Origin of the sequence: Flagellimonas hymeniacidonis, from assembly GCF_008040165.1 — a bacterium.
GTDB lineage: Bacteria > Bacteroidota > Bacteroidia > Flavobacteriales > Flavobacteriaceae > Flagellimonas > Flagellimonas hymeniacidonis.
Window position 1 is genome coordinate 1 of the sequence record NZ_VRUR01000003.1, and the last position, 102,720, is coordinate 102,720.

Annotated in this window: 103 protein-coding genes and 2 tRNA genes; 64 read left to right on the forward strand and 41 right to left on the reverse strand. The window is 37.8% G+C overall.

Features of this window, described 5'->3' with window-relative positions; all coding sequences use genetic code 11:
* From FVB32_RS17815 to FVB32_RS17135, 7 genes are all read left to right on the forward strand, one after another.
* The coding region (locus FVB32_RS17815) for a hypothetical protein (protein ID WP_187269619.1) at positions 1 to 1,252 on the forward strand (1,252 nt) is incomplete at its 5' end.
* A gap of 78 nt (positions 1,253 to 1,330) precedes the next feature.
* Complete coding sequence (locus FVB32_RS17110; protein ID WP_147745093.1) at positions 1,331 to 3,292, forward strand: Ig-like domain-containing protein; 1,962 nt, start codon at positions 1,331 to 1,333, stop codon at positions 3,290 to 3,292.
* Between the two features lie 28 nt (positions 3,293 to 3,320).
* Positions 3,321 to 4,253: a PorP/SprF family type IX secretion system membrane protein gene (locus tag FVB32_RS17115; protein WP_449401690.1), complete on the forward strand. Its 933-nt coding sequence runs from the start codon at positions 3,321 to 3,323 to the stop codon at positions 4,251 to 4,253.
* 72 nt (positions 4,254 to 4,325) lie between these two features.
* Positions 4,326 to 4,859: an isopentenyl-diphosphate Delta-isomerase gene (idi, locus tag FVB32_RS17120; protein WP_147745094.1), complete on the forward strand. Its 534-nt coding sequence runs from the start codon at positions 4,326 to 4,328 to the stop codon at positions 4,857 to 4,859.
* Entirely contained in the window at positions 4,856 to 5,263 is a 408-nt protein-coding gene (locus tag FVB32_RS17125; protein WP_147745095.1) for a 6-pyruvoyl trahydropterin synthase family protein, read from the forward strand. Before idi ends, FVB32_RS17125 begins: the two co-directional genes overlap by 4 nt.
* Before the next feature lie 7 nt (positions 5,264 to 5,270).
* Positions 5,271 to 6,233 carry a type I phosphomannose isomerase catalytic subunit gene (locus tag FVB32_RS17130; RefSeq protein ID WP_147745189.1) on the forward strand — a complete coding sequence of 321 codons (963 nt, stop codon included), beginning with the start codon at positions 5,271 to 5,273 and terminating at the stop codon, positions 6,231 to 6,233.
* A gap of 24 nt (positions 6,234 to 6,257) precedes the next feature.
* Complete coding sequence (locus FVB32_RS17135) at positions 6,258 to 6,530, forward strand: hypothetical protein (protein ID WP_147745096.1); 273 nt, start codon at positions 6,258 to 6,260, stop codon at positions 6,528 to 6,530.
* Positions 6,531 to 6,533: 3 nt separating this feature from the next.
* Here the strand turns inward: FVB32_RS17135 and FVB32_RS17140 are convergent, their stop codons facing one another.
* From FVB32_RS17140 to FVB32_RS17165, 6 genes are all read right to left on the reverse strand, one after another.
* The gene (locus FVB32_RS17140) at positions 6,534 to 7,232 is read right to left on the reverse strand and encodes a DUF4369 domain-containing protein (protein ID WP_147745097.1); all 699 of its coding nucleotides are present in this window, start codon (positions 7,230 to 7,232) and stop codon (positions 6,534 to 6,536) included.
* Positions 7,233 to 7,273: 41 nt separating this feature from the next.
* Positions 7,274 to 8,536, reverse strand: a complete 1,263-nt coding sequence (locus FVB32_RS17145) for a DUF819 family protein (RefSeq protein ID WP_147745098.1) — start codon at positions 8,534 to 8,536, stop codon at positions 7,274 to 7,276.
* Positions 8,537 to 8,572: 36 nt separating this feature from the next.
* Entirely contained in the window at positions 8,573 to 9,370 is a 798-nt protein-coding gene (locus FVB32_RS17150) for a Cof-type HAD-IIB family hydrolase (protein WP_147745099.1), read from the reverse strand.
* Position 9,371: 1 nt separating this feature from the next.
* Entirely contained in the window at positions 9,372 to 11,570 is a 2,199-nt protein-coding gene (locus tag FVB32_RS17155) for a DUF5916 domain-containing protein (RefSeq protein WP_147745100.1), read from the reverse strand.
* A 61-nt stretch (positions 11,571 to 11,631) separates the two neighbouring features.
* The gene (locus FVB32_RS17160; protein ID WP_147745101.1) at positions 11,632 to 11,805 is read right to left on the reverse strand and encodes an Arc family DNA-binding protein; all 174 of its coding nucleotides are present in this window, start codon (positions 11,803 to 11,805) and stop codon (positions 11,632 to 11,634) included.
* A 63-nt stretch (positions 11,806 to 11,868) separates the two neighbouring features.
* A complete protein-coding gene (locus FVB32_RS17165; protein WP_147745102.1) occupies positions 11,869 to 12,729 on the reverse strand; it encodes an SPFH domain-containing protein in 861 nt (286 codons plus the stop codon).
* 149 nt (positions 12,730 to 12,878) lie between these two features.
* Here FVB32_RS17165 and FVB32_RS17170 point away from each other — a divergent pair, with 149 nt between their 5' ends.
* Positions 12,879 to 13,646, forward strand: a complete 768-nt coding sequence (locus FVB32_RS17170; RefSeq protein ID WP_147745103.1) for a S1/P1 nuclease — start codon at positions 12,879 to 12,881, stop codon at positions 13,644 to 13,646.
* Here the strand turns inward: FVB32_RS17170 and FVB32_RS17175 are convergent, their stop codons facing one another.
* Together FVB32_RS17175 and FVB32_RS17180 are read right to left on the reverse strand one after the other, a co-directional pair.
* Positions 13,647 to 14,243: an alpha-ketoglutarate-dependent dioxygenase AlkB family protein gene (locus tag FVB32_RS17175; RefSeq protein WP_147745104.1), complete on the reverse strand. Its 597-nt coding sequence runs from the start codon at positions 14,241 to 14,243 to the stop codon at positions 13,647 to 13,649.
* A 1-nt stretch (position 14,244) separates the two neighbouring features.
* Positions 14,245 to 15,117: an AraC family transcriptional regulator gene (locus FVB32_RS17180; RefSeq protein WP_147745105.1), complete on the reverse strand. Its 873-nt coding sequence runs from the start codon at positions 15,115 to 15,117 to the stop codon at positions 14,245 to 14,247.
* A 206-nt stretch (positions 15,118 to 15,323) separates the two neighbouring features.
* Between FVB32_RS17180 and FVB32_RS17185 the strand changes: the two genes are divergently transcribed.
* Positions 15,324 to 15,704 carry a hypothetical protein gene (locus FVB32_RS17185; protein ID WP_147745106.1) on the forward strand — a complete coding sequence of 127 codons (381 nt, stop codon included), beginning with the start codon at positions 15,324 to 15,326 and terminating at the stop codon, positions 15,702 to 15,704.
* A 49-nt stretch (positions 15,705 to 15,753) separates the two neighbouring features.
* Here FVB32_RS17185 and FVB32_RS17190 read toward each other — a convergent pair whose 3' ends face one another.
* Together FVB32_RS17190 and FVB32_RS17195 are read right to left on the reverse strand one after the other, a co-directional pair.
* A complete protein-coding gene (locus FVB32_RS17190; RefSeq protein ID WP_147745107.1) occupies positions 15,754 to 16,386 on the reverse strand; it encodes an MOSC domain-containing protein in 633 nt (210 codons plus the stop codon).
* Positions 16,387 to 16,449: 63 nt separating this feature from the next.
* Positions 16,450 to 16,803, reverse strand: coding sequence for a DUF6249 domain-containing protein (locus tag FVB32_RS17195; protein ID WP_147745108.1), 354 nt, complete (start codon positions 16,801 to 16,803; stop codon positions 16,450 to 16,452).
* A gap of 134 nt (positions 16,804 to 16,937) precedes the next feature.
* Between FVB32_RS17195 and FVB32_RS17200 the strand changes: the two genes are divergently transcribed.
* Together FVB32_RS17200 and FVB32_RS17205 are read left to right on the forward strand one after the other, a co-directional pair.
* Positions 16,938 to 17,516 (forward strand): RNA polymerase sigma factor, encoded by a 579-nt coding sequence (locus FVB32_RS17200; protein WP_147745109.1) that lies wholly within the window; start codon positions 16,938 to 16,940, stop codon positions 17,514 to 17,516.
* On the forward strand, positions 17,509 to 17,922 hold the full coding sequence (locus FVB32_RS17205) for a hypothetical protein (protein ID WP_147745110.1): 414 nt from the start codon (positions 17,509 to 17,511) through the stop codon (positions 17,920 to 17,922). The genes FVB32_RS17200 and FVB32_RS17205 overlap by 8 nt, the downstream gene beginning before the upstream one ends.
* On the opposite strand, the gene FVB32_RS17210 is transcribed toward FVB32_RS17205, so the two are convergent.
* Entirely contained in the window at positions 17,914 to 18,273 is a 360-nt protein-coding gene (locus FVB32_RS17210) for a DoxX family protein (RefSeq protein WP_147745111.1), read from the reverse strand. The two genes, FVB32_RS17205 and FVB32_RS17210, sit on opposite strands and share 9 nt — an antisense overlap.
* Positions 18,274 to 18,337: 64 nt before the next feature.
* Positions 18,338 to 20,227: a molecular chaperone HtpG gene (gene htpG, locus FVB32_RS17215; protein ID WP_147745112.1), complete on the reverse strand. Its 1,890-nt coding sequence runs from the start codon at positions 20,225 to 20,227 to the stop codon at positions 18,338 to 18,340.
* Between the two features lie 342 nt (positions 20,228 to 20,569).
* Here htpG and FVB32_RS17220 point away from each other — a divergent pair, with 342 nt between their 5' ends.
* The 4 genes from FVB32_RS17220 (at position 20,570) to FVB32_RS17235 (ending at position 24,196) form a co-directional block, all read left to right on the forward strand.
* Positions 20,570 to 21,226, forward strand: coding sequence for a TetR family transcriptional regulator C-terminal domain-containing protein (locus FVB32_RS17220; protein ID WP_147745113.1), 657 nt, complete (start codon positions 20,570 to 20,572; stop codon positions 21,224 to 21,226).
* A gap of 6 nt (positions 21,227 to 21,232) precedes the next feature.
* The gene (locus tag FVB32_RS17225) at positions 21,233 to 22,543 is read left to right on the forward strand and encodes an ABC1 kinase family protein (RefSeq protein WP_147745114.1); all 1,311 of its coding nucleotides are present in this window, start codon (positions 21,233 to 21,235) and stop codon (positions 22,541 to 22,543) included.
* A gap of 96 nt (positions 22,544 to 22,639) precedes the next feature.
* Positions 22,640 to 23,647, forward strand: coding sequence for a 3-oxoacyl-ACP synthase III family protein (locus FVB32_RS17230; protein WP_147745115.1), 1,008 nt, complete (start codon positions 22,640 to 22,642; stop codon positions 23,645 to 23,647).
* Positions 23,648 to 23,653: 6 nt separating this feature from the next.
* Positions 23,654 to 24,196, forward strand: coding sequence for a pyridoxamine 5'-phosphate oxidase family protein (locus FVB32_RS17235; protein WP_147745116.1), 543 nt, complete (start codon positions 23,654 to 23,656; stop codon positions 24,194 to 24,196).
* A 100-nt stretch (positions 24,197 to 24,296) separates the two neighbouring features.
* On the opposite strand, the gene FVB32_RS17240 is transcribed toward FVB32_RS17235, so the two are convergent.
* Entirely contained in the window at positions 24,297 to 26,750 is a 2,454-nt protein-coding gene (locus FVB32_RS17240) for an outer membrane beta-barrel family protein (protein WP_147745117.1), read from the reverse strand.
* Between the two features lie 349 nt (positions 26,751 to 27,099).
* Here FVB32_RS17240 and FVB32_RS17245 point away from each other — a divergent pair, with 349 nt between their 5' ends.
* Positions 27,100 to 27,459, forward strand: coding sequence for a CoA-binding protein (locus FVB32_RS17245; RefSeq protein WP_147745118.1), 360 nt, complete (start codon positions 27,100 to 27,102; stop codon positions 27,457 to 27,459).
* Here the strand turns inward: FVB32_RS17245 and FVB32_RS17250 are convergent.
* The gene (locus FVB32_RS17250; RefSeq protein WP_147745119.1) at positions 27,443 to 28,927 is read right to left on the reverse strand and encodes a sodium:solute symporter; all 1,485 of its coding nucleotides are present in this window, start codon (positions 28,925 to 28,927) and stop codon (positions 27,443 to 27,445) included. The genes FVB32_RS17245 and FVB32_RS17250 overlap by 17 nt on opposite strands.
* Positions 28,928 to 29,003: 76 nt before the next feature.
* On the opposite strand from FVB32_RS17250, the gene recR reads away from it, so the two are divergent.
* The 15 genes from recR (at position 29,004) to rimO (ending at position 41,501) form a co-directional block, all read left to right on the forward strand.
* Complete coding sequence (gene recR, locus FVB32_RS17255) at positions 29,004 to 29,624, forward strand: recombination mediator RecR (RefSeq protein ID WP_147745120.1); 621 nt, start codon at positions 29,004 to 29,006, stop codon at positions 29,622 to 29,624.
* 94 nt (positions 29,625 to 29,718) lie between these two features.
* Positions 29,719 to 31,080 (forward strand): dihydrolipoamide acetyltransferase family protein, encoded by a 1,362-nt coding sequence (locus FVB32_RS17260; protein ID WP_147745121.1) that lies wholly within the window; start codon positions 29,719 to 29,721, stop codon positions 31,078 to 31,080.
* A 65-nt stretch (positions 31,081 to 31,145) separates the two neighbouring features.
* Complete coding sequence (locus tag FVB32_RS17265) at positions 31,146 to 31,928, forward strand: carboxylesterase family protein (protein ID WP_147745122.1); 783 nt, start codon at positions 31,146 to 31,148, stop codon at positions 31,926 to 31,928.
* A 9-nt stretch (positions 31,929 to 31,937) separates the two neighbouring features.
* Entirely contained in the window at positions 31,938 to 32,714 is a 777-nt protein-coding gene (locus tag FVB32_RS17270) for a 3'-5' exonuclease (protein ID WP_147745123.1), read from the forward strand.
* Positions 32,715 to 32,738: 24 nt separating this feature from the next.
* A complete protein-coding gene (locus tag FVB32_RS17275) occupies positions 32,739 to 33,350 on the forward strand; it encodes a fumarylacetoacetate hydrolase family protein (protein ID WP_147745124.1) in 612 nt (203 codons plus the stop codon).
* Positions 33,350 to 33,688, forward strand: a complete 339-nt coding sequence (locus FVB32_RS17280) for an Hpt domain-containing protein (RefSeq protein WP_147745125.1) — start codon at positions 33,350 to 33,352, stop codon at positions 33,686 to 33,688. The genes FVB32_RS17275 and FVB32_RS17280 overlap by 1 nt, the downstream gene beginning before the upstream one ends.
* The gene (locus FVB32_RS17285) at positions 33,689 to 34,936 is read left to right on the forward strand and encodes a competence/damage-inducible protein A (RefSeq protein WP_147745126.1); all 1,248 of its coding nucleotides are present in this window, start codon (positions 33,689 to 33,691) and stop codon (positions 34,934 to 34,936) included.
* 73 nt (positions 34,937 to 35,009) lie between these two features.
* The gene (rpmB, locus tag FVB32_RS17290; protein WP_147745127.1) at positions 35,010 to 35,237 is read left to right on the forward strand and encodes a 50S ribosomal protein L28; all 228 of its coding nucleotides are present in this window, start codon (positions 35,010 to 35,012) and stop codon (positions 35,235 to 35,237) included.
* Between the two features lie 27 nt (positions 35,238 to 35,264).
* Positions 35,265 to 35,447 carry a 50S ribosomal protein L33 gene (gene rpmG / locus FVB32_RS17295; RefSeq protein WP_031444791.1) on the forward strand — a complete coding sequence of 61 codons (183 nt, stop codon included), beginning with the start codon at positions 35,265 to 35,267 and terminating at the stop codon, positions 35,445 to 35,447.
* Positions 35,448 to 35,455: 8 nt separating this feature from the next.
* Complete coding sequence (locus tag FVB32_RS17300) at positions 35,456 to 35,608, forward strand: DUF4295 domain-containing protein (protein ID WP_097047502.1); 153 nt, start codon at positions 35,456 to 35,458, stop codon at positions 35,606 to 35,608.
* 143 nt (positions 35,609 to 35,751) lie between these two features.
* Positions 35,752 to 36,708, forward strand: coding sequence for a signal recognition particle-docking protein FtsY (gene ftsY, locus FVB32_RS17305; protein ID WP_147745128.1), 957 nt, complete (start codon positions 35,752 to 35,754; stop codon positions 36,706 to 36,708).
* 60 nt (positions 36,709 to 36,768) lie between these two features.
* Positions 36,769 to 37,542 carry a response regulator gene (locus FVB32_RS17310; RefSeq protein ID WP_147745129.1) on the forward strand — a complete coding sequence of 258 codons (774 nt, stop codon included), beginning with the start codon at positions 36,769 to 36,771 and terminating at the stop codon, positions 37,540 to 37,542.
* Position 37,543: 1 nt separating this feature from the next.
* The gene (locus tag FVB32_RS17315; RefSeq protein WP_147745130.1) at positions 37,544 to 38,401 is read left to right on the forward strand and encodes a DUF2911 domain-containing protein; all 858 of its coding nucleotides are present in this window, start codon (positions 37,544 to 37,546) and stop codon (positions 38,399 to 38,401) included.
* A gap of 5 nt (positions 38,402 to 38,406) precedes the next feature.
* Positions 38,407 to 40,134 carry an amidase family protein gene (locus FVB32_RS17320; RefSeq protein ID WP_147745131.1) on the forward strand — a complete coding sequence of 576 codons (1,728 nt, stop codon included), beginning with the start codon at positions 38,407 to 38,409 and terminating at the stop codon, positions 40,132 to 40,134.
* A 56-nt stretch (positions 40,135 to 40,190) separates the two neighbouring features.
* A complete protein-coding gene (gene rimO, locus FVB32_RS17325; protein ID WP_147745132.1) occupies positions 40,191 to 41,501 on the forward strand; it encodes a 30S ribosomal protein S12 methylthiotransferase RimO in 1,311 nt (436 codons plus the stop codon).
* Positions 41,502 to 41,507: 6 nt separating this feature from the next.
* Here rimO and FVB32_RS17330 read toward each other — a convergent pair whose 3' ends face one another.
* The 5 genes from FVB32_RS17330 to FVB32_RS17350 are packed head-to-tail and all read right to left on the reverse strand — an operon-like array spanning position 41,508 to position 44,834.
* Positions 41,508 to 42,395, reverse strand: coding sequence for an SMP-30/gluconolactonase/LRE family protein (locus tag FVB32_RS17330; RefSeq protein WP_147745133.1), 888 nt, complete (start codon positions 42,393 to 42,395; stop codon positions 41,508 to 41,510).
* Positions 42,396 to 42,438: 43 nt separating this feature from the next.
* A complete protein-coding gene (locus FVB32_RS17335; RefSeq protein WP_147745134.1) occupies positions 42,439 to 42,951 on the reverse strand; it encodes an SRPBCC family protein in 513 nt (170 codons plus the stop codon).
* The gene (locus FVB32_RS17340) at positions 42,948 to 44,087 is read right to left on the reverse strand and encodes a serine hydrolase (RefSeq protein ID WP_147745135.1); all 1,140 of its coding nucleotides are present in this window, start codon (positions 44,085 to 44,087) and stop codon (positions 42,948 to 42,950) included. Before FVB32_RS17340 ends, FVB32_RS17335 begins: the two co-directional genes overlap by 4 nt.
* Before the next feature lie 31 nt (positions 44,088 to 44,118).
* Complete coding sequence (locus tag FVB32_RS17345) at positions 44,119 to 44,376, reverse strand: hypothetical protein (protein ID WP_147745136.1); 258 nt, start codon at positions 44,374 to 44,376, stop codon at positions 44,119 to 44,121.
* 2 nt (positions 44,377 to 44,378) lie between these two features.
* Complete coding sequence (locus FVB32_RS17350) at positions 44,379 to 44,834, reverse strand: SRPBCC family protein (protein WP_147745137.1); 456 nt, start codon at positions 44,832 to 44,834, stop codon at positions 44,379 to 44,381.
* A gap of 64 nt (positions 44,835 to 44,898) precedes the next feature.
* On the opposite strand from FVB32_RS17350, the gene FVB32_RS17355 reads away from it, so the two are divergent.
* The 6 genes from FVB32_RS17355 to FVB32_RS17380 all read left to right on the forward strand — a co-directional run bounded on the left by FVB32_RS17355 (position 44,899) and on the right by FVB32_RS17380 (position 51,751).
* The gene (locus FVB32_RS17355; protein ID WP_147745138.1) at positions 44,899 to 45,831 is read left to right on the forward strand and encodes a peptidyl-prolyl cis-trans isomerase; all 933 of its coding nucleotides are present in this window, start codon (positions 44,899 to 44,901) and stop codon (positions 45,829 to 45,831) included.
* Complete coding sequence (locus tag FVB32_RS17360; RefSeq protein WP_394348890.1) at positions 45,815 to 47,221, forward strand: peptidylprolyl isomerase; 1,407 nt, start codon at positions 45,815 to 45,817, stop codon at positions 47,219 to 47,221. The genes FVB32_RS17355 and FVB32_RS17360 overlap by 17 nt, the downstream gene beginning before the upstream one ends.
* Before the next feature lie 4 nt (positions 47,222 to 47,225).
* A complete protein-coding gene (locus FVB32_RS17365; RefSeq protein ID WP_147745139.1) occupies positions 47,226 to 48,179 on the forward strand; it encodes an AAA family ATPase in 954 nt (317 codons plus the stop codon).
* A gap of 101 nt (positions 48,180 to 48,280) precedes the next feature.
* Positions 48,281 to 50,551, forward strand: a complete 2,271-nt coding sequence (locus tag FVB32_RS17370) for an aconitate hydratase (protein WP_147745140.1) — start codon at positions 48,281 to 48,283, stop codon at positions 50,549 to 50,551.
* Positions 50,552 to 50,623: 72 nt separating this feature from the next.
* On the forward strand, positions 50,624 to 51,184 hold the full coding sequence (locus FVB32_RS17375) for a TlpA family protein disulfide reductase (protein ID WP_147745141.1): 561 nt from the start codon (positions 50,624 to 50,626) through the stop codon (positions 51,182 to 51,184).
* A 6-nt stretch (positions 51,185 to 51,190) separates the two neighbouring features.
* Entirely contained in the window at positions 51,191 to 51,751 is a 561-nt protein-coding gene (locus FVB32_RS17380) for a TlpA family protein disulfide reductase (protein ID WP_147745142.1), read from the forward strand.
* 13 nt (positions 51,752 to 51,764) lie between these two features.
* Here FVB32_RS17380 and FVB32_RS17385 read toward each other — a convergent pair whose 3' ends face one another.
* The 7 genes from FVB32_RS17385 to FVB32_RS17415 all read right to left on the reverse strand — a co-directional run bounded on the left by FVB32_RS17385 (position 51,765) and on the right by FVB32_RS17415 (position 58,200).
* Positions 51,765 to 52,214 carry a sterol desaturase family protein gene (locus tag FVB32_RS17385; RefSeq protein ID WP_147745143.1) on the reverse strand — a complete coding sequence of 150 codons (450 nt, stop codon included), beginning with the start codon at positions 52,212 to 52,214 and terminating at the stop codon, positions 51,765 to 51,767.
* Positions 52,214 to 53,053 carry a phytoene/squalene synthase family protein gene (locus FVB32_RS17390; RefSeq protein WP_147745144.1) on the reverse strand — a complete coding sequence of 280 codons (840 nt, stop codon included), beginning with the start codon at positions 53,051 to 53,053 and terminating at the stop codon, positions 52,214 to 52,216. Before FVB32_RS17390 ends, FVB32_RS17385 begins: the two co-directional genes overlap by 1 nt.
* A 4-nt stretch (positions 53,054 to 53,057) precedes the next feature.
* A complete protein-coding gene (locus FVB32_RS17395) occupies positions 53,058 to 54,512 on the reverse strand; it encodes a phytoene desaturase family protein (protein WP_147745145.1) in 1,455 nt (484 codons plus the stop codon).
* 20 nt (positions 54,513 to 54,532) lie between these two features.
* Positions 54,533 to 55,432, reverse strand: coding sequence for a MerR family transcriptional regulator (locus FVB32_RS17400; protein ID WP_147745146.1), 900 nt, complete (start codon positions 55,430 to 55,432; stop codon positions 54,533 to 54,535).
* A gap of 175 nt (positions 55,433 to 55,607) precedes the next feature.
* A tRNA-Leu gene (locus FVB32_RS17405) sits at positions 55,608 to 55,691 on the reverse strand.
* 70 nt (positions 55,692 to 55,761) lie between these two features.
* Positions 55,762 to 56,478: a gluconate 2-dehydrogenase subunit 3 family protein gene (locus FVB32_RS17410; protein WP_147745147.1), complete on the reverse strand. Its 717-nt coding sequence runs from the start codon at positions 56,476 to 56,478 to the stop codon at positions 55,762 to 55,764.
* Positions 56,479 to 56,481: 3 nt separating this feature from the next.
* Complete coding sequence (locus tag FVB32_RS17415) at positions 56,482 to 58,200, reverse strand: GMC family oxidoreductase (RefSeq protein WP_147745148.1); 1,719 nt, start codon at positions 58,198 to 58,200, stop codon at positions 56,482 to 56,484.
* Positions 58,201 to 58,605: 405 nt separating this feature from the next.
* On the opposite strand from FVB32_RS17415, the gene FVB32_RS17420 reads away from it, so the two are divergent.
* Both FVB32_RS17420 and FVB32_RS17425 read left to right on the forward strand, forming a co-directional pair.
* A complete protein-coding gene (locus tag FVB32_RS17420; RefSeq protein WP_147745149.1) occupies positions 58,606 to 60,444 on the forward strand; it encodes a PAS domain-containing sensor histidine kinase in 1,839 nt (612 codons plus the stop codon).
* A gap of 9 nt (positions 60,445 to 60,453) precedes the next feature.
* Positions 60,454 to 60,855, forward strand: a complete 402-nt coding sequence (locus FVB32_RS17425) for a response regulator (protein WP_147745150.1) — start codon at positions 60,454 to 60,456, stop codon at positions 60,853 to 60,855.
* 555 nt (positions 60,856 to 61,410) lie between these two features.
* Here the strand turns inward: FVB32_RS17425 and FVB32_RS17430 are convergent.
* Together FVB32_RS17430 and FVB32_RS17435 are read right to left on the reverse strand one after the other, a co-directional pair.
* Entirely contained in the window at positions 61,411 to 61,944 is a 534-nt protein-coding gene (locus FVB32_RS17430; RefSeq protein WP_147745151.1) for a flavodoxin domain-containing protein, read from the reverse strand.
* 103 nt (positions 61,945 to 62,047) lie between these two features.
* The gene (locus FVB32_RS17435; RefSeq protein WP_147745152.1) at positions 62,048 to 62,791 is read right to left on the reverse strand and encodes a CPBP family intramembrane glutamic endopeptidase; all 744 of its coding nucleotides are present in this window, start codon (positions 62,789 to 62,791) and stop codon (positions 62,048 to 62,050) included.
* A gap of 979 nt (positions 62,792 to 63,770) precedes the next feature.
* On the opposite strand from FVB32_RS17435, the gene FVB32_RS17440 reads away from it, so the two are divergent.
* From FVB32_RS17440 to FVB32_RS17515, 16 genes are all read left to right on the forward strand, one after another.
* Positions 63,771 to 64,637: an AraC family transcriptional regulator gene (locus FVB32_RS17440; RefSeq protein ID WP_147745153.1), complete on the forward strand. Its 867-nt coding sequence runs from the start codon at positions 63,771 to 63,773 to the stop codon at positions 64,635 to 64,637.
* Between the two features lie 89 nt (positions 64,638 to 64,726).
* Positions 64,727 to 66,052: an L-fuconate dehydratase gene (locus FVB32_RS17445; RefSeq protein WP_147745154.1), complete on the forward strand. Its 1,326-nt coding sequence runs from the start codon at positions 64,727 to 64,729 to the stop codon at positions 66,050 to 66,052.
* Positions 66,049 to 67,392, forward strand: a complete 1,344-nt coding sequence (locus tag FVB32_RS17450) for an alpha-L-fucosidase (protein ID WP_147745155.1) — start codon at positions 66,049 to 66,051, stop codon at positions 67,390 to 67,392. The genes FVB32_RS17445 and FVB32_RS17450 overlap by 4 nt, the downstream gene beginning before the upstream one ends.
* Entirely contained in the window at positions 67,392 to 68,171 is a 780-nt protein-coding gene (locus tag FVB32_RS17455; protein ID WP_147745156.1) for an SDR family NAD(P)-dependent oxidoreductase, read from the forward strand. The genes FVB32_RS17450 and FVB32_RS17455 overlap by 1 nt, the downstream gene beginning before the upstream one ends.
* An 18-nt stretch (positions 68,172 to 68,189) precedes the next feature.
* Positions 68,190 to 69,044: a fumarylacetoacetate hydrolase family protein gene (locus tag FVB32_RS17460; protein WP_147745157.1), complete on the forward strand. Its 855-nt coding sequence runs from the start codon at positions 68,190 to 68,192 to the stop codon at positions 69,042 to 69,044.
* Position 69,045: 1 nt separating this feature from the next.
* Positions 69,046 to 69,873: an amidohydrolase family protein gene (locus FVB32_RS17465; RefSeq protein WP_147745158.1), complete on the forward strand. Its 828-nt coding sequence runs from the start codon at positions 69,046 to 69,048 to the stop codon at positions 69,871 to 69,873.
* A 1-nt stretch (position 69,874) separates the two neighbouring features.
* Positions 69,875 to 72,280, forward strand: a complete 2,406-nt coding sequence (locus FVB32_RS17470) for a glycoside hydrolase family 95 protein (protein ID WP_147745159.1) — start codon at positions 69,875 to 69,877, stop codon at positions 72,278 to 72,280.
* 2 nt (positions 72,281 to 72,282) lie between these two features.
* Positions 72,283 to 73,644, forward strand: a complete 1,362-nt coding sequence (locus FVB32_RS17475; protein ID WP_147745160.1) for an alpha-L-fucosidase — start codon at positions 72,283 to 72,285, stop codon at positions 73,642 to 73,644.
* A gap of 10 nt (positions 73,645 to 73,654) precedes the next feature.
* Positions 73,655 to 74,569 carry an alkaline phosphatase gene (locus FVB32_RS17480; RefSeq protein WP_147745161.1) on the forward strand — a complete coding sequence of 305 codons (915 nt, stop codon included), beginning with the start codon at positions 73,655 to 73,657 and terminating at the stop codon, positions 74,567 to 74,569.
* The gene (locus FVB32_RS17485) at positions 74,556 to 76,106 is read left to right on the forward strand and encodes a sulfatase (RefSeq protein ID WP_147745162.1); all 1,551 of its coding nucleotides are present in this window, start codon (positions 74,556 to 74,558) and stop codon (positions 76,104 to 76,106) included. The genes FVB32_RS17480 and FVB32_RS17485 overlap by 14 nt, the downstream gene beginning before the upstream one ends.
* A gap of 2 nt (positions 76,107 to 76,108) precedes the next feature.
* Positions 76,109 to 78,202, forward strand: a complete 2,094-nt coding sequence (locus FVB32_RS17490) for an alpha-L-fucosidase (protein WP_147745163.1) — start codon at positions 76,109 to 76,111, stop codon at positions 78,200 to 78,202.
* Between the two features lie 5 nt (positions 78,203 to 78,207).
* Positions 78,208 to 79,002, forward strand: coding sequence for an L-fucose dehydrogenase (locus FVB32_RS17495; protein WP_147745164.1), 795 nt, complete (start codon positions 78,208 to 78,210; stop codon positions 79,000 to 79,002).
* Between the two features lie 4 nt (positions 79,003 to 79,006).
* On the forward strand, positions 79,007 to 80,302 hold the full coding sequence (gene fucP / locus FVB32_RS17500; RefSeq protein WP_147745165.1) for an L-fucose:H+ symporter permease: 1,296 nt from the start codon (positions 79,007 to 79,009) through the stop codon (positions 80,300 to 80,302).
* A 3-nt stretch (positions 80,303 to 80,305) separates the two neighbouring features.
* Positions 80,306 to 80,656 (forward strand): L-rhamnose mutarotase, encoded by a 351-nt coding sequence (locus FVB32_RS17505; RefSeq protein WP_147745166.1) that lies wholly within the window; start codon positions 80,306 to 80,308, stop codon positions 80,654 to 80,656.
* Positions 80,657 to 80,708: 52 nt separating this feature from the next.
* Positions 80,709 to 81,710: a metallophosphoesterase family protein gene (locus FVB32_RS17510; RefSeq protein WP_147745167.1), complete on the forward strand. Its 1,002-nt coding sequence runs from the start codon at positions 80,709 to 80,711 to the stop codon at positions 81,708 to 81,710.
* A 45-nt stretch (positions 81,711 to 81,755) separates the two neighbouring features.
* Positions 81,756 to 82,901 (forward strand): alpha-hydroxy acid oxidase, encoded by a 1,146-nt coding sequence (locus FVB32_RS17515; protein WP_147745168.1) that lies wholly within the window; start codon positions 81,756 to 81,758, stop codon positions 82,899 to 82,901.
* Positions 82,902 to 83,763: 862 nt separating this feature from the next.
* Here FVB32_RS17515 and FVB32_RS17520 read toward each other — a convergent pair.
* Positions 83,764 to 83,836: transfer RNA gene (locus FVB32_RS17520), tRNA-Lys, on the reverse strand.
* Positions 83,837 to 83,956: 120 nt separating this feature from the next.
* On the opposite strand from FVB32_RS17520, the gene FVB32_RS17525 reads away from it, so the two are divergent.
* Complete coding sequence (locus FVB32_RS17525) at positions 83,957 to 84,472, forward strand: shikimate kinase (RefSeq protein WP_147745169.1); 516 nt, start codon at positions 83,957 to 83,959, stop codon at positions 84,470 to 84,472.
* Here the strand turns inward: FVB32_RS17525 and FVB32_RS17530 are convergent.
* The gene (locus FVB32_RS17530) at positions 84,464 to 84,961 is read right to left on the reverse strand and encodes a phosphoribosyltransferase family protein (RefSeq protein ID WP_147745170.1); all 498 of its coding nucleotides are present in this window, start codon (positions 84,959 to 84,961) and stop codon (positions 84,464 to 84,466) included. The two genes, FVB32_RS17525 and FVB32_RS17530, sit on opposite strands and share 9 nt — an antisense overlap.
* Positions 84,962 to 84,996: 35 nt before the next feature.
* The gene (locus tag FVB32_RS17535) at positions 84,997 to 85,371 is read right to left on the reverse strand and encodes an RNA-binding S4 domain-containing protein (protein ID WP_147745171.1); all 375 of its coding nucleotides are present in this window, start codon (positions 85,369 to 85,371) and stop codon (positions 84,997 to 84,999) included.
* A gap of 78 nt (positions 85,372 to 85,449) precedes the next feature.
* Between FVB32_RS17535 and FVB32_RS17540 the strand changes: the two genes are divergently transcribed.
* A complete protein-coding gene (locus tag FVB32_RS17540) occupies positions 85,450 to 86,418 on the forward strand; it encodes an FKBP-type peptidyl-prolyl cis-trans isomerase (RefSeq protein WP_147745172.1) in 969 nt (322 codons plus the stop codon).
* Between the two features lie 52 nt (positions 86,419 to 86,470).
* Here FVB32_RS17540 and FVB32_RS17545 read toward each other — a convergent pair whose 3' ends face one another.
* From FVB32_RS17545 to FVB32_RS17555, 3 genes are read right to left on the reverse strand one after another with little or no spacing between them, the layout of a single operon-like run.
* Positions 86,471 to 87,082, reverse strand: a complete 612-nt coding sequence (locus FVB32_RS17545; RefSeq protein ID WP_147745173.1) for an outer membrane beta-barrel protein — start codon at positions 87,080 to 87,082, stop codon at positions 86,471 to 86,473.
* A gap of 49 nt (positions 87,083 to 87,131) precedes the next feature.
* Positions 87,132 to 88,085, reverse strand: a complete 954-nt coding sequence (locus FVB32_RS17550) for a transketolase family protein (protein WP_147745174.1) — start codon at positions 88,083 to 88,085, stop codon at positions 87,132 to 87,134.
* Between the two features lie 17 nt (positions 88,086 to 88,102).
* Positions 88,103 to 88,948 carry a transketolase gene (locus FVB32_RS17555; RefSeq protein ID WP_147745175.1) on the reverse strand — a complete coding sequence of 282 codons (846 nt, stop codon included), beginning with the start codon at positions 88,946 to 88,948 and terminating at the stop codon, positions 88,103 to 88,105.
* 156 nt (positions 88,949 to 89,104) lie between these two features.
* Between FVB32_RS17555 and tgt the strand changes: the two genes are divergently transcribed.
* The 6 genes from tgt to FVB32_RS17585 all read left to right on the forward strand — a co-directional run bounded on the left by tgt (position 89,105) and on the right by FVB32_RS17585 (position 96,496).
* A complete protein-coding gene (tgt, locus tag FVB32_RS17560; RefSeq protein WP_147745176.1) occupies positions 89,105 to 90,235 on the forward strand; it encodes a tRNA guanosine(34) transglycosylase Tgt in 1,131 nt (376 codons plus the stop codon).
* Positions 90,235 to 91,317, forward strand: coding sequence for an LptF/LptG family permease (locus FVB32_RS17565; protein ID WP_147745177.1), 1,083 nt, complete (start codon positions 90,235 to 90,237; stop codon positions 91,315 to 91,317). The genes tgt and FVB32_RS17565 overlap by 1 nt, the downstream gene beginning before the upstream one ends.
* Before the next feature lie 94 nt (positions 91,318 to 91,411).
* Positions 91,412 to 92,365, forward strand: a complete 954-nt coding sequence (locus FVB32_RS17570) for an acetyl-CoA carboxylase carboxyltransferase subunit alpha (protein WP_147745178.1) — start codon at positions 91,412 to 91,414, stop codon at positions 92,363 to 92,365.
* A 167-nt stretch (positions 92,366 to 92,532) separates the two neighbouring features.
* Positions 92,533 to 94,077, forward strand: a complete 1,545-nt coding sequence (dnaB, locus tag FVB32_RS17575; RefSeq protein WP_147745179.1) for a replicative DNA helicase — start codon at positions 92,533 to 92,535, stop codon at positions 94,075 to 94,077.
* 31 nt (positions 94,078 to 94,108) lie between these two features.
* The gene (locus tag FVB32_RS17580; protein ID WP_147745180.1) at positions 94,109 to 95,368 is read left to right on the forward strand and encodes an asparagine synthetase B; all 1,260 of its coding nucleotides are present in this window, start codon (positions 94,109 to 94,111) and stop codon (positions 95,366 to 95,368) included.
* Between the two features lie 198 nt (positions 95,369 to 95,566).
* A complete protein-coding gene (locus FVB32_RS17585) occupies positions 95,567 to 96,496 on the forward strand; it encodes a M43 family zinc metalloprotease (protein ID WP_147745181.1) in 930 nt (309 codons plus the stop codon).
* A gap of 36 nt (positions 96,497 to 96,532) precedes the next feature.
* On the opposite strand, the gene FVB32_RS17590 is transcribed toward FVB32_RS17585, so the two are convergent.
* Both FVB32_RS17590 and FVB32_RS17595 read right to left on the reverse strand, forming a co-directional pair.
* Positions 96,533 to 97,039, reverse strand: coding sequence for a cupin domain-containing protein (locus tag FVB32_RS17590; RefSeq protein ID WP_147745182.1), 507 nt, complete (start codon positions 97,037 to 97,039; stop codon positions 96,533 to 96,535).
* A complete protein-coding gene (locus FVB32_RS17595) occupies positions 97,036 to 97,827 on the reverse strand; it encodes an HAD family hydrolase (protein ID WP_147745183.1) in 792 nt (263 codons plus the stop codon). Before FVB32_RS17595 ends, FVB32_RS17590 begins: the two co-directional genes overlap by 4 nt.
* A gap of 72 nt (positions 97,828 to 97,899) precedes the next feature.
* Between FVB32_RS17595 and FVB32_RS17600 the strand changes: the two genes are divergently transcribed.
* The gene (locus FVB32_RS17600) at positions 97,900 to 98,322 is read left to right on the forward strand and encodes a secondary thiamine-phosphate synthase enzyme YjbQ (RefSeq protein ID WP_147745184.1); all 423 of its coding nucleotides are present in this window, start codon (positions 97,900 to 97,902) and stop codon (positions 98,320 to 98,322) included.
* A 23-nt stretch (positions 98,323 to 98,345) separates the two neighbouring features.
* On the opposite strand, the gene FVB32_RS17605 is transcribed toward FVB32_RS17600, so the two are convergent.
* The 5 genes from FVB32_RS17605 to thrS all read right to left on the reverse strand — a co-directional run bounded on the left by FVB32_RS17605 (position 98,346) and on the right by thrS (position 102,330).
* The gene (locus tag FVB32_RS17605) at positions 98,346 to 99,011 is read right to left on the reverse strand and encodes an SGNH/GDSL hydrolase family protein (RefSeq protein WP_147745185.1); all 666 of its coding nucleotides are present in this window, start codon (positions 99,009 to 99,011) and stop codon (positions 98,346 to 98,348) included.
* A gap of 85 nt (positions 99,012 to 99,096) precedes the next feature.
* Positions 99,097 to 99,441, reverse strand: a complete 345-nt coding sequence (gene rplT / locus FVB32_RS17610) for a 50S ribosomal protein L20 (protein ID WP_109665711.1) — start codon at positions 99,439 to 99,441, stop codon at positions 99,097 to 99,099.
* 92 nt (positions 99,442 to 99,533) lie between these two features.
* Positions 99,534 to 99,731: a 50S ribosomal protein L35 gene (gene rpmI / locus FVB32_RS17615; protein ID WP_073181711.1), complete on the reverse strand. Its 198-nt coding sequence runs from the start codon at positions 99,729 to 99,731 to the stop codon at positions 99,534 to 99,536.
* A 74-nt stretch (positions 99,732 to 99,805) separates the two neighbouring features.
* Positions 99,806 to 100,360 (reverse strand): translation initiation factor IF-3, encoded by a 555-nt coding sequence (infC, locus tag FVB32_RS17620; RefSeq protein WP_147745186.1) that lies wholly within the window; start codon positions 100,358 to 100,360, stop codon positions 99,806 to 99,808.
* A gap of 29 nt (positions 100,361 to 100,389) precedes the next feature.
* Positions 100,390 to 102,330, reverse strand: coding sequence for a threonine--tRNA ligase (gene thrS / locus FVB32_RS17625; protein WP_147745187.1), 1,941 nt, complete (start codon positions 102,328 to 102,330; stop codon positions 100,390 to 100,392).
* Positions 102,331 to 102,720: the final 390 nt, after the last annotated feature.

Consider the following 102,720-nt stretch of genomic DNA (forward strand, 5'->3'; position numbering starts at 1 on the left):
GAACGAGATACAGGACCTGGAGGATGTAATTGGTCAGGACGCGAGCGCGGGCAACAATGCGATCACGAATTTGGCAGATCCAACCAATGCACAGGACGCGGCGACGAAGGCCTATGTGGATGCTACCGCTGACGACGACATCACGGGAGTGAGCTTTGACGGCACGAGCGTGACGGTAGCGGAAGGGGCGACGAGTTTTTCAGCGGACATTTCTGCTTTAGACGATTCAGCTGGTGTAGCAGCTAATGCAGCAGCAATAGCGGCTCATAATACGGCAGATGGTGATTTAAGCGATACGAACGAGATACAAGATTTAGAAGATGTAATTGGTCAGGACGCGAGCGCGGGCAACAATGCGATCACGGACCTTGCTGACCCTACCAATGCACAGGACGCGGCGACGAAGGCCTATGTGGATGCAACTGCTGATGATGATATCACGGGAGTGAGCTTTGACGGCACGAGCGTGACGGTGGCGGAAGGGGCTACGAGCTTCTCGGCGAACCTCTCATCTTTGGAGGAATCGGCGGACATCACTGCGAACACGACCCTTATCAACAACCACATCGCGGCGGACGGTGACCTTAGCGATACGAACGAGATACAGGACCTGGAGGATGTGATCGGAGAGGACGCGAGCGCGGGCAACAATGCGATCACGAATTTGGCAGATCCAACCAATGCACAGGACGCGGCGACGAAGGCATATGTTGACAGTCAAATCACAGCTTCTAGTCAAACAATCGTCAGTGTAGATGCAGGCAATGAGATTACTGCAGGTGCTGATGGTGGAGCTTATTATAATCTATCGGATATAGATGTTGATGGTGATTTAGGTGTAGATCCTGATGGTCCAGGACCAGAAGTGGCAGGAATAAATGAAACAACAATTGAAGGAGCGATTCAAGCAATAGCTCCTATTACTTCAAAAGCTGCGAGAATATTTTACCCACCATCAATTGCTGTAGATGCTTCAACAATAGGTGTTGGGACACCTGTAGATTTGTATCAAGAATATTTAGATCAGTTTGGAACGCCTGCTGTTGCCAGTGCAAATGCACCAGCATCTATACCGACATATGGCAGAACGGAATTATATTATTATGTGACCTATGCAGATCCAGATGTTTTTGGGAATGGTACTGCAGTACAAAATATGTCAATAGACGCAAATGGAAATTTATCATTTGAAGTTTTTAATCTGCCAGCAGATTACAATTCATTGATTAATGTAGTATTCGTAGTAAAATAATAAAGACTAAGACAGATTTTGATATCATTTAACCTATATAAGTCTTTATCCTTAGGAATATTTTTCCTGATTTTTGGGATGTATTCCTCGAATGCCCAGTTTTTACTTCGAGCTCCTTCGAGTGGTGGAGAGAACAACTATCAATGGTTCGAGGCTTCCGATACAGCTACTGTGTTAAGTACCGTTTCTTTTTACGAAGCAACGCAGCCAGGAGTATATTTTGCAACCTATGATGGTACACTGTGTGGGTCTAATGCCACAGGGTATTTCATTTTAACAGATTGCACAGCTCCAAATAATCAAGTTACCTTGGATATTACAGCAAGTATTCCTTCAGGAGCCACGGTAAGTTGGAGCCCCATATTAGGAGGAGACCAAACACGCCCCACAGTAACGAGTACTTTAAGTGTGGAGAGATATACAGCTACGATATCCAAGGCAGGAAATACAAGTGAACTTCCTCGTTTTACAGTGGTATGTATGAGTCAAGCGGGAACTTTGGTTGATGATCTGGTAACTGTAAATGAAGATGATTCTGTTGTTGTTCCAGTATTTGCCAATGATACCGATGTAACTACAACAGGAAACCTTACCACTACAAATCCAGCTAATGGTACTGTTGGCATCAATGGCAATGGAACACCAAACGACCCAACTGATGATATTGTAACCTATACACCTGACCCCAATTTCAATGGTACAGATACATTTGACTATACGGTATGTAATACATCTGGAGCTTGTAGTACAGCAACTGTAACGGTTGATGTGCTTCCTATTGTAGATGCTTTTGACGATTCGGTGACAACGGAACAAGATATTTCAGTAGATATTGATGTTTTGGCAAATGACAATGACTTGCCTGTTTCTGGTACTTTAACTACTACTACGCCTACTAATGGGACCATTATAATTAATGAAAATGCTACGTTGGGTAATCCATCAGATGATTTTATAACCTATACGCCAAATCCAGGTTACTTAGGACCCGATGCTTTTGATTATACTATTTGTGATGGATCTGGGAATTGTAGTACAGCCACGGTTACCATATTGGTGAATCCTCCTGGAATTAATTTAGATAGTGATAATGACGGTATTGTTGATAGTTTTGAAGACTTAAATTCCGATGGAGATAATGACCCATCAACAAACCCAACAGATACAGATGGTGATACCATTCCTGATTACCTTGATATTGACAGCGATGATGATGGAATCCCCGATAATATTGAAGCACAGACAACAATAGGATATATAGCTCCTAGTTTAGTGGATGCCGATGATAATGGTTTGGACGATGCTTATGAAAATGGAGGTAATGTTGGATTGATTCCTGTTGATTCGGATGTGGATGGGATTCCTGATTATGTAGATGATGACAGTGATAATGACAATGTACCCGACAGCATAGAGGGACATGATCAAGACCAGGATGGAATTGCTGATGTAACATTCATTGGTTCAGATAAGGACAATGACGGTCTTGATGATGGTTTTGAGGGCGGTATAGCAATTGACATAGATGTAAATGATGAAATAAACGACCCAACTACTGATTTAATTGATACCGATTTTGATGGTGTTCCAGATTATAGGGATGCGGATGATGATGATGATGGTATTGAAACTATAGATGAAGATTTGGATCTGGATGGAAACTATGCCAATGATGACTCAGATGCAGATGGCATACCAAATTACCTTGATTCAGACCTAGATCAAAGCCAAGTAGACGATATTGATGTTATAAATGTAATAACTCCTAATGGAGATGGAATACACGATGTATTAACTATAAACAATTTAGAAAACTATCCAAACAACACAGTAAAAATTTATAACAGATGGGGTGTGCTGGTATACGTGACCAAAGCATACAACACAATTGGAAATGTCTTTGACGGGACTTCCGAAGGAAGGGTAACAGTTGATCAGGACAACAAGCTCCCTGTAGGTACATATTTCTATATTATAGATTATGAAGACCTTAATGGGAATATGAGACAACTCTCAGGTTACCTATACATTAATAGATAAAGTAAAGATTACTGTGGATAAGAATACGATAAAGAAAAAAACACTCTTACACGTTTTTATGGTGCTATTGTGCTTTATAGGAGTTGTTCATGCCCAACAAGATGCACAATACACGCAGTACATGTATAACACAGTTAGTGTTAACCCGGCATATGCTGGTTCCAGGGGACATTTAAGTATTGCAGCCCTTTATCGAAATCAATGGTTAGGGTTGGATGGCGCTCCAGAAACACAAACCCTTAATCTTCATACCCCAATGGGTTATAGAGGAGTAGGTTTGGGAATATCGATTGTCAATGATAAAATAGGACCTACCTCTGAAACCTATTTTGATGTTGATTTTTCATATACCATTCAAACATCATTCGATGCTAAATTGAGTTTTGGATTAAAGGCCAGTGCTCATATGTTGGATATTAGGTATTCAGAATTGGATGAATTTGAAATTGACCCTCAATTGCAATCACAGCAGGATATTCAAAATAAATTTTCTCCTAATATTGGCGCCGGAATTTATTATCATACTGAACGTTTTTATACCGGACTTTCAGTACCAAGGTTGTTAGAAACAACTCATTTTGACGAGTCTTCAATTTCTACGGCCACAGAACAAATTAATTTGTATTTCATTACCGGTTATGTGTGGGACTTAAACCCTTTTCTCAAATTTAAACCAACCCTTCTAACTAAGGCGGTACAAGGAGCACCGATCCAGGTAGACCTTTCTGCCAATTTTATGTTTAATGAAAAATTTATTGGAGGCATAGCCTATCGTTGGGATGCGGCTTTTAGTGGACTTTTCGGTTTTAGGGTTTCGGACGAAATGTTTATTGGGCTTGCTTACGATCGTGAAACCACGGATTTAGGTGCTGCTACTTTTAATGATGGATCCTTTGAGGTTATTTTAAGATACGATTTTATAAAGAACATCGGTAATCTTAAATCTCCACGCTTCTTTTAATTTTCCACAACTTTAGGAACATTTTAGACCAACGGTTTCTATATTTCATGACAAACGTCATATTTTTACCCTATGAAAGAGGAAAATGTGATATTGGTTAATGAGGCCGACGAGCCTATTGGACTAATGCCTAAAATGGAAGCCCACGAGAAAGCAGTTCTTCATAGGGCTTTTTCAGTTTTTATTCTAAATGATAAAGGAGAGGCCATGCTACAACAGCGCGCCAAAGACAAATATCATTCTCCCTTACTTTGGACGAATACCTGCTGCAGTCATCAAAGAGATGGGGAAAGCAATATTGAGGCAGGAAAACGGAGACTCATGGAAGAAATGGGTTTCATTACAGAACTTAATGAGTTGTTTTCATTTATTTATAAGGCCACTTTTGACAATGGACTAACAGAACATGAACTAGACCATGTTATGATTGGAACATTTAATGAAGCCCCAACCATAAATCCAGAAGAAGTTGAAGACTGGAAATGGATGCATCCTTCAGACATAAAAACTGATATTGCTAACAATCCAGATGAGTATACTGCGTGGTTCAAAATTATTTTTGAGCGATTTTATGATCACATTTCTGACAATAGCAATAAATCATGATGGTAAAAGTTAGCAGAAAAGCCAATTTCAATGCAGCGCATAGATTGTATCGACCCGATTGGAGCGATGAAAAAAATGATGCTGTTTTTGGTAAATGTAACAACCCAAACTACCATGGGCACAACTACGACCTAGTGGTAAGCGTGACTGGGGAGATTGATCAACAAACGGGCTTTGTAATGGACTTAAAAGTACTTAAAGGTCTTATAAAAGAACATGTTGAAGAAGCCTTAGATCATAAAAATCTTAATAAAGATGTTCCTGAATTTGAAGGTTTAAACCCTACTGCCGAAAACATTGCCGTAGTAATATGGAATAAGTTGAGACCACATATTGAAAAAACAAAAACATTGGAGATAGTACTTTACGAAACACCTCGTAACTTTGTAACTTATTCTGGATAAAATGGCTTTGTACCCACTAAAATTTAAACCAATCCTTAAAGAGCGTCTTTGGGGAGGAACAAAACTTAAAGACGTACTCGGAAAAGCCATTGATAGTGAAATCACAGGCGAGAGCTGGGAACTTTCAGGAGTAGAAGGAGCTATTTCTGAGGTTAGCAATGGTGCTTTACAAGGCACTTCGATTAACGATTTGATTCAGGAACAAGCAGTAACTTTGCTTGGAAAGAGTGTTGTGGACAGATTTGGAAAAGATTTTCCTATCCTTATCAAATTCATTGATGCCAAACAAGACCTTTCTATACAATTGCACCCCAATGATGAATTGGCAAGAGAACGCCATAATTCCTTTGGAAAAACGGAAATGTGGTATGTTATGGATGCCGACCCGGGTGCTCAACTTATTGTAGGTTTCAATAAAGATGTTGAAAAAGCTGAGTACGTTAAAAGTATTGAGACAGATACCCTTTTGGATTTAATGAACTATGAAGAAGTTACGGAAGGAGACACCTTTTTTATAAACACAGGGAAAATTCATGCTATTGGAGCTGGAGTGCTGTTGGCTGAGATTCAGCAAACATCAGATATCACCTATAGGGTTTTTGACTTTAATCGAAAAGACAAGAGCGGAAACCTAAGGGAATTGCATACCGAAATGGCTTTAGATGCTATAGATTATGCAAAAAAAGAGGATTTTAAAGTCAATTATTCAAAAGCTTCAGATTCGGTCAATACCATGGTAGATTGCCCATATTTTAAAACCAATTTCTTGGACTTGGCAAATGGGTTGAACCAAGATGTTTCTAGTAGGGATTCCTTCACTATTTATATGTGTGTGGGTGGTGAGGCTGAAATTGCAAATGATTGGGGAAGCACAAGAATAAAAAAAGGCGAAACTTTGTTGATAGCTGCTGAAAGTACATCAATCAGCATTACGACAAATGGAGCTAAACTTTTAGAAGTTACCATTTAATAGTACATTTGAAAAAATAGCAACATGGCAAATATTCGTGATTTAAAGAAAGATGTCAATTTTGTTTTAGGAGACATCATAGAGGCGGTTTACATATGGGAAGCTGGTTCCAATAACAAAGATTCAGAAGAGGGTTCGGTAATCATTGACAAGGCCATTGCTGTTTTTGATGAACTTATGAGCAAGATTCATTCAAAGAATGTGGATAATGCTAAGGCCCATTTTAAAACCATCCGCGTTCAACTTGAAGAAAAAGCGACCGAATTGGTTGAAGAGCTGAATAAATTGGGGAGCTAGTTTTTATTTCTCTAAAAATGCTTTAAAGGCTTCACCATATTTGGAAGAAGCAACTTCTGGAGACAATGCTTTATAAACAGAATCCAAATATTTAGGATTTGCTTCTTTTGCTTCGGTAATCATCAAATACGGAGTAGCATAAGAATCCCCATTGTTGAGGCCAAAATTGAGTGCATAACGATACCTGTTCAACAGGTTATGGTTAATCAATTTTTGAATGGAATCTATGACCAAAGAATCTTGTTGAACTTCTGATGATATAACATGATTTAAGAGCTCAAGTTCCCTAATATTGAAATTGGACATCATGGATTTGAATTCTTCCAACTTTTCTTGACTTTTTGAGCCACTTATTTCTGGACTCATATCAAAGGTATTCCATGCGGTATTAATGGAAATAGTATCCCCAGGTTCTCCAAAAAAGGTAATACGATCGTTTACCTCGTTATTGTCTTTTTTGTCCAGATATAGATAAAAAACCTCTGGATCTTCTAGTTCATGGGTAAATTCAAAACTACCATCTCCTTCAATTTTCAAGGAATCCAAAACCACCAAAGAGGAGTCTTTAAAATGCTGCAGGAACAGGCTTCCTTTTTTCAATCCCTTAATATTCCCCGAAACCGTCATCGTATTTTCAGTGTTGTCTACACATGAAAAAATGATCAATCCCAAAACCAATACAGATATTATCCTCTTCATCATTAAAATTTAGCGTGGCAAATATCAATAAACTTCTGAAATAATTAAACTTTAGAAGCCACTTCCATCAATAAAGCACATAAATAAGCTCCAGCAGTGCCTACCACATAACCAAAAACGGCCAAAAGAATACCAACAGATGTTAATGATGGATGAAACTCTGCAGCGACAACGGGAGCAGAAGCAGCACCACCAACATTGGCTTGACTACCCACGGCCAAGAAAAAGTAAGGTGCTTTAATTAGTTTAGCCACCAAAATCAAGAGGCCCGCATGTATGGAAATCCAAACCAAGCCGATTACAATTAATCCCGGATTCTCCAGTGCTCTGCTCAAATCCATTTTCATACCGATTGTGGCTACTAAGATATAGATGAAAATGCTCCCAATCTTACTGGCGCCCGCCCCTTCATAATTTTTGGCTTTGGTAAAGGAAAGCCCTATGCCAATTGCTGTGGCAAAAACTACCATCCAAAGGAATTTTGAGCTTAATGAAGAAAGTATTTTTTCTTTATTTCGGATAACCTCAAAATTGTTCTCTAGTAGTTCGGCAAAATGGTGCCCCAGAAAATGAGCAATTCCAACTCCGGCAAATGCATATAAAAGCATCATCATAAAATCATGCAAACTGGTTACCCGGGCAATTTTTGCTGTATGGGTAGATACTTTTTCTTTTAATTTTTCAATAGAAGAGGAATCTGCTTTTAGCCATTTGTCAATTTTTTTTGTTTTACCAACACCCAATAAAAGTATGGCCATCCATAAATTTGCAATTACAATGTCAACAATGACCATTTTGGTATATCCTTTTGGATTATATTGAAATACCTCAAGCATTGCCGCTTGATTGGCACTGCCACCAATCCAACTTCCCGCAATGGTAGCCAGACCTCTCCAGACAGCATCAAAATCATTGCCGCCAACCGTTTCCGGCGAAAAGATGGAAACAATTAAAATAGCCAAGGGCCCGCCTATTATTATTCCTGCACTACCAGTTAAAAACATGATCAATGCTTTGGAACCCAAATTCATGATTGCCTTTAAATCTATGCTCAACGTCATTAAAATAAGTGCAGCGGGTAATAAATACCTGCTTGCTACATAATATGTCTGAGATTGTTCTTCACTTACAATTCCCGTGCTAGCCAGAATTCCGGGCAGCAAATAGCACATGAGGACCGTTGGGACAATACCGTAGAATTTTTTCCAAAATCCAGTTTTAATGGATGAAGTATAAAAAACAAAACCTAAACAAAGACAGAGAAGACCAAAGATTACGGTATCTTCAGTAATGGGTAGTTGGTTCATAAAGTTTAATTCGCAGTGTTTTCAAATATAGGAAAATCAAAGATGGTCTTTGATAAATTGAGCTACACCATGTTCCTTGTTGCTCAATGTTACCTTGTTGGCAACGCTTTTAACCTCATCCCTAGCATTTGCTACGGCTATTCCCACCCCCACATTTTGAAGCATTTCAATATCATTGTAATTATCACCAAAAGCGATAACATCATTTAAGGATTCGTTGGGCTGTAGAAGTGCTTTTATTGCCTTTAATTTTGAAACGGATTTGGGTGCTACCTCAATCAAAGTATCATTGGAGCGGTAAAAACTCATTATTGAAGAAAAATCTTTTTGTAGTTCTGGGCTAATGGCATCTATGGTTGTTTTAGTGCCCATCAACATTACTTTATGTGGGCCTATTTTTGTTTTGCCCCATCGCTCCAAAGTTATGCTGGTAGGCTCCAAAATTGGATTTGCCTTTGTGTTGAATACTTCTTTTTCCACGCGTTCTGATGATTGGCCAACACACCATTCATCTTTATGGTAAAGTCCAAGTTTGATATCGTAAGATTCAGCAAGGGTATTTAATGCTTTTGTTTGCTCAGCAGAAATAATGGTAGAGCTTAATTCTTTATTTTTTTCCATGATTAAAGCTCCATTGTAACAGATAATGGGGTTTTCTTCAATCCCCATTCTCTTTTGTAGGTAGGTCATGGATTTTGGCATTCTTGCTGACACCAAAATAATTTTAAGCCGTTCTTTTATTCGATGTACTTCAGATATAGTAAAATCAGATACATTATTTTTTGTGGATAATAATGTGCCATCCAAATCGGAACAGAGTATTTTGAAATTCATCCTAAATATTAAGCCAATAGGTAAGCTTTAAATTTATAGATCTATTTCGTGGCATAAAACTATTTACAAAATAATTATCATTATATACAATGAATAAATCTGAGAGCGGGGCAAATCGCCACTGTAAACGTGAATTGAAACCTAAATTGTCTCGCTGGTTGCTATATTGAACCAAGGTTGACCAGAATACAGATTTATTGAAAGTAATGTTTACTCTGGGACTCACCAACCATAGGTCAGCACTCGGAAAAGGATCTGGGAGGTTGATGCTATCATAATTCAATTCCATGGAAAGAGATACTTTCGGTTGAAGTCGTAGACTTATATCCCCTTCAAAAGAAAACCGGTTGCCATTGAAGAAATCTCCGTACCCTGGTTCCAAAGAATAAGAAAACACTTTTCGTCTATCACTTTGAAATTCAACTTCATAACTAGTATAATAGTATCCTTGGTCAGCGGGAAGTTCAAGTGCGCCATCTGTATCTGTAGGATCAAAAGATTCGGTCAAGAAAGTGAATCTATTGAACATTCTGGCTGATATTTCTTCTTGGGTTTTAAATTGAGCTTGCCAGCTCGTAAAAATGGTATAATCAGTATTTTGATAGTCCAGAGTTGGTCTCCATATAGCGTTTGGACTAAAACGGAAGCCATGAGAATTGATTTTGCCCTTCTTTGGCCAAAAATTAAATTCAATAAAAGGTCTTGCTGCAATAATATCTTGTCTTCTTACAAAGCCTAAATCTGATCTAAAATCATTACCAACATAGTTACCGCGCAAGCCAAAATTAATAGTTCTTGAGTTATATTGAAGGTCAACTCCTCCAGAGCTGTCATCATCACCAATGTCATGTGCAAAAGATTTATGAAAGAAAAATTTACCCACCCAGGTGTTATCCGCCGATGCTAGATTATAATCTAATCCAACTACGCGGTTGTACCTTTCGGTTTCCTCTAAAAAATCATAATCCTTGAAAGTTTCACGGTTTACAAAAATGAAACTGAGGTTAGATCGAGAGAACAACTTTTTTTGAAGTGCAAAAACAGTGTTGTTGTTACTAGGGATTTCATTTTCAGTATCTTCTTCAGTTTGAATGTTCAATAGACCTAAACGCCAATCTTCATTAAGTTTTCCGCTGAGACGGACTCCTCCAATAATACCATTTTCAATGGTTTCTCCATCCAAATCTTCAGCAATTCCTATTCTTCTTGAAAAAAATGGGTTGGAGTCGCGTGAATTACCAAACGCTCCAAAAAGATCACTATTGTCAATAAAAAACTGCCTTCTTTCTGGGAGCGATATCTCGAACCTAGTAAGGTTGGTGAAAACATTGTCTACCTCCACATTGGAAAAATCAGGATTTACGGTAATATCCAAATTCATTCCGTTACCGATGGACACTTTGGCATCTCCACCAAAATTTAAATCGTTATTGGTGTCGTTGGTTTCAAAGTCTTTTGAAGAAATTCCATTGACATATGGAATAATCGCTAATGGGGTTCTTGACTTTCCCAAAGGTTTTTCAAAAACCATATCGCCCATAAATGCTAAACTAAAAATAAACTGATTCTGAGGAATCTCTATCCATGTGCTGGTCTCATTGGTCTGCATATCAAAACGATAGCTGTTAAATCGCCATTTAGTCTCACCCTGTTTAAATTTGAAAGAGGTTAGGGGAATAGCCATTTCGCAGATATAATAGCCATCATACATTTTGGATTCTCCTCGCCATTTTACATCCCAGGAGGTGGTAAATCCCCTCAGGTCGGTACCTCCATTGGAAATTAGAGCTTCTCTTCGCACTCCGTAGGGATTCATGCCAAATAGAAAAGCGTTTGTACCATCATTAAAAGTGTCAAACAGCAGACTAATATTATCATTCCCTCCAGCTCTATAATCTCTTTGTAAGGAGGGAATGACATAGTCATCACCTTCAGTATTTACTTTTATGCCAATGTACAATGTGGTTTCACTGTAGAGCATTTTTATGTCTGATTGTTGAACTGCCAAAATAGAATCCGAAGGAAAATACTGTTGAAAATCATGAGCGCTCTCAGCAGTTTGCCAAATAGACTCATCCAATATCCCATCTATTTTAATGGGTTCGGAAATATACTTTACGGTAAATTGTTTGGAATTGATTTGAGCGAAAAATACAATAGGGAAGAGCGTTGCAGCTAGTACAAAACGGAATTTCAACATTGGATAATTTAAGTTAGTCCGTCAAATTTACGGTTAAGCTTCGTTAAAAAAATCCCAAAAATTAATTATCGTCTTGACTCTTTTTCTTAGGCTCCCTTTTGACTTCTTTAAGACTTTTCATTAACATCCATTCTATCTGCCCATTAGTACTGCGAAATTCATCGGCAGCCCATTTTTCAATTGCTTTGAGCATATCTTCGTTGAGTCTTAGGGCAAATGCCTTTTTTTTACTCATTTATTCTAGTAATACCTAAATTATCTTTTGATGTACTCATATTCTCTTAAATATGAGTAAGTATCAATGGTTAAGAGTCCCCGTATTTACTATTGGCGAGGCATCTTTATCTGAGCACAGCACAACCATCAAATTACTTACCATGGCCGCTTTTCGCTCTTCGTCCAAATCTACTATTTGTTTTTCATTTAATTCTTCTAGAGCCATTTCTACCATACTTACCGCACCCTCAACAATTTTATGCCTAGCTGCAACAATTGCTGTAGCTTGTTGACGCTTTAGCATGGCATTAGCAATTTCTTGGGCATAGGCTAAATAGCCTATCCTGGCTTCTAATACTTCAATTCCGGCCATTCCAAGTCTTTCCTGTACCTCTTTTTCAAGGGCTTCACTTACTTCGTTTAAACTGGAACGTAAGGTGATGTCTTCTTCAATGCCTTCATCTGCAAAATTATCATATGGATACATACTTGCTAACTTTCGTACTGCAGCATCAGTTTGAACGCGAACAAAATTTTTATAATCATCAACATCAAAAGCTGCCTTGTAAGTATCGGTAACTCTCCAAACCAAAATGGTACTTATCATTACCGGATTCCCCAGTTTATCATTTACTTTAAGTCGTTCACTATCAAAATTACTGGCACGTAAAGAGATTTTCCGTTTGGAATATAAAGGGTTTACCCAGTAAAGACCATTCTTCTTTATGGTTCCTTTATATTTTCCAAATAGCACTAAAACCCGTGAATTATTCGGATTTACCAAAACCAACCCAAAAGCCATTACCAGCCCAATAAAAATACAAATGCCGAACCATCCGGATTTGATAGAAATAATAGCGGCGATTCCTCCAAAAAAAAGAACTAAGGAAACGAATAACATTAGGTATCCGTTTAATGGGGAGATTACTTTCTCATCTGTCATAATTATTGATTTAATGATATTAAATTGATATCATAAATATATTATATTAAATTCATTTTTACAAATGACGTCAACAATCTAATGAAAATGATTCCCTCAAAAACATTCTAATTAATCACAGTTTTTTACATTTGAAAAAATCATCAATCATGAGAAAAACCTTATTCCTCTTTTTATTAATACCCATGCTTGGATTTACAAATTATTGGGGAAAAACTGGACATAGAGTTACCGGGCATATAGCCGAGAATCACCTAACAGGAAAAGCAAAACGCGCATTAAAGGACCTTTTAGATGGGCACAGCTTGGCCTTTGTATCCACATTTGCAGATGAAATAAAAGCAGATCGGACATATTCTAAGTTTTCTGCTTGGCATTATGTTAATTATCCTTTGAACATGCGCTATGAAGATTCGGTCAAGAGCAAGTTTGGAGATTTGATCACTGCTATTGAGGAATGTTCCAGCATTGTGAAAGACAAGAATAGCTTAAGGGAGGACAGGGTTTTCTATCTTAAAATGCTAATTCATTTGATTGGAGATTTGCATCAACCTATGCATGCTAGCAGGGCAGAGGACAAGGGTGGCAATGATATACAATTACAATGGTTTGGAGAAGGAACAAATTTGCATAGGGTTTGGGACAAAAACCTTATTGTTTCTTACGGCATGACGTATACAGAGCTGGCCAATGAATTGAATCAAGTTTCTCGAAAAGAACGAAAAAAAATACAGGAAGGGACCATTTATGATTGGGTTGATGAATCCCATACATTGTGCGGAGAATTATATGAATCTGTAAAAGTAGGAGAGAAGCTGGGCTACCAATATGGCTACAAATACAATGATGTGTTGTTTAAACAGCTGCAAAGGGGAGGCCTAAGACTTGCCAAAGTATTGAACGATTTGTTCAAATAATTATTTAATTACCCTAAAGGTGAGGTTTATCCGCTCTCCAATTTTTTTGGAGGTTTTTGCAATTTGATGCTGCCAATGGTGTTGTGTTACTCCCTGCATTAATAACAAACTTCCATGTTCCAGTAGCATCTTATGTTTAACGGTTTTATCCTTTTTATATCTTAAATGAAAAAATCGCTCAGCTCCCAATGATATTGAAGCTATTATCGGGTTTTTTCCAAGCTCTTTTTCATCGTCGGAATGCCAACCATTGCTATCTTTTCCATCCCGATAGCAATTTAGCAAACAGGTCGAAAATGCTACTCCTACTTCTTTTTCAATTGTGGTTTTTATTTGGAGCAGTTCTGAGGTAAAGCCAAAAGGTTTCATGGTAATATTGGAGTACGAATAGGCCTTTCCATTATTTCCATATAAGGCGGTTAACCTTGGCTGGGGATATGTTTTTCCAAAAACGGTAATATCATCTTGTTGCCATGGAGTTTCATCCCGTAATGCTCTAAAATAAGCATTGGCATCTTCTTCTTTCAGAAAATTTGGATAGTAGCTAATATCACTATCCGGTAATCCCAAAACGATTTTTTCTGCAAATAGCCCCATACTATTTGAGAACTGTCTTCAGCTGGTTTCTATATTCTGAAGGGTTTTGACCTGTGAATGCTTTAAAAGACTTGTTGAAGTGGGAAAAATTATTAAATCCACAATCGTAGCAGACCTGCGTGATACTAATGGGTTGTTCGGCCAATAGCTTAGAGGCATGTACCAACCTATATTCATTTACAAACTGTGTAAAAGTCTTGTTAGTGATTTTTTTAAAGTATCTACAGAATGAAGGAACCGTCATGCTAACAATATTGGCAATCTCATCTAGACTTATGTCTTCTTTAAAATTGGCTTTAACATGGTTAAAGACAATATTGATTCTGTCGTTGTCCTTCACTTCAGTTTCCATAGAAAAACCTTCACCATTCAATACCTTTATTTCGTCTGATGTAGCAAGTTGGTTTAAGATGTTGAGTATGGAAAGCAGTCGTTGAAAATCTGTTTGATATTCCAATATTTCCATTTTTTCACCAACCTTGTTTTTGGTTTTACCCGAAAATGCTATTCCACCTTTTGCAACTTCAAACAGTTTTTGAATATTCTTCATTTCTGGGATATTAAAAAAGTCGCTCCCCAAAAAGTCAGCTTTCATATGCACTAAAGTCTCGCTTTTATTGCCTGTAAGTTTATCCGTAAAACCACAATGTGGTAAGTTGGAACCTATTAAAATAAGGTCTCCATTTCTAAAATAGGAAACGTGACTGCCAATTTGCCTCTTTCCCGAACCTCCTTTTATGTATACCAACTCCAACTCTGGGTGATAATGCCAACCATTGTTCTTATTTTCCTTGCTTTCATGAAACTTTTGGTACGTAAAAGAGTGACCAAAACTTGGCGCAATTGCTTCAAAAGCTGGTTTTTGATTTATCATAGTTATTCCTAATTCCTTATGTAAAGGTATTGCTGGTTTCCATTTACTTTCTATGCAAAATTACCAATAATATATTCTATTTTACCCTTAATACTAATTTAACATACTATGTATGGTAATATTCCATATAAATTGGAAAAAATGCTAGTGTTTTAAGGCAATATCCCATAGTACTTTTGTCTTGTAATCTTAAAAAACGAAACGTTATGAAATCAGTTTTAAATTATGTTACAGTAGCAGCATTCCTTTTAGTATCATCATTAGGGTTTGCAAATGGACCAGAAAACACTTTTGGTAAAAAAGGAATGGCTAAAAGTGAAGTAGAAAAGAAATTAATCAAAATTGAATTAGATCCTGTTTTTGTAAAAAAAGGAGAAAAATTATTATTGAACCTACTAAACCTTACACAAGGTACGGTTCTTCTTAAAGTATATGACAGCCAAGGTAGACTTGTATACAACGAATCTATTGATGGTAAAATGGTTATTGAAAAGGCTTTTAATTTTGAAAAAGCTTTTGAAGATGAATATACTGTAGTAGTGGTTGATAGGTTGGGTACCTACACAGAAACTATTGCGGTAAAATAAGTTTGTTTAGTTAATTTCAGTGCAAGGAGGCCCATTTATGGGCCTTTTTTTATACATACCTTTTTAGTCGTTCTCTTTTATAAAGTGGCAAGGCCTCATTGGCAATGGCCAATTTTACAAGGTCAATGTCTTTGGTTCTGGAAAACAATAATTTATAAAACTGTTGAACTGTCAAGGCGTTTTCAGATTCTTCTACCAGTTCTAGCGTATCTCCAGTATTGACTTCTCCCACCTCTAAAATTCTAACATAGGTACCTGGAAAACTGTGGTCAATAAATTCTCTTAAGATTTCCTGAGTGCCAAATTTTATGCCCAATTTAAAACAGGGTTCTCTGGGTTGCGTAACCTGAACCAATGCACTTCCAACTTTGTAAATATTACCTATGCGTATTTTAGCTTCATCAAGACCTTCAACAGTCAGATTTTCACCAAACATTCCCCAATTCCATTCTAGAGCTGGATATCTTTCTTTCCAATAGGGGTAGTGGTCTGCCGAAAATAGGTAACAAGCTTTAAAAACACCTCCGTGTACCTTTCTATCGCTAACAGTATCTTTTGCAACAGCTTCTTCTTCAAGAAGGAGAGGTTCATTTACTGGAAATTTAAAAATCCCCGTAGTGGTTTGCTGGCCATTCCATTGTATTGGAGTTGGGTTGCCTATGTTGGTTGAAATAATTTGCATAGGGTTAAGATAAAAAAACCACCATAAAAAATGGTGGTTTAAGCAAAATGATTTTGTTTGGATTCACTCTTCTTTCTCCAAACGCTTTGTCATACTAAAGCCAACCAAAAGACCTACTCCCGCCATAGTGAAGATTGTTCCGGGATAGGCAACATCAACATGCACGCCAAAACTGTATACTAAGATAGAGGCCAGAAAAATTGCAGTTCCAATACCTATTAAAAGAAGGGAGATGTTTAGGATAATGATTTTCCAAAAAGGGGCAGCGCCGGCTCTCCTTCCTTTAACAAAGATTGAAGCGTCCGCCCCTTTTTCAATTAATGCCAGACGTTCTTTATTTCTGGTTGAAAAATAGAGGTATGCTATTCCAAAGACAACCCCAAATAGTATTGGTATAATGATTAATTCAGATCCCATGACTGTTCGTTTTAAATGATGATTATTTTATTAGTTCATTGTATATGACGACGGTTTTTTGGTTGAGGTTACATTTTTATGATAAAAAAAGAAAATTATGTAACCTAGGAGTATGTTTTGGCGTCCAATGTGCAATGACAACCAATAAAGAAACTAACCTGATCCAGAAAATACGGGATGGTAATACCCATGCTTTTTCGGAGTTGGTTGATGCATATAAGAATTTGGTGTATACTTTAACGTATAGAATGCTGGGAAGCAGAGAAGAGGCTGAAGAAGTATCCCAAGATACTTTTATCAAGATTTTTAAATCACTGCCACATTTTAAAGGGGATTCTAAGCTTTCCACTTGGATTTATAAGGTTGCATACAATACTTGTTTAGATAGAATCAAACAAAATAAAAGGAATAAAACATTTGTAGATATAGACCATGTTAAAGATGTTGCATTTGTAAGCATGAACAATGCATTGGATAAAATGTTACAAGAGGAAAGAAAAGAGTTGATTAAAAGATGTTTGAATTTATTACCTAGCAATGATGTTGGGCTTCTTACACTTTTTTATTTTGAAGAACAAAATCTAGCAGAAATGGAAAAGACTTTAGATATTCCTGTTAGCACTATAAAAGTGCAACTCTTTAGGGCAAGAAAAAAGTTTGCCAAAGTGTTGGAGGAGAATTTAGAAAAAGAAATATTTCAGAACTATGGATAAGACTGACGAAAGGGAATTAGAGGATTTTGTGGACAAAATTATGGATGAAACGATCTTGGAATCTCCTTCATCCAATTTCACGGATACCATAATGTCTCAAATCGTTGAAACAGAAATGAAAGCTTCCATAGAATATAAACCTTTGATGCCTAAGAGTGTTTTGGTTTTCTTGTGTATTGTATTGGTTGGGCTAACTGGATATTTGGCTTCAGACTATAGCTTAGATAATGAGACATGGTTTGGAAACGGGCAGGTTGATTTATTTTTTGAAAGAATTTTAGCTTGGCCTCAAATACTGTCATCTTCAAAAATAACCATGTATGCAGTACTATTTTTCGGGCTGTTGTTTTTGATTCAAATTCCTTGGTTAAAAAGATACTTTGACAATAGTTGGATGTTAAGATGACAAGTAGAAGTATGCCCAATACATTAAGCCAAATTGTAATGGTATTCTAAGTAAGAGTATCCATTTTGGTATTCCTGCACCTTCTTTTTCACCAGATAGCATATAAAAGTGAACCAGTAAGAAAACAAGAAGCATTGCTATAATTGCATAGATGCTAAGGTTCCTAGTTTGCTCAAAGCAAAGTGCAATACCCAAAACAATCTCTACAAGGCCGCTTAGCAGAACCAATAGCTTATGATTTGGGAGATATCTGGGCATTATGCGCAGATAGGCCTTTGGATAACCAAAATGGGCAACACCCGCAATCATATACATGCCAGCCATTACATAAAGATGCCAAGGGTTTTCCATTGAGATAAAAATAAGAAAGGCAGGTGATACTACCTGCCCTTATCTAAGATTTATGAAATAGAGATTACTTTATCATCTCGTAACTCCGCGAAATAAAATTGGTAAGCTCTTCTCCTTTTAATAGTCCTTTGGACAAGCGTGCCAAATCTAGCGATTGATTGATCAATCGTTCACGTTTTTTGGCCGTTTTGGTATTCAAAATTTCGCCTACCAATTCATGATTGGTGTTTACGATAAGGTTGTACATTTCTGGCATATTGCCCATGCCAAACATTCCTCCACCGCCACCGGTTTGCTGCATCTCCTTCATCCTACGCATAAATTCTGGCTCTGTAATAATAAATGGCGAAGCAGCACTGTCCATAGCTTCCAGTTGGATAGTGTACCCTTTATCTGTTGTGACCTTTTCCAACTCAGCCTTTAGGCTGTCCTTTTCTTCATCAGAAAGCTTAGAAATGGCTGAATCCTCTTTTTTAATAAGGTTGTCCAAATGATCAGCATCTACTCTTGCAAAGGACAAATTCTCTTTAGAGGTCTCCAATTTTTGCATCAAGTGCGATATGATTGGTGAATCCATCAATAGTACCTCAAATCCTTTTGCTTTTGCAGCTTCAATATAGCTGTGTTGCGCTTCTTTGTCTGATGCGTATAATACAACCAACTTATCATCCTTATCCGTCTGGTTGTCCTTTATGTTGTTCTGTAGTTCCTCAAAAGTGAAGAATTTGCCATCCACCGTTGGGTACAATGCAAATTTGTCCGCTTTTTCAAAGAATTTATCTTCGGAAAGCATCCCGTATTCAATAACCACTTTAATATCGTTCCACTTTTGTTCAAAATCTTCACGATTGTTTTTGAAGAGCGAACTCAATTTATCAGCAACTTTTTTTGTGATGTAAGAAGAAATCTTTTTAACTGCACCATCTGCTTGTAAATAAGACCTTGAAACGTTCAATGGGATGTCTGGAGAATCTATAACACCGCGTAACATGGTTAAAAATTCGGGAACAATACCTTCCACATTGTCCGTTACAAAAACCTGGTTTTGATACAGTTGAATCCTATCCTTTTGGATATTCAAGTCATTAGTCAACTTTGGGAAATAAAGGATACCTGTTAAGTTGAAAGGATAATCCACATTTAAATGAATGTTGAACAAAGGCTCTTCAAATTGCATTGGGTACAATTCTCTATAGAAACTCTTGTAATCCTCATCCTTTAAATCAGCAGGCTTCTTTGTCCATGCCGGGTTAGGATTGTTGATGATATCGTCTACCTCTTGCGTAGGTGCTGGATCTTCTTCTTTTGCACCTTCTGGTTTTGGAAGTGTCTCCGTTTTCATTCCAAACTTAATTGGAATGGGCATAAACTTGTTGTATTTGGTCAACAGTTCACGAATCTTGGAATCTTCTAAAAACTCTGTTGAATCCTCCGCTATGTGAAGAATAATATCTGTTCCTCTGTCTTCTTTCTTGGCTTTTTTCAGTGTGAATTCCGGAGAACCGTCACAAGTCCAATATACCGCTGGCTCGTCCTTAAAACTTTTGGAAATAATCTCCACTTTGTCCGCTACCATAAAAGCGGAATAGAATCCTAGACCAAAATGACCAATAATGCCTGCATCTTTTCCGGCATCTTTGTATTTGTCCAAAAATTCCTCAGCACCTGAAAAAGCTACTTCGTTAATGTATTTTTTTACTTCATCTTCAGTCATCCCGATACCTTGATCGGTAATCTTAATCTGTTTTTTGTCCTTATCAATGCTAACTTCTATTCTAGGAGATCCGTACTCAACCTTAGCCTCACCAATAGAAGTAAGATGTTTAAGTTTTAGGGTTGCATCCGTAGCATTAGAAATAAGCTCTCGCAAAAAGATTTCGTGATCGCTGTAGAGAAATTTTTTAATTAGGGGAAATATGTTTTCTACTGAAACATTGATTTTACCTGTAGCCATTGTTTAATAGTTTTCTTTAATTCTTTATGGGATGTCAAAAAAAGTACCAGAGTGGTATATATGACAAACTGACACGGAAATGCGCTTTTAACAAGAATCAGTCAATTTTTAACATAGTTTGTTTATCTTTTAACCAAAAAGAATAAACAAAATGATTATATTTGTAGTGTTATAGAAAAATTGCTATGAAATAGTATCATGCTATAACAAGTTTGTTTATTTATTGGTTAGGTTGTTGAAAACGCACTTTCGCCCGAAAGTGCGTTTTCCTTTTGATTTCTTAAGAAATCTTAACTTAATTTCTGTTGCATAAATCGTATTTTTGATTAAACATAAAATGCTATGGCAAATACTTCAAATTCAAAAATTACAGAGGAAAAAATTATAAGTTGGTTCATGGATACTGTCTTGGAACATGAAGTGATACCAAAATCCATTTACAAGTTCTGCAAGGAGAATAAAATAAGAGAAGAAGAATTCTACAAGTACTTTGGTTCTTTTGATGGTTTACAACATGCTATTTGGCAAAAGTTCTTTCAGAATACAATATCCGTTATGCAAAAGAATAAAGGATATGCCGCAATGACCAATGAAGATAAGATGCTTACCTTTTTCTTTACCCTCTTTGAATCATTGACGTTGAATAGGAGCTATGTACTTTTTGTTTTGAAGGAACATAGGAACACCATGGAGAAATTAGGTCAACTAAAAGGCCTTAGAAACCATATCAAAGATTTTGCTTCTGAACTTATTGAGGAACGTAATAGCGAAAAGAATTTAAAAATTCTTAAGCATAGTCCGCAATTATTTTCAGAGGGGGCATGGCTGCAATTCTTGTTCCTCCTAAAATTTTGGATGGATGATAATTCCCCGGATTTTGAAAAGACAGACATTGCCATAGAAAAATCGGTCACCACAATTTTTCAAGTTTTTGAAAGTGCACCATTGGAGAAAATCATCGATTTTGGAAAATTCCTTTATAAAGAAAATTTTGCTTAGTTGCCTATGAAGACATTGGATAGTATTCCCACGGGAAAGATTGAAAGAGCAGGAAAACTTGTTAAAACAGGTGTAAAGATTGGAGGGAACTACGTAAAGTATTATGGCAAAAAATTAGTCAATTCAGAGACTGCAAAAGAAGAACTTGATCAAGATAATGCAGAAGATATTTATGACGGCTTAAAGAGCCTTAAGGGGAGTGCCCTTAAGGTGGCCCAAATGCTTAGTATGGAGAAAAATCTCTTGCCAAGTGCCTATGTAGAGAAATTTTCTCTTTCCCAATTTTCTGTGCCACCATTGTCAGCCCCCTTGGTCAGAAAAACATTTAAAAAGTATCTCAATAAATATCCTGAGGATATTTTTGACACCTTCGAAAAAGATTCTATTAATGCCGCCAGTATTGGTCAAGTGCATAAGGCAAGAAAGGATGGGAAGGAATTGGCAGTTAAAATTCAGTATCCCGGAGTTGCTGAAAGTATAAGTAGCGATTTGGCTATTGTAAAACCTATAGCGATTAGAATGTTCAACCTAAAAGGTAAAGATTCTGAGAAATATTTTAAAGAGGTTGAAAACAAGCTTGTAGAAGAAACCAACTACATTTTAGAGCTCAAGCAGAGCGAAGAAATTACCCAAGCATGTGCCAATATTCCAAACATGGAGTTTCCCAATTATTACCAAGGTTTATCCAGTGAACGTATCCTTACGATGGATTGGATGAAGGGAAAACACCTTAGCGAGTTTACCAATACCGATTTTGACCAAAACCTGGGCGATAAACTGGGGCAGGCCTTATGGAATTTTTATATGTTTCAAATCCATAGTTTACGAAAAGTACATGCAGACCCGCACCCAGGAAATTTTTTGGTCAGTGCCAATGAAACCCTTATCGCCATAGATTTTGGTTGTATAAAGGAGATTCCAGATGAGTTTTATGTACCCTATTTTGAATTGGCCAAGGAAGACAACATTAACAATGATGAGGTCTTTATGGAAAAACTGTACGAACTTGAAATTTTAACCTCCACTGATTCAGAAAAGGAGCTAGAATTTTTCAAGGCACTGTTTAAAGAAATGCTTACGCTTTTCACCTCCCCATTTCATCAAGAAGATTTCGATTTTGGCGCAGACACGTTTTGGAACAAAATTGCAGATTTAAGTGAACGTTATTCCAAAGATGAACACATTAGAAAAATGAATGGCAACAGAGGGTCTAAACATTTTTTATATATGAACCGAACTTTTTTCGGACTTTACAATTTACTTCACGACCTAAAGGCCAAAGTAAAAGTGAACGACTTTAAAAAGTACATGGACTAATTTTTCTAATATATTCCCACTTCTTTGAATATATTTTTTACTTTTCCGTGAAATAGCCTCAGGATTTTTCAATAATTTTTATCTAAGCATAGTAGTATGTACAATTCAAAAATATCTGGACTCGGGTTTTATGTGCCGGAAAATGTAGTGACCAATGATGACCTGTCCAAACTAATGGATACCAATGATGAATGGATACAGGAGAGAACTGGAATAAAAGAGAGAAGACATGTTGTGAAGGGTACAGATACCACCACCTCAATGGGGGTGAAAGCAGCCAAAATTGCCATTGATCGAGCTGGTATTGATAAAGATGAAATAGACTTCATTGTTTTTGCCACGCTTAGCCCAGATTATTATTTCCCTGGACCTGGAGTATTGGTGCAGCGCGATTTGGGCATTAAAACAGTGGGCGCATTAGATGTAAGAAATCAATGTTCTGGATTTGTCTATGGGGTTTCAGTGGCAGACCAATACATTAAAAGCGGGATGTACAAAAATGTACTGGTAATTGGTTCTGAATTACATTCCCATGGTTTGGATATGACTACAAGAGGTAGGGGAGTATCCGTAATTTTTGGAGATGGTGCTGGTGCTGCTGTTTTGACTAGGGAAGAAGATATTTCAAAAGGAATTCTTTCTTCACACTTACATTCAGAAGGGCAGCATGCTGAAGAATTATCATTGATTGCTCCTGGAATGGGTAAAAGATGGGTCACCGATATTATTGAAGATGAAGATCCAGAGGATACGTCGTATTTCCCATATATGAATGGACAATTTGTGTTTAAGAATGCAGTAGTTCGTTTTAGTGAAGTGATTATGGAGGGCTTACAGACCAATAATTTGACCCCACAGGATATCGATATGCTTATCCCACATCAAGCCAATCTGCGCATCGCACAGTTTATTCAAAAGAAGTTTGGTTTATCTAATGATCAGGTGTTTAACAACATCATGAAATACGGTAATACCACTGCAGCCTCCATCCCAATTGCTTTGACTGAAGCATGGGAAGCAGGTAAGGTAAAATCTGGAGATTTGGTGGTTTTAGCTGCTTTCGGAAGTGGATTTACATGGGGCAGTGTCATTATGAAATGGTAATTAGGTATGGGCAGAAAGCTGGATAAATTAACCCCCGCCCTGATTGATTTTATTAAAAATCAAAAACTATTTTTCGTTGCTACGGCTATGGATGAAGGTTTTATAAACCTTTCTCCAAAAGGATTGGATTCATTTCGGATTGTGAATGAAAATAACGTAATCTGGTTAAACCTGACGGGTAGTGGTAATGAAACAGCTGCTCATCTAAAAAATAATAGCCGAATAACCCTAATGTTTTGTGCTTTTGATGGTGATCCAATCATTTTAAGACTCTATGGAAATGCAGAGGTCTACCATAGAAATTCTCAATTTTGGAAAGAACACATAACATTATTCCCAAAATTGGCAGGGAGTAGGCAATTAGTCGATGTAAAGATTGATATGGTACAGATTTCCTGTGGTATGGGAGTTCCCATAATGGAATATAAGAATCAACGGCAAGCCTTGGTGGATTGGGCAGAAAACCAAGGAGAGGAAGGTTTAAAAAAGTATTGGGAAAAGAAAAATACTGTTAGTTTGGATGGGTTCGACACCCATATTTTGGATTAAAAAGCAAAACCCTGGTTTCATCCAATGGAAACCAGGGTTTTTATTGATAGCCCTTGAAAGATTAACCAACCAACACTCTTACAAGGAAAATCAAATACTGTTATAATATTCCCCCACTGGATTGTTTGGTATTACTATCTCTTCTTTTTCGTTGCTTGGCTCTGTTTTTACCACTACCGAAGCGATAAGATAAGCCAGCATATACGTTGTTGCTCTCCCAGTTAAATCCTCCAACCTGATCATATGGGCGATCTCCGTCAAAGCCAAATCGCATCGTGTTGAACATGTCGTTATAGTTTAGGCTAATGGTTCCTTTGCCCTGGGCGAAACTATAGCGCGCTCCCAGATTTACAAAGTACATTGGTTCAGCAGTAAATTGTATGGTTCTATTTTGACCTCTGTAAAACCCAAATAGTTGTAATGTCAATTCCTTGTTTACTTTAAAACTATTGTTCATTCGCAGGTTCCAAGCTGTGTTGTCTACCTCCACCCGTTCCACTATAATATCATTTTCTGTTGGGTTTGGACTATCCCCACTCAAACTTTCAGTAATACCTCTTTGGGTTTGAGAGTAAAAGTCGAAACTGCCATTAATGCTCCACCATTGTGCTACTTTATAATTGGTCGAAAGCTCAAAACCATAGGCCGAGGTGTTATCGAAATTGTCGAAAGTCAATATCAACTTATTGAAATCCAATCGGTCTACATAAACCGCTCTATTTATTTCATCAGAAATTGATCTGTAAAACACACCTCCGGTTACACTACCATTTTTAATGCGCTTGGTATAATTAGCCTCGTAGGAATTGGTGAATTGTGGCACAAGACTTGGGTTTCCAAAGGAAGAAATCAATGGGGTGGCCCATTCTCTAATTGGATTTACTTGTTGCAAGCCAGGCCTATCCACACGTCTGCTATAACTTATTTGCAATTGATCTTTATCGTTAGGGCTATAGGTTACAAATGCTGAAGGATATACCTGCGTATATTTATCGGTAAACGACCTAACTCTATTGGTATCGGCCTTAACCTCGACATCCTCTACACGAATTCCCGCCTGATAAGAGAATTTTCCTCTGGTCTGGCTAAAGGTTGCATAAGCAGAGTATATATCCATGTCATACGTAAAAGCTGTACTTGGGGTAGGGATAAGGTCTCCATTGGAATTAAATGATAATCCTGTTGACGAATAATCTACATCTGTACCAAAAATTCTGGATTCAAGACCAACTTCTAATTTAGAAATGCTGTCCAATGGGTTAACATAATCTAAATTGGCAATAGTCTGCGTACGTTCCGTGTCTACAAAATCCATATAGTCTGGAAACAGGGTTGCACCAGTTGAATCAAAATTGGCATCTTGGTTACTATCAAACCTATTGTAGTCCACTTCTAATTCTATATTATGGCCTTCCTTTTTAAAATCCAGCTTGTAATCGAAATTGTACTGTTCACTTTGGTTTTCACTATCATCCCTGAAAAACTGCGTTACGTTTCTCGAGAGATCATTGTTATAAGTAACTCGCGTTGTACCCAATCCATCTCCATCAAAAATGTTTTGATTAGTAAAAACTGAAATAGTGTTTTTATCGTTTAGGTAAAAATCTACGCCAACTTTATAGAGATGGGATTTGTTATTATTAAAGAAATCAAATGCTTGTAACGAATTTTCATCTATCCTTAAAATAGTCCCATCGTTTACGTATTTCCCTATATTATTGCCATAATTACCGTAAAAGTTAAATTTTCCCTGTCTGTAATTAAGGTCTATGGAGCTGTTGAACTTAGCCTCGATTCCTTTGGTTAAACCAGTTGTGATGTTACCGTTGAATCCTATATTGGCATTTTTGTGCAGCACAATATTAATGATACCGCTCATACCTTCGGGGTTGTATTTTGCCGAAGGATTGGTAATCAATTCAATGGATTTTATTGATGTTGATGGTATCTGACGCAACAATTGTGCAACAGGTACATTGGATAGTTTACCGTCAACCATCACTCGAACATTGGAGTTTCCACGCATGGTAATGTCACCAGTTTGAGAGTCTACATTTACAGAAGGAATATTATTCATGATGTCGGATGCCGTTGCGCCCGCCGTGGTAAGATCTTTACCAACATTTATAACTTTTCGATCTACACGTTGTTCAATTGTTGTGCGTTCCGCAACCACTTCCACTTCAGATAATTCTTCAGTCTCCTCCATTAACGTAATGGTTCCGACATCCACTTTTCTATTTTTCTTGGTGATAACCAATTTTTGGGAATGCGTCTTATATCCTATAAACTGAACCTCTAAGATAAAAGAACCTTCAGGTAATTTTTTTATTTCAAAAGTTCCATTTTCTGTGGTAATACCACCGGTGATGGTCTTACTGCCATCTTCAGATTTAATAACAATGGCCGCATAGGCTACGGGTTGATTTAACGCATTATCAATAATAGTACCCGATATGGAGCCTATTGGTGGTTCTGTATTGTTGTTTGCAAAAAGATTTGAAGCAAAAACACTGCACAAGAACAGTGTGAAAAGTAAAAGTACTCTTTTCATGAGTTTGTTCGTTTTTTGATTAGATTGATGTTGTCTACAAGACGACGTTAAATTAAAGATGTTACAGATGGAAGAGAGTTTAACATTTTTTTATAAAATAGATGATCCAAAGAAACTGCAAGGCAGCACAATTTTGGTGGACAAAATCACCTGGGAGAAGAAAAAATAAACCCTGACTCTCGATAGTAACCGAAACGCCAGGGCTTTTACATTGATAAGCTATACTAAACACTAACCATTAACTATAAAAAAATACAGTCTTACCAATGATTATTTTTCTATGTACAATAGACGAGTTTTTTTTTGATTAGTTACAATCTTTGATTTAGTTTAACATATAAATTAACAAATGAATAAAACTCTTGTTTTTGGAGCATCCTTAAATCCAAGCAGATATAGTAATCTGGCAATTCATCGTTTGGTTGACAATAAAATTGAAACAGTGGCATTTGGGATGAGGGAAGGGACTGTTTCTGGAGTACAAATTAAGAACAAGCTGGGTGATTTTCAAAATATTGATACTATAACCTTATACATGAACCCTTCCAGACAAAAGCAGTATTACGAGGATATCCTGTATTTACGGCCTCGGAGAGTTATTTTTAACCCAGGTACAGAAAACCCAGAATTTTACCAAATATTAAAAGAGAATGATATTATGGTAGAAGTGGCCTGCTCCTTGGTGCTACTAGCTACTGGTCAATATTAGGAGTTACAACACCTTTTTTCCTTATGAGCCAAAGTCCAAAGAAGGTCAATAATCCATTTAAGGGAAGCAACTCATACCCCACAACATATCCGCCTAGGTAGGCTGAAGGAATATTGGCTACTAGCGCAATAATAACTACAGAGAGTACTGCAACAATCCAAACGTAACTGTCCTTTATTTTGTGTTTGGTGAAAATGCCAAATGCAAAAAGACCCAATAATGGTCCATACGTATAGCCAGCTACAATAAGAAGGCTATCGATAACATTTCTGTTTAATATGTATTTAAAGGAAATAATTACGATGATCAGCATTACGCTCATAGCAATATGAGTTCGCTTACGAATCTTCTTTTGATTTGCCTCTTCTTGTTTTTCCACGTTTAAAAAATCAACACAAAAAGATGTGGTCAAAGAGGTTAAAGCACTATCGGCACTGCTATAAGCAGCAGCAATGAGTCCTAACATAAAGGTTATGGCCAATGTTTTGCCTAAACCACTATTCAATGCTATTTCTGGAAACAACAAGTCCGTTTTGGGTTGTCCATCCATTAACGGAACCGCAATACCATTTTTATTTGCATAAATAAATAACAATGCACCTAAAAGCATGAATAAAAAGGTAACAGCAACCAAGACTATACTGAAAGAAACCATATTTTTTTGAGCATCCTTTAATGACTTACAGGTAAGGTTCTTTTGCATCATATCCTGATCTAATCCCGTCATGCAAATGGTAACGAACATTCCTCCCACAAAAGACTTTATAAAATGGTTTCTATCTAGAAAACTATCCGTAAAAAGAAATTTGCTATATGGTTCGAGTTCTGCGGAACTTAGGAATTCACCAAATGTCCAGTTTAGCTCATCAAGGATGAAGAGTACAGAAAGTACTACGGCCAGAATCATAAAAAGTGTTTGTAAAGTATCCGTCCAGACAATCGTTTTTATACCACCTCTATTGGTATAAATCCATATCAATAAAATGGAGATAATTACCGTGAACTCAAATCGAATTCCTAAATCATCAAACACAAATTGCTGCAGGACGATGGCTACCAGATATAATCTGAACGCAGCGCCTAATACCCTTGAGACAAAAAAGAAAAAAGCACCCGTCTTATGACTTATAGTGCCAAACCTATCCAATAAATACTCGTAAATGGATGTGAGATTGAGCTTATAATACAACGGAAGCAAAACAAAAGCAACAACAAAATATCCGAACAGATAACCTAGCACCACCTGCATATAACCAAATTGCGAAGCCTCAATCCACCCGGGAACAGAGATAAAGGTAACCCCAGAGAGTGAGGCACCCACCATTCCAAACGCCACCAAATACCAAGGTGATTGCTTGCCTGCCTTAAAAAAATCTGAATTTGAATCGTTTTTTCCCGTGAAATAAGAGATAATCATCAGAACTAAAAAATAAGCACCAATGAGCAAAAGAATTTGTGTTGCGGACATAAAAGGAATTTGATTTGCAAAGTACAAAAGTAAATTGGTAATGGTAAAATCGTAATTTTGCCAGATAATTGAAAATATGGAGTTTTCATCAAAACTTTTAGAGAACGCAGTATATGAAATGTCTCAATTGCCCGGCATTGGCAAGCGAACGGCCCTAAGATTGGTTTTGCATCTGCTGAAACAGCCAGAAGAGCGTACCAATATGCTGTCTGATGCTCTAATGAGCTTAAGAAGCAACATAAATTTTTGTGCTACCTGTCATAACATATCAGATACGATCCTTTGTGAGATTTGCAGCAATACCAAAAGGGACGAGTCTTTGGTTTGTGTTGTAGAAGACATTAGAGATGTAATGGCAATCGAAAATACGTCCCAATATAATGGACTGTACCATGTTTTAGGTGGAAAAATATCACCTATGGAAGGTGTAGGGCCACAGGATTTGAATATTAACTCACTAATAAGACGAGTAAAAGAAGGTCAGGTGAGCGAGCTGATTTTTGCTTTAAGTTCCACCATGGAAGGAGATACCACAAATTTTTATATCTACAAGCAGTTGGAAGGTTTGGACGTAACCACTTCTACCATTGCCAGAGGAATATCTGTTGGGGATGAATTGGAATATGCAGATGAGGTAACTTTAGGAAGGAGTATTCTTAACCGAGTTCCCTTTGAAAGTTCTATTAAGGCAAATTAATAGATGGTTAAATAATGCACATAAATTAAGAATAAGGAGATTTCTTTATTATTTTTGCAAAATATAAGTCGATATTACTCCGTTAAATAAGAATATGTCAAAGTTTGAATTGAAATTACCGCAGATGGGAGAGAGTGTTGCCGAAGCAACATTAACTACATGGTTAAAGGACGTTGGAGATACCATTGAGTTGGATGAGGCAATTTTTGAAATTGCTACTGACAAGGTTGACTCTGAAGTTCCTAGTGAAGTGGAAGGTGTGCTGCTGGAAAAACGATTTGAAGTAGATGACATCATCAAAGTAGGTGAAGTTGTAGCGGTTATTCAAACGGATGGAGCTGTAGATGTATCTTCCAATGGAACGGACACTGTAGATGAAGCTGAAGATGTTGTAGAAGTGCCAGTTGCAGTAATTGAAAATCAAATGGCTGAGGTAAAAGAAACCATTTCCATACCCGCGCAGGATTTTTCAAGTTCAGAACGGTTTTATTCTCCATTGGTCAAAAATATTGCCAAGGAAGAAGGAATTTCCATGGATGAATTGGAAGCCATTATTGGAACAGGAAAAGAAGGAAGAGTGACCAAGAATGATATTAAAGCATTTTTGGATAATCGCTCTTCAAATGGGACTAAATCACCGGTGCCAGTTGCAAAGACTGAACAAGTAGTGACTTCTGCTCCTTCCGCGGAAATTAAAAAAGAAGCACGTCATGAAAAACCAAAAACTGCTCCAGTACCTGTGGCGGATGGTGATGAAATAATTCCACTCACGCGTATGGGTAAATTAATTGCGCATCATATGGTGGATAGTATTGCCACTTCTGCCCATGTACAAAGTTTTGTAGAGGTTGATGTGACCAATGTGGTTAACTGGAGAAATAACAATAAAAAAGCTTTTGAGGCACGCGAAGGTGAAAAATTGACCTTCACTCCAATTTTTATGGAAGCCGTGGCGATGGCTTTAAAAAAATATCCAATGATTAATATTTCCTTGGATGGAGATAAGGTTATTAAAAAGAAAAACATCAACTTGGGAATGGCTGCCGCATTGCCTGATGGTAATCTAATAGTTCCTGTTATTAAAAATGCAGACCAACTTAATTTGGTTGGTATGGCAAAAACAGTGAACGATCTTGCCAGTAGAGCAAGAAACAATCAGTTAAAACCAGATGAGGTAAAAGATGGTACTTATACGGTGACCAATGTGGGCTCTTTCGGAAGCATATTTGGAACGCCTATTATTAATCAGCCTCAAGTGGGAATCTTGGCTCTAGGTGCAATTAGAAAAATGCCTTCCGTTATCGAGACCGATCAAGGGGAGTACATAGGCATTAGAAGCAAAATGTTCCTTTCCCATAGCTATGACCATAGGGTTGTAAATGGCGCTCTTGGTGGAATGTTTGTTAAAACAGTAGCCGATTATCTCGAAGCTTGGGATATAAATAGAGAAATCTAGCCCTAAAAACATAGCTATTCCTTTCACTATTGTTAATTTAGAGGATTAATCAAATTCATTGATCAATGAGATTATTAATCACTTTAAATTTGGCCCTATTTTTACTATGTTCCACAAATATGGCCTCACAAGACCTTTCAGCTTATCAGAAAAAAGTTTATGAAAAGAAAGGCGATAGTCTTCCCTACCGACTGTTATTGCCAAAGAATTACGATGCGACCAAAAAGTATCCATTGGTGTTGTTTTTACATGGTTCGGGAGAACGTGGTAATAATAATGAAGCACAACTGGTGCATGGTTCGGGTTTGTTTTTGGGCGAAACCGTAATGGAAAAATACCCTTCCATTGTAGTTTTCCCTCAATGTGCTACTAATAGCTCTTGGGCGAAGATTGATGTAAAGGGAAATATCCCCAATAGAGAGTTCATCTATTATGAAGATGCGGAACCTACCAAAGACATGTTACTGCTAGAAGGACTTTTAAAAGAGCTAAAAAAGACCTACAAACTTGATAAATCCAAAATCTACGTTGGCGGGCTTTCAATGGGTGGAATGGGCACCTTTGAATTGGTTCGAAGAAACCCTAAAATGTTTGCGGCGGCCTTTCCTATCTGCAGTGGTGCAAATCCAAAAATAGCGAGCAAGCTTAAGCGTCTGGATTGGTGGGTGTTTCATGGTGAAGCGGATACCGTGGTTCCTGAAAAGTATTCGGCAGTGATGGTACAGGCCATGAAAAGTTTAGAAATCGATGTAAAATATTCGGTATACCCTGGTGTTGGTCACAATAGCTGGGATAATGCCTTTGCAGAGCCAGAATTGCTATCATGGCTATTTTCCAAATCAAAATAATATCAACCTATGCAACTACAGCTTACCAAACCTATTTGTTTTTTCGATTTAGAAACAACCGGTACCAATGTGGCCAAAGACAGAATTGTGGAGATTTCTATTCTCAAAATCCTTCCAAATGGAAATAAAGAGAGTAAAACCTGGCTTGTAAACCCAGAAATGCCCATTCCGCCAGAAGTGGTTGCTGTGCATGGCATTACCAATGAAAAAGTGGCCAATGAGCCTACGTTTAAACAACTATCCAAAGAAATTTATAAGATGATCAAGGATAGTGATCTTGGTGGTTTTAACTCAGATCGTTTTGATATTCCGCTCCTTGCCGAGGAAATGCTCCGGGCAGATGTGGATTTTGACATGAAGAATATGGTTTCGGTAGATGTACAGACCATTTTTCATAAAATGGAAAAAAGAACGTTAGGGGCTGCCTATAAGTTCTATTGTGATAAAAATTTAGATGATGCCCATAGTGCTGAAGCGGATACGTTAGCTACATATGAAGTCTTATTGTCACAATTGGACAGATATCCCGAATTGGAGAACGACGTAAAGAAGTTATCAGAATTCACCACAAGAAAACAATCCTTGGACTTTGCAGGATTTATTGGTGTTAATAAAGAAGAACAACCCATTTTTGCTTTCGGAAAGCACAAAGGTAAAACCGTAGATGAGGTTATGGAAACCGAACCAGGTTATTTCGGATGGATTTTGAATGCCGATTTTCCGTTGTATACTAAAAAGGTACTTACCCAAATTAAACTTAGCAAGCTGAACAATAAGCTGTCTTAAAAAATAAATTCAAATATTAGGAATATGAAACTGATATGCATCGGCAGAAACTATGCTGCCCATATTGAAGAATTGCAAAATGAAAGACCGGAGGAGCCAGTAGTTTTTATAAAACCAGATTCTTCCATTTTACCAAAAGAACAGGATTTTTATATTCCCGAATTTTCCAATGATATTCATTATGAGGTAGAGGTATTGGTAAAAATAAAAAAAGTTGGAAAACACATTTCAAAAGAGTTTGCACATAAGTATTATGATGAAGTTGGTTTAGGGATAGATTTCACCGCAAGAGACCTCCAGGCTAAACTTAAAGGCAAAGGTTTGCCATGGGAAAAAGCTAAAGGATTTGATGGCTCAGCTGTGGTGGGTAAGTGGATACCAAAAAGTATGTACGAAAACCTTGATAAACTGGGTTTTTCCTTGTTAAAAAATGGGGAAAATGTGCAAAATGGCAATACCTCCCTGATGCTGTGGAAGATAGACGAGTTAATAGCCCATGTATCCACCTATTTTACGCTTAAAAAGGGCGATATTCTGTTCACAGGTACCCCAGCGGGGGTTGGTAAAGTAAGCCCAAATGATTACCTTTCAGGTAGTCTCGAAGGAGAGAAGATGTTTGAAATTAATGTGAGATAATGATTTACAGCCTCGATAAGATTAATGAAATGGCAGAAGGAGATCAAGATTTTGTTACTTCTGTAGTTTCGGTGTTTTTAGAAGAAGTTCCTATTGATATGGAAGACTTGGAAAAAGCCATTGCCCAAAGGGACTATGAAAATGTATATAAACTGGCCCACAAAATAAAACCCAATGTGGATTTATTGGGAATGGAGCAAACAAGGGCCACGGCACTTGAAATTGAAACTTTGGGAAAGACTACCACCAATATCGATGAAATTGAGACAAAGTTTCCGCTCCTAAAAAAGGATGTGCTTCAGGTAATAGGGGAACTTAAAAAAGACTTCAATCTGTAAATGCAAGCTGAAATCATAACCATTGGGGATGAGATTCTCATTGGGCAGATTATAGATTCCAATTCTGCATTTATTTCCAAAGAACTAAATAAGATTGGTGTTTCGGTATATCAGATTACTTCGGTACAAGATGATCGTGACCATATTTTGGAAGCTTTAAAAGTTGCTGAGGATAGATCATCGGTAGTTATTATAACCGGAGGTTTGGGCCCTACCAAAGACGATATCACCAAACACACCCTATGTCATTTTTTTAACGATGATCTCATTCAAGATGATGGCGTTTTGGAATATATTGAAGAATTGTTCAAAAAATATATTTCCACTCCAATATCAGATTTAAATAGGAAACAGGCGTTGGTGCCTTCAAAAGCTACAGTGCTACACAATGCACACGGTACAGCTCCAGGACTTTGGATGAAAAAAGGGGATACTGCATTTATTTCCCTACCCGGAGTGCCTTTTGAGATGAAAAACTTGATGAAGAATGAGGTGCTTCCCAAAATTATAAAAGAATACAAACGCCCTCACATTTTTCACAAAACCATAATGACCTATGGTTTGGGTGAAAGTGCCATTGCCAATAAAATTGAGGAGTGGGAAAATAGCCTACCCCCATTTATAAAACTTGCATACTTGCCTAATCTGGGAAGGGTTCGCCTTCGTCTTAGCGCAAAGGGAAATAACAATGGAGAGATAATTGCAGCGATTGAAGCGGAAGTGAAAAAATTATATCCATTGATCGGCGATATCATCTATGGAGAGGAAGAAGAAGAGTCCATCGAATATCAAATTGCAAAGCTGCTTACAGAAAAAAAAATGACTTTGGCAACAGCTGAAAGTTTTACAGGAGGCAAAATTGCACAACAAATAACCACTATCCCTGGCGCATCATCCTATTTCAAGGGTAGTGTAGTGAGCTATGCCACCGAGGCGAAAATTAAAGTGTTGAGTGTCCCTGAAGACTTGGTAAAAAAACATTCCGTGGTGAGCGAAGAAGTAGCGATAGCCATGGCTAAAAATGTAAAAAAGATGCTGGGCACGGACTTCTCAATAGCTACAACAGGTAATGCGGGCCCCACAAAAGGGGATTCAGATGCTGAGGTGGGAACGACCTACATTGCGGTTAGCACTCCAGAACATACTTTTGCGCAGAAATTCACTATGGGGAATCATAGAGAACGCATTGTTCAGAAGTCTGTAAACAAGGCATTTGAATTATTACTAAAAGAAATTCTAAAATTCTAAAAAAGAATTTTGTGCGTCCCATTAAAATGCTATAAATTTGCAGCCTCAATAAAATCACTCAAAAGTTAGGGAGATGTCTAAGATTTGTGAAGTTACAGGAAAAAAGGTGATGTTTGGAAACAACGTTTCCTTTTCTATCAATAAAACCAAAAGGAGATTCGATGTAAATATTTCTAAAAAGAGATTTTACATTCCAGAAGAAGACCGTTGGGTAACCCTAAACGTTTCGTCTAGAGGTGTAAAGATTATCAATAAAAGAGGAATCTCTGCTGTTTTAAAGGAAATCAATTCCAAAAAATAGGTAGCATAAGATTTTAAGTACGATACAATGGCAAAGAAAGGAAATAGAATTCAGGTTATTTTAGAATGTACAGAGCACAAAGAATCTGGTATGCCAGGTACTTCTAGGTACATTACTACTAAAAATAAAAAGAACACGCCAGACAGAATGGAGATTAAAAAATTCAATCCTATTCTTAAGCGTATGACTGTTCATAAAGAAATTAAATAAGTTAGGTCATGGCAAAGAAGACAGTAGCAACACTACAGGGTAGTTCAAAAAGATTGACAAAGGCCATCAAAATGGTAAAGTCTCCAAAAACTGGGGCTTATACATTTGTTGAGTCAGTTATGTCTCCAGAATTGGTAAATGATTGGTTAAACAAGAAGTAACCCAAATCATAGCACAAAATTTAAAGCCGCTTTATAGCGGCTTTTTTATTTTATAAAATCTTTACGCTAAAAGGGGAAACCCAAAATGGATTTAACAAAACTCCTCTTACTTTCCTATCTTTGAAGATTGATGACGAACGCACATGAGCCTATTTAAAAAAATATTTTCTTCGGACAAAAAAGAGACGCTGGATAAAGGTCTCGAAAAGTCAAAAAGCAGTTTTTTTGGTAAGTTGAGCAAAGCCGTGGCCGGTAAATCTAAAGTGGATGATGAGGTCTTGGATAACCTTGAAGAGGTTTTGGTCTCTTCAGATGTTGGGGTTGATACCACCTTGAAGATTATTGACCGTATAGAAGAAAGGGTTTCTCGAGACAAATATATGGGTGCTGATGAACTCAATACCATTCTTCGTGAGGAAATTGCAGGACTCCTTTCAGAAACCCATGTAGGAGAAGATACCGAGTTTGTAATTCCTTCAGATAAAAAACCTTATGTCATTATGGTGGTTGGGGTAAATGGGGTAGGAAAGACGACTACAATCGGGAAACTGGCCTATCAATTTAAAAAACAAGGATTGAAAGTGGTTTTGGGAGCAGGTGATACCTTTAGGGCTGCTGCTATAGACCAATTGGAAGTTTGGGCAAAACGAGTAGATGTTCCCATCATAAAACAAAAAATGGGTAGTGATCCTGCATCAGTGGCTTTTGACACCCTAAATTCGGCGGTAGCAGACAATGCTGATGTGGTTTTAATTGATACAGCGGGTAGATTGCACAATAAGGTCAACCTTATGAATGAACTCTCCAAAGTGAAAAGAGTGATGCAAAAAGTAGTGTCAGATGCTCCCCATGAGGTGCTATTGGTATTGGATGGTTCTACCGGACAAAATGCTTTTGAACAAGCAAAGCAATTTACAAAAGCGACAGAGGTAAGCAGTTTAGCCGTGACCAAATTGGATGGAACTGCAAAAGGGGGAGTCGTGATTGGTATCTCTGACCAATTTCAAATACCAGTAAAATATATTGGCGTAGGGGAAGGAATCGAAGACCTTCAGGTCTTTAATAAGTATGAGTTTGTCGATTCGTTTTTTAAGGTCTAATACCCAGATTTTGATTACATTACATAATGTTCCCTTAAATTTATATTATGAATATATAGTATGGGAAGAATACACTTATTTGAATTCGAAGATCAAAAATGGTTTCCTAAGTTTCTAAGGGATTATGGCACTGATTTTTTACAATTTCTTTCCAACAAGACCAAACTCTATAAGCCAGTCATTTCAATTCTTGAAAAAGGCTTAATAGCGGAAGGGTCCAATACGATTATAGACTTAGGTTCTGGCGGTGGCGGTGGTTTACTGTGGTTAAATTCCGAATTGCTAAAAACTCATCCAGACCTAAAAATAGTGTTAACGGATTATTACCCAAACCTTAGTGCTTTTGAATATACTAAAAAACAAGCGGATAATTTTGAATTCATTACCGCATCCATTGATGCCAGAAAAGTACCGGAAAGTTTAAAAGGATTGCGAACGCAGTTTTTATCTCTGCATCATTTTAAGCCCAATGATGCACGGCAGATTCTACAAAATGCCGTGGATTCCAATAGCGCAATAGGCATTTTTGAAGCTCAAGAGCGAAGTATTCCCAGTATTTTGGCCATGCTTTTCTCTCCCATAAGTGTTTTGTTCACCGCACCATTTATAAGGCCTTTTAAATTTGGGCGACTCATTTTCACGTATTTAATTCCAATAGTGCCGCTGTTTGTGCTCTGGGATGGAGTTGTATCCTCCTTGCGGACCTATTCTGTAGAAGAAATGAGAGGTTTGGTAAATAGTTTGGAAAACGGTGAGACATACAATTGGGAAATTGACAAGGTAAAATCAGGTCCAGGAGTTATTTTATACCTTTTGGGAATAAAAAAGAATTGATATGGCTTCACGAATTTTAATTGTTTTCCTTTTGGTTTTTGGTATTAATGGGTATGCACAAATTAATCACCCAAAGGCAAGCCCATTAGCTATAGCAGAGCAAGAGGTAGGACTTTCTAAAATTTCAGTGAAGTATTCACGTCCAGCAACCAAAGGCAGAGAGATTTTTGGTGGATTAGTGCCTTACGGGCGTATATGGCGTGTGGGAGCTAACGAATCCACAAAAATTACGGTAGATACAGATATGACCGTAATGGGAAATACTTTGCCCAAGGGTACTTATGCCTTATACGCTTTTCCAGAAGCTTCAGCATGGCAGATTGTGTTTCATAAGAATATTTCACATTGGGGTGATGGACGCAGAAATTATGACCCAAAAGAAGATTTGTTTCGTGTAAACGTCAAACCACAAAATGTTCATCATCATCAAGAAAACTTTTTAATTGCCTTTGATTCCATTACCCATAACTCAACCAATATGAACTTGACTTGGGCAAAAACACAGGTCATCATTCCTTTTATTGTGGATACCCATGCCCAAATGGAGATTGAGATTGCAAAACAAATTACAGAAAATCCTAAGGCCCAAACGTATTATGAAGCTGCCCGCTATTTACAGGAACAAGAAAAGGATTATGAACGCTCGTTAGAGTACTTAAACAAAGCATTAGAATTGGGAGGGGATACCTATTACTTTCATCGCGTAAAATCCTTGGTAGAAGCAAAGCTTGGTGATTATAAATCTGCAATTGCATCAGCAGAAAAATCCTTGAAAATTGCTGATGAACTTGGAAAAGATGAGTTTGTTCGGATGAACCAGAAAAATATTTCGGCCTGGAAACAAGTGCTAAAAAAGTAGTGATAATGAGAAAAAACACCATCCGAGTTAGTTGGAGCCTATCCGTATTGTTCCTGATATTTCAATCTTGTCAATTTTTTAAAAAGGAAAATAAACAGGAGCAAATCCCTTCGGTAACTATTGAGGAAAAGAAGACTGAGAAAATAGGAAAGGAAGAATTACTTTGGACTCCATATAATGATGCCGCCGAAGTAACAGAGAATGTTGGACATGAAAACGAACGGATGCGTTACAAGTTCATTCAATCCAAAGTGTTGGATAAGAATGAAGTTTTTACACCATTATATACTAAGGTCGCCAAATTTCCAGAGGAAAAATACAATGAGATGCGATCATTGGTTTTGGAGCAGGATATCCCTACGCTTCAAAAGCATATTTCAAGGAAAAAGTTCAGTTATGTTGATTTAACATTGTTTTATCTACATCGCATTTATACATATGAGCTACCTAATGAAACAACATTAAACACAGTGTTGGCCTTGAATCCCAATGTTTTGGAAGAAGCTAGAAAGTTGGATGCTGATTCCGAAGGTCATCATCCTATTTATGGGATGCCGATATTGTTAAAGGACAACATTGGCATTCAAGGGATGAAAACAACCGCTGGGGCAATAGCATTAATGGAAAACGAAACGGATGATGCTTACATTGTGGAGCGTCTAAAAGAAAAAGGAGTATTAATTTTAGGAAAAGTAAACTTGAGTGAGTGGGCCAATTTTATTTGTGAATGCCCCAATGGTCAAAGTGCCGTAGGAGGTCAGACCTTAAACCCATATGGTCGTCGTGTTTTTGATACCGGAGGCTCAAGTGCTGGCAGTGGCACCTCTGTAGCAGCAAATTATGCAGTGGCAGCGGTAGGTACAGAGACCTCTGGCTCCATTCTATCGCCATCTGGTCAAAATTCTGTTGTAGGGATGAAACCCACTATTGGGCTTTTGAGCCGAACTGGCATTGTTCCTATTTCAAGTACTTTGGATACTCCTGGTCCAATGACCAAAAATGTAATTGATAATGGAATTTTATTGGATGCCATGCGTGGTTTTGACGACAATGACGAAAAATCTGTTCAAGCGGATTGGGAGGAAAGGTGGTATGCCAAAGAAGTAAGCCTTAAAGGCAAAAGATTTGGTGCGTTCAAAAATTACATCGAAAGTGATTCCATTTATCGGGCAACAATGGAAAAATTGAAAATTGCCGGAGCTACCATTATTGAATTCGAACCACCTGAGGTAAAATTTGATGGTTTTCTTTCAATTTTGAACATCGACATGAAAAATGATTTACCAGATTATATTGAAACTCATGTAAAGGATAGCAATAGTGTCCTTGTGCACGATGTGAAAGATGTTGTAGCATTTAATCTGAAAGATAGCTTGGTCAGAATTCCGTACGGACAGGCTCGATTAGATGGTATTTTGGCAGATACCACATCAATTGAAGGACTTAAGGCTATCAAACAAAGGTTGAAAGCCAATGGGCGCACCTATTTTAACGTTCCCATGAGTGAATATCGTTTAGATGCCGTGTTGTCCATCAATAATTATGATGCCGGCGTAGCTGCTGCCGCAGAATATCCGGCGCTGACAATACCTATGGGATATAAAAATTCTGGTGAACCTATCAATTTAACCTTCATTGCAAAACAATATCAGGAAGGGAAATTATATGCCTTGGGAGCCGCATTTGAATCTTTGACCAGAGCAAGGAAAATACCAGAAGCGTATATGGACTGAGCATATGATCCTAATGGTATTAACTTTTGTATTTTTGCACCCCATTTACAAAACATATGCGCACAAAATCGCTTAAAAAGAACAAAATCAATGTAGTTACCCTAGGTTGTAGCAAGAATGTCTACGATTCTGAGGTATTGATGGGTCAGCTGAGAGCCAATAACAAAGAAGTGGTTCATGAAGAAGAAGGCAACGTTGTTGTTATAAACACCTGCGGATTTATTGCCAATGCCAAAGAGGAAAGTGTAAATACCATTTTGGAATACGTTCAAAAGAAAGAAGCAGGGGATGTAGATAAGGTTTTTGTGACAGGATGTTTAAGCGAGCGCTACAAACCCGATTTGGAAAAGGAAATTCCAAATGTGGATGAATACTTTGGAACCAGTGATTTGCCCAATTTGTTGAAAGCTTTAGGGGCTGATTACAAGCATGAATTGATAGGGGAACGTTTGACCACAACTCCAAAAAATTATGCCTATTTAAAAATTGCCGAAGGTTGTGATAGACCATGTTCTTTTTGTGCTATTCCCATAATGCGGGGAAAACATAGGAGCAAACCTATTCAAGAATTGGTTTCAGAATCTGAGAAATTAGCAGCGAAAGGAGTCAAGGAACTTATTTTAATAGCCCAAGATTTAACGTATTATGGTCTTGATTTGTATAAAAAAAGAAATTTGGCCGAGTTGCTTCAAGCCTTGGTAAAGGTTGAAGGAATTGAATGGATTCGACTACACTACGCTTTTCCAACAGGATTTCCTATGGATGTATTGGAAGTGATGAAGAAAGAGCCTAAAATCTGCAATTACATTGATATACCACTACAGCACATCGCAGACCCTATTTTAAAAAGTATGCGCCGAGGGACAACTAAGGTGAAAACAACACAATTGCTTCAAGACTTTAGGGCAGCCGTTCCAGAAATGACCATAAGAACTACTTTGATTGTGGGGTACCCAGGGGAAACAGAGGAAGATTTTCAAACACTAAAAGACTGGGTGACAGAAATGCGTTTTGAGCGTTTGGGTTGTTTCACGTATAGCCATGAGGAAAATACCCATGCATACTCGCTAGAAGATGATGTCCCTGAGGAAGTAAAGCAACAGCGTGCCAATGAAATTATGGAGGTTCAATCACAAATCTCTTGGGAGTTGAATCAAGAAAGAATAGGGAAAACCTTTAAGTGTATCATTGACCGAAAAGAAGGAAACCATTTTGTTGGTCGCACAGAGTTCGATTCGCCAGATGTGGACAATGAAGTATTGATAGACGCTACAAAACACTATGTAAAAGTCGGGGATTTTGCCTCTGTCGAAATTACCGAAGCTTCAGATTTTGATTTGTATGGTATTCCATCCCATAAGAAATAGGCAAGTTTAATTGACTTCTGCAATAGGATGAACACCGAGGAAAAAGGAAGATTTATCTTGTTTTCCTTGAGCTATTACGATTTTATGATGTTCGGGAATAAAATCCAAGTCCCCAAAATAGCTGTTATTCTCTGCTAATTTTTCAACTTGTAGATTTTTATTGATATGCCAAAGTGCACTGTTTTCTACTGTTGTAACATAATATCCTCCTTCACCATCTAAGGCAATTCCATCGAAATCGGAAATATTTGGCTCTAAGTTGAGTTTTGTAATTTTTTTTGAATTGATATCAATGGACACCAAATGTGTTCCACCAATAGTTAATGTTTCTCCCTTAATTGCAATTCCATTCGCCCATGTAAGTAGGTTATCATCTTTTAAAAAAGATTGCATTTCCGCATTTTGTACTTTAAAAATGGTATGAATAAAAGAGGCAGTTACATAAATGAGTCCTTTTTTGCTTATAGCAACGTCATTGAGTCCCGATTTTTCTATTGGTTCAGTAATTCTTTGCAAGATTTCACCACTGGCTGTATTTATCACTACAAGGTTGTTAATGTCTGCGACATATAAATTGCCATCATGTATTGCCATTCCTGTAGGTCTATTGAGACCTGACACCCATTTTTGCTCTAGTAATTTGCCTTCTGCGGATATTTTTGCAATGAAACCTTGATTCCCAAGCTTGTAATCTTTTCCACAAGAGGCATAAAAAACTTGATGCTCAGCATCAAAAATTACACTCTCCACATTTAGGAGTTCTTTTCCCAAAACCCATTTTAGTTGATGGGTAGTTGGTTCTCTTTCAGAATCTTGGTCGCCAACTTTTTTATGCGCCTTTTTGCACGCAAATATGGTCAGCGCTGCAAAAAGAAGTATGATTTTTAATTTCATGTGTTTGAAGAAATGTATTGCCAAGGATTTCACACTCGCTAAACTACATGTTTACAAACTCAAATCCAGATAGCGGAATGTTTCTTAAATCATGTTCGGTTTCATTCAATAAAATTCCGTGCTCCAAATACGCTTTTAAATTTGCAAGCCAAAACGTCCAACCGTTACTGCACCCATGGTGAATGTTTAGTTTGCTTTCCTCATCAACGGGGATTTCATGCTGTTTTAGGATTACTAGAACTGCTTTTTCATGGTCTTCAAGGGTTACCGATACCTTGCTGTCTGCAAAAGAGACTTCCAAAAAATCCTTTCCGTTAGCTTTAAGTACAGTTCCTTCCTCTTTTCCATCCCAGTTGTGCCACTTCCACAGGTACGAATCCCCAGCTTGAATGTTTTCATCCACTTTTCGTTCCTCTCCGGTTGCCGAAGTATATATAGCTGTACTTAGAAACCAAGATGTGATACCCTCTGAGGTTCCCCAACACCAATATAATTTTTCAATGGGGGCTTTTATGAAGATTTTTTTGGTAAAACAATCGAAAGTAAGTTTGTTCATCGCTTGCGTTTTAGTTCATACTGATATAGTTCTCTACCTAATTGTGCTAAAAACGGAATGCCGACTTCATCGTACTCGTAAACATTGTCGTTAAATACGCCATCCTTGTTTACCAATATTGTGGCCGTAACCATGAAGTCTATATTGTTTTTAACATCCTGAATATAAGCACAATCGGTTAAAGTTCCATAGGCATAGCCTACTTTGTTGTAAATCTTAATATGCTCAGGGATTGGGTCTGTTGAATCACCGAACATTAAAAATTTCACGTAGCTATCATAATATTCCACTGGGTCGTATCCAAGAGATTTTGGAAGTGTATGCATTGCCTCTAACAAAAGCATACGCTGGTCTTCACTCAAATTAAATTGATTTTCTCTTGAAAAGGCTTTTGGAAAAATGATTCTTTTTAGCAGGCTATGCTGCGTCTCAATTGGGTAATAGTTTTTCAGCGAAAAATCGAAAGCACCCAAATGCAGAGAATCATCCTCATAGAACCCCGTTCCTTTCTCAATTTTTTGCACTTTCAATGGATTGGGAATTTTATTTACGATTGAACTGCTGGTTGCTGTAGTGGAATCATTTAAGTAAATGACTAAAGGTTTGGTGGTTATTTCATCTGCGTTGGGTGTAGAAAGTCGATGTGAAATTCGAATGGGTACAAGGCCATGCTGTTGCATTCTATTGTTTACACCATCCTGCCCCAAAAATTCAATTAATCTGTTATTAGCGGTATTATCAGATATGGCAAATATTTCAGAAACGGCTTTGGCAAAAGTGGTTTCTACGGTATCCCCCTCAATATAAAATCTGGTATTCACAGTTAGTGAATCCGTTTCATTGATTTTTTCAAGAGCAGTAACTACAGTGGGAAATTTAACTGTACTGGCAGGGTAGAAATAATTGTTTTTATCAACTTGAAAATCAAAATCGGTAAAAAATACAGCCTCACTTTTTCTATTTATTTGTGTATATCGTATTTGAACCTCATGCTGACTTAGGCTATCCATAACCCTTTTAATAAAGTGGTTTTCTGAGGAAAGTATGGTTTCCAATGGGTTTGCATCTACTCTTTTTGTGCAAGAGACGAGTGTTATGCTACCAATGAAAATTGAGATAAAAAGCTGTTTAAACATTAACCGAGTTTAGAGTTTTTATAGAGCGAGATTAATAACCCTCCAAATAAACCTCACCCCTTTGTGGTTTTAAAATTTCGCGAACTTCTTCCATTTCAAATTCTGCTACAACCAAATATGCAATACTATGGGTGTCACTAAAATGTTCAAAGCCGGTAATGTCAAATTTTAGCTCTTCAATTATTACAAATTCCGCCAAATGTTTTTGATAATGTTCCGCGGTATTGGCAGCTCTCGGGCCGCGAAAATCCCAAATCATTTTTATTTTTCTGTCCAATGCTTTTTCCATAATTACTGAGGGTTTAATACAGAGGTGCCATTTTCGGCAAATGCCTTAAAGTCTTTCAAATATTTCATAGATTGTTTTTTAAAAGCTCCCGGCATTAAAAAACCAATCAACTTCATACCTAAACCGGAGAATTGAAACTCACTTTCAGAAATCCAAAGGGTCTTGCCCTCTACGTCCTTAAAATAGTTTTTCTGAATATTGTGAATTCCTTTGGTGTCATAAGTAGTATGCAATTCATGCGGCAGATTACTCTTAATGATGGTTTCCACCATTTCAAACTCGCGTTTCCCCATTTTATATTTTAAGCTCATTTGTGCTCCCTCCGCGTTTGGTCTATCAGAAAGGAGTTGGTACTCTTGAAGTCCTTCTTGCCAATGCTTCATATGCTCTGGATTGTCCAGTTTTTTTATGAATTCGTCAAGAGGTAAATTAACGGTTATTTCTGTGGTATACTTCATTTTGGCAGGTTTTGTACTAATGTAATAAATTATCTGATTTCAATAACCTACTAAAAATCTGTTAATGAGTGCGAAACCTACTTGCGAGGCTTTAAGTAATTGTTATTTTTGCGAGATGCTTTCTCTTCAAAAAAATAAAGTCTTTCTCTTTGTATCCATAGGATTTTTGGTTTTGTCCTCTTGCGATTCCCTTTTTAAAGAGAAGGTTGAAAAGGAACCTTTGGCCAGAGTTGGGGATTCTTTTTTATACAAAGAGGATATAGCTTCTTTTATTAGAGATGATATGTCTGCCCAAGATAGCGCCCTGTTTGTGACCAATTATATTAATAATTGGGCGTCGAAACAGTTGTTGTTATCTAAGTCTCGGATTAATCTACCAGAAGAAAAACTTAATGAATTTGACCGTTTGGTCGCTGATTATCGTGCAGATTTGTATACTAGAGCCTACATAGAAGCTTTGGTGCTTCAGGCGCAAGATACCGCGGTAACCCGTTCACAACTTAGACAATACTACGAGAAAGAAAAAGAGAACTTTAAACTAAACGAAAAACTGGTCCAACTTAGATTTGTAGGATTGCCAGTGCAGTTTTTGGATAAGGATGAAGTGAGCAGAAAAATGAACAACTGGGAAACTACGGATAAGGATTATCTGGATTCCATAGCTGTTCAGTTTAAAAAAATACATTTTAATGATTCTATTTGGGTTGGAGTTTCTCGGGTTATTGAAGTAATACCACCGCTCACTTCGCTAAATGAAGAGAAGTACTTAAAAAAATCACAATTTTTTGAATTGCAGGATTCCTTAGGGGTATATTTGGGAAAAGTGACCGATGTATTGGAAATCAACGATACCGCCCCTTTTGACTACATAGCTCCAGATATTAGGCAGCTGATTTTAAATAGAAGACGGCTTAATTACGTAAGAAAACTGGAGACCGAGATTATTGATGAAGCTATAAAGAAGAACGAATTTGAGGTTTATGAAAACAATGAATAAAGGAATATTTGCAATACTATTTTTTGTTGCAGCTGGGCTGATACAAGCCCAGGATACGGATGAAGCCATAATGGTAAAAAAAGACACCACCAGTGCTTCTAAAAAAGTAAAGTTGGACGGTATTGCCGCTGTAATTGGTGATTATGTTATTTTGGATTCTGACATAGAGAAGACCTTAATAGATTTAAAAAGTCAAGGAGCATCAACGCAAGATATTACCAGGTGCAGTCTTTTGGGCAAATTGATGGAAGACAGATTATATGCCCATCAAGCAGTTCAAGATAGTTTGCTGGTATCAGATGATCAGGTGAACGCGCAAAGTGATAGACAAATTCAACAATTAGTTTCCCAAGTAGGATCTATGGAAAAAGTGTTGAAATTCTACAAAAAAACAGATATAGAAAGCTTTAGGACTGAACTTTTTGAGATTAACAAGCTTCGTATGCTTTCAGAAAAAATGCAAGGAAGCATTGTGGAAGAAATAGAAGTGACTCCGGAAGAAGTACGTCAGTTTTTCAATAAAATCCCAGAAGATGAAAGACCAGTTTTTGGTGCTGAACTAGAGATAGCCCAAATTGTAAAACAACCAACCGCACCTGAGGAGGAAAAACAAAAGGTTATTGATAGGTTAAACCAAATAAGACAGGATGTCGAAGATAATGACGCCAGTTTTAATGTTAAAGCAATTTTGTATTCACAAGATCCAGGCTCAAAATCTAAGGGAGGATTTTATAGCATGACTAGGGAAACACCTTTTGTGAAGGAATTTAAAGATGTTGCTTTTAGCTTGCAAGAAGGAGAAATTTCTGAACCCTTTGAAACAGATTTTGGGTATCACATCATTTATATTGAAAAAATTAGAGGACAGGAATTAGATCTACGACATATTCTGTTGATTCCCGAAATACCACAAAGTACTTTGGACAAGGCGGTAAAAGAGTTGGATAGCATCCGTCAGCAAATTTTGGATGGAAAATACACCTTTGCAGATGCTGCATTGAATTTTTCAGATGAAAAAGAAACCAAGTTTGATGGTGGACTTTTAAGAAACCCCATAAATTTTGATTCCCGTTTTGAATTGACCAAAATGGATCCTGCGCTATACAATCAAGTGCGTAACTTAAAAGATGAGGAAATTTCTGGTCCTTTAAGAGAGGACGATCAAAGAGGTGGGGCTCCCAAATTTAAAATCATGAAAATTTCCAACCGCTATGACGAGCATAAAGCGGATTTTGCCAAAGACTACCTAAAAATTCAAGAGTTGGCACTCAGAGAAAAACAGTTTAATGCCATCAAAGATTGGATGGATGAGCACATAGATGATACATACATCCACGTAAACACAGATAATAGGGGCTGCGATTTTGCAAACAAATGGGTAAAGGAATAAATACATGTCAGACGTTGTCGCGGTAGAAAACCTTGTCAAAAAACATCAAGACTTAAAAAATGAGATTGCCAAAATTATTGTTGGTCAAGAAAAGGTAATTGAGCAGATACTACTATCTATCTATACTGGAGGACACTCTCTTTTAATAGGAGTTCCTGGTTTGGCAAAAACATTGATGGTAAATACCATTGCCCAAACCTTGGGTCTGGACTTTAAGCGGATTCAGTTTACCCCAGATTTAATGCCAAGTGATATTTTAGGAAGTGAAGTATTAGATCAAAACAGGAATTTCAAATTTATAAAGGGTCCTGTATTTGGCAATATCATTTTGGCTGATGAAATTAATAGAACTCCCCCAAAGACTCAGGCAGCATTATTGGAAGCCATGCAAGAAAGGGCGGTAACTATTGCAGGTGTACAGCATAAGTTGGACATGCCATACTTTGTGCTTGCCACCCAAAACCCTATCGAACAAGAAGGAACATACCCGTTACCAGAGGCACAGTTGGACCGGTTTATGTTTGCCATTGAGTTAAAGTATCCCTCCATAGCTGAAGAAGTACAAGTGGTGAAATCGACCACTACGGATGAGGTAGCCCAAATAAATACCCTCTTCAATGCAGAGGAAATTATTGCCGTACAGCATTTAATTCGTAGAATTCCGGTTCCAGACAATGTCGTTGATTATGCTGTTAGGCTGGTTAATAAGACACGACCTGGTCTAGAAAATACTTCAGATTTTGTCAATAATTATGTGGATTGGGGAGCTGGACCAAGAGCTTCTCAAAACTTGGTGCTAGGCGCAAAGGCCCACGCCGCTGTCCATGGGAAGTTCTCTCCCGACATAGAAGATGTAAAAGCTGTTTCCATGGGAATTCTAAGACACAGGATTCTAAAAAACTACAAAGCGGAAGCGGAGAACATCAATGAAGAAAATATTATTTCAGAATTGTTATAAAAAGGACATCTTCACGACTTATTTAGGGTAATTCTAATTTCTAAATCGTACACATTTTAGTAAATTTACCGAATTACAAAAATCTTAAATCCAATTGTAGAATGGCATTTGACATTGACATGATAAAAGGGGTTTACGCCTCAATGGGAGAGCGAATAGAAAAAGCTCGTGAATTAGTAGGAAGACCTTTAACCCTTTCAGAGAAAATATTATACTCACATTTATGGGAAGGAACGCCTTCCAAACAATTTTCAAGAGGTAAGGATTATGTTGATTTCGCCCCTGATAGAGTCGCTTGTCAAGATGCTACCGCGCAAATGGCCTTGCTACAGTTTATGCATGCGGGAAAGCCAAAAGTGGCAGTCCCCACCACTGTACATTGTGATCACTTGATACAAGCTAAGGTCGATGCAAAAACAGATTTAAAACGTGCAAACGAAACAAGCAATGAGGTTTTTGATTTTCTAGAGTCAGTTTCGAATAAATATGGTATTGGTTTTTGGAAACCAGGTGCAGGAATTATTCACCAAGTGGTCCTTGAAAACTATGCATTCCCTGGTGGAATGATGATCGGTACCGATTCCCATACTGTAAATGCTGGTGGTTTAGGAATGGTCGCCATTGGAGTTGGTGGAGCAGATGCTGTTGATGTTATGGCCGGAATGGCTTGGGAATTAAAATTCCCCAAATTAATAGGCGTGAAGTTAACTGGAAAACTTTCTGGTTGGACTGCACCCAAGGATGTAATCTTAAAAGTGGCGGATATTCTCACAGCTAAAGGGGGGACTGGCGCTATTATTGAATATTTTGGAGAGGGAGCAATATCAATGTCCTGTACTGGAAAAGGTACAATATGTAATATGGGTGCTGAGGTAGGAGCTACCACATCTACATTTGGATATGACGAGTCTATGGACCGTTATTTGCGCGCTACAGATAGAGTAGATGTTGCTGATGCAGCCTTAGAGGTTAAAGAACACCTTACCGCTGATGAGGAAGTGTATGCAAACCCGGAAGAATATTTTGATCAGTTGATAGAGATTAATCTAGATACCTTGGAGCCCCATTTGAATGGACCTTTTACACCAGATTTATCTACCCCTATTTCTAAAATGAGCGAGGTGGCTAAAAAGAACGATTGGCCTTTGAATGTTGAAGTTGGTTTAATAGGATCTTGCACCAATTCTTCTTATGAAGATATCTCAAGAGCGGCTTCTTTGGCTAAGCAAGTTTCAGATAAAAACTTAAAAACAAAATCAAAATTCACGATAACTCCAGGTTCGGAGCAAGTGCGCTATACCATAGATAGAGATGGTTTTATTGACACTTTTAATTCCATTGGAGCTACGGTTTTTGCCAATGCATGTGGACCATGTATCGGAATGTGGGATCGTTATGGAGATAAAGCGGCAAATGGCCCAAGAAATACTATTGTTCATTCGTTTAATAGAAATTTTGCCAAACGTGCGGATGGAAACCCAAATACCCTGGCATTTGTAGGTTCCCCAGAGTTGGTAACAGCAATTGCTATTGCGGGTAGATTGGATTTTAATCCAGTTACAGATAAGTTAATTAATGAAGATGGTGAAGAAGTAATGCTGGATGAACCAAGAGGATATGAATTGCCACCTGAGGGATTTGCAGTGGAAGACGCTGGTTTTATCGCCCCTTCAGAAGATGGTAGTGGAGTACAAGTAGCGGTTTCTCCTACATCTGAACGGCTACAGCTTTTAGAGCCTTTTGTACCGATCACTACAGAAAGCCTTCAAGGCGTAAAATTATTGATTAAGGCATTTGGAAAATGTACCACAGATCATATTTCTATGGCTGGACCTTGGTTACGCTACAGAGGACATTTGGATAATATTGCCAACAATACCTTAATAGGAGCTGTAAATGCATTTAATAAGCAGACAAACTTTGTTAAAAATCAATTGACAGGGGAATACGGAGCCGTTCCAGATGCACAGCGTGCCTATAAAAAAGAAGGGATTAAGACCATTGTAATAGGCGATCATAATTATGGAGAAGGTTCTTCAAGAGAACATGCCGCAATGCAACCTAGACATTTGGGTGTTGCTGCTGTATTGGTGAAATCTTTTGCAAGAATTCATGAAACCAATTTAAAAAAGCAAGGAATGCTTGGTTTGACCTTTGCCAATGAAAATGATTATGACTTGATTCAGGAGGACGACACCTTCAATTTTATTGATATCGCTGACTTTGCCCCAGGGAAACAGTTGACTTTGGAAATTGTACATGCAGATGGCAGCACAGATACGATTATGGCGAACCATACCTATAATCAGTCGCAAATAGATTGGTTTAATGAAGGTTCTGCTTTAAACGTAATTAAGAAAGAGAATGCTTAACTAAGTTCCTAAAGAATTAAAAAACTCCTGATATTGCATCAGGAGTTTTTAGTTTAAACAAAATCAAAAGAAATGAAAGTGAATAAAAAGACCATTTTAAACATTGCGGTGATGCTTTTTATCCTTTCATTCTTTGTGACCCCAATGGGACATTATGGTAAAATTCTCTTGAATAAATTGTTTTCATTTTCACCACCAGTGATTGAGGAAGCAAATAGAGAAAAAATTACCGACTACGATTGGAAGCTAAAAGATGCCGAGTGGAACTTTTTCAATTTTGAAAAGTCTAAAGGAAAGGTGGTTTTTATCAATCTTTGGGCGTCTTGGAGATTGCCTTGCGAAGCAGAGCTAGCTAGCGTTCAAAAAATGTATGACAAGTACCAAGGGAAAATGGATTTCTATATCATTACCAATGAAAATAGACCGCCTGTAGAAGCATTTATGAAAAAACATGGGTTTACTTTTCCTGTAACGTATTTGATTATTGGCGAAAAAACACCGATTAATCCAGATGAAGTTCCGTCATCATATCTCATAGATAAATCTGGAAACATTGTGATTTACAAGCAAAAAATTGCTGATTGGGCTACGTCAAAGGTATATAATCTTCTTGATACACTAATTGTGGAGTAATACCATATGAAACTTTCCAAAGATCAAATCAACAGTGCCATTTGGATACTGGTCATTCTAATTATCTTGTTCACTCCAATTGGTTTTCACCTTAAAGTGTTTGTGGGAAAGCTGTTCGCAGGTAATGCTGATGTTGTGGAGTTAAGTGAACAAAAAACACTTAAGAATTACAATTGGAATCTCGTTGATTTGAAAGGAAACGAACTGAATTTTGAATCGCAAAAAGATAAAGTAGTATTTGTGAACTTTTGGGCTACTTGGTGCCCACCATGTATTGCAGAACTTCCAAGTTTAGTAAAATTACATAATGATTATGGCGATAAAGTGGCATTTTACTTTGTAGCGAATGATGAAAAGACCAAGGTGACTACATTGCTTGAGAAAAAGAACTATCAATTACCAGTTTATTTTGAAATTTCTGAGACTCCGACACAGTTACAATCTAAAAGTATCCCTGCTACTTATATCATAAATAAATCTGGTAACATTGTAGTTGCGGAAAAGGGAGCAGCCAACTGGAACTCAGAAAGTACCAGAAACTTATTGGATAAACTTCTGTTGGAATAAGAGCTGTACCGGTTTATTTTTTAAAATATTTGAACGGAACAAAAAGCATCCCAAAACATTCTCCATCCGCTTTTCCTAAATGTTTATGATGAATCTTGTGCGCACGTCGTACACCTCTTGCATACCAATTGTTGGCATTTCTAAATAGTTTAAAACGCTGGTGGATAAAAATATCATGAACAAAAAAATAGGCTATACCATAAGCTAAAATACCAAAGCCAAGAGGCCATCCGTACCAAAATTCTGTTTCGGCACCTAGATAAAAGCAGACCATACTAACAATAGCGTAGAAAATAAAAAAGGCATCGTTTCTTTCAAACCAAGATTCATGGTCTTTTTTATGATGGTCTTTATGCAGACTCCATAAAAACCCATGCATCACGTATTTATGCGTAAACCAGGCCATAAATTCCATTATGGAAAATGTTGCTAAAAAAATAAGAATCCAAAGGGCAATTTTCATTAGACCAACTGTAATTTATAGTTAAAATAGGATTGGGCCAAAAGTCCGAATTTTTGATAATTCGGTACTCGAATTCGAGAATTTTTTATTTCCAATGGTGGTGTGCTCTGCAATTTCTGAAGTAACTTATTATAATATTTATAAGCCGTGTAGACTCCAAACTTGGCTTGGTCGGGTAATTTCACTATTCCAGAATATCCCTTTGCAAAATCAGCTTTAATTTCATCCACAATTCTTTTCTTGGAGACTTCATCAAGTTCCATTAAGTTGGTATTGGGAAAATAGGTACGTTCCAGTACTTCGTAATCTGCCTTTAAGTCCCTAAGAAAATTTACCTTTTGGAAAGCTGATCCTAAAGCCATTGCCGATTCTTTCAAATCTTCATATTTCTCCTTGTCCCCATTTACGAATACACACAGACACATTAAGCCAACAACATCAGCTGAGCCGTAAATATATTCTTGGTATTCCTCATAGGTGTTGTACTTTTTCTTGGATAGATCCATTCGCATACTTTTCATAAACGATTCCACTAAATGATGTGGAATATCGTATTTATGATAGGTATATTGAAAAGAGTTCAAAATTGGGTTAAGACTTATTTTATTGGCGATTGCATCTTCCATAGCCTTTTCAAAATTTTCAAAAAGCTCCTTTTTATTATAATCGTGAAAAGTATCCACGATTTCATCTGCAAACCGGACAAATCCATAAATATTATAAATATCCGCTCTTATGGAAGTGGCCAACATTTTTGTTGCCAACGAGAAAGAAGTACTGTAGGTTTCAGTAACAATTTTGCTACAGTTGTAGGATACGCTGTCAAAAATAGTTTTCATGGTTTTAAATTTTTTGAATTATCAAATCAGAAACCAATTTTCCAGAAATTAAAGATGGAGGAACACCTGGGCCTGGAACGGTTAGCTGACCGGTAAAAAACAAATTTTTTACTTTGCTACTCTTGAGGTTGGGTCGTAAAAAGGCAGTTTGCCTAAGCGTATTTGCCATACCATACGCATTGCCTTTGTATGAATTGTATTGTTCTATAAAGTCATTTACACAAAAGCTCTCTTTAAAGATAATAGAATTTTTGACATCTTGTTTAGTGCGTTTTACGAATCGGTCAATGACAATATCAAAATATTGGTCTCTTAATTCTGGGGTATCTTCAAGCCCAGGAGCTATAGGAACGAGAAAAAAACCTGTTTCAGCACCTTCTGGAGCCATTGAAGCATCTGTTACGGACGGAAAATTAGCATAAAACAATGGATTGCTTGGCCATTTTGGAGTGTCGTATATCTCCTGAGCGTGTTTTTCAAAATCGGTATCAAAAAAGAGATTGTGATGTTCTATGTTTTGCAGTTTCTTATTAAAGCCTACATAGAAGAGTAGAGAAGAAGGAGCGTATGTTTTCTTGCTCCAATAATTTTCTGAATATTGTCTGTTCTCGCTATCCAATAATGTTTCGGAGTGGTGATAGTCTGCACCACTGACCACAATATCCGCGAGATGAGTTTTTGAGTTACTGTTAATTCCAGCTACTTTTCCGTTCTGCACTAAAATCTTGTTTACCGGGCTGTCTGTATGGATTTTGACGTTTAGCTCTTCTGCTAACCCACGCATGGCCTTTATGATTTCATACATGCCTCCTTTTGGATGCCATGTCCCCAATCCAAAATCAGCAAAGTTCATAAAGCTGTAAAAAGATGGGGTTTTGCTAGGTTTGGCTCCCAAGAACAAGACAGGAAACTCTAGGGTTGATATTAATTTTGGGTTTTTGAATCGCTTTCGAACCTCATGACTTATGGTCTTAAAAAATTGATCTACTCTAAGAATGGTTTCTTTGGTGACCAATTCCATAGGAGACAGACCAGGACGTAATACCACTTTATTTATGGCAATATCATAGTTTTCCTGTGCTTTGTGTATAAAACTCTTTAGATGTGCAGCACTACCAGATTCAATTCGTTCAAATTCTTCACATATTTTTTCCATACAATCCCCAATGGTAATAATATCATCATCAAAAAAGATTTGATATGCGGGATTAAGCTTATCTAGTTGGTAGTAATCAGAGGTCTTTTTTCCAAAATCGGCAAAGAATTTATCAAAAATGTCGGGCATCCAGTACCAACTGGGCCCAATATCAAAGGTGAAACCATCTTTTATGAATTGTCTAGCTCTACCACCGACGGTATCATTTTTTTCAAAAATTTCTACATCAAAACCAGCTTTGGCCAAATAGCAAGAAGCAGATAGAGAGGAAAAACCTGAACCTATAATTATAATTTTTTTCATTTCGGTAAGTTGGGAGGGGATTAAAGTACTTCGATCAGTTGTTCAATAGAATTAAAGGTTTTTATGGTGTTGGGAAGTTCGTTTTCAGAAATATACTGTATTTGATGCCCCAAAACAAAAAGCTTTGATTCACCAGAAGTGTTCAAGGTTTTGGAGAATTTATTGAAATACGTGGTCAATTCATCCTTTGTGGGTGAAACCGTAAAGTAAGAGATGAAATGCACATTGCTATAATATTTGAGCAAATCCGCTAGACTTTCAATGGGCATTGTCTGACCAAGGTAAATGGATTTGTATCCTCTGAGGGTAATTTCATAGTTTAGATATAAGAGTCCTAATTCATGGATTTCATTTTCAGGAAGAAAAAGCGCAAAGACCTTGTCCTTTTGTGTAGGCTCCCTCATTTGCAATTTCTCCGTATTAATGTAAATTTTTTGCTTGATTAAGTGTGTGATAAAATGTTCATGTGCAGGACTAATGGTATCTGTTTGCCATAACAAACCCAGCTCATTCAGCAAAGGAATAAACACTTCGTTGAAAATATCCCTAAACGATCTTTCCGATAATAAACTGCTGTAAGTATTTAGGAATAGGGTCTGATCAAAATTGATCATGGCAAGTTTAAACGCGTTTATAGCGTGATTTTTTTCACTATTGTTGGATACAATTTCCCTAACCATAACCGGTATTAAGGATTCTTCCAGTTTGGCAATTTTGGAAATTTTGTAACCGTTGTTGTAGAGTAAGGTAATGTTAAGAAGCTTTTGTAGGCTTACCAAACTATAAGTCCTAATGTTGGTGCTGGTTCTTTCCGGTGTGAACAGGTTATATCTTTTTTCCCATATCCGTATGGTATGCGCCTTAATCCCGGAGAGGTTTTCCATATCCCGAATGCTGAAGGACTTCTTTACATTGTTCATCTTTTGTCTATAAACGTTAAACAAATTTACAATTTAAATCATGCCAGCCTAATATATGAACACAAAATTTGCTAAGGTTTTAAGGAAATGAATGAGTTTTTGAGGAAATTCAAGATAGTTTTTAACACTATCAATGAGGCACTGAATAGAAAAACCGCAAGTTAATGCGGTTTTGTGCCCACGAGAAGATTCGAACTTCCACGGGATTGCTCCCACTACCCCCTCAAGGTAGCGTGTCTACCAATTCCACCACGTGGGCATTTTTGGAATGTGCGGGCAAATATCGGTAAAAATTATATTGCAAACCAAGCAACTTTTGCAATGTATGATCAGGTCAACAAATTACCAGCATCGTCCCATTCGGCAACAGTTCCTCTTGTGCTTTGATCTACACATTTGGCCAACCATTCCTTATCATAAGAAACACCATGTTGCGCTAACACATCATCAGGAACACCGTTCCAAACATTAGGCATATTGCCTTTATACCCCAGTTCTTCAATACCTATTTTGGTAGTGTAGAATCCTGTTAGGGTAAGATTTCGCATCAAGGAAAAAAACTGGACTTCCAATGGTCTCTCTTCTTCAGGAACAGAGGTATCTGGATATGCAATGGTGTCCAGAATTGATTTTTGCTGCTCTTCAGTAGCAGATTTGAAAGCACTATTGAAATCCGTATTGCATTTATGATCGAGCCACATTAAACCCCCACGCAAAGGGACTTGTAGTTCGGGAATATCTTTTGACATAAATTCGATAAAATCTGGAACATTAGCATCTGTGGCAGCATTTAAGCCATCACCCGGGGGTAGGATTAAATCGCAGAGAACTGCTATGGTATCCATTTCATGCTCATTAAAAAATGTCTGGCTTAGTAATTCTTGATCTAATTTTTTCTCTTTTGGTGTTCTCCCGTAGGCATGTGCTTTTTCCTCAATAAGCGAAGTATCAGCTACTTCTGTTGGCTTTGGATTACATCCATGAACTGCCAATCCACTGGCTACACCACCAAGTAAAATTGATTTTAAACTTTTTCTTCTGTCCATGTTCTAGATGTTTTGTTGTTTTAATTGTTCTACGATATAATCAGAAGTTCGCCATGAAAGTGCTAAAATGGTCCATGTCGGGTTTTTGTCAGCTTGAGAAACAAAAGGTCCTGCGTCAACAATAAAAACGTTTTTGGTGTCATGTAGTTGTTGGTATTTATTGACAACAGATGTTTTCTTGTTATCCCCCATTCTCGTAGTTCCCACTTCGTGAATGATTTTTCCAGGAGCCAGAATGCCATAATCCACCTCTTTTCCGGGTTTATCACCAAGGGGTTCGGCACCAATATTATGCAGTATTTCCTCAAAGGTATCATGCATATGTTTTACCTGTTTTACCTCATGATCCGTCCATTGGTAGTTGAATTTTAACACTGGTATTCCAAATTCGTCAACCTTGGTATTGTCAATTTCACAATAATTGCTCTTCTGTGGAATGGACTCTCCTCTGCCAGAAAAACCAAGAACGGAGCCATAGTATTTCTTAACATCTTCTCGTAGCGTATTTCCATAGCCTCCAACTTTTACCCCAAAGAATTTATTAAACTCGTTGGCATTAAAACCAAATCCATAACCTGGCATTCCCATTCCACCCCAGATTTCAATATGATAGCCTCTTGGAAAATCAAGCTTTTTATTATCCAACCACCAAGGGGTATATATGTGCATACCACCAACGCCATCTTCATTATATGTTTTTCTGTTCATAAGATCTGGAACGAAACCTGCTCTGCCTGTTCCAGTGGAGTCGTGGAGGTATTTCCCTACAATATCACTACTATTGCCTAATCCGTTGGGATGTTGTTTACTCTTTGAGTTTAGCAAAATTCTTGCTGAACTACAGGCTGAGGCTGCCAAAACAACCACCTTGCCTTTAAGTTTGTATTCCTTTCTGTCATCTTTGTTTATATATGAAACGCCTGTTGCTTTGCCCTCCTCATCTGTGGTTACTTCCCTAACCATAGAATTGACAAAAAGGTCTATTTGACCTCCATTCTTTTGAGCCGGGAAGATTAAACAGGTTCCTGCCGAAAAGTCTGCATATACCTGGCAAGCTCTTGAACATTGTCCGCAATAAAAACATACCCCTCTATCTGTATTAATTTTTTTAGTGAGCATAGACATTCTTGAAGGGTAGACAGGAATGTTGGATTTTCTAGCACCTTTAATGTAGAAAAGCTCATGTAATCTTGGTTTAGGCGGGGGAAGAAAAAATCCATCAGGGTCATTTGGTAGCCCCTCATTGGTTCCAAAAACTCCAATTAATTTATCTACTTTGTCATAATAAGGTTTAACATCATCATAACCAATGGGCCAATTATCTCCCAGGCCATCTTGATCTTTTCTCTTAAAGTCTTTTGGTCCAAACCGAAGTGAAATTCTCCCCCAGTGGTTGGTTCTGCCCCCTAGCATTCTTGAACGAAACCAGCTAAATTCACTTCCTTTTTCATTGGTGTAGGGTTCACCTTCAATATCCCAACCTCCATATGCCGAATCAAAATCACCAAAAGGTCTTGTGGTGTTTGCCCCTCTTCTTGGTGACTCATAGGGCCATTTCATTTGTGTCATTTGTTCTGGATCGGCAGGATCAAAAAATGGGCCTGCTTCAACAACGGCAACCTTTAAACCTGCTTCTGAGAGAATTTTGGTAGCCATACCGCCACCGGCACCTGAACCAACAATAATTACATCGTAAACTTGGGAAGATTCAATTATTTGCATCTAATAGAAATTATAGCAGCAAATTATAAAATATTGTAAGAGTTGTAACTGTTTTTTAGCTTTTTAGCAGCAAAACACGTCTGAACAACAAAAAAAGGGAAAGTTGATAAAATAAAAAAAGTCCGAATATCATCGATTTTTCGGACTTTATCATAGTAATATTTGTTATTGGGTACATGTGGTTCAGGCTTAAAGCCACTTCGCTTTATTGGACCAATTAAAATTGAATTTAGCAAGTGGGAATTATTCTAATAAAATTGCCCGTTCTAGAAAAAGAGGAAAACTACTCTTCAAATGCATTAATTTTCCATAAAGGGGTAATTCATATATAAATAAAATATTTATACTTTTGAAGTAAATTCCTACGTTATGATTGGAGTATATGTTTTGACTAAATAAGAGCTTTTGACTACAATTAACAATTCTGCACACTTTCTTATTAAAGATAATCCTGCACCATTGGCGATATTGGATACAGAACTTAAACTCCTTAATCACTCGGATGAGTGGCTGAACGAGCACCATGCATCCACCGACTTGATTGATGGTCAATCATTTTTTGATGTTTTCCCAGAATTTCCAAAGGAATTGATTACAGTTGTTGAAAATTGTTTAAAAGGGAAATCCGATAATAATTCTGGCCGTAAATTCATTCTTCCGCAAGGTAAAATCTGCTGGTATCGCTGGAAAATCAATCCTTGGTACGACGATTATGGCAATGTACAGGGATTAATAGTGTTACTTGAAAATGTCACCGAGGAAAAAATAGAAGAGGAGTTGCTTCTCAAGGCAAAAAAAGTTGCAAGAATTGGGGGTTGGGAAGTCGATCTTATATCTAGCAAGGTTTATTGGACGGCCATAACCAGGGAAATCCATGAGGTTGATTCAGATTATATTCCAAATTTAGAAGAAGGGATAAGTTTCTATAAAGAGGGAGAAGATAGGGATAAAATAACTTTTTTGGTCAATGAGGCAATGCGTAATGGTAAATCCTGGGATACGGAATTACGTATAATAACAGATAAAGGCAATGAGGTTTGGGTAAGGGCCAAAGGTGAAGCCGAAATCATAAATGGGAAGTGTGTCCGTCTTTTTGGAACCTTCCAAGATATAGATAACACAAAGAAAACAGATTTAAAGTATCGAGAGGTATCACAAAGGTTGGCTATTGCAACCTCTGCGGCAGGTGTTGGCATTTGGGAGTATAACATTCCCGAAAATTCACTTATATGGGATGAAAACATGTACCTGCTGTATGGAATCAAAAAGAAAGATTTCAAGGGGGTTTACGAAGCCTGGGAAAAAGCTGTACACCCTGATGATAAGAGCCGTTGCCAAAAAGAAATAGAAATGGCAATAAGTGGGGAAAAGGAATTTGATACGGAGTTTAGGGTGGTATGGCCCAATCAAGATATCCACTTCATAAAAGCAAAATCCATTGTCCTAAGAGATTCGAAGGAGAACCCACTAAAAATGATTGGAATAAACTGGGACATTACTTCAATTAGGGAGGCCGAAGAAAAGCTTAAACGGCTTTTAAAGACCACAACGGACCAAAATGAGGGACTCTCCAATTTCGCCCATATTGTTTCCCATAATTTGAGGTCCCATTCCGCAAATCTATCCATGCTATCAGGGTACTTGTTAAAGTCCGAAGAAAGCGATGATTTTGCAGGATCAAATGAAGAAAAACGAGATGTAACCCGTATGCTGGGAGAAGCTTCTGAAAGTCTTAATGAAACAATCTTGCATCTGAACGAAGTGGTACAAATTCGGTCCGATATCAGTGAAAAGATTAAATTGGTCTCTTTGTCAGATGCTATTGACAGAGTGCTTAAGAACATAGGCAAACTATTAAAAGAAAATAACGCCAATTGCCAAATTAAGGTAAACAAAAAGCATATGGTGCTGGCGGTTCCAGCTTATTTGGACAGTATTTTATTAAACCTTTTTACCAACAGCTTAAAGTATTCACACCCTGATCGCAATCCGGAGATTAGTATTTCCGCCTCGAAAAGAAAAAACCTCATTATTGTAAAGTTTCGGGATAATGGTTTGGGTATTGATCTATCGAGATATGGCAAAAAATTGTTCGGAATGTATAAGACATTCCACAGACATAAAGATGCCAAGGGAATTGGGCTATTTATCACAAAAAATCAAATAGATGCCATGGGCGGAAGAATTGGGGTGGAAAGCATTGTAGGTGAAGGAACAGAGTTTTTGCTGTATTTTAAAACTTAAGAATAATAGATGAAAGCCCTAAAGAATACTTGTATTATTGATGATGATCCCCTTTTTGTTTTTGGAATGAAAATTCTAATTAAACAATTGGGAAACTTTGGTGATCTTATGATTTGTGAAAACGGGGAGGAAGCTATTGAGTGTTTGTCAGAACTTATCGATACAAAAAAAGACCTGCCCAATGTAATATTTTTGGATATTAATATGCCTATTATGGATGGATGGGAGTTTCTTGAAGGTTTTCAAAAAATCCCGTTTGAAGCCAGAAAAAATGTGGCCATTTATATTGTTAGCTCTTCAATTGACTCCCGTGACCTGGAAAGAACGAAAAAGATTGATTTGGTAAATGGCTATATATTAAAGCCAATAACACCGGAAGATCTTAGCTCTGTTTTAGAAGAAGTTGCTTAGTTCACAAAGAAGTTTCTTTTTAATAGTTGATAATAAATTGTTGAGTTATAAAAAACACTGTTTCCATATTTTTCTAAACTACCACAATCACTTATCGGTTTCTTTATTGTTGACTTGATTCTATGGCCTCGTATTTTTGTAGAATTTGAATATGATCGGAAATGTTGGACATTGCACCATTAAAATTGATTGCTATTGCACAGATATTCAGTTTGTGAAACCAGTAAAAACAATATTTTTGGACTAGAAGGCCAACAATAGCTTGAAGAACACCTCTCTTAAGTTTTCCTTATAATAAGGTCAATTGACCAAGCAATTTTATATAGTAGTATCTGTTCCTTAAAACAAACGTTTTAAGGAACTTTTCCATTATTAAGATGTAGAATGCATGAAATGTAAGACCCCTATAAAATGATGACTCCAGTTGATTCTTGAAATTATTTTATACCTATAATGCTTTCTGATCTGACAAATACTGGCCAAAGGATATTCGTACTGAATATTTAAAAAGAATAGATTTCATTACAATGCGCCATAATATAATTCTTTCTCAACTTATTTTTCTATTTTACTCACAAAATCAAGCACAAAAGCTTTAACAGCATTCCAATCCGTATATTCATGGTCTTGAGAAGTGTCGGTATTTCCGCCTTGTTTTTTAGCAATCATTCTCATGATTAGTCGTTTAAAATAATCATATTGTGTATACTTTAATGCTCCTGCAATATGATTGATTTCTCTTGCTTCCCATCCGGTTTGCTTTAAGAATTTTTCAGCTATGGTATTAGCCTCCTCATGCTCCTCATCAATATTGGATGCAACTGCCATAGAAACCGAAAAAAAAGCAGATGGCTTTTTATTAAGCTCATCTATACTTTCCAGAACATAATTATAGATAGAACTTTGATATTTATGCATATGTATCGAACTTCCAATTAAAGTGACATCAAAATCATCTGGTTTAAGAGGTTCTTCTGTAGCATCAGCAATAACTACTTTATGGTTTTCATCTTGAAGGATGTCTTCCATGAATCGAGCAATTTTACGAGTTTGCCCTTCACTTGTACCGTAAATAATAAGTATTTTCATTTTATAATCTTATTTAGTTTTAATAGTGAATTGTTCTTGATAAAAGCTACAAACATCCAAAATCCAATAGCAAGGAGGACATAATAAATAAAAAGATAGACACCTACCTGGGAAATATTGAAGAGGAAAGTGTGAATGCTGTAAGCGTTGCATGTAGAATTATGGGTGGAATTAAACTGAGTGACCTATCATAAAGCCAAACTATAAGTATCCGTACGGGTATTAAACCTGCGTAGTGAAAAAATAAACCAGGTAAAAAGGTTGATAAAACTAAGTTGCCCGAACTATCGCCAGACCCGCTAAAAATGGGAAGGAAATGCCATGCCCCCCAGAATATCCCAATAATTAAACCAGTCTTTAATACGCTATATTTTTCTCTTAGTTTAGGAATTGCATATCCTGACCATCCCAATTCCTCTAAAAGACCACCAACTATTATTCCATAAATCAGTCCACTTAGAATTAGGGTTGTTTTATCATCTTTTGTAACAATGTCTGGAATATATACTTCTGAAAATTGATATAGAATTAAAAGAGAAATAATTGAAAAGGTTGGTATGATAAATAAAGCTATTAGATAGATTGAGCTTCCTAAACACCACTTCAAAAGCTTTTTAAATAACTCGCTGACCCCCTTTTTGCCTTTAGTTAGACCAATCATAATAAAGCCAGCAATACTAGGCCCTAGTAAAAATGGAATCATTGAAATAGGAAGTAATTTATCAAATTGCCTTGCTGTTGCAGGTATTCCTGTTTGGTACGGCACAATCAAAATTCCACCCCATGAAATTATAAATGTTAGAAGGAAGAAGAGTGTAACAGGGCTATTTTTTATGTATTCTCTCATAAATTATTACCAGCATAGGAATACGATTAATGACCAATATATCCTTATATGAACAATACCGATTTAACATGTTTTGCATAATTATTGATCTACCGGTATTTGTTAAAAGATACCTTTAGTCTTTTTGCAATGTAGGATTGGTGGTACTAATTACCTATGACATTAATCAGTATTATGAAAAGACGGATTAGAAGAACGAAGTGGAGAAGAATACTGGTGTCCTGAAAAATGTTCGTATTATGGCACTATTGAATCTGTTGAATAATATTATTTACTTAAGGAGAGCATTTCAAACCCAATAGTTAAAGCATAGTAAGTTGCAATTCCTATAAATCTTAAAATATACTGCGATTAGCAAGCCATCCGTGAACCTGTCCAAGAAGTTCCTGTTTAAACACCTATAGTGCACCAGTAAACCGAAATGGCAAACACAAGTTCATCATAGTTATCAAGTATTTAATGAATGCTTCCTTTAGAATCATCCAATTGTTTTTTAAACTTATAGCCACCCCAATTTTGTCTTTTTAGGCTGTTTTACTATTTTATTGGTATTGTCCTTTAAATTTGAGCTACCTTATATGACAATGGTCATCATGTTGTTGTTTTTTGAGATTCTATTTTGTGTTCCCATCTCCACAGACCATTTGCTCCCTGCCCACCTTTATTCCCGAATCAATTGATGAAAAAACCCATATTCCAAATGATAGAAGGAGGCCCATAACATTACAATTCCCAATATGAAAGTATTAATATATGAAAAATACCTACCCATAAAAGAGGGGATTCCAAAAACTCAATGATAATTGCCAAAAAGGCAATTATCTAAGGTAAGCCCTAATGGGATTGCAAAATGCCTATTACGTTGCCAAAATCGACTATCTTCAAGCACCCAATTGAAAAGGACGGATATATTCCAAGGCCAACCTTATCACCATGGAAGCACCGTTATTGGAGGCGCTGTAGAATAGAAAATTATAGTATGAAGCTACATTTCTTGGATAGAACCATTATTGAAAATAATTCATTTGCAATAAAAGAAAACAGCTATCCCTATTTTTTGAGAATATGGCATTATCATCCTGAATTGGAACTTGTTTATATTAAAAAAAGTACGGGAACAAGGTTTATAGGCGACAGTATTGAGCGATTCTCCGAAGGTGAGGTTATTCTAATTGGCCCAAATCTGCCACATATGTGGTTAAATGATAAAAAATATTTTTCCGATTCGTCCAATTTAGTTGCCGAGGCATATGCGATTCATTTCAAAAAAGATTTCTTGGGAAAAGAATTTCTAAATGCGCCAGAGCTAAAAAATGTATCCGATTTGATCGAAACCTCTATTTTGGGGATAAAGTTTGTAGGCTTGGACCACAAAGTTATTGCGCTGATCAAAGAGTTGCCAAAAAAAAGATCTTTTGAAAAGTTGATACAATTTTTGGAGATACTAAACAGCCTTGCTAATCATACCGAAAGGGTTCTTTTGTCAAGCAAAGGTTATTTAAGCTTTTTTAAAAAGAGCTACAACATAAATAGGGATAGGGTATTGCAATACATCTTCAATAATTTTAATAGATCGATAACATTAGTGGAAGTTGCTGCCATTGCAAATATGAACCCTACCGCTTTTAGCAGGTATTTCAAAAAAACACATAGAAAAAGCTTTAAGGAATACCTAAATGAAATCAGGGTTGGTTATGCCTGCAAATTGTTAACAGAAAATGATTATAATATTACACGGATTTGCTATGAATCCGGATACAATAGTGTTTCAAATTTCAATCGCCAATTTAAAAAGATAATGGGAATTCCACCTTCTGAATATCTAAGACAGCATAGGATAATCTGACTTTTTCTGCAAAAAAAATACTGGTAGGTGCAATATAATGCATGATGGGATACATGCCCGACAATAACTTTGTCCAATAAAGTGATCCTATGCTGAATATTTCAATAACCAATATAAAAGTAAAGGACATTCGTTTCCCCACGAGTAAGAATTTGGACGGATCGGATGCAATGAATCCAGACCCAGATTATTCAGCAGCTTATGTAATACTAGAAACAGATCATGTAAAAGGTCTTGAAGGTCATGGACTTACTTTTACCATAGGTAGAGGTAACGAAATCTGTGTAAGCGCCATAAAATCTATGTCCCACCTTGTTGTGGGTAAGACCTTGGAAAGTTTTACCAGTGATATGGCGGGATTCTGGAAAATGATAACTGGTGATAGCCAATTACGTTGGTTGGGGCCAGATAAAGGAGTTATTCACCTGGCTACCGGCGCCTTGGTCAATGCCGTTTGGGATCTATATGCAAAAGTAGAAGGTAAACCACTTTGGCGGCTTTTGGCAGAAATGACAGCAGAAGAGCTGGTTTCCTGTGTTGACTTTACCTATATAACCGATGCAATTACCTCAGAAGAGGCATTACTGCTATTAAAAAAACAGGAGGCAAATAAAAAAGAACGAATAGAATACCTCCTTCAAAATGGATATCCTGCCTACACAACTTCTGCTGGTTGGCTAGGCTATTCCGATGAAAAAATGAGGCGTTTGTGCCAAGAGGCTAAATCAGCGGGCTTTAAACATTTGAAGATGAAGGTAGGCGCAGACTTGGCAGACGATATGCGTAGAGCGGCAATTATTAGGGAAGAAATTGGTGACGATCTTAAATTGATGATGGATGCCAATCAAAAATGGGATGTTCAGGAAGCCATTCAAAATATGGCCCAATTAAAAAAATTCAACCCATGGTGGATTGAAGAACCCACTAGTCCAGATGATATTTTAGGACATGCAAAAATAGCGGAAGCTGTGGCTCCCATAAAAGTTGCGACTGGCGAACATTGCCAGAACAGGGTTATTTTTAAGCAATTGATGCAAGCAAAAGCTTTAGAGGTTTGTCAGATTGATAGCTGTAGGGTTGGTGGTGTAAATGAAATATTGGCTATCTTACTAATGGCGGCAAAATTTAAAATACCTGTTTGTCCCCATGCGGGTGGAGTTGGCCTCTGTGAATATGTTCAGCACCTTTCCATGGTCGATTTCATCTCTATAAGCGGTACCATGGAAGACAGGATCATTGAATACGTTGATCATTTGCACGAACATTTTATTGACCCCGTTGTCATTGAAAATGGCGCATATATGCCTCCAAGCCTTCCGGGTTATAGTATTGAAATGAAGCCCGATTCAATGGAGCAATACACCTTTCCAGAAGGAGAAGTCTGGAGAAAAATGTCAAAACCAGAACTGTTATGAAAACTCACCTTAAGTTTCTTGTCATTTTGTTACTTTCCGGTACTATGACCTTTGGTCAAGGACAGGAAAATTATACTCCATCGCAATCAAATTTAGAAGCCAGGCAATGGTTTCAGAATGCTAAGTTTGGTATGTTTATTCACTGGGGGGTTTATAGCATATTGGGTGATGGTGAATGGGTTATGCAAACCCAAAAGATTCCTATAAAGGCCTATGAGAAACTGCCCACATTCTTTAACCCTATTGAATATGATGCTAAAGAATGGGTGAAAATGGCAAAAGATGCCGGAATGAAATACATTACCATTACAAGTAGGCACCATGACGGCTTTTCAATGTTTGATACCAAGGCTACTGACTATGACATTGTGGATGGAACACCTTATGGAAAAGATGTATTGAAAGATTTGGCTGATGCATGCAGGGCTGAGGGTATAAAACTATTTTTTTACTATTCACTGTTAGATTGGCGCGATGACAATTACTTTCCAAGGGGAAGAACGGGTGCTGAAATACCCGGAAGGTCAGAAACTGGGGAATGGGATAAGTACATAGCTTTTATGAAAGTTCAACTTACAGAGTTGTTGACCAATTATGGTGAAATAGCAGGCATTTGGTTTGATGGACACTGGGACCAGAAAGACTGGGATGGAAAAAAATTCGGCAAATTAAATGTTGATTGGCATTATGATGAAATCTATAAATTGATTCATGACCTACAACCGCAATGTTTGATTGGTAATAATCATCACTTAGCACCAATCGAAGGCGAGGATTTTCAAATGTTTGAAAAGGATTTGCCAGGAAAAAACACCACAGGCTGGGGCACTGATGCTTCCGATGTAGGAAATCTACCTTTCGAAGTTTGTGAAACCATCAACGGTTCATGGGGTTTTAATCTGCAGGACAGAAAGCATAAATCAAAAAAAGAGTTGGTTCAGTATGTTATCAAAGCCGCGGGACATGGAAGTAATCTTTTATTGAATGTTGGCCCAATGCCCAATGGTAAGATTCAAGAAGAACATAAGGAATCCTTAAAGGAAGTTGGAGAATGGATGCGGGTAAATGGGGAAACAATCTATGGAACCAAACAAGGGCCAATTCCTCCATCGGATAAAATGGCCTCTACCCAAAAGGGTAAGATAGTATTCCTTCATCTTTTGGATGCAAGTGAAACGGAGGTATTCCTAAAAGATTTCAATAAAAAGATAAAAGGAATAAAGTTTTATAAGGATGAAACCTCCGTAAACTATAAAAAGAATAAGAGCGGTTTATCAATCCAAATCCCTGAAGCCAGGTTGGATTCCATAGACACTATAATAGAAGTTACCCTTAAATAATGGCATCTTATAATTATAAAGACAAAACGGTAATAATCACTGGTGGAGGTAGTGGCATTGGAGAGTCCTTGTCCAAGAAGTTTGCTTCTTCGGGAGCTAACGTCCATATTTTGGATTTTCAATTGGAGAAAACCCAAGAGGTGGTCGATGAAATTCTTGAAAAGGGAGGTGAGGCACAAGCATATGAATGTGATGTCGCCAATCAAAGCCAAGTAAAGGAAACTGTTCAGGGTATCGCAGCTAAAAATTCCATTGATATATTGATCAACAATGCCGGGATTGCGCATGTGGGCAATATTGAAGGCACTTCAGAAAATGATATGGATAAACTATACCGGGTAAACATTAAGGGAGTCTATAACTGCATCTATGCATGTATTCCAAAAATGAAAAAACAGGGAACGGGGATTATTCTTAATATGGCGTCCATAGCTTCCACGGTTGGTATTTCAGATAGGTTTGCCTACTCCATGACTAAAGGAGCAGTATTGACAATGACATACTCCATTGCAATGGATTATATAGGTCACGGTATTCGCTGCAATAGTATTTCACCTGCTAGGGTACATACTCCTTTTGTAGATAATTTTATAGCTAAAAATTATCCAGGAGAAGAAAAAAAAATGTTTGAAAAACTTTCAAAGACACAACCTATTGGTCGAATGGCCAAACCTGATGAGGTAGCCTCTTTAGCGCTTTATCTGTGTTCTGAAGAAGCATCCTTTATCACTGGGACAGATTTCCCAATTGATGGAGGTTTTATAAAACTAAACGGTTAAGAATAAAATAATACCTATATGAAACTCATACGATTTGGTGCTAAGGACAATGAAAAACCGGGTGTTGAGCTTAATGATAAAACCAGACTGGATGTAAGCGGTTTTGTTAATGAGTATGACGAAGATTTTTTTGGAGGAGATGGCCTAGCACAACTTGAAGCTTGGCTGGGTAAAAATGGACATGAATGCCCTATTGTAAAAGAGGATGTAAGACTAGGCCCACCTATAAAAAGACCATCCAAAATTGTTTGTGTCGGACTTAACTACGCGCAACATGCAGCCGAAAGTGGTATGGATGTACCTAAAGAACCCGTTTTATTTTTCAAGGCCTCTTCTGCTATTGCTGGGCCAAATGATGATGTGATCATTCCAAAAGGAAGTCAAAAAACCGATTGGGAAGTGGAGCTGGCCTTTGTTATTGGTAAGAAAGCATCTTATGTGGATGAAGAAAATGCGATGGCCCATATAGCTGGTTACGTATTGCACAACGATTATAGTGAGCGGGAATACCAATTGGAGCGCGAAGGACAGTGGGTAAAAGGAAAGAGCTGTGATACATTTGCTCCCCTCGGTCCATATTTGGTCACAAAAGATGAAATAGAAGATCCCCATAACCTTGATCTATGGTTAAAATTGAATGGTGAGACCATGCAAGACAGCAATACCTCTGATTTTGTATTTAATATTCCAGAACTGGTGAGCTATATCAGCCAGTTTATGACGCTATTGCCAGGCGATATTGTATCCACCGGCACCCCTTTTGGTGTAGGATTGGGGTTGAACCCTCCTAAATATCTTAACCCAGGGGATGTAGTGGAACTGGGAATAGACGGGCTAGGAACCTCAAAACAACATGTAATAGCATTTGAATGATATGAGAGTTGATAGCCACCAGCACTTTTGGAATTATGATCCGGTTACCCATGCTTGGATCAATTCGCAAATGGAGGTTATCAAAAAAGACTTTTTACCTTCAAATCTGGCTCCAATACTTAAACATGCCCAGATGGATGGCTGTGTAGCGGTCCAAGCCGACCAATCTGAAAAAGAAACCGACTTCCTGCTACAATGTGCAAAAGAAAATCCTTTTGTTTTAGGCGTGGTTGGTTGGATGGATTTATGCTCCCAAGATATCGAGCAGAAACTCGACAGCTATTCAAAATACCCTAAATTAAAAGGGTTGCGACATATTGTGCAGGATGAGGCCGATGACCATTTCATGCTTAAGCCAAATTTCTTGCGGGGAATATCTAAACTTGAGACTTATGGATTCACCTATGACATTTTAATATATCCAAAACAACTGCCCGCTGCAGTTGAATTGGTCAAAATGTTTCCCAAACAACGTTTTGTACTTGATCACATTGCAAAACCTGTTATCAATGGAAATATTGATAGCAAGTGGGAGCATCGCATCCAGCAACTTGGTTCCTTTAAGAATGTCTATTGCAAAGCATCGGGTATGGTAACCGAGACTAGCCAGAATGCCTTTGACAATGAGGATTTTCATCCATATCTCGATGTCGTCTTCAAATCCTTCGCTACAAATAGAATCATGTTTGGGTCCGATTGGCCCGTTTGTTTGCTTTCTGCTTCATACCCAAGGGTATTGTCCATTCTCGATGCCTATTTAAAACAATTTTCAGAAGAGGTTCAAAACCGGGTTATGGGTCTGAATGCACAAGAATTCTATAATCTATAACATGGGAAACCTCATTCAAATAGTCAAAAAAATTAAAAACGTACGCACTCTAATTGCCGGTTTGATTATACTCGCATGCAGCAATGCGTTAGTTCGGGCCCAAGATGCCGAAGATTCCCAAAATGTACTTTGGTATTCAGAACCCGCAAAAGAATGGATGCAAGCCTTGCCCGTTGGAAATGGTCGTTTGGGAGCCATGGTGTTTGGCGACCCTCATAACGAGAGGATTCAACTGAATGAAGATTCCATGTGGGCCGGTGGTCCCGATTGGGAAAGCAGTAAGGGGAACAGTGCTGATCTTACTCTTTTGAGACAATTGTTGGAAGAGGGAAAAACGGAGCAAGTGGATAGCCTTATTGTAGAAAAATTCTCAAACAAAACCATTCTACGTTCCCATCAGACCATGGGAGATTTATATATTGATTTTGAAGAGGAGAGCGACATTTCCAATTATCGGCGAGAACTTGACCTTAACAAAGCACTAGTCACCACTTCATATACACTGAACCAAGCACAATACGTTCAAAAAGTATTCGCATCACATCCAGATGATGCTTTGGTAATTGAATTGACCACAACCGCTAAAGATGGATTGAATCTTGAATTGAGATTGGATCGACCTAAAGACCACGACCAGTCTACGGTCAAAATGGTCAACCCAACCCCTAGTGAAATTAGTATGAAGGGTATGGTAACCCAAAATGGTGGAAAAAGATTCTCAAAACCATTATCGATAGACTATGGGGTGCGTTTTGAAACGCGATTGAAAGTAATAAATAATTCAGGGACGGTTCTGACCAAGGATGGCAAAATAGTACTGAAGGGAGTGAAAAAAGCACTGCTTTTTATAGTCGCCAACACCTCTTTTTATCATGGTGAAAACTATGTGAAAAAGAATGATGAAACCCTATCGAAAATTCTGAGAAAACCCTTCGAATCGCTTTTGTCTGATCATATAGTGGATTATCAGGAACTGTATAAAAGGGTTTCTTTTGATTTGGAAGGCCATGAATTGGACAAAATACCAACTAACCAGCGATTGGAACGTATTAAAAAAGGAGAAAATGATAATGCGCTTGCAGCTACTCTTTTTCAATTTGGACGCTATCTTTTAATTGCCTGCTCACGCCCAAATACTAATCCTGCCAATCTACAGGGACTCTGGAATAATCATATTGAAGCTCCTTGGAATGCGGATTATCACTTGAACATTAACTTACAGATGAATTATTGGCCTGCAGAGGTCACCAATCTGAGTGAATTGCACCAACCATTTTTCGATTTGATTGACCGGGTGTTGGAAAGAGGAAAAACTACAGCTAAAGCACAATACGGAATCAATCGAGGAACAATGGCCCATCATACCACCGATCTTTGGGCCACCCCTTTTATGCGGGCAGAAAGAGCCTATTGGGGCTCATGGATTCATGGGGGAGGATGGTGTGCTCAACATTATTGGAAGCATTATCAATTTACGAAGGATGCTGTTTTTCTTAAGGAACGAGCTTATCCGGTGCTTAAAGATTTGGCAGCTTTCTATTTGGATTGGTTGATATGGGATAAGAAGAGCAAAAAATGGGTGTCAGCTCCGGAAACATCTCCGGAAAATTCATATCTAGCACCCAACGGAAAATCTGCAGCGGTTTCCTATGGAAGTGCTATGGGACATCAAATAATAGGAGAGGTATTTGATAACTTTTTGGAAGCTTCAAAAATTTTGGGAATCCAAGATTCGCTTGTAATAGAAGTGAGGGGAAAAAGACGAAACTTACATCCAGGTGTGTTAATAGGAGAGGATGGACGTATTTTGGAATGGAATGAACCCTATGACGAGCCGGAAAAAGGTCATCGGCATATGTCTCATCTATATGCACTGCATCCAGGTGATGATATTGTGGAAAGTAATCCAAAGGCATTTGCTGCTGCCCAGAGAACAATAGATTATCGTCTTGAACATGGAGGTGCGGGCACTGGTTGGAGCCGAGCTTGGATGATCAATATGAACGGCCGTTTACTGGATGGGCTCTCGGCTCAAGAAAATATTGATAAATTCTTACAAATTTCGTTGGCAGATAATTTGTTTGATATGCACCCACCTTTCCAAATTGATGGGAATTTTGGGTATACCGCTGGAGTGGCAGAGCTGTTACTTCAATCTCACGAAGGATTTTTAAGGTTATTGCCGGCATTACCCCCAAAATGGAAGAATGGGTCGATAACTGGTCTTAAAGCAAGAGGGAATATTACAGTCGATTTGGAATGGAAAGATGGTGAATTGACACAAGTGACACTTAAAGCGAATGAAAAAAAGGAGATTGCCATTCAATATGGTAACCAAAAAATATTGGTCAAAATACCCAAGAGTAAACAAATACAATTGAACAAAAACCTCAAATTAATTCCTTGAGCATGCAAAGCAGCCAAATACCTATAAGGGTTTTATTTACGATTATCTTGTCATCATTGTTCATGGTAACTGCCTTGAAAGCTCAAGAAAGTGATACCTATAAGGTTAACCATGAAAAAATGCAATGGTTTCAAGATGCAAAACTGGGCATTTTTATCCATTGGGGGCTATATGCTGTAAATGGGATTGATGAATCTTGGTCATTTTACAATGGTTACATCTCACATGATGATTATTTGAAACAAACCAAAGAGTTCACTGCCAAAAATTATAATCCGGAAGCTTGGGCTGAACTTATCAAAAAAAGCGGGGCTAAATATTCAGTGATTACATCAAAACATCATGATGGATTTGCGCTATGGAACTCTAAGTATGGGGATTTCAACGCGGTCAAGAGTTCAGCTGCCAAAAAAGATGTATTGGGTCCATTTGTAAAAGCCCTACGCAAAAACAACCTAAAGGTTGGGATTTATTACTCCCTTCCAGATTGGTCTTATGGAGATTATACTCACTTTTTAAGGGATTCTCTTAGATACAAGACAAAGGAAGACCCAAAACGATGGAATACATTCTTAAAATACTACCAAGGACAATTAAAGGAAATAGCAAACCTATATGACCCTGATCTTTATTGGTTTGATGGAGATTGGGAACATAGTTCTGAAGAATGGGAAGTGCCTAAAGTGAGAAGTATGCTCTTTGAGAAAAATCCCAATACAATTTTGAATTCCCGATTACAAGGAAGTGGGGATTATGCAACACCGGAACAGGGAATGCCAATAACAAAGCCCAAGGATAAATACTGGGAGTTGTGCATGACCATGAACAATTCATGGGGTTTTCAGAAAAACGATCATGACTATAAAACCCCAGATCAAATTATTGGAATTTTCTCCGATGTAATTTCCAATGGTGGAAATCTGCTATTGGACATAGGCCCTAAAGCCGACGGAACCATTCCAAAAGAACAGGTAAATATCCTTAGTGAGTTGGGAGACTGGACCGCTAAACACAAAGAGGCTATTTATGGATCAAGGGCGGGCATTCCCAAAGAGCACTTCTATGGACCTACAACCTTATCAAAAGATAAAAAAACATTGTACCTGTTTGTTAAGGGCAATCCCAATGGTGAAATTGTGGTTCGCGGACTTAAAAATAAGATCAATCGGATTTGGGTGGTGGGCAATGGAACAAAACTGTCCCATAAAGTAGTTGGTAAAGTGTATTGGAGCCATTACCCAGGAATCACCTATATAGATATTCCAGAACATGTTTTGGATGACCACATGACCGTACTTGCCTTATTATTGGACAAGGAGGTGGATTTATATCGTGAAGATGGAGCTGTAATAGAAAGTAATTAAATACTTAAAGATGAATCTCAAAAAAGAATCACTTGTTTTTATGCTCCTTGTTTTTGGCAGCGTTTTATGTTGTATTGGTCAAGAACAGGCAAAACCTTTGGCGAATCATGTAATATTGATCGGGTCTGATGGTTTTGGGGCTTATGCCTTCAAAAAAGCTAAGGTTCCCAATTTAAGAAAGATGATGAAAAATGGATCATATACCCTTGAGGCACGATCAGTTCTGCCGTCATCCAGTGCCGTAAATTGGGCATCCATGATCATGGGGTCTGGACCTGAGCTACATGGGTATACGGAATGGGGAAGTAAAACGCCAGAATTACCTTCAAAGGTTATTGGCGACGGGAACATATACCCCACTATTTTTAGCTTGGTGCACCAACAACTACCAGAAACAAAAAAAGGAGTTTCCTACTCTTGGGGAGGTATTGGTTATCTTTTTGAAAAGAATATGGTCGACATCGATTTCAATGGGAAAACCGATGAAGAGACTATGCAAAAGGCCATTGAATTTATCTTAAAAGAAAAACCTTCACTAACCTTTATACATTTTGACCAACCAGATGGAGCAGGGCATAATATTGGACATGATACCCCAGAGTATTATAAGGAAGTGGAAAAAATTGATGCTTTAATCGGAAAAATTTTAAGCACTCTTGAAGAAAATAACCTGATGGAGAACACTGTGATACTATTTAGTTCTGACCACGGCGGTGTTGGAAAAGGACATGGAGGTAAAACTTTGTTGGAAGTTGAAATTCCATGGATAATCTATGGCAAGAATATAAGTTCCAAAGGAAAATTGGAGAGCAGTGTTGTTACTTATGACACGGCGGCTACAATAGCGTATATACTGGGTTTAAAAACACCAGAATTTTGGAGAGGAAAACCAATCTTAGAAGCAATAAAAAATGCGGAGCATTAATTTTTGTGGATTCTTGTGTTTATTGATTATACTCTGCTCGTGCGGAGAAATTGAAAAACAAATTCCGCAACAACCAAACATTGTTCTTTTTTTGGTAGATGATATGGGTTGGCAGGATACCTCTGTTCCTTTTTGGAGCCAAAGAACTGAATATAATGACTTATATCATACCCCAAATATGGAACGTTTGGCGGCAGAAGGTATGAAATTCACGCAGGCCTACGCAACTCCTGTATGCTCTCCTACAAGGGTGAGCCTGATGACAGGAATGAATGCAGCTAGACATAGAGTGACCAATTGGACGCTTATGAAGGATGCCCTTCAACCCATGGAGACAAATCATCCTACCTTGAGTTTTCCAGAATGGAATGTGAACGGAATGAGTCCCATCAAAGGTGACTCCAAAGCGGTTCTCGCAACTCCGTTGCCCAAAATACTACAAGATGCAGGGTACTACACCATACATTCAGGCAAGGCCCATTTCGGGGCTATTGGGACACCGGGGGATGATCCTTTAAACCTGGGTTTTGATGTCAATATAGCTGGACACGCTGCTGGTGCTCCGGAAAGTTATCTTGGTGTGGAGAATTTTGGGAATGGCAAGGAAGGTAAGGAAGTTTGGGCTGTTCCTGGGCTCGAAAAATATCATGGAAAGGATATCTATCTTACTGAGGCACTTACTCAAGAATCTTTGAGTGCTTTGGATTCCGTTAAAGGCAAGAAACCTTTTTTCTTGTATATGTCACATTATGCGGTTCACACCCCACTTATGGGGGATAAAAGATACTTTCAGAAGTATGTGGAAGCAGGATTGGATTCTACAGAGGCAAAATATGCTTCTATGGTAGAAGGAATGGACAAAAGTTTAGGGGATATCATGGATTATCTAGAAAAAAACCGACTAGAGGACAATACAATCATCCTTTTCATGTCAGATAATGGTGGATTGAGCGCTGTTGCCCGAGGTGGTAAACCACACACCCATAATAGGCCTCTGGCCAGTGGGAAAGGTTCCATCTATGAAGGAGGCATAAGGGAACCAATGCTTGTGAAATGGCCAGGAACCATAAAACCAGGGTCATCAACTGATGACTATGTGATTATTGAAGATTTTTATCCCACCATTTTAGAAATGGCGGGTATTCTGGATAGCAATAAAGTTCAAACCATTGATGGAAAAAGCTTTACCTCAATCTTAAAAGGAGAAGCGGCCTTTGAAGAAGAACGACCATTGTTTTGGCACTACCCTAACGAATGGGGACCTGAAGGTCCCGGTATTGGAGCTTTTAGCGCCATAAGGTTGGGAGATTGGAAGTTGATTTATTTTCACCAAGATCAACACATGGAGTTGTATAATATCACCAACGATATTGGAGAAACCGAAAACATGGTACCAACTCAAGCAGAAAAGACAAAGGAAATGGCACAAATACTATCAGAATACCTCATTAAGGTAAACGCACAAATGCCTTCCGATAAGGAATCTGGACAAATGATTCCATTTCCCAACCAAAAAATAAACATAGGTAAGCAGTAGTTATGAAAAAAATACTCCAATTTGTTATAGCAGGAGCAATAATATTATCCGTATCGTGTAACAGTCAAATTCCTCCTGAGCCTGTTGGTCCTGTTCCTTCGGAACGCCAATTGGCGTGGCATGAGTTGGAGTATTACGCTTTTGTCCACTTTAACATGAATACTTTTACCGACATGGAATGGGGTACCGGAGGGGAGACACCAGCACAGTTTAATCCAACACAATTAGATACGCGCCAATGGGCCAAAGTGGGCAAAGAAGCTGGAATGAAAGGTATTATCCTTACCGCCAAACATCATGACGGTTTCTGCTTATGGCCAACCAAAACCACAGAACATTCCGTTAAAAATTCACCTTGGAAAAATGGTCAGGGTGATTTGGTTCAAGATTTGGCAGATGCTTGTAAAGAGTATGGCCTTAAATTGGGGCTTTACCTTTCTCCATGGGACCGTAATAATGAACATTACGGCAAGCCTGAATATGTGCAACTATTTCATGAACAACTGAGAGAGCTTTTGACCAATTATGGCGAGTTATTTGAAGTTTGGTTTGATGGTGCCAATGGAGGGTCGGGGTATTATGGAGGAGCAAATGAAACCCGTAAAATTGATAATAAAACCTATTACGAATGGCCCAAAACCACCCAAATGATTCGAGAATTACAACCTAACGCCGTCATATTTAGTGATGGTGGGCCAGATGTTAGATGGGTAGGAAATGAAGAAGGTTGGGCAAACGAAACCAACTGGAGTGTTATGCGTAGGGATGAGATACATCCTGGCTGGCCTAGATATGTAGAGTTGCGATCAGGGCATGAAGACGGCACACATTGGCTTCCAGCTGAAGTAAATACTTCAATTCGTCCAGGTTGGTATTACCATCCTGGTGAAGACCACCAAGTAAAGACGTTACCACGATTGGTGCAGACTTTTTATGAGTCCGTAGGAAGGAATGGCAATTTCTTATTAAACCTACCGGTAGATGATAGAGGCCTTGTTCATGAAAAGGACGTTGAGCAATTATTGGCTTTGAAACAACAAATTGACAAAGATTTTGCAAATGAATTGGCACAGGGACAGACTATTGTTGCTTCAGATGTACGTGGCAATGACTCCGCTTTTTCCGCGGAAAATGCTATCGATGGTGATAAGGAAAGCTATTGGGCCACCAATGATGGTAAAACCCAAGCGTCCATTACTGTTTCATTTGAAGAACCCACAGAGGTCAATCGTATTATTTTGCAGGAATATATTCCTTTGGGACAACGAGTTAAAAAATTTAAGGTTAGCGCAGAGGTGAGTGGTGAATGGAAAACCATTGATGAACAGACCACTATTGGCAATAAGCGTATTCTTCAATTTGAAACTGTAAAAGCGGACAAAATTCAGGTAGAAATACTTGATTCGAAAGGACCTGTAACTCTTTCAAATCTGGAACTATACAGAGCCCCGGTACTTTTGGTTGAACCGGTCTTTTCAAGAAATCGAGATGGAATGGTTTCCATTAGTGTGCCAGATGATAAGGTTGATATTTATTTTACAACGAATGGCAGTGACCCAACAACATCATCTTCAAAATATACAAAGCCCTTTTCTTTGACTGAACCAGCTATTGTAAAGGCCATAGCTGTTGATTCAGATAGCGGACAACAAACCCAACCGGCAAACCAAATTTTTGATATTGCTAAAAAGGAATGGCACGTAATAGCTGCCTCTTCAGGGAATTTGGAAGATGCAGAAAAACTAATGGATGGAAACCCCGATACATTTTGGGCAACGGACAAAGAAGACCAAAAGACACCGGAAATTACAATAGATTTGGGTAAATCCTTCGGGTTGACGGGGTTTACATATTGGCCCATACAAACACGCTATCCATTTGGCATAATAACCCATTATGAGTTTTTGGTCAGTGTGGATAACAAGAATTGGAAAACAGCTGCAAAAGGTGAGTTTGGGAATGTGGCCAACAATAGAATTGAACAAAAGGTATCTTTTGAAACAACGTCAGGGAGATATATTAAATTAAAGGCACTCAAAATTCATGGAGAAGACCCAAGAGTTTCTTTTGGCGAAATAGGAGTATTGACTAAATAAGTATTATGAATTTAGGATTACAGAATAAAGTAATAGTGGTTACAGGAGGAGACAAGGGCATTGGAAATGGCATTTGTAACGTGCTTGCAGATGAAGGGGCTGTCCCTGTAATTATTGGCCGAAAAGAACATGATGTACAAAAAGCCGTTGATGCAATTATACAAAAAGGAGGAAAGGCCTTTTATGCCCTAGCAGAGCTCACAAATCCTGAACAATGCAGGAACGCAATTGAAAAAGTAGTGAAAGAATTTGGGAGAATAGATGGGCTTGTCAACAATGCAGGTGTTAATGATGGGGTTGGATTGGAGCATGGCAATTATGAAGATTTTAAACGCTCTTTGGAGCGTAATGTAGGGCACTATTACCTGATGGCCCATCACGCGCTTCCAGAATTGAAAAAAAGTGGTGGAAGTATTGTAAATATTGGCTCTAAAACCTCGGTTACCGGTCAGGGAGGCACTTCTGGATATGCTGCTGCCAACGGGGCAAGAAACTCCCTTACCCGTGAGTGGGCAGTAGAATTGCTTCCGTACGCAATTAGGGTGAATGCAGTGATTGTTGCTGAGTGCTATACCCCATTATATGAACGATGGATCAAAACATTCGAAAATCCTGAGGAAAAATTGAAGGAAATTACAGATAAAATACCCTTGGAAAACCGGATGACCTCTGTGGAGGAGATTGCCAATACAGTGGTTTTTTTGCTTTCAGAAAAATCAAGCCATACAACAGGGCAGCTCATTTATGTTGATGGCGGCTACACCCATTTGGATAGAGCATTAACCAAACCAAGCAATTAAAATTATGAGTCGACCAAAAGTAGTATCCAAAGAAGTACTTTTTCCATTTATCCTAGTCACCTCCCTTTTTGCGCTTTGGGGTTTTGCAAATGCGGTCACTGATCCTATGGTACAAGCGTTCAAGAAGGTGCTGGAGCTCTCAAATTCACAAGCCGCTTGGGTGCAAATGGCGTTTTACGGGGGATATTTCTGTATGGCACTACCGGCTGCACTGTTTATGAGAAAGTACTCTTATAAAGTTGGCATTCTTATAGGTTTGGGTTTATACGCTGTTGGTGCACTTATGTTTTATCCAGCAGCCATAACCGAAAAATTCTGGTTTTTCTGTTTAGGTCTTTATATACTGACTTTTGGGTTGGCATTTTTGGAAACCGCTGCAAATCCATACGCATTGGCCATGGGAGCCAAGGAAACCGCTACGCAACGCTTAAACCTTGCACAGGCATTTAACCCTGTAGGTTTGATAGGGGGGCTCTTTGTTGCCCAGCAATTTGTGCTCAAAAATCTACAGTCAGATGATATAGAAGATTTTAGTGCGCTGGATGAGGCAGCCAAAACTTTAGTGAGAACCTCGGACTTATTGGTCATTCGGGATCCATATGTGATTTTGGGATTGGTCATATCCATAATTTTTGTTGTTTTTCTTGTTAGTAAAATGCCACAAGCCAGAGACAAGGATGGTATACCAAGTATTGGGATGATTTTTAAAACATTATCCAAAAACAAGAAATATGTAATGGGTGTATTGGCCCAAATTTTATATGTAGGGGCACAAATCATGTGCTGGACATACATCTACCAATATGCAGAAGCCATAGGAATGGATAGTGTAACCGCTGGATATTATCAAATGGCTGCTTTTGTTGTATTTGTAGTAGGCCGTGCTATAGGAACCTATCTATTAAGGTTTATGAGTCCAGGTAAATTGCTGAAATTATTTGCCATCATGGCTTTGTTGTGTACCCTTGGGGCTATTCTCGTAAAAGGAATTGTAGGGCTGTATTGTATTGTTGGAATTTCCATGTTCATGTCCCTCATGTTTCCCACCATTTACGGTATTGCTCTGGGTAATCTTACCGAAGATCAGTCCAAAGTGGGTTCTGCCGGTTTGATTATGGCCATCGTTGGTGGTGCTTTAATGCCTAAACTTCAGGGAATGATTATTGATCTTGGAGGAAATGGTGTTGCCGATATCAAAATTTTAGGGGTCTCAGAGGTAAACTTCTCTTTTATATTGCCCATGCTTTGCTTTGGATATATTAGTTGGTATGGGCACCATGTCTTTAAAAAATATGAATAGCTAATGAAAGACAATAAAAGATACTGCTTGGCCGTGGATTTGGTGGATGATGACAATCTTATCCATGAATATGAAGAACATCATAAAAAAGTCTGGCCGGAAATAATACAAAGTATCAAAGATTCTGGAATCCAAAACATGGAAATCTATAGAATAGCGAATAGACTGTTTATGATTATGGAGGTGGATTCTTCTTTTACTTTTGAGAGAAAACAACAAATGGATTCAACAAATCCAAAAGTTAAAGAATGGGAAGATTTAATGTGGACCTATCAAAAAGCATTACCAATGGCAAAGCCTAACGAAAAATGGGTGTTAATGAAGGAAGTTTTTCGATTAGAATCAGGTGCATAAGAAATAAAGTGATAAAGATTGATGAGATAACACTTACCGAATTAATTAAAACATGAAGCGAAGAAATTTTATGAACTTGATTGGTCCAGCATCGGCCGGGTCTTTTCTAATGCCGACGCTTTTATCATTTAAACCATCTATTAAAGAGAATAGCAAACCACTTAGGTTTGGTATTGTGGCCGATGTACACAAAGATTTGATGCCGGATGCTGATGCACGCTTGGAGAAATTTATTTCCAAAGCTATTGATAGACAGGTCGATTTTATTATCCAAATGGGTGATTTTTGTATGGCGGATCCAAGAAACCAAGAATTTCTAAAAATATGGGAAACCTTTAAAGGGCCTAAATATCATGTTTTAGGCAATCATGATATGGATAGAAATTCCAAGCAGGAAATGTTAGATTTCTGGGGCATGCCTAAAACGTATTACTCTTTTGATTTTAATAATTATCACTTCATTGTTCTTGATGCGAATTTTTTGTATCAAGATGGAAAATTTATTGATTATGAAAAATCGAATTTCTATGTAAACAGTGATTACAGAACCTACATTAACAATGAACAAATAGAATGGTTTAAGGCAGATCTTGAAGCTACCCAATTACCAACCATTGTATTTTCGCATCAAAGTTTGTGGCATTACCAGTGGGGTGTAAAAAACCGATTGACCCTACAGAAAATCATGGAAGTCCATAAAGAAAAGATTATTTGCTGTATGAACGGCCATAATCACTTAGATTTCCATCATCATCAAAATGGAATCGATTACGTTGAAATCAACAGCATGTCATATCAATGGATGGAAGATAAATATAAGAATACTGAGCGCTATCCCAAAGAGATGTACGAGCAATACAAATGGCTGCCTAATATGGCCACTTACAAAGATCCATTATATGCCTTTGCTGATATGCAACCTGATGGAACATTGGCCATTGAAGGTGTCAAAAGTGAATGGACTGCACCATCTCCTTATGATGATGGATTACCTAAGGGTGTGTATGGAAACGAGTATTCAGCAAAAATTTCAGACTATACACTACGGTTTTAGTATTTAAAGTATAGATCGAGTTATTAGAATCAAAAAAATAAGAATTTGGAATACAATACAAAATATCCTACCATTGACGACTTAAGGAATAGGGCTAAAAAACGAATTCCTAGGTTTGCCTTTGAGTATTTGGATGGTGGATGTAATGAAGAGGTAAACTTAAAAAAAAACACAACTGAAATTAGAAAGGTTGAATTACTACCGCGTTATTTAAAAAAATTCAATGGCGCCAGTTTAACCACTGAACTTTTTGGAAAGAATTATAATGCTCCTTTTGGGGTTGCTCCTGTTGGGCTTCAAGGACTAATGTGGCCCAATTCATCCGAAATATTGGCCAAAGCAGCATTTGAAAACAATATTCCCTTTATTCTTAGCACGGTTACTACATCAAGCATTGAAAGAATCTCCGAAATAACGGAGGGCAACGCTTGGTTCCAATTATACCACCCAACCGAAGAACAAGTGCGTAACGACTTAATCAAACGGGCGGAGGCTGCAGGTTGTCCGGTTATGGTTTTGCTATGCGATACACCAACATTTGGGTTTCGTCCCAAGGAAATCAAAAATGGGCTTTCCATGCCACCTAAAATGTCAGTGGCCAATATTCTTCAAATATTGGGTAAACCAAAATGGGCTATGAATACGTTGCGTTATGGTCAGCCTAATTTTGAAGTTCTCAAACCCTATATGCCCAAAGACCTCAATCTGAAGCAGCTCGGTCAGTTTATGGACCGGACCTTCAGTAAACGTATGGATGTGGATAAAATAGCTGCAATCAGAGATCTTTGGAAAGGTAAATTGGTGCTTAAAGGGGTTGCTACGGAAGACGATGCAGAAAGAGCCATTGAATTGGGACTTGATGGCATTATTGTCTCAAACCATGGGGGTCGACAACTGGATGCAGGTGAATCATCCATTCGACCCTTGACTAGGATTGCTGGCAAGTATGGTGATAAAATCCCCGTGATGATGGACAGCGGTATCCGTTCAGGGCCTGATATTGCAAGATGTATGGCCAGTGGGGCAGCATTTACCTTTATGGGTCGCTCGTTCATGTATGGCGTGGCAGCTCTTGGCAAAAATGGTGGTAATCATACCATCTCCATTCTCAAAACACAGTTGCAACAGATAATGGAACAGATTAGTTGTGAAGGTACATCAGATTTCACAAGGTATTTAGTGGAAAAATAACTGTAAAAGAATATTTGACCCTTGGGAAGATTCGTCTCTGACCGCAATCCTAAACTGAGGCAACCTTTATAAAAAGTTTCTATTACCTCTAAACATTGTTCAGTTTTTTTCGATTTGAGCAGGTTTTCAGTTATCGTTAGAGGATTCATTCCCTTTTGTAGAATGGATTGTTACTAGGTGCCAACAATCCATGGTAAATATTGATGGAAATTCCTAATAGGCCATTACGTACCTAGGACCTGCATAAACGGCTTGAACAAAAGCCTTTTCTGCCTCAGTATATATAAGGGAATGGAGCAAAGAATAGCATGATTAAAGGACTCTCTTGTTTCGTAACTACAAGATTCTGAAAAATTGACATCACCAAATCGATTACTTTCACATAACTGGAAGGGTACCTCTTAATACATCCTAAGATACAAAACCTGATATCGGATTGTGGTCTTTACAATCAGATAAACATAGAAACAAAAACAGAAAAAGAGAAGATTTTACTGCTTTTTTAATTTCATAGTTTCAGGGTACCAAGGTGTTAAAGTATGACAAATTCCTGTTTGGGGGAGATGCTGAATAAAAATGGGAATCTAGATAAGTTGCTCATTAGTCATGGATGAAATGTGTATATGTCCATAAATACAGTATATAAACCAATAAGATTTTAATTAATCATTTGATTTTAAATTTTTTACAAGGAATTGCCAACTAATTTTTTAACGCTGATTCGGAACCTTTTTTTACGAATTTTAAAAGTACGCACCGTGAGAATTATCCTTAATTTGATTTCAAATGAAATCAGAAAAAACAAAAAAGTCTGTAAATCAGCGATTTACAGACTTTTTGAATGATTATGGACTCTCAAAAGTGACCTGACTGGGGCTCGAACCCAGGACCCTCTCCTTAAAAGGGAGATGCTCTACCAACTGAGCTATCAGGTCTTACTTGTTACAACATATATATTGCTCTAAGCGGCTGCAAATATAATATCATTAATTTATTTTGCAAGTTGATTTAATGATAAATTTGTGTTTTTTTGAAATCAGTTTTAATTCTAATAAATGAAAGTAGTTTTAGTCGGTTATATGGCAAGTGGTAAGTCTTCCATTGGGAAGTTGTTAGCCAAGGACTTAAATGTCGAATTCATTGATTTGGATGAATATATTGAGGAGGATTTGCAAAAATCAATAGCGACGATTTTTTCTGAAAAAGGTGAAATTTATTTTAGAAAGATTGAGCATGAAATGTTGCAGCGGGTACTGAATGAAAAAGAAGCGTTTGTTCTTTCCACAGGGGGAGGAACTCCGTGTTATGGAACCAATATGGACACAATCTTAGAAAAAGCCGATCACTCCATATACTTGCAGTTATCAGTTTCCACATTAGTAGATAGAATACAATCTGAAAAGCATACAAGACCTTTGGTCTCTGCAATCGATGATGAGGATATACCTGAATTTGTAGGGAAACATCTTTTTGAAAGGCGACAGTACTATTCAAAAGCACAACACAGTCTTGATTGCAATGAAAAATTAATCGACACACTGGTGACCCAAATAAAAGAGCTACTACTCTAAATAAACTGCGTTGTTTTTATTTTGAAATTCGACTCTAATATGTTCATTTAGAGAAGTGGAAAGGGAAATACCTTTATAATCTGCTTTTATAGGATATTTTTTATGGTTTCTGTTGACCAAAACAGCAGTTTTGAGCTGCTTTATTGGTGTTTTCAGAAAATGATGAACGCCATAAATTAAAGTTGTACCTGAATTTAAAACATCATCGACAAGAACAATGGATTTGTTCTTATAAGCTTCTTCAGTAATAGAGGGGTTTACTCCACTTCTCAGAGGGTTCTTCTTGTCCATATTCAATTTGCACAATACAATATGGGCCTCGGTAATTTTTTTTAGAACTGAGACAATTTTTTTTGCAAAGTGCAACCCACCACCGTCAATCCCAGCAACAATAATTTCTTTCTCATTTACATTGGTTTCATAAATCTGGTACGCAATACGCTTTACAATATGTTGTATTTGCTCGTGGGTAAGTATACGGTTCACCATAGATTAAAGATAAGAAGAATCAAAGATAAAGAAACCTACTCTTCAGATTCATCCAAATACCCATCAATATCCCTTCTGTCCTTTTTAGTAGGTCTCCCTAGTCCTTTTTTTCTATAATGCTCTTTTGCCGATTTCAGCAACTCCGTATGTGTAAAAGCCTCTTTTGGTGTGGTATCTTTTCTATAAATGTCCACTAATTTTGCTCCCATGCGGCTTTCTGGGATATCCAAAACAGTCAGCTGATAATCAATCTGGTTTTTTCTTACAACAACTTTATCCATAGGATAAACCTCTCTTGAAGGTTTAACGACACTATCGTTAATTCTAACATGGCCTTTTTTAACAGCATTGGTAGCAACGTTTCTTGTTTTATAGTATCTAATACACCAAAGGTATTTATCAATGCGCATAGCCTCTGCAAAACTTTGTTAATGCAATAAGCAAAAATAGCGGAAAATTGTATCTTGCGCAGCTAAATTATATACTTGATGAAGTACGGACTTTTTCTTTCTTTATTATTTACGGTGCTACTTATTTCCTGTAAAAATGATGATGATGTGGATGTGCAGTCGGTTCCACCCAGATTGTTGGCGGAAGTGTCTCCAGAAAATGATGCGGAAATAGTAGAATTTTTGGAAACGCATTTTTACAATTACGAGGAATTCGCATCACCTCCAGCGGATTTTGACTATAAAATTAAGATTGATACTATTGCTGGGGCAAATGCTGATAAAGCTCCATTGGCCAATTTTATCAAAGACACCACCATAAACGTCTCTTCATCTCAGCTTGCCTTATCGGAAGAAGAAAATGATATATCGCACAAGCTTTATTATCTAATAGCTAGGGAAGGCGAAGGAGTGCAACCAACAGTAGCGGATTCGACTTTGCTTCGTTATGAAGGAATGTTACTCGATGGCGAGAAATTTGATGCATCAACTAGCTTTTTATGGCAAGAACTACCTTTTTTCCTAAGAGGTTATGCCACTGGGATCACTAAACTTAAATCAGGGACCAGTGATGGTTTAGTTGTTAATGGCGATGGAACGGTTTCTTATACCAATAGTGGTGTTGGAATGGTCATAATGCCATCTGGACTAGGATATTTTTCTGGCACTGGACCCACTGGCGGAATACCTAGATATGCTAATCTTATTTTCAGTGTTGAAGTGGGTAGGGTCATTGTTGAAACTGATAGTGATAATGACGGAGTTCCATCAATATTAGAAGACCGCAATGGTAATGGTTTTATGTTCGATGACAATACCGATAGTGATGTTGAACCTGCCAATGGTGCATTTGCAGACTTTCAAGATGGGGACGATGATGGTGATGGTGTTTCCACAAGAAATGAAATCTCCGATGAAGATGGGAATATCATTCTTCCGTATCCAAGTACGGGAGGTATAGCAGATTATCTAAATCCAGATGTTCAACGAACACCGGGTAATAATTAAAATAAAAAAGGCCCGCTTTTAAGCGGGCTTTTTTCTATCCTTTTTTTCAAACTTATAATTTCACCGATAAGGCAAAAATTATTTGTGATGGCCTTGAATCCACCCGGCCCTCTATATTCGTAATGTTATTGGAAACAAATCGAGCTTCATTTTCGGAAAACCCACGCTCATAGCGTACGTCTACTCCAACTTTACCAAGATTAACGCCAACACCTGCATTAAGACCTACGGTAAAATCATTCTCTACGTCTTCTACCTCAATATCGCCTAGATCGTTTTTAAGCGTGTACTGAAAAGCTGGACCTGCAAAAATATGCAAGGGTCCAATAAGCTTATACCCTAATAGTACTGGAAGGTCCAATTTTGAAATATCATAATCATTGGAAGCACCATCCAAATCGTAGCTACTTTTTGTTTTTGAATATACTAGCTCTGGTCTAAGATAAATTTTAGGGAAATCAAGTTTGCCCCAAAAACCAATATGATAACCAGCTTTGCCTTCGGCTCCTTCTACAATGTTTTGTCCGGCGTCACCAACCGATCCAATTAAGTCTCCATTCTTGTTGTAACTCAGTCCGGCCTTAATACCAAATCCAGAACCGCTTTGTGCAAATACAGCAGACCCCATTAGGGTCAACACTGCCATTAGAAGTGTTTTTTTCATAAGTGTTTCGTTTTAATAGATTGATGAATATCAAAGATGATACCGAAAATTATTTTCGTTTCATCACTTTTAAAACGGCAGCTTCTATGGCTTTATTGTTTAATCCGTACTTATCCATAAGCTGATCTGGTGTTCCACTTTCACCAAAAGTATCTTGAGTTGCCACAAACTCCTGAGGTGTAGGATGATGGGTTGCCAATACTCTGGAAACACTTTCGCCAAGCCCTCCAAGATAGTTGTGCTCTTCGGCAGTAACAACGCAACCGGTCTTTTTCACAGAAGCCAAAATAGCTTCATTGTCAAGCGGTTTAATGGTGTGAATATTGATTACTTCCGCAGAAATCCCCTGATTTTCAAGATTTTCGGCAGCGATCAAAGATTGCCAAACCAAATGGCCTGTTGCTATGATGGTAACATCGGTCCCTTCATTGAGCATTAATGCTTTTCCAATCTCAAACTTTTGATCAGCAGGGGTAAAGTTGGCTACTTTTGGTCTTCCAAAACGTAAGTATACAGGGCCATGGTGCTCGGCTATGGCCAAAGTAGCTGCTTTCGTCTGATTAAAATCGCAAGGATTGATAACCGTCATGCCTGGAAGCATTTTCATTAAACCGATATCCTCTAAAATTTGATGCGTTGCTCCATCTTCTCCAAGTGTAATACCTGCATGGGAGGCACAGATTTTCACATTTTTATCCGAATATGCAATAGATTGGCGAATTTGATCATATACTCTACCGGTAGAAAAATTTGCAAACGTTCCAGTGAACGGAATTTTACCTCCAATAGTAAGTCCCGCTGCTATTCCCATCATGTTCGCTTCTGCAATTCCAATTTGAAAAAAACGTTCTGGATTCTCATCAATAAATGTTTGAATCTTTAAAGAACCTACCAAATCTGCACAGAGAGCAACTACATTGGGGTTAGTTCTACCAAGTTCTGTCATTCCTGCTCCAAAACCGCTTCGGGTATCTTGTTTGCCTTGATCTATATATTTTGTCATCTTCGTTTTCTTAAGAATTAATAGTCACCTAAAGTTTCTGGGTTTTGTGCCAATGCTGTTTCCAATTGTTCATCACTAGGAGCTTTTCCGTGCCAAGCATGTGTATGCATCATAAAATCAACCCCATTACCCATCATTGTAGTCATTACTATGCAAACTGGTTTTCCTTTTCCGGTTCTACTTTTTGCCTCTTTTAAACCAGCAATAACTTGTTCTAAGTCATTTCCATTTTCTATTTCTAAAACATCCCATCCAAAAACTCTAAATTTTTCAGCAACATCACCTAGTGGCAACACATCATCCGTAGATCCATCTATTTGTTGCCCATTTAAATCAATAGTGGCAATATAATTATCTACCTTATTTCCTGCGGCATACATAATGGCTTCCCAATTTTGACCTTCTTGTAATTCTCCATCACCATGTAAACTATAGATTAAATGATTATCGCCGTTTATTTTTTTTGCCAAGGCCGCTCCAATAGCCACAGACATTCCTTGTCCCAATGATCCAGATGCAATACGAACTCCTGGCAGACCTTCATGGGTAGTTGGGTGACCCTGTAGTCGCGAATCAATTAATCTAAAGGTGTTGAGTTCATCAATGGGGAAATATCCTCTTCTTGCCAAAACACTATAAAATACTGGAGATATATGGCCATTGGAAAGGAAGAAGAGATCTTCACCATTTCCATCCATATTAAAACCATCTTTTAGTTCCATAATTTCATTGTATAGTGCAACAAAAAATTCAGTACAGCCCAAAGAACCTCCTGGGTGTCCGGAATTTACTTTATGGACCATTCGTAAAATGTCTCTTCGGACCTGGATCACTAAATCTTGTAATTCTTGTGTGCTTGGCATTGTGTTAATTTTATGATGCCAAAAGTAACCGCATTCACTTTGTTAAACAAGCGACTAGGGATTATTTTACGAAACGGTTTGCGGAAACAAACTTTATTTTTTTGTTAAGGCTTTGTGGAAATGAGTTGGCTATATTTGCGGTTTTAAATACAACTATTGGAGTTTACCCTAGCACATAAAGATACCCAAAGCAAGGCAAGGGCCGGAGAATTATCTACAGATCACGGAGTCATACAGACGCCCATATTTATGCCCGTAGGAACCGTAGCATCTGTAAAAAGTGTACATCAGAGAGAGTTAAAAGATGATATTAACCCCGATGTAATACTTGGGAATACCTATCACTTATATCTTAGGCCGGGAACAGGGATTTTGGAACAAGCTGGAGGTTTGCACAAGTTTATGGGTTGGGATAGAAATATTTTGACCGATAGTGGTGGATATCAAGTGTATTCCTTATCTGGCAATAGAAAAATTAATGAAGAAGGGGTAAATTTCAAATCACATATTGATGGTTCCTCTCATTTTTTCACTCCTGAAAACGTGATGGAGATTCAAAGAACTATAGGAGCAGACATTATTATGGCATTTGATGAATGTACACCCTACCCTTGTGATTATGATTATGCAAAACGCTCCATGCACATGACCCATAGATGGTTGGATAGATGCATCACGCATTTGGAAAAGCTTCCTTTTAAGTATGATTATGCTCAAAGCTTTTTCCCTATTGTGCAAGGTTCTACCTATAAAGATTTAAGAAAACAGTCTGCAGAATATATTGCTTCCGTTGGTGCAGAAGGAAATGCAATTGGAGGATTATCCGTAGGAGAACCAGCTGAGGAAATGTACGAGATGGCAGAAATTGTCTGTGATATCCTTCCAGAAGATAAACCCAGATATTTGATGGGAGTAGGTACCCCAATTAACATTCTTGAGAATATAGCTTTGGGTGTTGATATGTTCGACTGTGTAATGCCTACCCGTAATGCTCGTAATGGTATGCTATTTACAGCACACGGTACCATCAATATTAAAAATAAGAAATGGGAGGCAGATTTCTCTCCTATTGATGAAATGGGAATAACCTTTGTGGATACCGAGTATTCCAAAGCATATTTGCGACATCTTTTTGTCGCCAAGGAGTATTTGGGCAAACAAATTGCTACCATTCACAACCTCGGTTTCTACCTATGGTTGGTGCGTACCGCCAGAGAGCGTATTTTAGCTGGGGATTTTCAGGAGTGGAAAACCAAAATGGTAAAACAAATGGATAAAAGATTATAATGCTTACCATACTAGATAAATACATCTTAAAACGCTATCTGGTTACCTTTTTGGGGATGCTCTTGCTATTTGTGCCTATTGGCATTATGGCCAATTTAGCGGAAAAAATAGGTAAGATTATCGACAATGAAGCTCCATTAAGTGAAGTCATTGTGTTCTATGGTAATTTTACTTTGGTGATTGGTAATTTATTACTTCCCATTTTTTTGTTTCTATCCATTATCTTCTTCACCTCTAAACTGGCAAGTAATACAGAAATTGTTGCCATTTTAAGCTCAGGAGTCTCTTATGGCCGCTTTTTAAGGCCTTATCTTATTGGTGCAACATTGGTTGCCTTGCTCATTTTTATGATGGGAATGTTTATTGTACCCTACGCTAGTATAGGCTACAATGAATTTGAGTACAAGTACTTTAAAAAAGGAAGGCAAGATCGGGTTACAAGTAATATATTTAATCAGTTGAATGAAGATGATTATATCTATGTTAGCAGTTTTGACCCAAACAGGAAAATAGGGTACAATTTCACCTATGAGCATTTTGATTCCATTAAAAAATTGGATTACAAAATTTCGGCCACAAACATTAGATGGATAGAAAAAGACAGTACTTATAGGTTGACCAATTATGTAAAGAGAAAACTCAGGAATGATGTGGAAGTCATGCAGACCAAACGAAGATTGGATACATTGTTTACTTTTAAAATAGAAGACCTTACTCCAGTATCTTATGTGGCGGAGACCAAAAACTTATTTGAGCTTAACGAGTTTATCGATGACCAAAAAAGCAAGGGAGCTTCCAATATTAATGCATACATATTAGTAAAATATAAGAGGTGGGCTTTACCCATTACAGCATTTGTTCTCACCATTATCGCCGTAGCGGTTTCTTCCGTAAAAAGGAGGGGGGGCATGGGCCTCAACCTGGCTTTTGGTATAGGAGTGGCGTTCATTTACATTTTTTTCGATAAGGTTTTTGGTACCCTTGCTGAACAATCTGGTTTCTCACCACTTTTAGCTGTCGTTGTTCCAAACCTTATTTTTGGCGCTTTTGCAGTCTATATGTTGATGAGAGCCAAACGATAAGATATTTCATCGTTAAATACCCTTTCAAGTTTTTAGGAGTGTCCTTTAAAGTTTTATATTTGTCCCCATTATATTTTTCTGAAACCAACTTCCAATGGAGTATTTAGATTTTGAACTTCCCATAAAAGAACTTGAAGACCAACTTCAAAAATGTATGGTAATTGGGGAGGAAAGTGACGTTGACGTTACTGAAACCTGCGCACAAATTGAAAAAAAACTGGGAGAAACCCGGAAGGATATTTATAAAAACTTGACCGCTTGGCAACGCGTTCAGCTATCGAGGCATCCTAATAGACCATATACTATGGACTATATTAATGCTATTTGTGGTGATACGTTTTTAGAACTTCATGGAGACAGAAACGTAAAGGATGACAAAGCCATGATTGGCGGTTTGGGTAAGATTGGTGACCAGAGCTATATGTTTGTTGGGCAACAAAAAGGATACAACACTAAAACACGCCAATACCGAAATTTTGGAATGGCGAACCCAGAAGGGTATAGAAAAGCATTACGCTTAATGAAATCGGCCGAGAAATTTGGTGTTCCTGTAGTATGTTTTATAGATACTCCTGGCGCTTACCCTGGAATAGAAGCTGAGGAAAGAGGACAAGGGGAGGCAATCGCCCGTAATATTCTTGAAATGACCCGCCTTAAAGTGCCAATTATTGTAGTGATTATAGGAGAGGGAGCATCAGGTGGAGCATTAGGCATAGGAGTAGGCGATAAGGTGCTTATGTTAGAAAATACATGGTATTCAGTGATTTCTCCAGAATCTTGTTCATCTATTCTTTGGAGAAGCTGGGAATACAAAGAACAAGCGGCAGAGGCATTAAAACTTACCGCTACGGATATGAAAAAACAAAAGCTTGTGGATGAAATAGTCCGTGAGCCTCTTGGTGGAGCACATACCAACAGAGAAAAAACTTTTGAGACCGTCAGAAACAAAATTTCTACTCATTTTGAAGAACTTCAAAAGTTATCACCAAAAGAATTGGTAAAATCCAGAATGGAAAAATATGCCGAAATGGGAGTATTTAACGGCTAATAGCTGTTTTCTAGACCTTCCTATTTTTTGTTAGTTTTTTTCTTCAAACATTTTAACGTTATTAACAACTTTTTTCAGTTATCAACATTAATTTTGTTGAACACCTGTGAACATCGCGGTGCATGAAATTAAAGTTAACTAAAGGTTAATTACCTACTTTCGCACTTATGGACAAGCCTAGCCCAATTATTGGACATAAAGTTGATAAGTCTACCCTCATTAACTTGGAAAGAGGGAAAATTCCCCCTCAAGCAGTTGATTTAGAGGAAGTTGTGCTTGGTGCAATGATGATTGATAGGAAGGGTGTGGATGAAGTAATAGATATCCTACATCCTGATGCTTTTTATAAGGATGCCCACAGATTTATTTACGAGGCAATCTTTAAATTGTTCGAATCTTCGGAACCAGTGGATTTATTAACCGTTTCTGCCCAATTAAAGAAGGATGGACACCTAGAGGCAATAGGAGGGGACTTTTACTTGATAAAACTGACCCAAAAAGTAGCTTCTTCAGCACATATTGAGTTTCACGCCCGTATTATTCTTCAAAAGTATATTCAGCGTAGTCTTATCAAAATTTCCAGTGAAATTATTGAAGATGCCTACAGCGATTCCAAAGACGTATTTGATCTTTTGGATAATGCTGAGGCTAAATTATATGAAGTAACACAAGGGAATCTAAAACGTTCGGCAGAGACAGCCCAGAATTTGGTAATTCAAGCTAAAAAGAAAATTGAGGAAATTTCCAATAAAGAAGGTTTAAGTGGAATTCCTTCCGGTTTTGATAAATTGGACAAGCTTACATCTGGGTGGCAACCTAGTGATTTGGTCATTGTAGCTGCAAGACCTGGTATGGGTAAAACGGCACTTACGTTGTCTATGGCTAGGAACATAGCAGTAAATTCGGAGATTCCAGTGGCTTTCTTCTCCTTGGAGATGTCGAGTGTACAGCTTATAACAAGATTGATTTCTTCGGAAACAGGACTTTCTTCGGAAAAGCTTAGGACTGGAAAATTAGAAAAGCATGAATGGGAGCAATTAAATGTAAAGGTGAAAACTTTGGAAAAGGCCCCGTTGTTTATAGATGATACGCCCTCTCTTTCCATTTTTGATTTACGGGCAAAAGCCAGACGTTTGGCTTCTCAGCATAAAATTAAGATGATTATTATTGACTACTTACAGCTTATGACCGCTGGTGGAAGTCAAAAAGGAGGGAACAGGGAACAAGAGATTTCCATGATTTCCCGAAACCTAAAGGCGTTGGCAAAAGAGCTCAATGTCCCCGTAATAGCATTATCACAGCTATCACGGGCCGTGGAAACTAGAGGAGGGAGTAAACGTCCTATTCTATCGGATTTAAGAGAATCTGGTGCCATTGAGCAAGATGCAGATATTGTTTCATTCATTTACCGTCCAGAATATTATAAAATTGATGAGTGGGATGATGAAGAAAGAACACCAACACAAGGACAAGCAGAGTTTATTGTAGCCAAGCACCGTAATGGTGGATTGGATAATATTAGGTTAAAGTTTGTGGGTGCACTGGGTAAATTTGATAACTTGGATGACTTTGATTCCCCATTCGAATTCCAATCGAAGATGAATGCGGATGAAGAAAATCCCTTTGCAACACCAAAACTCCCCAGCGCGGATGAGGCTTTTGGTAGTGCAATGAACAGTGACGATGACCCAGACAATGACGTACCTTTTTAAACATACTTTTCTAAGAGTACCCCAAAAACGGATGAGGGGCCTTATAGTACTTCTTTTTATTTCGTTTTCAATACCATCCTTTGCATCAGTCATTCTTATTCCTATGGATGCCGAGAGTCAGGAAAACCACTTAAAAGCCTATGGCATTACCTATTGGGTATTGACCAAACAACAAAAAGTACAATGGTTGCTGAACTATAGAGGAGGGGCATTTATGCTTCCAGATGGGGAATCCATTCGCAAAGAATGTCAAATAAGAGGGGTTTCCTTTGAGATTTTATCGGATGGCCAAGCCGAAGCAATTTTAGATGATATTAGTAGTCCATCGCAAAATCAAGAAGCTGTTATTTTAGAAAAAGCACCCAAGATAGCGGTGTATTCCCCTAAGGGAAATCAACCCTGGGATGATGCGGTTACCATGGTATTGACCTATGCTGAAATTCCATACATAACCATTTATGACGAAGAAGTATTGGGTGATAAATTAGTACTCTATGACTGGTTGCATCTACATCACGAAGATTTTACAGGGCAATATGGGAAATTTTATGGCGCCTATAGAGCCGCTCCTTGGTATATTGAAGCCAAAACAGAGGCCGAAAACTTGGCCCAAAAGCTTGGCTTTTCAAAAGTATCTGAAGAAAAAAGGGCTGTAGCCTTAAAAATTAGAAATTATGTTATTGGAGGTGGTTTCATGTTTGCCATGTGCTCCGCAACCGATAGTTTTGATATTGCCCTGGCAGCGGAGAGTGTAGACATCTGTGAGCCTATGTTCGATGGCGACCCTTCAGACGCCAACTATCAAGGACAGTTAAATTATGGCAATACCTTTGCCTTTACCAATTTTATTTTGGAGCGTAATCCGTTGCGATATGAGTTTTCTTCCATTGATATGACTAACAAGCGCAGAAATGTTCCTAAAGAATCCGATTACTTTTCTTTAATGGAATTTTCAGCAAAGTGGGATCCAGTGCCAACCATGTTGACGCAAAATCATACCGCTTTGGTAAAGGGATTTATGGGGCAAACAACTTCTTTTACCCGTGATGAGGTAAAACCTACGGTAATGATTTTGGGAGAAAATAAGATTAATGGAGAGGCCCGTTACTTACATGGCATAAAAGGAAAGGGTTTTTTTACTTTCTATGGCGGACATGATCCAGAGGATTATCAGCATCGGGTTGGCGACCCAAAAACCGAATTGGAATTGCACCCAACCTCTCCCGGATACCGACTTATCTTAAACAACGTATTGTTTCCTGCGGCTAAGAAGAAAAAACAGAAAACTTAGATTTGAGCTTGTTAAAGCGGGTATAAAGGTTCTATTGATTCCATTTTTACAGAAATAATTATATTTTTCGCAAAACCTTAACGGAGGCGCTTGGTCATTTTCAGATAGGTTATTTAATTTTGTCAGTACTAAAAGGAAATAATCAATTGGCAAATCAATCTCTGCAACTTTACGGTTGAATCCTAATACTTCGCTACTATGAAAAGGATAATTATTCTTTTTGTTTCTATGCTATATATTTCATGCAGTGATAATAGTGATGGAATACCGTCTGATGAGCCGGAACAGCCAGATCAGCCTATTTCAGAAATTTACCAATTGCCTCTTGTTGTACATGTGCTCCACGATGGTGAAAATATTGGCGAGGGTACAAATATTTCGGATGAGCGAATCCAAAGACAAATTGAAATTCTGAATGAAGATTTTCGACGCAAATCAGGTACAAGGGGTTTTAACGACCACCCAGATGGTGGAGATACGGAAATAGAATTTATTCTGCCCAAACAAGATCCAGAAGGAAATGCAACCACAGGTATTTTAAGGAAACAATTGATAATTGATGACATTCCGGATACTGTGCCGAATTTTGAATATGAAAAATATGCCTTTTTCAGCTATTGGAATTCTGAGGATTATATCAATGTTTGGGTAGTGTCTTATCCAGATGATTTAACCAATATTGTCCTTGGAAAGGCAACAGGACCTGATTCGGACCTTGGCGGAGATGATCTTTTTGAAAAACCTTTGCCTGGAGGGGCGGAGGGGATCATCATAAATTGGGCGCATTTTGGCGAATCTAACATTCATGGTAAACATGGTTTAGGGCGAACACTCACCCATGAAATGGGCCACTATCTAGGACTTTTGCATACCTGGGGTGGGGGTGACTGCGAAACCAATGACTTTTGCGACGATACCCCTGCAGTAGATGAAGTGGTAAATGCTGACGAACCTTATATAGGTTGTGGTGGAGAGCTTGTCTTGGTGACAAATTATATGAACTATTCCTCAGATGCCATTATGAATATTTTTACCAAAGATCAAATTGGGCGCATGCGCTATATACTTCAAAACAGCGCAAGGAGAAACTCCTTACTGTCCTCCAAGGGTCTGTTGGATCCAGAATAACCATTGGAAGTTCTTGAATGGGGGCTAAAACACGAATCATTTTATTCGTGTGAATTGAGTGATGAGGTCTTTGTGTTCTGGGAATTTTTGAATTAGCTCCAATCTGTTAGGAAGAATAAAATCATCAAAATCAAAGCCTGGCGAAACCGTGCACCCAACAAAGGAATACTCATTTTTGTTTAACGTTTTAGCAGCAAACCAATGGTTGCCAGGAACCACAAACTGGGGAACTTCACCTTTGGAGAAATTATTTCCGATGATTTGTTCCGAATACTCTCCTTCCTCAGAAATCATATATAACTTAATGGGCGAACCATCATAAAAATGCCAAATCTCATCTTGCTTTATTTTATGAAAAGCTGAAAAGGTATCTGAAGTCAATAAAAAATAAATGCAGGTTGAATAATTGCGCTTTCCTTCATATTCCGTAGGTAACGCGACATGTTCTATTGCACCGGTACTTCTATATGTTTCTTTAAAATAGCCACCTTCGGGGTGCGGACTTAACTCAAATTTTTTAATGAGCTCCTCGATTTTACTCATAGCAATTTTTCTAAAATATGTTCCACACCAAAATCATTATTACTCAATGTTTCATATTTGGCCACTTTTTTCACATTAGGATGGGCATTGGCCATTGCAAAACTGAAATTGGATAATTGTAGCATTTCCAAATCATTATTGTAGTCGCCAAAAACTAGAATTTCATCTGAAGAAACTCCATGTTGTCTCATAACTTTTTCAAGGGCGTATCCTTTATGCGCGTCGGCATGATTTAAATCTACCCAGTTTGGTCCAGATACTTTTACCTTTAATAGGTGTTCTAAACTTTTAACCGCGGGGTAAATGTACGTTTCTGCACTTTTGTTGTGGTACACCGCAATCTTTACGATTTCATCTGTTACATCATAAAGATTTTCATATACTTTATAGTTGGAATAATATTCCTTCAATTGGCCTAAAAATTCCGCCGATTTTCCATCAAAATGTGCGCTATACTTTCCACATAACATGGCATGGGCACCTTCAATCTTCCCCAATGCATCCAACAGCTCATCTTTTAAATCTTGCTGAATGGGAGTTACCAAAAGCTCTTGCTCTTTTTCTATTACCAAGGCGCCATTTTCTGCAATCACCAATATTTCATTCTTAATAGGCTCAAGTTTTTCTATAATACTGTGATATTGCCTACCGCTGGCCGCAACAAACTTGATGTCCTTCTTTTTAAGTGCATCATGAATTTCGAAAAAGCGATTGCTTACTTCATGCTTAGAGTTCAATAGGGTGCCATCCATATCGGTGACCACCATTTTTATCTTTGATAAATCCATTTTCTATTTTAAAAGTGCAAAGGTATGGGTTGATTAGGGAATGATGTAAAGTTTGTATTAATTTCACTCCCTATGAAGTGCTATCAATCTGAAATAAAACTTAAACCCCATAAGCGAGGTTTTCATTTAATAACAGACATCATCATTGATTCTTTTCCTGAAATTGGAAAGATACAGTCAGGAATATTACAGGTTTTTATAAAACATACTTCTGCAGGCTTGACCATAAATGAAAATGCAGACCCGACTGTTCGTGTTGATTTTGAAAGCCATTTTAATAAAATGGTGCCAGAAAATGCTCCTTATTACATTCACACCTATGAAGGGCCAGATGATATGCTTGCCCATATAAAAGCCTCTTTGTTGGGGAGTTCTGTTCAAGTTCCTATAACGAATGGACGGTTGAATCTGGGAACTTGGCAAGGAATTTATTTATGTGAGCATCGGAATCATGCTTCCAGTCGAAAACTGGTCTTAACGGCGTTTGGGTCATAATTGAATAAAATCATTCTTAGATGCTATTTGAAAAGCTTCTTGCTAATTTTCTTTGCCCATAATTTATACATTTTTTTAGACGGATGAAGACTGTCTGATGCAATCAGGGAAGGATTTACCGCTGCATTCTTGGAGGATTGTGTGATCTCTATAAAAAGCACATCTCTTTTTTTCGCTTCTTCTTCAATAATGGAATTGTAGTTATTTAATTCTTTTACAATCTTTTTTTTGTCTTTAAATCGAGCAAATGGAGTTACACTCCAATCCGGTATGGAGAGAACAAAAACATTTTTAGGGTCATTTTTGGCCAAAGCAATGCTGGTCTCTAAAAGCCTTGGAAACTCCCTTTTAAATATATCGATGTCTTTGTTTTTATATTGATTATTTACACCAATCAAAAGACCAACCAATCCAAAGGAATTTGATAGTTGTTGCTTCTCCATATTTTCTATAAGGTCTGTAGAGGTCCAACCAGCTTTTGCTAAAATTTCAGGAGAATTAATTTTAATTCCTTTCTTTTTTAAAATTTGAGCTAGTTGTACGGGCCAACTATTTACTTTTTTCTCACTTGTAGCTGCGGTATAACTATCCCCTAAAGCAAGAAATGGAATAGCATCATGCTGCCCAATCAACTTAGCGGGAATTGCCAAAAGAAAGCACAAAACTAAAATAAAAGTATACTTACACATAGCACCGTTTATGAGTTCTTTAAAATACAAAAATCCCGCTCAATTGAGCGGGATTTTAATAAGCGGGGTAAGTTTATATTAACTTTTATTTTACTCTTTCGACAACAGCTTTAAAAGCATCTGGGTGGTTCATTGCCAAATCGGCCAAAACTTTTCTATTAAGTTCTATACCGTTGGATTTTACCTTGCCCATGAATTGGGAGTAAGACATTCCGTGCATTCTTGCTCCAGCATTAATACGGGTAATCCAAAGTGCGCGGAAATTACGTTTTTTGTTTCTTCTATCACGGTATGCATAAAGCATTGCTTTTTCTACCGCATTTTTGGCTACTGTCCAAACGTTTTTACGTCTTCCGAAGTAACCTTTGGCTTGCTTCATTACTTTTTTTCTTCTAGCTCTTGAAGCAACTGAATTTACTGATCTTGGCATAATGTTTCATTTTTTTGTAGTAGGCGGTCAATTTTTGACACTTTTAAAGCCCAACTCCATGGTTAATACTAAATGTACCGAATGGCGAACAATTATTTTAAACGTAACTGTTCTTTAATACTGTTGACATCTGACTCATGTACTAATGTAGAGTGTGTCAACTTAAGCTTACGCTTTTTAGACTTTTTGGTCAAAATATGACTCTTAAAAGCGTGCTTTCTTTTGATTTTACCAGAACCAGTAAGCTTAAAACGCTTCTTGGCACTGGATTTTGTTTTCATTTTAGGCATTTTCTCCTCTTTATATATTACAGCTGAAAATATTCAGCATCCCGCTCAATTTTTCTGAACTAAAGTCCAGCGTATTATTTTTTTGTTTTAGGAGCAATGAACATCGTCATCCGCTTTCCTTCTAATCTTGGCATTTGCTCTACCTTACCCAACTCTTCCAGTTCTTGCGCCAATCTCAGTAACAAAATTTCACCTTGATCTTTGTAAACAATAGATCGTCCTTTAAAAAAGACATAAGCTTTAAGCTTAGCACCATCTTTTAAGAATTTTTCAGCATGTCGCTTCTTAAATTCATAATCATGGTCATCCGTTTGTGGACCAAATCGTATTTCTTTTACAATTACTTTAGTGGCCTTGGCCTTCATGGCCTTGTCCCGTTTCTTTTGCTCGTAAAGAAACTTTTTGTAATCGATAATTTTACAAACAGGAGGATTTGCTTTAGGAGAAATCTCCACTAAATCCAATTCAAGTTCGTTGGCTTTAATTATAGCCTGAGAAATTGGATATACTCCAACTTCTATATTATCCCCCACAAGTCTTACCTCTGGGGCTGTAATATTTTCATTGATATTGTGAGGGTTCTTATTTTCCCTCCTAGGTTGGGGCCTAAATCTTCTTCGTATTGCTATGACGTATACATTTTAATTAAACTAAATTTTTAGAACGACTTTAAGGTACTATTTATTTCAGTAGATACCAAGTCGGAAAATTCATTGATGCTAATGCTTCCAAAATCTTCTCCTCCATGTCTTCTAACCGAAATGGTTTCAGACATTTCTTCCTGCTCACCGACAATGAGCATAAACGGGATTTTTTTGAGCTCAGCTTCACGGATTTTCTTCCCTACCGTCTCATTCCTACTATCAATGAGCGCGCGAATTTCGTGATTTTCTAAAGAATTCAAAACTTTTTCCGCATATTTTTCATGTTTCTCGCTGACAGGCAATATAATAGCCTGAACAGGAATGAGCCACAATGGGAAGTTTCCACCCGTGTGTTCCAATAACAATGCCACAAAGCGTTCCAAGCTACCAAAGGGCGCACGGTGAATCATTACAGGTCTATGAAGCTCATTATCGCTGCCTTTATATGAAAGTTCAAAACGCTCAGGTAAATTATAATCTACCTGAATAGTTCCAAGTTGCCAGTTTCTACCCAGCGCATCTTTCACCATAAAATCTAGTTTTGGACCATAAAATGCAGCTTCTCCTGTTTCAATTACATAATTCAACCCTTTTTCGTCAGCGGCATTAATAATTGCCTGCTCTGCTTTTTCCCAATTATCTGGTTCTCCAATATATTTTTCTGGCTTATTTAAATCACGAACCGAAACCTGAGCTGTAAAATTTTCAAAGCCCAAGGATCCCAATACATATAAAGAAAGGTCAATTACTTTTTTAAACTCATCATTTAATTGGTCTGGAGTACAAAATATATGTGCATCATCTTGAGTAAAACCTCTCACCCGAGTTAGACCATGCAATTCTCCACTTTGCTCATATCTATATACGGTACCAAATTCTGCATACCGCTTAGGAAGATCTTTATAGCTAAAAGGACTACTATTATATATTTCACAATGATGCGGACAGTTCATAGGTTTTAAAAGAAATTCCTCATCCTCTTTTGGTGTGTGGATGGGTTGAAAGCTGTCCTCACCATACTTGGCATAATGACCAGAAGTTACGTAAAGCTCCTTCTGTCCAATATGAGGAGTCACCACCATTTCATAGCCTGCTTTCTTTTGAGCTTTTTTGAGGAAATCCTCCAATCGCTCTCGGAGCGCTGCTCCCTTTGGCAACCATAGAGGAAGTCCTTGACCAACTTTTTTTGAAAAAGTGAACAATTCCAATTCCTTCCCTAATTTTCTATGATCTCGTTTTTTTGCTTCCTCTAATAATTCAAGATATTCAGTGAGTTCTTTTTGTTTAGGAAATGAGATACCGTAAACTCTTGTTAATTGCTTGTTGTTTTCATCCCCTCTCCAATACGCTCCCGCAACACTCAATATTTTTATGGCTTTGATGATTCCCGTGTTTGGAATATGTCCGCCGCGGCATAAATCGGTAAAAGAGCTATGGTCACAAAAAGTGATGGTACCATCCTCAAGGTTTTCAATAAGCTCTACCTTGTACTCATTCCCTTGCTCTTTATAATATGATAGTGCCTCAGCTTTGGAGACGCTTCGCATTTTATAATCATGTTTGCCTCTGGCAATCTCTATGGCCTTCTTCTCAATAGCAGGAAAATCTTTTTCCGAAATAGATTGCTCACCAAAATCCACATCATAATAGAATCCATTTTCAATAGCAGGACCAATAGTAAGTTTTACACCTGGGTACAATTCTTCTATTGCTTGTGCAACAACATGAGAGGTTGAATGCCAAAAAGCTTTTTTCCCCTCATCATTGGTCCAGGTATATAAAGTAAGTGTGCCGTCTTTGGTAATAGGCGTAGTAATTTCAACAACAGTATCATTTAATTTTGCTGAAATAACGTTTCGGGCTAAGCCTTCGCTAATACCTTTGGCAACCTCCATTGGAGTAGTCCCTTCGGCAACTTTTTTTATTGCACCATCTGGTAATGTAATCTCGATCATTAGTTCTCCTTAATTTGGATAGAGCGCAAAGATACTATCTTGTGTTGATGCCTACAATAGCATATGACTTCAAATGGTAGGGAGCTTTCAATCAATTACTTATTTATTTAAATGAATGGCAAATGGTCATATATGTCACTTTTTTTGTTTTTAAAATATTGATTTACAGTAAATTGAAATTTTTTTCATTTTTTTTTCGATTTTGTTTTGTGGTATCATTTAAACCTCTTTATATTTGCACCCGCTTAGCAGGTAAAGCTGGGTTGTAAAAGGGTATAAGAGGGGTCGTTTCATAGTGGCCATTTTTTTTCTTTTTTAGATTTAAGAAGTTCATTTGACATATTGTATAGACAGCGTAAAAGAGAATAACAAAGAACCATTTTGATGCAG

Coding starts and splice junctions, on each gene's coding strand:
- FVB32_RS17315 (WP_147745130.1), top strand. CDS start 37,544: ATGGCTTCACGAATTTTAATTGTTTTCCTTTTGGTTTTTGGTATTAAT.
- FVB32_RS17180 (WP_147745105.1), bottom strand. CDS start 15,117: ATGATAAATCAAAAACCAGCTTTTGAAGCAATTGCGCCAAGTTTTGGT.
- FVB32_RS17570 (WP_147745178.1), top strand. CDS start 91,412: ATGGAGTATTTAGATTTTGAACTTCCCATAAAAGAACTTGAAGACCAA.
- FVB32_RS17160 (WP_147745101.1), bottom strand. CDS start 11,805: ATGAGTAAAAAAAAGGCATTTGCCCTAAGACTCAACGAAGATATGCTC.
- FVB32_RS17470 (WP_147745159.1), top strand. CDS start 69,875: ATGGGAAACCTCATTCAAATAGTCAAAAAAATTAAAAACGTACGCACT.
- FVB32_RS17155 (WP_147745100.1), bottom strand. CDS start 11,570: ATGTTGAAATTCCGTTTTGTACTAGCTGCAACGCTCTTCCCTATTGTA.
- FVB32_RS17170 (WP_147745103.1), top strand. CDS start 12,879: ATGAGAAAAACCTTATTCCTCTTTTTATTAATACCCATGCTTGGATTT.
- FVB32_RS17285 (WP_147745126.1), top strand. CDS start 33,689: ATGCAAGCTGAAATCATAACCATTGGGGATGAGATTCTCATTGGGCAG.
- htpG (WP_147745112.1), bottom strand. CDS start 20,227: ATGGCTACAGGTAAAATCAATGTTTCAGTAGAAAACATATTTCCCCTA.
- rpmB (WP_147745127.1), top strand. CDS start 35,010: ATGTCTAAGATTTGTGAAGTTACAGGAAAAAAGGTGATGTTTGGAAAC.
- FVB32_RS17460 (WP_147745157.1), top strand. CDS start 68,190: ATGAAACTCATACGATTTGGTGCTAAGGACAATGAAAAACCGGGTGTT.
- FVB32_RS17190 (WP_147745107.1), bottom strand. CDS start 16,386: ATGCAAATTATTTCAACCAACATAGGCAACCCAACTCCAATACAATGG.
- rplT (WP_109665711.1), bottom strand. CDS start 99,441: ATGCCAAGATCAGTAAATTCAGTTGCTTCAAGAGCTAGAAGAAAAAAA.
- FVB32_RS17200 (WP_147745109.1), top strand. CDS start 16,938: ATGACAACCAATAAAGAAACTAACCTGATCCAGAAAATACGGGATGGT.
- FVB32_RS17440 (WP_147745153.1), top strand. CDS start 63,771: ATGAAGCTACATTTCTTGGATAGAACCATTATTGAAAATAATTCATTT.
- FVB32_RS17530 (WP_147745170.1), bottom strand. CDS start 84,961: ATGGTGAACCGTATACTTACCCACGAGCAAATACAACATATTGTAAAG.
- thrS (WP_147745187.1), bottom strand. CDS start 102,330: ATGATCGAGATTACATTACCAGATGGTGCAATAAAAAAAGTTGCCGAA.
- FVB32_RS17240 (WP_147745117.1), bottom strand. CDS start 26,750: ATGAAAAGAGTACTTTTACTTTTCACACTGTTCTTGTGCAGTGTTTTT.
- FVB32_RS17545 (WP_147745173.1), bottom strand. CDS start 87,082: ATGAAAAAAACACTTCTAATGGCAGTGTTGACCCTAATGGGGTCTGCT.
- FVB32_RS17490 (WP_147745163.1), top strand. CDS start 76,109: ATGAAAAAAATACTCCAATTTGTTATAGCAGGAGCAATAATATTATCC.
- FVB32_RS17365 (WP_147745139.1), top strand. CDS start 47,226: ATGTCAGACGTTGTCGCGGTAGAAAACCTTGTCAAAAAACATCAAGAC.
- FVB32_RS17260 (WP_147745121.1), top strand. CDS start 29,719: ATGTCAAAGTTTGAATTGAAATTACCGCAGATGGGAGAGAGTGTTGCC.
- FVB32_RS17450 (WP_147745155.1), top strand. CDS start 66,049: ATGAAAACTCACCTTAAGTTTCTTGTCATTTTGTTACTTTCCGGTACT.
- FVB32_RS17245 (WP_147745118.1), top strand. CDS start 27,100: ATGAATAAAACTCTTGTTTTTGGAGCATCCTTAAATCCAAGCAGATAT.
- FVB32_RS17585 (WP_147745181.1), top strand. CDS start 95,567: ATGAAAAGGATAATTATTCTTTTTGTTTCTATGCTATATATTTCATGC.
- FVB32_RS17455 (WP_147745156.1), top strand. CDS start 67,392: ATGGCATCTTATAATTATAAAGACAAAACGGTAATAATCACTGGTGGA.
- FVB32_RS17275 (WP_147745124.1), top strand. CDS start 32,739: ATGAAACTGATATGCATCGGCAGAAACTATGCTGCCCATATTGAAGAA.
- FVB32_RS17605 (WP_147745185.1), bottom strand. CDS start 99,011: ATGTGTAAGTATACTTTTATTTTAGTTTTGTGCTTTCTTTTGGCAATT.
- FVB32_RS17165 (WP_147745102.1), bottom strand. CDS start 12,729: ATGACAGATGAGAAAGTAATCTCCCCATTAAACGGATACCTAATGTTA.
- rpmG (WP_031444791.1), top strand. CDS start 35,265: ATGGCAAAGAAAGGAAATAGAATTCAGGTTATTTTAGAATGTACAGAG.
- FVB32_RS17475 (WP_147745160.1), top strand. CDS start 72,283: ATGCAAAGCAGCCAAATACCTATAAGGGTTTTATTTACGATTATCTTG.
- FVB32_RS17535 (WP_147745171.1), bottom strand. CDS start 85,371: ATGCGCATTGATAAATACCTTTGGTGTATTAGATACTATAAAACAAGA.
- FVB32_RS17230 (WP_147745115.1), top strand. CDS start 22,640: ATGTACAATTCAAAAATATCTGGACTCGGGTTTTATGTGCCGGAAAAT.
- FVB32_RS17495 (WP_147745164.1), top strand. CDS start 78,208: ATGAATTTAGGATTACAGAATAAAGTAATAGTGGTTACAGGAGGAGAC.
- FVB32_RS17210 (WP_147745111.1), bottom strand. CDS start 18,273: ATGGAAAACCCTTGGCATCTTTATGTAATGGCTGGCATGTATATGATT.
- FVB32_RS17510 (WP_147745167.1), top strand. CDS start 80,709: ATGAAGCGAAGAAATTTTATGAACTTGATTGGTCCAGCATCGGCCGGG.
- FVB32_RS17265 (WP_147745122.1), top strand. CDS start 31,146: ATGAGATTATTAATCACTTTAAATTTGGCCCTATTTTTACTATGTTCC.
- FVB32_RS17270 (WP_147745123.1), top strand. CDS start 31,938: ATGCAACTACAGCTTACCAAACCTATTTGTTTTTTCGATTTAGAAACA.
- FVB32_RS17235 (WP_147745116.1), top strand. CDS start 23,654: ATGGGCAGAAAGCTGGATAAATTAACCCCCGCCCTGATTGATTTTATT.
- FVB32_RS17390 (WP_147745144.1), bottom strand. CDS start 53,053: ATGAAAACTATTTTTGACAGCGTATCCTACAACTGTAGCAAAATTGTT.
- recR (WP_147745120.1), top strand. CDS start 29,004: ATGGAGTTTTCATCAAAACTTTTAGAGAACGCAGTATATGAAATGTCT.
- FVB32_RS17345 (WP_147745136.1), bottom strand. CDS start 44,376: ATGGAAAAAGCATTGGACAGAAAAATAAAAATGATTTGGGATTTTCGC.
- FVB32_RS17395 (WP_147745145.1), bottom strand. CDS start 54,512: ATGAAAAAAATTATAATTATAGGTTCAGGTTTTTCCTCTCTATCTGCT.
- rimO (WP_147745132.1), top strand. CDS start 40,191: ATGCGCACAAAATCGCTTAAAAAGAACAAAATCAATGTAGTTACCCTA.
- FVB32_RS17360 (WP_394348890.1), top strand. CDS start 45,815: ATGAAAACAATGAATAAAGGAATATTTGCAATACTATTTTTTGTTGCA.
- idi (WP_147745094.1), top strand. CDS start 4,326: ATGAAAGAGGAAAATGTGATATTGGTTAATGAGGCCGACGAGCCTATT.
- FVB32_RS17465 (WP_147745158.1), top strand. CDS start 69,046: ATGAGAGTTGATAGCCACCAGCACTTTTGGAATTATGATCCGGTTACC.
- FVB32_RS17175 (WP_147745104.1), bottom strand. CDS start 14,243: ATGGGGCTATTTGCAGAAAAAATCGTTTTGGGATTACCGGATAGTGAT.
- FVB32_RS17425 (WP_147745150.1), top strand. CDS start 60,454: ATGAAAGCCCTAAAGAATACTTGTATTATTGATGATGATCCCCTTTTT.
- FVB32_RS17110 (WP_147745093.1), top strand. CDS start 1,331: ATGTATTCCTCGAATGCCCAGTTTTTACTTCGAGCTCCTTCGAGTGGT.
- FVB32_RS17540 (WP_147745172.1), top strand. CDS start 85,450: ATGAAGTACGGACTTTTTCTTTCTTTATTATTTACGGTGCTACTTATT.
- FVB32_RS17595 (WP_147745183.1), bottom strand. CDS start 97,827: ATGGATTTATCAAAGATAAAAATGGTGGTCACCGATATGGATGGCACC.
- FVB32_RS17125 (WP_147745095.1), top strand. CDS start 4,856: ATGATGGTAAAAGTTAGCAGAAAAGCCAATTTCAATGCAGCGCATAGA.
- ftsY (WP_147745128.1), top strand. CDS start 35,752: ATGAGCCTATTTAAAAAAATATTTTCTTCGGACAAAAAAGAGACGCTG.
- FVB32_RS17445 (WP_147745154.1), top strand. CDS start 64,727: ATGCTGAATATTTCAATAACCAATATAAAAGTAAAGGACATTCGTTTC.
- FVB32_RS17350 (WP_147745137.1), bottom strand. CDS start 44,834: ATGAAGTATACCACAGAAATAACCGTTAATTTACCTCTTGACGAATTC.
- FVB32_RS17430 (WP_147745151.1), bottom strand. CDS start 61,944: ATGAAAATACTTATTATTTACGGTACAAGTGAAGGGCAAACTCGTAAA.
- fucP (WP_147745165.1), top strand. CDS start 79,007: ATGAGTCGACCAAAAGTAGTATCCAAAGAAGTACTTTTTCCATTTATC.
- FVB32_RS17320 (WP_147745131.1), top strand. CDS start 38,407: ATGAGAAAAAACACCATCCGAGTTAGTTGGAGCCTATCCGTATTGTTC.
- FVB32_RS17410 (WP_147745147.1), bottom strand. CDS start 56,478: ATGGACAGAAGAAAAAGTTTAAAATCAATTTTACTTGGTGGTGTAGCC.
- FVB32_RS17415 (WP_147745148.1), bottom strand. CDS start 58,200: ATGCAAATAATTGAATCTTCCCAAGTTTACGATGTAATTATTGTTGGT.
- FVB32_RS17135 (WP_147745096.1), top strand. CDS start 6,258: ATGGCAAATATTCGTGATTTAAAGAAAGATGTCAATTTTGTTTTAGGA.
- rpmI (WP_073181711.1), bottom strand. CDS start 99,731: ATGCCTAAAATGAAAACAAAATCCAGTGCCAAGAAGCGTTTTAAGCTT.
- FVB32_RS17485 (WP_147745162.1), top strand. CDS start 74,556: ATGCGGAGCATTAATTTTTGTGGATTCTTGTGTTTATTGATTATACTC.
- FVB32_RS17370 (WP_147745140.1), top strand. CDS start 48,281: ATGGCATTTGACATTGACATGATAAAAGGGGTTTACGCCTCAATGGGA.
- FVB32_RS17600 (WP_147745184.1), top strand. CDS start 97,900: ATGAAGTGCTATCAATCTGAAATAAAACTTAAACCCCATAAGCGAGGT.
- FVB32_RS17150 (WP_147745099.1), bottom strand. CDS start 9,370: ATGAATTTCAAAATACTCTGTTCCGATTTGGATGGCACATTATTATCC.
- FVB32_RS17140 (WP_147745097.1), bottom strand. CDS start 7,232: ATGATGAAGAGGATAATATCTGTATTGGTTTTGGGATTGATCATTTTT.
- FVB32_RS17225 (WP_147745114.1), top strand. CDS start 21,233: ATGAAGACATTGGATAGTATTCCCACGGGAAAGATTGAAAGAGCAGGA.
- FVB32_RS17205 (WP_147745110.1), top strand. CDS start 17,509: ATGGATAAGACTGACGAAAGGGAATTAGAGGATTTTGTGGACAAAATT.
- FVB32_RS17335 (WP_147745134.1), bottom strand. CDS start 42,951: ATGAACAAACTTACTTTCGATTGTTTTACCAAAAAAATCTTCATAAAA.
- FVB32_RS17380 (WP_147745142.1), top strand. CDS start 51,191: ATGAAACTTTCCAAAGATCAAATCAACAGTGCCATTTGGATACTGGTC.
- FVB32_RS17145 (WP_147745098.1), bottom strand. CDS start 8,536: ATGAACCAACTACCCATTACTGAAGATACCGTAATCTTTGGTCTTCTC.
- FVB32_RS17220 (WP_147745113.1), top strand. CDS start 20,570: ATGGCAAATACTTCAAATTCAAAAATTACAGAGGAAAAAATTATAAGT.
- dnaB (WP_147745179.1), top strand. CDS start 92,533: ATGGACAAGCCTAGCCCAATTATTGGACATAAAGTTGATAAGTCTACC.
- FVB32_RS17280 (WP_147745125.1), top strand. CDS start 33,350: ATGATTTACAGCCTCGATAAGATTAATGAAATGGCAGAAGGAGATCAA.
- FVB32_RS17195 (WP_147745108.1), bottom strand. CDS start 16,803: ATGGGATCTGAATTAATCATTATACCAATACTATTTGGGGTTGTCTTT.
- FVB32_RS17385 (WP_147745143.1), bottom strand. CDS start 52,214: ATGAAAATTGCCCTTTGGATTCTTATTTTTTTAGCAACATTTTCCATA.
- FVB32_RS17480 (WP_147745161.1), top strand. CDS start 73,655: ATGAATCTCAAAAAAGAATCACTTGTTTTTATGCTCCTTGTTTTTGGC.
- FVB32_RS17300 (WP_097047502.1), top strand. CDS start 35,456: ATGGCAAAGAAGACAGTAGCAACACTACAGGGTAGTTCAAAAAGATTG.
- FVB32_RS17555 (WP_147745175.1), bottom strand. CDS start 88,948: ATGCCAAGCACACAAGAATTACAAGATTTAGTGATCCAGGTCCGAAGA.
- FVB32_RS17185 (WP_147745106.1), top strand. CDS start 15,324: ATGAAATCAGTTTTAAATTATGTTACAGTAGCAGCATTCCTTTTAGTA.
- FVB32_RS17400 (WP_147745146.1), bottom strand. CDS start 55,432: ATGAACAATGTAAAGAAGTCCTTCAGCATTCGGGATATGGAAAACCTC.
- FVB32_RS17565 (WP_147745177.1), top strand. CDS start 90,235: ATGCTTACCATACTAGATAAATACATCTTAAAACGCTATCTGGTTACC.
- FVB32_RS17435 (WP_147745152.1), bottom strand. CDS start 62,791: ATGAGAGAATACATAAAAAATAGCCCTGTTACACTCTTCTTCCTTCTA.
- FVB32_RS17340 (WP_147745135.1), bottom strand. CDS start 44,087: ATGTTTAAACAGCTTTTTATCTCAATTTTCATTGGTAGCATAACACTC.
- FVB32_RS17590 (WP_147745182.1), bottom strand. CDS start 97,039: ATGAGTAAAATCGAGGAGCTCATTAAAAAATTTGAGTTAAGTCCGCAC.
- FVB32_RS17355 (WP_147745138.1), top strand. CDS start 44,899: ATGAGTGCGAAACCTACTTGCGAGGCTTTAAGTAATTGTTATTTTTGC.
- FVB32_RS17250 (WP_147745119.1), bottom strand. CDS start 28,927: ATGTCCGCAACACAAATTCTTTTGCTCATTGGTGCTTATTTTTTAGTT.
- FVB32_RS17310 (WP_147745129.1), top strand. CDS start 36,769: ATGGGAAGAATACACTTATTTGAATTCGAAGATCAAAAATGGTTTCCT.
- FVB32_RS17580 (WP_147745180.1), top strand. CDS start 94,109: ATGAGGGGCCTTATAGTACTTCTTTTTATTTCGTTTTCAATACCATCC.
- FVB32_RS17550 (WP_147745174.1), bottom strand. CDS start 88,085: ATGACAAAATATATAGATCAAGGCAAACAAGATACCCGAAGCGGTTTT.
- FVB32_RS17375 (WP_147745141.1), top strand. CDS start 50,624: ATGAAAGTGAATAAAAAGACCATTTTAAACATTGCGGTGATGCTTTTT.
- FVB32_RS17330 (WP_147745133.1), bottom strand. CDS start 42,395: ATGAAATTAAAAATCATACTTCTTTTTGCAGCGCTGACCATATTTGCG.
- FVB32_RS17505 (WP_147745166.1), top strand. CDS start 80,306: ATGAAAGACAATAAAAGATACTGCTTGGCCGTGGATTTGGTGGATGAT.
- FVB32_RS17525 (WP_147745169.1), top strand. CDS start 83,957: ATGAAAGTAGTTTTAGTCGGTTATATGGCAAGTGGTAAGTCTTCCATT.